The following is a 110,757-nucleotide window of genomic DNA, read 5'->3' on the forward strand; positions in this document are numbered from 1 at the left end:
CGGGCGCTGGCCGCCGAGCATGGCGTCTGCCCCTACTACCTGGGCCAGGAGATGGCTCGCTGGAGCGACGTGACGGTGGGTGACGTCAACCACTGGTTCGACGACCACGCCCTGCTGCATGGCCTGGCCCGGGAGAACGGCTGGCGGGTCGGTCTGCTGGTGGACGAGGCCCACAACCTGGTGGGCCGAGCGCGCGGCATGTACAGCGTTACCCTGCGCCAGCGCGATCTGGCGCGGCTGCGCCGCGCTGCCCCGGCCGCGCTCAAGGCACCGCTGGGGCGCTTGCAGCGCCACTGGCAGGCGCTGGTGCGCGAGGAGGGGCTGGCGGATGCCGGCGAGCCGGGGCGGCCCGCCTGGCGGCAACTGGAGGAGCTGCCAGGCGGCCTTCTCGGCGTGCTGCAGGGGCTCGCCGGGGCGCTCACCGAGGCGCTGGGCGAGCGCCCGGAGCTTGGCGTCGAGTGGCAGGAGTTGCTGTTCGAGACGCTGGCCTTCACGCGCCTGGCGGAGCGCTTCGGCGACCACACCCTGTGCGAGCTGACCCGCGAAGGACGGGGCAGGGCGCGGCTGGCGCTGCGCAACCTGATCCCGGCGGACTTCCTCGCCCCGCGCTTCGCCGCGGCAAGGAGCGCGGTGCTGTTCTCCGCCACCCTGGGGCCGCCGGACTACCAGCGCGACCTGCTGGGCCTGCCTGCCGACAGCGTCTGGCGCGAGGTGCCATCCCCCTTCGCCGCCGAGCAGCTCGAGCTGCGCATCCGCGCCGACCTCTCCACCCGGCTGCGCGATCGCGATGCCTCGCTTGGTCCCATCGCCGAGGAGATCGCGGCCCAGTACACGCGCCGTCCGGGCCACTACCTGGCCTTCTTCAGCAGCTTTGCCTACCTGGAGGCGGCGTTGACGCGCTTCGGCGCAACGCACCCGGAAATTCCCGTCTGGGCCCAGCACCGCGGCATGGCCGAGGCCGAGCGCGATGCCTTCCTGGCGCGCTTCACGGCGGATGGCCGTGGCATCGGCTTCGCCGTGCTGGGTGGGGCCTTCGCCGAGGGCATCGACCTGCCCGGCGAGCGCCTGGTGGGCGCCTTCATCGCCACCCTGGGGCTGCCGCCGGTGGACCCCTTCAACGAGGTGCTGAGGGAGCGCCTCCAGGCCCGCTTCGGTCGCGGCGACGAGTACGCCTATCGGGTGCCGGGGCTGGTCAAGGTGGTGCAGGCCGCTGGGCGGGTCATACGTGGTCCCGAGGACCGCGGCGTGGTGGTGTTGCTGGACGATCGCTTCGCCCGGCCCGAGGTGCGCCGGCGGCTGCCGGGGTGGTGGGGCGAGCCGGTGATGCCTGGTTGCCGCTGAGAGTGGGGAGGGCAGAGCGAGTCGCCCCAGGTTGTACCCTTGGTCAGGGCTATGCTACCCATAGAGGAGTGGCAATTCGCCCGAGGAAAAGTGACAAGGAGGTACTGGATGGGTATCGAAGTGACCGGCCTGCTGAGCCTGATCTGGCTGATCATCGTGATCTGGGCCATCGTCAAGGTAGCCAAGAGTTCGGCCAGCGGCCTGGCCAAGCTGATCTGGATCGTCGTTTTGCTGATCTTCCCGCTGGTGGGACTGATCGTCTGGTTCCTGTTCGGCCCCAAGGGATAGCCGAACCTGGGGGAGGGGAGTGCCATCGGGCCGCCTGCGGGCGGCCCGATGTGTCAGGCGTGATGGATCAGGCGTCGAGGGTATTGTCGCGGGGCTCGCCACGGTCGCATTTGACGCACTCGAGGGTGAGGCCCAGGCGTGAGCGTCGCCCCGAATCGCTTGTGACCCACGGGCGCTCCACCCAGGGCGGCTGATGGCGCACATGCTGGTTGTGGCCACAGGCCAGCTCGGCGACCCAGTGCCCCTCCTCGTCGCGGTGGTAGCCGACGATGGGCTGTCGCATGGCGCTAGCGGCGTTCCGGTGGGGCCTTGTAGTGGCCGGGCACCGTGATCCGCTCGCCGTTGGGCAGGGTGCGTACATGGGTGGGGACGTAGATTCGCTTGATGACACTCTTGTCCATGGTGGGTCTCCGGAAGCATGGCCTCGCACCGGCGAGGCCTGACCAGTGTGGGCCGCGTTGGCCGGGACTGGCAATACCTCGACCGGGCTATCCCTCGCGGCCGACCTGCGCCAGTCCTCCTCGCCGCCATGCCTTGCCCATGCCGGTAGCGCAGGCGGATGTCCTGTTTTCAGGTACACTTTAGTGAAAGGCGGCAGGCCCCTTCACGGCAGCCGTCATCCAATGACCCATGGAGTTGACACGAGGATGGACGATAGCCTGCAGCCCCGTGAGCAGGACCACGTACTGATCGTCGAGGATGACGAGCGCCTGGCCGGCCTGACCCGCGACTACCTCGAGGCCAACGGCTTCCGCGTCACCCTGGAGGCTGACGGTGCCCGCGGCGTCGACAGGATCCTCTCCCTGCAGCCGGATCTGGTGATCCTCGACCTGATGCTGCCCGGTGAGGACGGACTGTCCATTTGCCGCCGGGTGCGCAGCGACTACTCCGGGCCGATCCTGATGCTCACCGCGCGCACCGATGACATGGACCAGGTGCTGGGCCTTGAGATGGGTGCCGACGACTATGTAGCCAAGCCGGTGCAGCCGCGGGTGCTGCTGGCGCGCATGCGCGCCCTGCTGCGCCGTTCCGAGGTCGTCGAGGCCAGCGGCGAGACGCGACTCGCCTTCGGCGACCTGGAAATCGACAACGCGACCCGCGAGGCGTGGCTTTCGGGCGAGCGTATCGAACTCACCAGCGCCGAGTTCGACCTGCTCTGGCTGCTGGCCAGCAACGCCGGTAGGGTGCTGACCCGCGAAGAGATCTTCTCCCAGCTGCGCGGCATCAAGTACGACGGCCAGGACCGCTCCATCGACGTGCGCGTCTCGCGCATCCGCCCCAAGGTCGGTGACGACCCCAATCAGCCGCACCGCATCAAGACGGTGCGCAGCAAGGGCTACCTGTTCGTCAGGGATGCCTGAACCATGCGTCGGGTCCTGGCCGACAGCACCTTCCTGCGCGTCTACCTCCTGTTGGCGCTGGCCCTGTTGCTGACCTTCGGGCTCGGTATGTTGGGCGTGGCGCTGGTAGACCAGGTGCGGCGCGAGGCGCATCGCGAGCAGCTGGCCGAGGCGCCGATGCGGCTGCTGGCCGAACGGCTCTCGGCGCTGCCGCCCGCGGCTCATGGCACCTGGCTCGATGCCCAGGCACAGCGCCTGGACATGCGGGCCAGCGTGGGGCTGCTGGAGGAGGCCTCGCTGGGCTACTTCTCCCGGCAGCGCCTGGCCCGTGGCAAGGTGTTGGTGGAACCTCGTGACGACCAGGGCTGGCGGCTGCTGTCGCTGCTGCCAGACAGCAAACGTCTGCTGCGGGTCGAGCTCACCAATCTCAGCGAGCACCAGCTGCGGGGCCTGACCGTGCTGCTCGGTGAGTGGCTAGCTGCGGTGCCGCCTCCTGCGCGTCACGCCAGGCTCGAGCGCATGGCGGGCGGGCACCTGCCGGTCACCCTGGAGGAAGCCCCGCCCAGCGGCCTGGATGACTACCAACTGCGCCGGCTTACCGCCGGTGAGGTGGTCATCCAGCTGCTTCCCGGGCGCTGGTCGGTGGCGATCTACCTCGCGCTTCAGGAGCGCAGTGGCGACGCCAGCTGGCTGGTAATCGGTCCGGTTCAGGCCTTCGAACCGATGCCCGGGTCGTTGCAGCTGTTGCTGGTGCTGATCATGCTGGTCGTGCTGGGGGTGACGATCTATCTGATCGTGCGCGGCGTGGAGGCACGCATGATACGCCTGGAACTGGCGGCATCGCTCATCGCCGCCGGACGGCTCGATACCCGGGTCAAGGTGGAGAGCGCCGACTTCGTCGGCCGCCTGGGCATGGCGCTCAATGGCATGGCCGCCCAGGTGCAGTCGCTGCTGCGTGCCCAGCAGGACATGATCCGCGCCGTCTCTCACGAGTTGCGTACGCCGGTGGCGCGAATCCGTTTTGCCGTGCAGATGGTCGAGGACATGACCGACGAACCGGCGGTGCGCCGGCAGCTCCAGGGGGTCGATGGTGACATCCAGGAACTCGACGGCCTGATCGACGAAATCCTCACCTATGCCCGACTGGGCAGCGATGCCATCAACGGGCGCGAGATGGATGCCGTGCTGGTGGACTGCCGAGCCATGGCGGAGCGGGTGATCGAGGCGTTGAGCCCGCTGCATGAGCGGCTGGCCCTGGAGCTTGCCGAGGGAGCCGAGGTGGAGGTGCTGGCCGAGCCTCGCTACCTGCAGCGTGCCGTGCAGAACCTGGTGGCCAATGCCTGTCGGCATGCCGGTTCCCGGGTGCTGATCCGTGTGCGCCGCGAGCATGCCCTGGTCCGCATCGACGTGGAGGACGATGGCCCCGGTGTGCCACTGGCCGAACGCCAGGCGATCTTCAAGCCCTTCGCGCGGCTGGATGACAGTCGCACGCGAAGTGCCGGGGGCTACGGGCTGGGGCTCTCCATCGTGCACAAGGTGATGAGCTGGCATGGCGGCAGCGTGAGCGTGGACGACAGCGCCGAGCTCGGCGGGGCACGCTTCACCCTGCTGCTGCCGCAGCGCAACGAGCTCGGCTAGCCTCAGGCCGGCTTGATGCCGTCGAGGACCGCGAAGGAGGTCTCCCGGGCGGTGCGCAGGAAATCCTCCATCCACGGCGCGCTGCGGGTCTCCTCGCGAATCGCCGCGAACAGCGTGCTCCACACCCCCTTCTCGCCGAGTGCCACGGCCTTCACGTAGTCGCGCTCCAGGTATTCGGTGAGCGCCCAGTTGGGCAACGCACAGACCCCGCGGCCGCTGGCCACCAGCTGCATCATCATGATGGTCAGCTCGGCGGTACGCACCTCCCTTGGCTGCACCCCCGCCGGGTCGAGGAACTGGGTGAAGACGTCCAGCCGCGAGTGCTCCACCGGGTAGGTGATCAGGGTCTCCTCGGCCAGCGCCTCGGGGGTGACGAAGCCCTTGCCGGCCAGGTGGTGCTGGCGGGCCACCGCCAGCAGTCCCTCATAGCGGAACAGCGGCTCATAGTGCACCCCGGGAAGCGGCTGGGGGTCGGCGGTGATCACCAGGTCGAGCTGTTCCCGGGCCAGCGCCGGCAGCGGGTCGAAGTGGTGTCCGCCGGGAATGTCGATCTCCACCTCCGGCCAGTGGTCACGGAAATGGTCGATGGTGGGCATCAGCCACTGGAAGCAGCTGTGGCACTCGATGGCCATATGCAGCCGCCCCTGCTCGTTGCCGGCCAGCCGTGCCAGGTCGCGCTCGGCCATGCGTACCTGGGGCAGCACCTGCTCGGCCAAGGTCAGTAGCCGCTGGCCGGCCCGGGTGAACTCCACCGGCCGGGTCTTGCGCACGAACAGCGGGCTGCCCAGTCGCTCCTCCAGGTCCTTGATCTGGTGGGAGAGGGCCGACTGGGTCAGGTGGACCCGTTCGGCCGCCTCCACCAGGGAGCCGGCGTCGCGCAGGGCGATCAGGGTGCGGAGGTGTCGCAGCTCGAGCATGAGTGAGTCACTTTCATTTTAAAGATTAAGAAGTTTAGTTTGATTCACATCCCATGGCCAGCCAGAATCCGCCGTATCCTTCATGCAAACAGGTGGAAACATGACCAGGGCTCATATTGCCGGCTATCCCCGCATCGGTGCGGATCGTGAACTCAAGAAAGCCGTGGAGGGCTACTGGCAGGGTGACCTCGACCGCGAGGGACTGGAGGGCGTGGGACGCGAGCTGCGTGCCCGCCACTGGGAGGAGCAGCGCCGGGCGGGCCTCGACCTGGTGACGGTGGGCGACTTCGCCTTCTACGACCAGATGCTCGACCTCTCGGTGACACTGGGCGCCGTGCCGGGGCGCTTCGCCGCCGAGGAGGAGGTGGCTCGTGGCGAGGTCGACCTGGACACCGCCTTCCGCATGGCCCGTGGCCGCGCGCCCAGCGGCGAGCCTGCGGCGGCCTGCGAGATGACCAAGTACTTCGATACCAACTATCACTACCTGGTGCCCGAGCTGCACGCCGACCAGACCTTCCGCCTGGCCAGCTCACGGTTGTTCGACCAGGTGGACGAGGCCCGGGCGCTCGGTCACCCGGTGAAGGTGACCCTGCTCGGCCCCCTGACCTGGCTATGGCTGGGCAAGGAGAAGGGCGAGGTCGCCTTCGACCGCCTGGCGCTGCTCGACGCCCTGGTGCCGGTCTATGCTGAACTGCTGGCCCGCCTGGCCGAGCAGGGCGTGGAGTGGGTCCAGCTCGACGAGCCGGCGCTGGTCCAGGAGCTTCCGCAGGCCTGGCAGCAGGCCTATGAGGCCGCCTACAGCGTGCTCGCCCGGGCCCCGGTCAAGCTGCTGCTGGCCAGCTACTTCGGCGGACTCGGCGATAACCTGAACCTGGCCGTCGGCCTGCCCACCGACGGGCTGCATATCGATGCCGTACGCGACCCTGAGCAACTCGAGAGGGTGCTCGATCGGCTACCCGCCTACAAGGTGCTGTCGGTGGGCGCCATCGATGGCCGCAACGTCTGGCGCGCTGACCTGGCACTGCTGCGTGAACGCCTGGCGTCGGCCCGCATGCGACTGGGCAGGCGGCTGTGGATCGCCCCCTCCTGTTCGCTGCTGCATGTGCCGATGGACCTCGAGCGCGAGGGCGAGCTGGATCCCGAGCTCAAGAGCTGGCTGGCCTTCGCCCGCCAGAAGCTCGACGAGACCGTGACCCTGGCGCGGCTGCTCGATGGCAATGCCAGCGAGATCGACCAGCGGCGCCTGGAGTCGGCCACCGAGGCGCTGCAGGCTCGCCGCGAGTCGCCACGCCTGCATCGCCCCGAGGTGGCCGACCGCCTGGCCGGGGTAGAGCCGACGGATCATGAGCGCCGGAGCCCCTATCCGCGGCGCGCCCTGGCCCAGCGTCGGGCGCTGGACCTGCCGCTGTTCCCCACTACCACCATCGGCTCCTTCCCCCAGACCGATGCCATCCGCGCCGCGCGACGTGCCGCCAAGGCCGGCGAGCTCTCCCGGGAGGCCTACGAGGCGCGCATGGAGGAGGAGATCGCCCAGGCGGTGGCCCGCCAGGAGGCGCTGGGCATCGACATGCCGGTGCACGGCGAGCCGGAGCGCAACGATATGGTGGAGTACTTCGGGGAGCGGCTCGATGGCTACGCCTTCACCCGTTTCGGCTGGGTGCAGAGCTATGGCTCGCGCTGCGTCAAGCCGCCGATCATCGTCGGCGATGTCAGCCGTCCGGGGCCCATCACGGTGCGCTGGAGCGAGTTTGCCCAGTCGCTCACCGACAGGCCCATGAAGGGCATGCTGACCGGGCCGGTGACCCTGCTGCAGTGGGCCTTCGTGCGCGATGACCAGCCCCGCGAGACCACCTGCCGGCAGATCGCCTTGGCCCTGCGCGACGAGGTGCTCGACCTGGAGAGGGCCGGCATCCGCGCCATCCAGATCGACGAGCCGGCGCTGCGCGAGGGGCTGCCGCTGCGCCGCTCCCGATGGCAGGGCTACCTGACCTGGGCGGTGGAGTGCTTCCGGCTGGCCGCCTCGGGCGTCGCCGACGAGACGCAGATCCACACCCATATGTGCTATGCGGAGTTCAACGACATCATCGAGTCCATCGCCGCCCTCGATGCCGATGTCATCACCATCGAGACCTCGCGTTCGGACATGGAGCTGCTCGATGCCTTCCACGACTTCGCCTATCCCAACGAGATCGGACCCGGCGTCTACGATATCCACTCGCCCAACGTCCCCGAGGTGGAGGCCATGGTGGCGCTGATCGAGAAGGCCGCCGAGCGCATCCCAGCCGAGCGACTGTGGGTCAATCCCGACTGCGGCCTCAAGACGCGCCGCTGGGAGGAGGTGGCGCCGGCCCTGGCCAATATGGTGGAGGCCGCGCAGCGGCTGCGGCGACGCTACGGCTGAGTGCTTGGCCCGGCGGTGCGGCAGCCGTGAGCCGTGAATGGAGGTCGGGTGTCGCGGGGGCTGTTATGCTCGACCCATCATGGAACTGCAACCCCCGCAAGGAGATGCCATGCCTCGCCCACTCGTCCCCGCCGTCCTCGGCCTGTCGCTGCTGCTGGGTGGCTGTGCCACCGCTCCCGCGCCGATCACCTCGGGCGATCACGCCCCGCTGCTGCCCTCGGTGTTGTTCTCCGGCGGCGCCGAGGCCTTCACCGCCTGGCGCTGCACCCCGGACCAGGGGCTGGTGACTGCCGACCCTGCCCCCGAAGGTGAGCTGCGACTGTGGTCGACCCATGGTGCCTGGCGCCTGGCGCCAGCCGTGGTGGCCAGCGGTGCGCGCTTCGAGCGTGACGGGATCAGCTTCTGGAACAAGGGCGACGAGGCGGTTGTGGAGACGCCCCGTGGCCGGCTGGAGTGCCGGGCGAGCATGCGGCGCCAGGCACTGACACGCGAGCAGCGTCCCGGTGTGATGTTCCATGCCCGGGGCAACGAGCCGGGTTGGATGGCGAGCCTCGCCCACGACCGGCCCGAGGTGCATCTCAGCCTCGATTACGGCAGCCGCGAGCAGACGTTGCCCTACCGGGTCACCACCATGGACAACGAGGCAGGTCGGGTGATCCTGGCCAGCGGCCGCGGTGACACCCCCTTCGAGCTGCGTATCGAGGCCCGGGCCTGCTTCGATGACATGAGCGGCGAGCCCTTCCCGGCACGGGTCACCCTGAGCGTGGACGGTGAGCAGTATCGCGGCTGCGGCCAGGGCATCGCCCCCTGACCGGGGCTCGGTGCTTTTCACGCGGCCTGGCGATTCGAGCGAATTTTTCGTTTTTGTCGAACGTGGACTGCGGTTTTTTGCGCTTTTCGTTGCAATGGATTCATCTATCATGGCGATCATATTCCTGATTCCCGCTGGAGGAGATCGCCATGACTACCCGAGCACTCGTGATTACCGCGTCCATTCTCGCCGAGAACGGCCAGTCCAAGGGCCTCGCCGAGCACTTCATCGCCCAGGCGGAGGGGCGCGATGACCTCGCGGTGACCCACCGTGATCTGGTGGCCGATGAGCTGCCCCATCTTGGCCTGGCCGAGCTGGGCAGCTGGCAGGTCGCCGCGGAGGAGCGCAGCGCCGAGCAGCGCGAGCTGGCCGCGCGCTCCGACGCCCTGATCGACGAGCTTCGCGACCATGACTTGGTGGTGCTGGCGGTGCCGATGTACAACCTGGGCATCCCCAGCCAGCTCAAGTCCTGGTTCGACCGCGTGATGCGTGCCGGCGAGACCTTCCGCTACACCGAGAACGGTCCCCAGGGCCTGGTCGAGGGCAAGCGTGCGGTGATCCTGGCGGCTCGCGGCGGCCAGTATGCCGGCACCGAGAAGGACACCCAGACCCCGCACCTCAAGCTGATGCTGGGCATGATGGGCATCACCGAGGTGGACACCGTATTCGCCGAGGGGCTCAACATGGGCGAGAACCATCGCGAGTCGGCTCTCAAGGAGGCCCGGCAGGCCATCGAGGGCCTGGTCGAGCGCCTGTAAGGCGACATCAGCCGAAGGGATGCAACGCAGCGGGGCGGCCAGATGGCCGCCCCGCTGCGTTATGCATGGCGAAGATCAGCAGCCGGCAGGTGCCTCCCGCAGCCAGCCTGCGGCCACAAACTCGCTGGTGCACAGCGCAGATTGAGGTGACAGGGCGCGTCCCGCCAGTCGGGACAGCGCCTCCCGGTTCCCCTTCGAGGGGGAGGGAAGCTGTTCAGAGACCGCTACCGGCTGCCAGTCGCCCCCCTCCCGGGTGGCCAGGGTGAAGGCGAAGGGGTGGAAGCCGGGAAAGCCCAGGCGCAGGTCGGTGGCCACCAGGGTCTCGCGCCCTTCGAGCACTCGGGTCTCGTAGCGCAGGAAGGGGCCGGCAAACCAGTCCAGCCGGGCGCCGCGATCGCTCGCCAGTGCCTCGGCCTCCAGCTCGGCACCTCGCCGGAAGGTCTCCACCGACGGCGGTGTGTCTCCGTCCAGTACCCCCATGAGCAGCTCATGATGGTCATCGCCGTCCACCACCGTGACCCGCCACAGCAGGCTGTTGAAGGGCGTGGGCTGGACAAGGCGTGGTGCTGCTTCCAGGCCCCGTTTGGCCAGTTCAGGCTCTAGCCGATGCTCCACCAGTTGCTTGGCACCGAAGGCCAGCATCAGGTAGGTCCCCGCCAGTGCCAGCCCCCGGGCCGGGGCGCGCTGGCCGTTGCCGGTGACCAGGGCGACCCCGATCCCCACCAGCAGCGGCAGCGTGACCAGCGGGTCGATGATGAAGACGATGGGCCAGGCCACGGGCGGCAGCTCCAGTGGCCAGAGGAGTTGGGTGCCATAGGTGGTCAGGGCATCGAGCAGCGGGTGGGTCAGCAGGCAGAGGCCGAAGAAGGTCGCCCAGCGGCCCGGGGAGATGTCCCGGGCCGGGGCGAAGCGCGCCGAGAGCAGCGTCAGTGCCGCGGCAAGCCCCGCCAGCACGAACAGCGAATGGGAGAAGCCGCGATGCTCGGTGACGTTGGCCACGGCATCGCCGTAGTCGATCACCACGTCCAGGTCGGGAAGGGTGCCGAGCACGGCACCGATCAGCACCGCCTTGCGGCCCAGCCGGCGGCCGAGCACGGCACCGCCCACGGCGGCGCCCAGCGCGGCCTGGGTAATCGAATCCATCAGGAGGCGTTCCTCGCTGAGAGTGCCCGACTATGATGCCATGGACGGTGGGTGGGTTCCCTTGTGTCTGACAGCTAGTGTCAACCTCCCCGCAGGCTTGTCGACGGAACAGCCCTGAGCGGTAATTCTGAACATCCTTTACGTATCCGCCCAGCGCGGCCCGGCGGCGAGGATGCGCGCCTGCACCGGACAGTCGTCACGGTGGGCGCCGGGCAGGTAGCCGGTACTCATCAGGAACTCCCCGGTGATCTCCGGTCCGGTGAACTTGAAGGTGCGCTTGAAGAGCCTGACCCAGTCGGCGTGGGGCAGAGAATGGTGATGGTCGAGCCAGCCGCGGAAGCTGCCGTGGGCGTCGCGCAGGGTCTGGAGTACACCGGCGTTGTGGATCACCGCCTCGACCTTCAGACGATTGCGGATGATCCCGGAGTCGGCGAGCAGCCGGGCGCGCTCGGCCTCGCCGTAGGCGGCCACCCGGTCGATATCGAAGCCCTCGAAGGCGTGCTGGAACGCCTCCCGCTTCTTCAGCACGGTGAGCCAGGAGAGCCCCGCCTGGTTGATCTCGAGAGCCAGGCGCTCGAACAGGGAGTCGTCATCGGCCACCGGGAAGCCGTACTCATGGTCGTGGTAGGGGCCGTGAAACGGATGTCCCGGCGCCATGTCACAGTAGTCGCTCATGCTTGGATCTCCCCATTACGCGCCGCTCCCATCGGGTTTACACTGCCCATTCACGCTACACGACTCACGCCACACGACAAGGAGTCCGATATGCAGTACCTGCACACCATGGTGCGCGTCAGTGACCTGGACGCCTCGCTGCACTTCTACTGCGACCTGCTGGGCCTCAGGGAGGTGCGCCGCAAGGAGAACGAGAAGGGGCGCTTCACCCTGGTCTTCCTCGCCGCGCCCGATGACGAGGCGCGCTCCAGCGAACTCCAGGCCCCGGAGCTGGAGCTGACCTGGAACTGGGATCCGGAGGAGTACGGCGGCGGACGCAACTTCGGCCACCTGGCCTACCGGGTGGAGGACATCTACGCCCTGTGCGAGAAGTTGCAGAGCGCTGGCGTGACCATCAATCGCCCGCCCCGTGACGGCCATATGGCCTTCGTCAGGAGCCCCGACGGCATCTCGGTGGAGCTGCTGCAGAAGGGCGAGGCACAGCCGCCCCGCGAACCCTGGGCCTCCATGGAGAACACCGGCACATGGTAACGGCACAACCGATGCGCAAGGCTCGCCCGCTGCTGGTGCTGGCTGCCGCCGCTCTGCTGGCCGCCTGCGGCAGTCGCTCCCCGGCTCCCAGCGAGGACTCTTCCGGCGCCCTGGAGGGGCCGCTGGTGGAGCAGCGCTGGAACCTGCTGCTGGTGGGCACCAGCGAGCGGCTCTCGATGCCCGAGCCCCCCTGGTTCGAGATCGACCGCGAGGGTCGCCTGGTGGGCAGCGACGGCTGCAACGAGATGCGTGGCCGGGTACGCCTCGGCGACAGCCAGCGTATCGAGGTCACCGAGCTCGCCACCACGCGGCGTGGCTGCCCCCAGCTGGAGGATGCCGCCCGGGTGACGGCGATGCTGGAGACCGCCTACCGCTACCTGATCGACCACGATCGGCTGGTGTTCTTCGGTCCCGACCAGCGGGTGCTGGGTGGCTGGCGCCAGGCCAACTGAGCCGCGGATAATCGGGCCCCTGAAACGACAGCGCCCCCGCCGATGACTCGGCGGGGGCGCTGTCGTTCGGCCCGGCAGGCCTGCCGCTCAGGGCAGCTCCTCGGCCTCGGGGTCCTCCTTCCTTGCCGGAATCAGGTCCTCGCGGCTGAGTCCCAGCGGCAGCAGCAGGGCGCCCGAGACATAGATGGAGGAGTAGGTACCCACCACCACGCCGAGGATAAGGGCGATGGCGAAGCCCTCGATCATGTCTCCGCCCAGCGCCAGCAGCGCCACCAGCACCAGCAGGGTGGTACCGGAGGTGGCCAGGGTGCGCGACAGGGTCTGGTTGAGCGATTCGTTGAAGATCGCCGGCATGTCGTCGATGCGTGACTTGCGGATATTCTCGCGAATGCGGTCGTAGACCACGATGGTGTCGTTGAGCGAGTAGCCGATCACCGCCAGTACCGCGGCCAGCACAGTGAGGTCGAACTCCCACTGGAACAGTGCGAAGGCGCCGACCACGATGATCACGTCATGCAGCAGCGCCAGCAGTGCGCCGATGGCGAACTTGTACTGGAAGCGGAAGGCCACGTAGAGCATCACGATGCCCAGCGCGACCAGCAGGCCCAGCCCGCTCTGGTCGCGGAGCTGGTCGCCCACCTGGGCGCCGACGAACTCGGCGCGCACCAGGTCGACCTCCTCGCCACTGCGGCGCAGCAGCTCCACCACGCGGTCGCCCACGTCGGCATCGAAGGCCTGCTGCAGACGGATCAGCACCTCGTTGGCGGCGCCGAAGGTCTGCACCGAGACATCGCGGAACTCCGCGGCCTCCAGGGCCTGGCGCACCGCGTCCAGGGAGGGCGCCACGGCGTAGCGCACCTCCACCAGGGTTCCGCCGGTGAAGTCCAGGCCCAGGTTGAGCTGCTGGAGCAGCAGCGCGACGATCGACGCCAGGATCAGCAGGCCGGAGACCGCGAAGGCGGCCTTCCGCTTGCCCATGAAGTCGAGCTGTCTATTGACCAGGGTTTTCATGATTACCTCTCAGATCCAGAGCTTCTTGACCGGCTTGCCGCCGTAGGCGAGGTTCACCATGGCGCGGGTCACCACCAGGGCGGTGAACAACGAGGTGAGGATGCCCAGCGACAGGGTCACGGCGAAGCCCTTGACCGGTCCGGTGCCGATCGAGAACAGGATCACCGCCACCAGCAGGGTGGTGATGTTGGCGTCGACGATGGAGGTGAAGGCGCGCTCGTAGCCGGCGTGTATCGCCTGCTGCACCGAGAGCCCCGTGCGCAGCTCCTCGCGTATCCGCTCGAAGATCAGCACGTTGGCGTCCACCGCCATCCCCAGCGTCAGTACGATGCCGGCGATGCCGGGCAGCGTGAGGGTGGCGCCGAGCATCGACATCGCCGCCACCAGCAGGGTCAGGTTGAGCGCCAGGGCCAGGTTGGCGAAGATGCCGAACACCTTGTAGCGAATCAGCATGAACAGCACCACCAGCAGCAGGCCGATCTGCACCGACATCACGCCACGCTCGATGTTCTCGGCGCCCAGGCTCGGGCCGATGGTGCGCTCCTGCACGAAGTAGATCGGGGCGGCCAGCGAGCCCGAGCGCAGCAGCAGGGAGAGCTCCGCCGCCTCGGTGGGCGAGTCGAGCCCGGTGATGCGGAAACTGTTGCCCAGCGCGCTCTGGATGGTGGCCAGGCTGATGATGCCGCGTTCGGTGTAGGGGTCGCGGACCACCGTCTCCTCGCCATCGACCATCTCCACGCTGTCGCGGGTCTTGTGCTCGATGTAGACGACCGCCATGTTGCGACCGATGTTGGTGCGGGTGGCACGGTTCATCAGGGTGCCGCCGGTGCCATCCAGGTCGATGTTGACCTGAGGGCGACCGTTCTCGTCGAAGCTGCGGTTGGCGTTGGAGACCTGGTCACCGGTGATGATCACGTCGCGCATCAGGTCGGCGCTGCGCGACGGCTGATTGCGGAACGGGAAGCTCTCGGTTTCGCTGTCCGGCGTGTCGGGCCGGGCCTCGAGACGGAACTCCAGGTTGGCGGTGGCGCCGACGATGCGCTTAGCCTCGGCGGTATCCTGCACGCCGGGCAGTTCCACCACGATGCGATCCGGTCCCTGGCGCTGCACCAGCGGCTCCGCCACGCCCAGCTCGTTCACCCGGTTGCGCAGGGTGGTGAGGTTCTGGTTGATGGCGTAGTCCTGGATCTCGTTGACCGCCTGGTCGGTGAGCGTCATGGCCAGGGCAGCACCACGACCATCCCCCTGGTTCTCGTACTGGAAGTCGGGGAACTCACGGCTGATCAGGCTTCGCGCGGTATCGCGATCCTCGGCATCGGTGAAGGTCAGTGTCAGGGTGCGGTCGTCGATCTCGGTGTCGCGGTAGCGGATGCGCTCGTCGCGCAGCAGCTCGCGCATGGCACTGGCGTTGACCTCCAGGCGCTGGCTGACGGCTGCCGCCATGTCCACTTCCAGCAGGAAGTGCACGCCGCCGCGCAGGTCGAGGCCCAGGGTCATCGGCGAGGCGGAGAGCGACTGCAGCCACTCGGGGGTCGACTCGGCCAGGTTGAGCGCGACCACATACTCCTCGCCGAGCATGGCGGCGACGCGGTCGCGGGCGGCGAGCTGAGCGTCGGGGGTGCGCAGGCGCAGCAGGGTGCTGGTCTGGCTGCGTTCGATGTTCTTGATCTCGATGCCGGCATCGTTCAGGGACGCCTGGATACTCTCGAGCTGGCGTTCATCGACAGTGGCGTCGCCGCGTTCGCTGCTGATCTGGATCGCCGGATCTTCCGGGAAGAGATTGGGCAGCGAGTAGACCAGGCCGACGAGCAGGACGATGAGTATCAGCAGATACTTCCACAGGGGATAACGGTTGAGCATGCGGGCCCTGTCCTAGGTAGCTGACGATAGGTTGCTGAAAAGCAGGGGAGCTGACGCGATCACGCCACGACCGCCGCCGGTAGTGCCGGCGGCGGTCGAAGGGCGGCCCGACGGCGTGAAGCAGCCGGGGCCGGACAGGACACGGGTCAGATGGACTTGATGGTGCCCTTGGGCAGCACGGCGGCCACGGCGCTCTTCTGCACGTTGACCTGGGTGCCCTCGGCGATCTCCATGGCCAGGAACTCGCTGTCGTCGCTGACCTTGGTGATGCGCCCCAGCATGCCGCCGCCGATGACGACCTCGTCACCCTTGGAGAGGCCGGCGATCAGCTGCTTGTGCTGCTTGGCGCGCTTGGCCTGGGGGCGCCACAGCAGGAAGTAGAAGATGGCAACGAAGCCGACCAGCATGACGATCTGGGCGATGCCACCGCCGGCGGGAGCGTCCTGGGCGTAGGCCGGCGCGATAAAGAAATCCAGCATGGATGTGGGTCTCCTGGTTGGGATGGGTAAGGGGGTCTGCCGCGCCTTTGCGGGGCAGTGGCAACCGGTGCCCGGCCCTCAGGGCGCGCACCGGTGGCTGTCAATTCGGGGCGGGAGGCACCGGCAGGCCGCGCCGGGCATAGAAGCCTTCCACGAAGTGGGTCAATGTACCCGCTTCAATGGCACCGCGCAAACTGGCCATCAGTCGCTGGTAGTGGCGCAGATTGTGGATCGTATTGAGCATCGAACCGAGCATCTCGCCGCAGCGATCGAGGTGGTGCAGATAGGCCCGGGAGAAGTGCTGGCAGGTGTAACAGTCGCACTCTGCCTCCAGCGGGCCGGTGTCGTGGCGGTGCTTGGCGTTGCGGATCTTCACCGTGCCCTCGGCCGTGAACAGGTGGCCGTTGCGCGCGTTGCGGGTCGGCATCACGCAGTCGAACATGTCGATGCCACGGCGCACGCCCTCCACCAGGTCCTCGGGCTTGCCCACGCCCATCAGGTAGCGGGGCTTGTCTTCCGGCATCCAGGCGGGAAGGTAGTCGAGGACCTTGATCATCTCCTCCTTGGGCTCGCCCACCGAGAGGCCGCCGATGGCCAGGCCGTCGAAGCCGATCTCCTGTAGCCCCGCGAGGGAGCGCTCGCGTAGCTCCGGGTACATGCCACCCTGGACGATGCCGAACAGCGCCGAGGGGGAGCTGCCGTGGGCCTCCCGCGATCGGCTTGCCCAGCGCAGCGAGCGCTCCATTGAGAGGCGCGCCTCCTTCTCGGTGGCGGGGTAGGGGGTGCACTCGTCGAAGATCATCACCACGTCGGAGCCCAGTGAGCGCTGTACCGCCATGGACTCCTCCGGGCCCATGAAGACCTTGGCGCCGTCCACCGGCGAGCGGAAGTGCACGCCCTGTTCGGTGATCTTGCGCATGGCGCCCAGCGAGAAGACCTGGAAGCCGCCGGAGTCGGTGAGGATCGGTTTCTGCCACTGGGCGAAGTCATGCAGGTCGCCGTGGGCCTCGATCACCTCCATGCCGGGACGCAGCCACAGGTGGAAGGTGTTGCCGAGGATGATCTCGGCGCCGATCTCGGCAACCGACTCCGGCGTCATCCCCTTGACGGTGCCGTAGGTGCCCACCGGCATGAAGGCGGGTGTCTCGACGCTGCCCCGGGGAAAGGTGAGGCGGCCGCGGCGCGCCCGGCCATCGCTGGCCAGGCGCTCGAAGGTCATGAAGCATTCATCACGCATGATCGGTCTCGGGTCAGGAACGCTGGCGGGTCAGGAACATGGCATCGCCATAGCTGAAGAAGGCGTAGCGCTCGGCCACCGCCTCGCGATAGGCGGCCAGGGTGGTGTCGTAGCCGGCGAAGGAGGCCACCAGCATCAGCAGGGTGGACTCCGGCAGGTGGAAGTTGGTGATCAGGGCGTCCACGCAGCGCCACTCGTAGCCGGGATAGATGAAGATGTCGGTCTCGCCGCGGTAGGGAGCGATCTCGCCGGCCGCGTCGGTGGCGCTCTCCAGGCAGCGCACGCTGGTGGTGCCCACGGCTATCACGCGGCGGCCCGCGGCCCGCGCGGCCCGCACCTGCTCGCAAGTGGCCTCGTCCACCTCCAGCCACTCGCTGTGCATCTGGTGCTCGCGGATATCGTCGACGCGCACCGGCTGGAAGGTGCCGGCGCCCACGTGCAGGGTGACGAAGGCGCGCTCGATGCCCTTCTCGGCAAGTGCCGCGAGCAGCGGCTCGTCGAAGTGCAGCCCGGCGGTGGGGGCGGCCACCGCGCCGTCGCGACGCGCATAGACGGTCTGGTAGCGCTCGCGGTCGCTGCGCTCGTCGTCGCGGTCGATATAGGGTGGCAGCGGCATATGGCCGTGGCGCTCGAGGAGCTCGATCAGCGGGGTGTCGCCGAGGAAGCGCAGCTCGAACAGGGCGTCGCGGCGACCCTCCACCACGGCACGCACATCGCCCTCGAAGATCAGCTCGGTACCGGGTCTCGGGGACTTGCTGGAGCGCAGGTGGGCCAGGCCGCGGTGGGCATCCAGGGGACGCTCGAGGAGCATCTCCACCTTGCCGCCGCTGGCCTTGTGGCCGTGCAGCCGCGCCGGGATCACCCGGGTATCGTTGAACACCAGCAGGTCGCCGGGTTCGAGGAGCTCGAGCAGGTCCGGGAAGCGACGGTGGGTCAGCGTGCCGCTCGTGCCGTCCACGCACAGCAGCCGGCAGTCGGTGCGCTGCTCGGAGGGATAGCGGGCGATCAGCTCGTCGGGAAGCTCGAAATGGAAGTCGGCGCGCTGCATGCGGTTCGGGGTCCGGTGGTTTCTGGCAAGCCGCCTAGGATACCGGCTCGCTGGCGCGAAGTCAGGCCCGAGATTGACCTGCCGGGCGGCCCACGTATAATGCTCGCGGCGTTGCCGGCGTGGCGGAATTGGTAGACGCAGCGGATTCAAAATCCGCCGGGCGCAAGCCCTTGTCGGTTCGAGTCCGACCGCCGGTACCAGCCCCTCTATCATGACGACGGCCGCCTGCCTTCCCCGCAGGCGGCCGTCAGCGTTTTCGCCGTTACCTCTCGCTTCCACGTTACCCAAGGAGCAGAGGGAGGGCGTCGTCAGCGCCTTCTTGAGGCTGTCTCCTTGCATGCTTTTGTAGTTTTTAAGCTACAATGCGCCCGATGATGGAGCTTACGCATTACCTCACCGCTGACGGCCACGATCCGTTTCAAGCCTGGCTGGATGCCACCAAGGGCAAGGATCGTCAGGCAGCCATGCGGGTGCTGACTCGTCTCAACCGTTTGGCCGCCGGCAATGCCGGCGACACCAAGGCCGTTGGAGATGGAGTGCTGGAGCTTCGAATCGACTACGGCCCTGGCTACCGCGTGTATTACGCCAAGGTGGGCAGACGCCTGGTGATGTTGTTGATCGGTGGCACCAAGAAGCGCCAGCAGGCTGACATCGAGCAGGCGAAGGCGTTTCTGAAAGACCACCGGAGGAGAGCGCGAACATGAAAAGCCACGACACTGCTGTAATCGAGATGCTGCGTGATGACCCTGGCATGGCGGTCGATTACCTGCGGACCGCCTTCGATGAGCTGGACGAGGAGGGGGGAGAGTCTGCCTTTCTGCTGGCGCTGCGTCATGTGGTGGAAGCCCAGGGCGGCATGGCTGCCGTGGCTGAGCGTGCCAAGGTCTCACGCGAGAGTCTGTACCGGGCATTGTCACCCAGGGGGAACCCGACCCTGCGCACCATGACCGCCGTCATCAAGGCGACCGGCATTCACTTCCACGACCTGACCCGCGCCGCCTCCTGACCGCCGCGTTACCCCATCACGCTTACCACCACGATGGCCAGGGTGCCCCCGGTCAGCAGGTAGCCCGCCAGGGCGAAGAGGCCGTCATCGGCGAGCAGTGCCAGGCCGAACAGGGTCAGGGCGAGGCCGGCGCCGTTGGCGCTGAACGGGATGAACTCCATGGGCGGCATGGCCAGCGCGATCACCAGGCAGATCAGGGCCACGGCGAAATGGGCCGGCGGGCGGGTGAGCGCCGTCAGGCGTTGATGCAGCAGGCGGTCCGTCCAGGCCGCCGGGCGTTCCAGCCAGGCCAGCACGCGATGGAAGCGCGGCCGTGACACCCGGCGCTGCAGCAGCCAGTGCGGCAGCCAGATGCTGCGTCTCCCGGCCAGCAGCTGGCTGCTCGCGAGCAGCACCAGGCTGGCCATCAGCGTCGGCACGCCCGGCACGTCGCCGACCAGCGGTGCCAGGGTCACCAGCCCGGCGAGCAGCAGGAAGGGGGCGAAGCTGCGACGGCCGACGGCCTCCAGGATGGCGCCGAGGCTGACGCTGGCTTCTCGAGATCCGGCTTGCCTGACCCGCTCCAGCAGGGCGCTCAGGCTGGTGGGTCCCCGCTCAGCGGCCACGTTGGCGGCGCGTGACCAGTAGCAGGATCCCCAGCAGTACCAGCACGGGGCCGACGAAGCCCACCGGGCTGGCCGCTTGCCAGCCCACAAAGGGCAGCAGCACGCCGAGGCCGATCATCAACCAGGCGAAGAGTCGAACCGACATGGGGCACTCCATAGCGAAAGGGGCTCCAGTCTAGCCGCTGGTGAAGAGGGCTGCAGCCCGGAGCCGGGCGACAGGACTGTTGCACCGTCGCAGGATGTCGTATGGTGGTGGTTCACAGTCCTTCGCCCGCTTGCGGGTGGAGGGCTGTTTTCGTTGGATACCACGATAAGCGTACAAACAACGTTTATCAGCGTTCAGGAGGTGCCATGCAGTCCCGTCCCCCGCTCATCATCAACCGGCTCGATGCCGATCGTCTGCAGCGCCTGATCGATGAGGCCAGCGACAAGGATCTCTTCGTGGCTGATGCCCTCGAGCAGGAGCTCGAGCGCGGCGAGGTGGTTGATCCCGAGGAAATTCCCGAGGATGTGGTCAGCATGAACAGCCGCGTCCAGTTCACCGACCTGGCCCGCGGGCGCCAGATGATTCGCACCCTGGTCTATCCTCGCTCGCTGGGCGATGTGGAAGATGCCATCTCGGTGATGGCACCGGTGGGCGCCGGCCTGATCGGCATGCGGGTCGGCGACACCATCGACTGGCCGCTGCCCGATGGCGGCCAGGTCCACCTGCGCGTGGATGCCATCCTGTGGCAGCCCGAGCGCGAGAAGCAGTACCACCGCTGAGGCCTCTGCTATGCCCTTTTCCCTGTGGCTCTCCCTGGCAGCGGTGTGTGCCATGGGCGCCATGTCGCCGGGCCCCAGCCTGGCCATGGTGCTGCGCCACACCCTGGGTGGCGGGCGTGTCCCGGGTGTCGTGGCGGGGCTTTCCCACGCCCTGGGTGTCGGCTTCTATGCGCTGCTGACCGTGTGGGGGCTGGGGGCGCTGATCGTGCGCCAGCCCATGCTGTTCCAGGTCATCACCTGGGGCGGTGCGGCTTACCTGGCCTGGCTGGGTATCCGGGCGCTGCGTGCCGGACGCGCCGGCCCGCTGGAAGCCGGGGCGGCGACCACCACGCGGCGTCAGGCGGCCCGCGACGGAGTGCTGGTGGCACTCGGCAACCCCAAGCTGATTCTGTTCTTCATCGCCCTGCTCAGCCAGTTTGTCACGCCCGGCATGAGCCTCGCCGGCCAGGCGCTGATCGTGCTCACCGCCATGATGATCGATGGCGCCTGGTATGTGCTGGTGGCTCTGGGGCTCTCTCACTCCCGGGTACTGCCCTGGCTGCAGGCCCACGCCCACTGGATCAACCGCGCCACCGGGGTGCTGCTGCTGGCGTTGGCGGCACGGGTGATCAGTGGCCCGCTGGTCGTCTGACCGGCAGGTACCAGCGTTGACGAAGGATCGTCGGGGCGTGTGTGAGGGGCCTGGGGGAGTGGTAGGCTCAGTGATGAATTCGCTGCGCAGATCCTGCCGATGAACGAGACGTCACAAGCGTCCCAGGCTCTTGCCCTGGTGCTGGAAGCGGACATGGAGGTGGCCGCGGTGCTCTCCCTGCAGCTGGAGGTACTGGGCCTGGAGAGCCGCTACTATCGCCACTCCGCGCACCTGCTGGATGAGGTGGTCAGGCGTCCCCCGCAGCTGGTGGTCATGGGTCTGGAGGTGGGCAGCGAGGATGGCATCGCGCTGCTGCGCCGCCTGGCGGCGACCGGCTACCGGGGGTGGGTGCTGCTGCTCTCCGGCGTGGAGCGCAAGATAGCGCGCATCGCCGAGCGGGTGGGGCAGACCCTGGGCTTGCATATGCTGGGCTGCCTCGACAAGCCCATGCGCCTGGCCGACCTGCGCCGCTGCCTGGGCAGCCTGCGGGTGGGACGCGAACCGCCCGCCGAGGTGACTGGCGACCCGGTATTCTCCAGTGAGGAGCTTGAGCTGGCGCTACTGCGCCAGGAGCTGACCCTCCACTACCAGCCCCAGTTCGAGCTCTCCTCCGGGCGCCTGAGTGGCGTGGAGGCGCTGGTGCGCTGGGCGCATCCCGAGCTGGGCCTGATCGGCCCCGCGGGCTTCCTGCCCCTGCTCTCACCGGAGCAGGGCAAGCGACTGACGCGCCACGTGCTGGAGATGGCCCTGAGTGATGCGGCGATCTGGCATCGCCAGGGCGTCATGCCGTCGCTATCGGTCAACGTGACCCCCGATGACCTGATGTGTCCTGACCTGCTGGCGCTGACCCGGCACCGGCGACCCGGTGACCCGCCGCTGGTGCTGGAGGTGACCGAGACCGCCGCAATGCACGATGATCTGCTGGGCAGCGAGGTGGCGGCACGCCTCTGCCTGGGTGGGCTGGAGGTCTCGGTGGATGACTTCGGCGTCGGCTTCTCGTCGCTGTCGCGGCTGCAGCTGCTGCCGATCAGCGAGCTCAAGGTCGACCGCAGCTTCGTCCGTCACCTGCATGAAGAGTCCCAGGATGCCGCCATCGTCGAGGCGGTGGCACTGTTGGGTCGCAGACTCGGTATCCGAGTGGTGGCCGAGGGGGTCGAGGACCCGGGAGTGCTGGCGCTGCTCGACCGCTTCGGCTGCACCCATGTCCAGGGCTTCGGGCTCGCTCGACCGATGCCAGCCGGGGATATCCTGGAGCTGGGGGCCACTCAGGACGCGATGCGTTTCAGTACCTCCGCCACGGGTGAGCCGCTGGGCAGCACGCCGTAGGCGGGGCCCGCCTCGCTACCCAGCCGTGCCCGGCAGAAGGTCTCGCCGACCGCATTCGGTGCATGGCGCAGCAGCAGCGCTCCCTGCAGGCACTGGGCCAGACGCTGGGTGAGCCAGCGCGCCCGCGGCTCGAGTTCCTGCGGAGGCGCCTCCAGCAGGTGCTCCAGGCCACCCAGGGCGTCATCCAGTTCCCCGACCTGTCCCCGCGCCGGGGCGAGCTCCTGCCATAGCGCTTCCAGTGCCTCGGGGTGGCGGGCCAGTACCCGCAGCACATCCAGGCAGATCACGTTGCCCGAGCCCTCCCAGATCGAGTTGACCGGCGCCTCGCGGTAGAGGCGCGCCAGTGGCGACTCCTCCACATAGCCGATGCCCCCCAGGCACTCCATGGCCTCGGCCATGAAGCCCGGCCCGCGCTTGTTGTGCCAGTACTTGGCCAGCGCCGGCAGCAGCCGGGCCAGGGCGCGTTCGCCCGAGTCACCGCGGGCCGCGCCGTCGAAGGCGCGTGCCGCGCGCAGCGAGAGGACCACCCCGGCCTCCACCTCCAGCGCCAGGTCGGCGATCACCGCACGCATCAGCGGCTGCTCGGCGAGTGACCGGCCGAAGGCATGGCGCGCCTGCACGTGGCGCCACGCCTCGCCGAGGGCCTGGCGCATCATGCCCACCGGGGCGCTGGCGGCATCCAGACGCGTCTGCTGTACCATCTCGAGGAGGGTGGCGATGCCACGGTCGGGCGGACCGATGGGCTCGGCCCAGGCGCCGCGGTACTCGATCTCCGCCGAGGCGTTGGCGCGGTTGCCGCACTTCTCCTTGAGTCGCTGCAGTTCGATGGCGTTGCGCTCGCCATCGGGGGTGAAGCGCGGCACCAGGAAACACCCCAGCCCCGCCTCGGTCTGCGCCAGGGTCAGGAAGGCGTCGGACATGGGGGCGCTGCAGAACCACTTGTGGCCGGTCAGTCGCCAGCCGTCGTCGGTCGGCTCCGCCCGCGTCGTGGCGAGGGGTTCGTTTTGCGTGGCGGCGAGTGGGTCGGCTCGCGTGGAATTGCTACGCACATCGCTGCCGCCCTGTTTCTCGGTCATGGCCATGCCGAAGGTGAGCCCCCGCTTGTGCGCCGCCGGCAGCGCCCGCGGGTCATGGTGGCTGGCCAGCAGGCCGGGCGCCCAGTGGGTCTCCACATGCGGGGAGTGACGCAGTACCGGCATGGCGGCGTGGGTCATGGTCACCGGGCAGCAGAAGCCCGGTTCGGCCTGGGTCAGCAGGTAAAGGGCGGCGACATGGGCCTGGTGGCCGCCGTGCCCCTCCTCCTGCCAGGCCACGGCGTGCCAGCCGCCCTCGATGGCCAGGCGCATCAGCTGGTGATAGGCGGGGTGGTAGGTCACCTCGTCCAGTCGCCGGCCGTGGCGGTCGAAGAGGCGCAGCTCCGGCGGGTGGCGGTTGGCCGCCTCACCCAGCGCCTGGACCCCCTCGCTGCCGGTCTCGCGGCCCAGTGCGGCGAGCCGTTCGGCGACCCACGCCGGGGCCTCCCGGGCCAGGGCCTCGCGCAGCGGAAGGTCCTCGGCGAGCAGGTCGCGATCGCCGGCCGGGGGTGGCTGGTTGGCCACCTCATGGGTGGCCAGGCGGTGACGGGGTGCATAATCGGGCATGGCGGGTCTCCGCATCGGCGGCCTTGACTGAGCATGGAAGTCGCGATGCCCACGGTCAACGTGACGCCACGTCACCGACTGGTTAGGCTTGGGGCATTTCCCGGGGAGACGCCGATGATCGAAGAACCGCGCGACGCGCGCCTGCCGGCGCCGCATGTTGCCCGCGAGCGTATCCAGCTGGTGGACGCCCGCAATCGCCCCTGTGGCAGCGCCTGGCGCGCCGAGATGCGCCGTTTCCGGTTCTGGCACCGTGCCACCTACGTGGTGGTGGTCAACGCCCGCGGTGAGCTCTGCGTGCAGCGCCGCACCCTGACCAAGGAGGTCTTCCCCGGTGGGCTCGACCTGGCCGCCGGCGGTGTGGTGGGGGCCGGCGAGGCGGTTCACCTGGCGGCCCGCCGCGAGCTCGAGGAGGAGCTGGGCATCCGCGGCGCGACGCTGGTGCCGGCAGGTGGCTTCGTGCATGCCCGGGGCGGCAACCATATCTTCGGCAGCCTCTATCGGGTCGAGCATGACGGGCCGCTGACGCTCCAGGCCGAGGAGGTGGCCGAGGCGTTCTGGCTGCCGCCTGCCGAGGCGCTGGCGCTGGCGGAGGTAACCCCGGACACCCGCCAGGCGGTGGAGGTGCTGCGTGACGCGGGATTGCTGGGGGCGGCGTCATGAATCGGCCGGCCAGCCTCAACGAACTGGACGCCGTGCTGGCGGCCCTCGAGGGAGTGGTGCTGGGCAAGTCCCGGGAGGTGCGCCTGGCGCTCTGCTGCCTGCTGAGCCGCGGCCACCTGCTGATCGAGGACCTGCCGGGGCTGGGCAAGACCACCCTGGCCCAGTCGCTGTCGCGCGTCACCGGCCTGGACATGCAGCGGCTGCAGTTCACCAGCGACCTGCTGCCCGCCGATGTGCTGGGTGTCTCGGTGTTCGATCCGCGCGAGGCGCGCTTTACCTTCCATCCCGGGCCGATCTTCCATGGCGTGGTACTGGCCGACGAGATCAACCGCGCCACCCCCAAGACCCAGAGTGCGCTGCTCGAGGCGATGGAGGAGGGTCGGGTGACCGTGGAGGGCGAGACCCGCTCGCTGCCCGACCCGTTCTTCGTCATCGCCACCCAGAACCCCCAGGAGCAGGCCGGCACCTTCGCGCTGCCGGAGTCCCAGCTCGACCGTTTCCTGATGCGCCTCTCGCTGGGTTACCCCGACGCCCGCGCCGAACGCGAGATCCTGCGCGGTCGCGCCGGCCGCGAACGCCTGGCCGAGCTGCCGGCGCTGCTCGATGCCGAACGGCTGCGCGCCTGGCAGGCGCGGCTGGGCTCCATCCATGTGGCCGAGGCGCTGCTCGACTATGTGCAGGCGCTGGTCACCGCCAGCCGCGAGCACCCGGAGCTGGCCTGGGGGCTCTCCACCCGGGGTGCCCTGGCGCTGCTCCAGGCGGCCCGTGGCTGGGCGCTCCTCGAGGGACGCGACCACGTGCTGCCCGAGGACGTCCAGGCGGTATGGGTGCCGGTGGTGGGGCATCGCCTGAGCAGCGGCCGGCGCGAGGAGGGCGAGGCGCTGGCCCGCCACCTGCTGGCCCGCGTGCCGGTGATGGGCTAGCCGTGCTGTCCCGGGCGTCTCGCCAGCGCTGGTGGCGGCGGGCGGCGATCGCGCCCGGTACGTCGCTGCCCCAGCGCCGGCTGTTCCTGCTGCCTACCCGCTTCGGCCTGGGCTGGGCGGTGCTGGTCCTGCTCTTGCTGCTGTTCGGCATCAACTACCAGAACAGCCTCGCCTACGGGCTCTCCTTCTGGCTGTTTGCGGTGGCGGCGGTGGCCCTGCTGCGAACCTGGAGCAACCTGCTCGGCGTGCGTGCCAGCCTGCGCCTGCCCGCTGAGACCTTTGCCGGGGGCGAGGCGCGCCTGGGAGTGATGCTGGATGGCGGGCGTGCACGCCACGCCATCGAGGTCCATGCGCCTGAGGCATCCGCCTCGGTCTCGCTGCCCGAGGGGCACGGCGAGGCGGACCTGGCCTTGCCGGCCGGCGCGCGCGGCGAGCATCCGCTGCCGCTGTTGCGCCTGGAGAGCGCCTGGCCGCTGGGCCTGGTGCGCGCCGTAGCCTGGCTGGCGAGTGACGAGACGCTGCTGGTCTATCCCCGGCCGCTGGCCGACGAGATTCCCGAGCACCGCCAGGCCGGGGCGGGACTCGAGGCCACCGACTTCGCGGGCCTGCGCCGGGCCGAGCCCGGCGACAGCCCGGCACGGCTGGCCTGGAAGCAGTGGAGCCGCACCGGCGTGCTGGCGGCCAAGGCCTTCAGCGTGCCGCCCCGCCAGCAGCTGTGGCTGGACTACGATGCCTGTCGTGGCGACCCCGAGACGCGCCTGTCGATCCTCTGCGCGCGGGTGCTGGCCCACCACCAGGCCGGCGATCGCTACGGGCTGCGCCTGCCGGGAGTGACCCTGGCCCAGGGAGAGGGAGCTGCCCAGCGGTGCCAGGCGCTGACGGCGCTGGCGCGCTTCCGCCCCGCTGGCACGCCGGGAGGTGTGCGATGAGCCGGCATGCGGCGCCGCCGGCGGTACTGGCCGACGGCCGCGCCCTGAGTGCGGCCATGCTGCGTCGGCTGTTCGTCGGCCAGTGCCTGGTGCTGGCCCTGCACCTGGCCTTCATGCCGGCCTGGCTGGCCGGTCTCGCCGCCCTGGTGGCCGGCTACCGCTACCTGCAGCTGCGCCGTCGCCTGCCCCGGGCCGGGGTCGTGCTGCGCCTGGCCGGCGTGGCGGTGCTGACCGGCGGCCTGTGGTTGCACTACGGCACCCTGGGGCGCATGGAGTCGATGATCGGCCTGCTGCTCGGGGTCTACCTGCTCAAGTTGCTCGAGACCCATAACCGCCGCGATGCCCGGGTGGTGGTGCTGATCGGTATGGTCGCCACTACCGTGGCCTTCCTTCACGACCAGGGCATTCCCATGGCCGCCGGCGCCCTGCTGGCGGTGGCCTGGCTGATGCACTCGCTGGTATGGCTGGCCGGTGCCACCCGTGCCCGCCAGGCATGGCGCGAGAGCGCCTGGCTGCTGGGGCTGGCGGCGCCGCTGATGGTACTGCTGTACCTGGTCTTCCCGCGGATCGGGCCGCTGTGGAACCTGCCCCAGGCCGAGCGAGCCGCCACCGGGCTCAGCGACGAGATCGCCCCGGGGGACATCGCCGAGCTGTCGCGCAGTGACCGGCGCGCCTTCCGGGTGCGCTTCGAGGGCGCCGAACCGGCCCCCGATGAGCGCTACTGGCGGGTCTATACCCTCTCCGAGTTCGATGGCGAGCGCTGGCGCCGGCTATCGCCGGAGCGTCTCGCCGCCGGCCTGGGGCGGGAGCTGCGCGACCTGGTGGCCGAGGGGCCCCGCTCGCCCTGGCCGGATGCCACCGAACCACGCTTCACGGCGGAACTGCTGCTGGAGCCCGACAGCCGCCCCTGGCGGCCCGCGCTGGGGACGCCGCTGGAAAGCGACGAGCGCCTGCGCTGGCTGGCCGATGGCACCGTGGAGGGACTCGTGCCGCTCGCTTCGCGCAGCCTGCTGCGCCTTTCGAGCAGTGGCCTGGCGCCGAGCTGGCCCGAGCCCCTGGGGGAGCGTTGGCACACCCGGCTGCCGGACGATGCCAACCCGCGCAGTCGCGCGCTGGCCGAGCGGCTGTGGCGCGAGGCCGAGGGCGAGCCTCGCGCCTTCCTGGCGGCACTCATGGCACGCTTCGGCGAGGCGCCATTCCGCTATACCCTGTCGCCGCCGCGGCTGACCTCCCGCGACCGGGTCGACGAGTTCCTGTTCGATAGCCGTGCCGGCTACTGCACCCACTACGCCTCGGCCATGGCGGTGCTGGCCCGGTCGGTGGGGCTACCGGCACGTATCGTTGCCGGCTTCCTGGGCGGCGAGCGCCATCCCGACGGCCATTTCACGGTGCGCGACTACGATGCCCACGCCTGGGTGGAGGTGTGGCTGGACGGTGCCTGGCAGCGCCTCGACCCCACCGCCGCCATCGCCCCGGAGCGCATCGAACAGGGGGCCGAGGCGGTGGAGGATGGTGGCGACGCCTTCCTGGCCGACTCCCCCTTCTCGCCGCTGCGCATGCGCGAGCTGGGTTGGGTCAATCGACTGCGTCTGGACTGGGAGCGTCTGGAGTATCGCTGGCAGCGCGGGGTGATCGGCTATCGCGACGAATCGCGCAGCGCCTTCCTGGCCCGGGTAGTCGAGCGGCTGCACGCCTTGTGGGGCGCCCTGCTGGGTCTGCTTCCCGGGCGCGGCCTCCTGGCGTGGCTGGTGGGCCTGGCACTGGCCCTCGGGGCGCTGGGTGGAATCGCGGGTGGCCTGGGGCTCGCCTGGCGCCGCCATCGGGAGGGACGCGACGAGGCGCTGCGAATCCGCCGGCTGCAGGCCTGGCTTGCGCAACGCGGCATGCCGCCCCACGACGGCGAGTCGCCGGCCGCTCACCTGCGCCGCCTGGCCGACTCCACCGGTGCCGCCGGGCCGGCGCTGCGTGACTGCGCTCACCAGCTCGAGCGGCTGCGCTATGCGCCCCTGGGAGCAGCGGAACGTCGCACCCGGCGCCGGGTCCTCGGGCGGCGCGTCGCCGAGGTCCGCCGCCGGCTCGCCAGGCAGGGCGTCACGGGGTAGCGCCGCCGCGGGTGGCGTGGCATCGTGAAGGTCATCGACCATCAAGGCCCGCGCATGTCTATCCACGACCATCAATGCCGCACCGCCCAGGGCGAGTCCTTCAACTTCGGCGCGCTGCGTGGCCAGGTGCTGCTTATCGTCAACGTCGCAAGTCGCTGCGGCTTCACCCCCCAGCTGCGCGAGCTCGAGCGACTCTATCGTCGCTACCGCCATCGTGGCTTCATGGTGATCGGCTTTCCCTGCAACCAGTTCGGTCGCCAGTCGCCGGAGTCTGCTCAGGAGTTCTGCGCCCTGAGCGCCCGGGACTACCAGGTGAGTTTTCCGCTGATGGAGAAGGTGAGGGTCAACGGCAGCGACGCCCATCCACTGTTCGTCGAGCTCAAGCGCGAGGCGCCCGGTTTGCTGGGCACCGGCCTGGTCAAGTGGAACTTCACCAAGTTCCTGGTGGGGCGCGATGGCCGGGTGATCCGTCGCTTCTCGCCGCGCGACGGCGAGGACGAGCTGCGCATCGCGCTGGAGCTGGCGCTGGATGAGGCTTGAGGGAGTGGCGGCCGATCAGCTCGTTCCAGCCTGATGTTGCGTGAGTCGGGTCATCATGGGGGTGTCTCGCCGCGCTCCACCATCAGGCGGCCGATCAGCTCGTTCCAGCGATGCCGGGTCATCATCGTGGTCAGCCCCGAGAACAGCGCCCAGCTCTTGCGCCGCCAGCCCTTGAGGCGCAGGTTGTGGGCCACCAGCTGCTTCATCAGCTTGTAGTCGTCGAACGACCGCCATTCGCCGACCATCGACATCTGGTAGCGAGCCAATACCGGCGCCAGCTCGATGCGGAACACCCACTCCAGCTCGTTTACCGTGAGCGCGTGGCGCTCGATGACTTCGAGCATCTGGGCGTAGTCGCGCTCGCCCGGTTCGCGCTCCAGCCACAGCGGCGCCAGCGCCAGCCACAGTTCGCCGCGTTCGTCGACCAGGGTCTGGGCATCCATCGTTCGCTCCCGAGTATCATCGCTAGGGTAACCGCCGTCAGGCTGGCATCCTGCCCCAGGCGCCGCCCGGGCTCAAGGGCGGACAGCGGCGGACGTGACCGCTAGAATAGGACGATTACCACTCCATGACAGGGCGGCGGCGTCCGCTCACGATACCAACAGCGAGGTCTGACGTGATCATCAAGCCCAAGGTACGCGGTTTCATCTGCACCACCACCCACCCCGCCGGTTGCGAGAAGAATGTGCTCGAGCAGATCGAGGCGACCCGCGCACGGGGTCTGGACAAGGCCCTGGGTGACGGGGAGCCGCGGCCGAAGAAGGTGCTGGTGATCGGCGCCTCCAGCGGCTACGGCCTGGCGGCGCGCATCACCGCGGCCTTCGGCTACGGCGCCGATACCCTGGGGGTGTTCTTCGAGAAGCCCGGCAGCGAGAAGAAGCCGGGAACCGCCGGTTGGTATAACAGTGCCGCCTTCGACCGCTTCGCCAAGCAGGAAGGCCTCTACAGCAAGTCGATCAACGGCGATGCCTTCTCCCACGAGGCGCGCGAGAAGGCCATCGAGCTGATCCAGCAGGACCTGGGCCAGGTCGACCTGGTGGTCTACTCGCTGGCCTCGCCGGTGCGCAAGCTGCCGGACTCCGGCGAGCTCAAGCGCTCCAGCCTCAAGCCGATCGGCGAGACCTACCGTGCCACCGCCATCGATACCAACAAGGACACTATCATCGAGGCCGAGGTGGAGCCCGCCACCGAGCAGGAGATCGAGGATACCCGTGCGGTGATGGGCGGCGAGGACTGGGAGCTGTGGATCGACGCCCTGGACCGTGCCGGCGTGCTGGCGCCTGGCGCCCGCAGCGTGGCCTTCAGCTACATCGGCACCGAGATCACCTGGCCGATCTACTGGCACGGCGCCCTGGGCAAGGCCAAGGAGGACCTGGATCGCGCCGCCGGCGAGATCGACAAGCGCCTCTCGGCTACCGGCGGTGGCGCCAATGTGGCGGTGCTCAAGTCGGTGGTGACCCAGGCCAGTGCGGCCATCCCGGTGATGCCGCTCTACATCGCCATGGTCTACAAGGTGATGAAGGAGAAGGGGCTGCACGAAGGCACCATCGACCAGCTCAACCGCCTGTTCGGCGAGCGGCTGTATCTTGGTGAAGGGCAGGGCGGCGCCGATACCGACGAGGCCGGCCGTCTGCGCCTGGACGACTGGGAGCTGCGTGACGATGTCCAGCAGGCCTGCAAGGAGCTGTGGCCAAGGGTGACCACCGAGAACCTCTTCGAGATCACCGACTATGCTGGGTACAAGCACGAGTTCCTGAAGCTGTTCGGCTTCGAGCGGGATGATGTCGACTATGATGCCGACGTGGATCCCGTGGCGGAATTCGATGTCGTAACCCTGTAAGGGCAGGGCGTCCACAGCGTCCTGCCGGTTTTCCCGCAGACCCGGAGGGCGCCATGGATACCCGCGAGAGCCAGACCCCCGAAGAGGAGCTTCAGCACCTCAAGGAAGTCAGCCAGCCCGAGGACTATGAGCATCCCGAGCCCGACGAGACCCAGCCCGAGGCCCGGGAGCCATCCCGTGGCTTGCCTTGGGTTCTGCCGCTTGTAGTCGTGGTAGCGGTTGCCGTGGTGGGCTTCATGCTGCTGACCGGCCTCTAGGGGTGGGGCGATAGCCTTGCCGAAGCGGCCGTGGAGGCTGTCTCGGGCAGAGGCTTTGGCTACAATGGGCGACCCTGTCGTTCCGAGAGCCCCGCATGCCCGACGTAACAACCACCAGCACCGCACCTGTCCGGCGCCGGGTAGGGGTGGTGGTGCTGCCGGGGTTCTCGCTACTGGCCGAGGCCTGTGCCACCGAGCCGCTCGCGGTGGCCAACCGCCTGGCCGGTACTTCCCTCTATTCCCTGGTTACCCTGGGGCTGGACGGTCGTCCGGTCCCCAGTGGCTCCTCCCAGGTGCTCAACCCCGACCGTGCGATTGCCGATGACGACGCCTTCGACCTGCTGCTGGTGTGCGCCCCCTGGGGTGAGCCACCGAAGGCGGCGCTGGTTGCCTGGCTGCACCGGCTGGTCGCCCAGGGACGAAGCCTGGCGGGAGTCGGTGGCGGCGCCGAGCTGCTGGCCAACGCGGGGCTGCTCGACGGCTACCGCGCCACGGTGCCCTGGCCGCGCTTCGAGGCGGTGGCCGGCGCTCATCCGGGCATCCGCCTCTCGCGTCAGCTCTTCGAGATCGATCGCGACCGCCTGACCTGCGGCGGTGGCACCGCGGCCATGGACATGATGATGACCCTGATCGCCAGCCATCACGGCAGCGAGCTTGCCGAGCGAGTCTCGGCCCACTTCGTGCTGGAGCGGGTGCGCATGGCCGACGAGCCCCAGCCGGACTCACCGCTGGCCGGCGCCCCCCAGAGCCTGGTCGATGCCGTGGCACTGATGGAGGCCAACATCGAGGAGCCGCTGACGACCCATGAGTTGGCCGAGCACCTGGGGGTCTCCCGGCGCCAGCTGGAGCGACTTTTCAAGAAGCACCTTCGGGCGGTGCCCAGCCGCTACTACATGGGCCTGCGCCTGCAGCGTGCCCGGCGGCTGCTGCGTGAGAGCGAGCAGCCGGCCGGCGAGATCGCCTTGCTCACCGGCTTCTCTTCGGCGGCACACTTCTCCACCGCCTATCGCAATCACTTCGGCGTGACACCCCGAGAGGAGCGACTCGGCTGATCAGGCTGGCCTGGCCAGCAGTGCCCGGAACAGCGAGCCCATCATCACCGGGGTGTCCTGCTCGATGACGAAGCCGCCGGTTTCGAGCAGCGGACGAGCCTGGCGGGTGATATCGGTAGCGATGGCCGAGGTCAGGGCGTTCAAGGCTCGGCGCCCCATGCCAGCCGGGTGGTCATCGGGCTGGAACTTGTCCATCACGCAGAGCTGGCCCTCGGGGGCGAGCACCCGGTGCGCCTCGGCAAGGCCGCGGGCGGGGTCGGGCATCACCGCCAGGATCAGGTGCATCACCACGACGTCGAAGTGGTCGTCGGGATACGCCAACTGCTCGGCATCCATCTCCTCCGCCTGCACGTCCATGCCAAGCGCTTCGGCGCGGTGTTCCAGGCGCCGCACCATGGCCGGCGACAGGTCGGTGGCGTGCAGCTCGATGTCTCTGGGCAAAAAGGGGAGGTCGAGCCCGGTGCCGGCTCCTACCAGCAGCACGCGCATGCCGGGGTGCCAGAGTACCTGGCTGAGGGAGGCGCGCCGCGCGCGCCGGAAGGCTCGCTCGGCCACGGCGTCATAGATCGGTGCGTAGAGGCTGTAGCGGCGGCGATTCCAGCCGGTGGTGTTGAACATGCCTGGCTCCTTGCGGGGGAACGATTCCAGACTAGCGCAGCCGGCCGAAGCGGGGGGGGGCTTTTTCACAAGTTGCCGTCCCATCGGTGAAAGCGTCATGCCGCTTGCCTCCCTATACTCGAAGGCTGGCGCATCCCGGATGCGCCTTCCCGACTTCACAGGAGGATGTCATGAGCCAGACCCCGACCCGCGCCGACTTCGATCGCTACATGGTGCCGAACTACGCCCCCCAGCAGGTCATTCCGGTGCGCGGCGAGGGCAGCCGCCTGTGGGACCAGCAGGGCCGAGAATATATCGACTTCGCCGGCGGCATCGCCGTCAACGGCCTGGGTCACTGCCACCCGGTGCTGGTCGATGCCCTGAAGGAGCAGGCCGAGCGGGTCTGGCACCTCTCCAACGTCTATACCAACGAACCGGCGCTGGCCCTGGCCCGGGCCCTGGTGGAACGCACCTTCGCCGACAAGGTATTCCTGTGCTCGTCCGGCGGCGAGGCCAACGAGGCGGCACTCAAGCTGGCGCGGCGCTGGGCCTTCAATCAGGACGGCGAGCACAAGCACCGCATCGTCTCCTTCGGCCAGGCGTTCCACGGGCGTACCTTCTTCACCGTCAGCGTGGGCGGCCAGCCCAAGTATGCCCAGGGTTTCGGTCCGGTGCCCGGTGGCATCGTCCACGGCGAGTACAACAACCTCGACAGCGTGCGCGACCTGATCAACGACGACACCTGTGCGGTGATGGTGGAGCCGATGCAGGGCGAGGGCGGCGTGCTGCCCGGCCAGCGTGAGTTCCTGCAGGGGCTGCGTGACCTGTGTGATGCCCACGACGCCCTGCTGATCTTCGACGAGGTGCAGACCGGCGTGGGCCGCACCGGCTCGCTCTACGCCTACCAGCAGCTCGGCGTGATCCCGGATATCCTGACCAGCGCCAAGGCGCTGGGCGGCGGTTTCCCGGTGGGCGCCATGCTGACCACCGATCGCGTCGCCCCGGCCTTCACGATGGGCACCCACGGCTCCACCTACGGCGGCAACCCGCTGGCCTCGGCGGTGGCCCTGGCGGCGGTGGAGTACATCGACACCCCCGAGGTGCTGGAGGGTGTCCAGCGCCGTCACGACCTCTTCCGCGAGCACCTGGAGGCGATCAATGCCCGCCACGGGGTGTTCAAGGAGATCCGCGGCATGGGCCTGCTGGTCGGCGCCGAGATGAGCGAGGCCTGGCGCGACCGCGCCAAGGACATCCTGCCGCTGGCCATCGAGGAGGGCCTGATGGCGCTGATCGCCGGCCCCAACGTGCTGCGCATGGCGCCCTCGCTGGTGATTCCCGAGGCCGATATCGCCGAAGGCATGGCGCGCCTGGAGCGCGCCGTGGCACGCCTGGTCGCCGCGTCATGAACGGCAGGGGCGACGCCGCCATGCTCGTCGTGCGACCCATCGCGCCGGCCGACCTGCCCGCCCTCGAGCGGCTGGCGGGGGAGGCCGTGCCGCGGCTCACCAACCTGCCGGCCCATCGTGACCGCCTCGAGGAGCGCATCGCCCGTTCACGTCAGGCCTTCTCCGCGGCGGTAGAGTGTCCCGGGGATGAGCACTACACCTTCGTGCTCGAGGATCTGGCCCGTGGTGAGGTGGCGGGTACCGCCACGGTGCGTGCCCAGGCCGGGGCCCTGGACGCCTACTACACCTATCGCCAGGAGACGCTGATCCACGCCTCCCAGCAGCTCAACGTGCGCCGCGAGGTGCAGACCCTGGCGCTCTCCCACGAGGTCTCCGAGGCGAGCCTGCTGTGTGCCTACTCCCTGGCACCGCGCTATCGCGGCACCAGCGCCGAGAGCCTGCTGCGCCGGGCGCGACTGATGCTGATCGCCCAGTACCCCGAGCGCTTCGCCGCGGTGCTGGCGTTGGCCTTCCCCGGCTTCCTGGACGAGGCCGGCGAGTCGCCATTCTGGAACAGCGTGGGGCGCCACTTCTTCGTGCGCGACTTCGAGGAGATCAACTACCTGGCCGGCGTGCGCTCGAAGAGCTTCATCGCCGAGGTGATGCCGCAGTTCCCGCTCTACCTGCCGCTGCTCACTCCCCAGGCGCGGGCCGCCATCGGTCGCGAGCACCCGGACCACGAGGAGGCCCTGGCGGAGATGCTGGCCGAGGGCTTCCAGCGTTCGCGCCACGTCGACATCTTCGACGCCGGCCCGGTGATCAAGGCCGAGCGCGAGCGGCTGCAGAGCTTCCGCCGCGCGGCCTGGCATCCGGTGCGCATCCGTCCGTCCCACGCCTTGCCCGATGCCGAACCGGCCATGGTCGCCAACCAGCGCCTGGCCGACTTCCGCTGTGTGGTGGCGCGCTATGCGCTGTCGCCCACCGGCCAGCTGATGCTGTCGGAAGAGCATGCCGAGGTGCTCGGCGTGGAGGAGGGCAGGGCGGTGCTGGCCGCGCCGCTGGCCCTGCCCGGTGGAGACGGTGAGAGCGCCGAGGCATATGACCCGGGCTATGACGAGGGGGAGCTGTGATGCGTATCCGACCCATCGCCGAGGGCGACCTCGAGGAGCTGCAGGCCCTGGCCCGGGAAACCGGTGTGGGCTTTACCTCGCTGCCCGACAATCGCGACTTCCTGGCCGCCAAGATCACCGCTACCGAGGAGGCCTTCCTCGAGCGCACTCCGCCGGGGCTGCGCAACTATTTTTTCGTGCTCGAGGACGAGGCCAGCGGCCACCTGGCCGGCTGTTGTGCCATCGAGGGCGAGGTAGGGCGCGAGGTGCCCTTCTATCACTACCGCCTGGGGACCCTGGCCCACTCCTCGGTGCAGCTCGACCTGCATCGCACCATCGACACCCTCTTCCTGTGCTCGGACCATACCGGCGACGCCGAAGTGGCCTCACTGTTCCTGCGCCCGGCCTACCGCGGCGGCGATCGCCGCCACCAGCGCAACGGCGCGCTGCTCTCCATGGTGCGCTGGCTGTTCATGGCCGAGTTTCGTGACCGCTTCCCCGACAAGGTGCTGGCGGAGATGCGCGGGGTGTTCAACGGTGAGGGCAAGAGCCCCTTCTGGCAATGCCTGGGCAGCCACTTCTTCCCGCTGGACTTCGATGAGGCCGACCGCCTGACCGGGCTGGGCCAGAAGAGCTTCATCGGCGAACTGATGCCCAAGTTTCCCATCTATACTCCCTTCCTCTCCGAGACGGCGAGAGCCTGCATCGGCCAGGTGCACGAACAGACCCGACCAGCCCTGGCCATGCTCAAGAAGGAGGGGCTGCGCTGGGAGGGCTACATCGACATCTTCGACGGCGGGCCCACCGTGGAGGCCTATGTCGACGACGTGCGTGGCGTGCGCCTGTCGCGACGCGCCACCGTCACCGTCGATCCCGCGCTTGGCGAGGCAGGCGAGCGCCCGCGTTGGCTGGCCGCCACCACCGAGATGGCGCACTTTCGCGCCGCCTGGGTGGGGCGCGGCCCCGATACCGAGGGTTGCCTGCGCCTGAGCCCCCCGGAGGCGGCGCGCCTGGAGGTCGAGGCGGGCGCCACCCTGCGCATCCTGGATACCGAGGAGGAAGCCTGATGAAGCCGACACACTCCCTGCTGATCGGCGGGCACTGGCGCGACGGCGCCGGCGAACGCTTCGCCAAGCATGACGGCGTTTCCGGCGAGCGACTGTGGCAGGGGGCTGGCGCCGACGCCGAGGACGTCACCGCCGCGGTGGCCGCGGCCCGCGAGGCGTTCCCCGCCTGGGCGAAGACACCATTCGCCGAGCGCCAGGCACTGGTGGAGCGCTTCCGCGAGGTGCTCGAGGGACATCGCGAGGACCTCGCCGCCGCCATCGCCCACGAGACAGGCAAGCCGCTATGGGAGGCACGCACCGAGGTGGGCGCCATGATCGGCAAGGTGGCACTCTCGCTGCGCGCCTACCGGGAGCGCACCGGCGAGCGCGAGCGCGACCTGGGCGAGGCGCGCGCCGTGCTGCGCCATCGTCCCCACGGCGTGATGGCGGTATTCGGCCCCTACAACTTCCCCGGCCATCTGCCCAACGGCCATATGGTGCCGGCGCTGCTGGCCGGAAACAGCGTGGTATTCAAGCCCAGCGAGCAGTCGCCGCTCACTGCCGACCTGACCCTGCAGTGCTGGCAGGAGGCGGGCCTGCCGGCCGGCGTGATCAACCTGGTACAGGGCGGGGCCGAGACCGGCCAGGCGCTGGCCGCGAATCCCGACATCGATGGCCTGCTGTTTACCGGCAGCGCCAGGGTGGGTGGCATCCTGCATCGCCAGTTCGCCGGCCAGCCCGGCAAGATCCTGGCCCTGGAGCTCGGCGGCAACAACCCGCTGGTGATCAAGGACGTGCCCGACCAGGACGCCGCGGTGCTGACCATCCTGCAGTCCGCCTTCCTCTCCGGCGGCCAGCGCTGCACCTGCGCGCGCCGCCTGATTGTCCCCGAGGGCCAGGTGGGGGATCACCTGCTCGACGCCCTGGCGGACGCCATCTCGCGGCTGCGGGTGGCCGCGCCCTTCGCCGAGCCGGCCCCCTTCTACGGCGGCCTGGTGAGCGTGGCCGCCGCCGACGGCCTGCTCGAGGCCCAGGCGGCGCTGGAGGCCCAGGGCGGCACGGTGCTCGCGCGCATGGAGCGTCTGGAGGAGGCCACCAGCCTGCTCAGCCCGGCGCTGATCGACGTCACCGGCCTCGAGGTGCCCGACGAGGAGCACTTCGGCCCGCTGCTCAAGGTGTATCGCTACCGCCACTGGGACGAGGCGATCGCGCTCGCCAATGACACCCGCTACGGCCTCTCCGCGGGGCTGATCGGCGGTGAACGCGCCGACTGGGACGACTTCCTGCTGCGCATCCGCGCCGGCATCGTCAACTGGAACCGCCAGACCACCGGCGCCTCCGGCGATGCCCCCTTCGGTGGGGTGGGCGAGAGCGGTAACCATCGCCCCAGTGCCTATTATGCGGCGGATTACTGCGCCTACCCGGTGGCCTCCATGGAGAGCGAGGAGCTGCACCTGCCCGACCAGCTGCCGCCGGGGGTGAGCCTGTGAGCCAGCACGCCGGCGGCAATGTCCGCGAGGTCAACTTCGACGGCCTGGTGGGGCCGACCCACAACTACGCCGGTTTGGCGCTGGGTAATGTCGCCTCCATGCGCCACGGCGGCCTCGAGGCCAACCCCCGCGAGGCCGCCCTGCAGGGGCTGGCCAAGATGAAGTCGCTGATGGACGCCGGCTACGTCCAGGGCGTGCTGCCGCCCCAGCAGCGCCCGGACCTCGGCGCCCTGCGCGCCCTGGGCTTCACCGGCAGCGACGAGCGGGTGCTGGCGCGGGCCGCCGGCGATGCGCCGCAGGTCCTGCGCGCGGTGTGCTCCGCTTCCAGCATGTGGACCGCCAACGCCGCCACGGTGACGCCGAGCCTCGATGCCCCGGATGGTCGGGTGCACTTCACCCCGGCCAACCTGCAGTCGAGCTTTCACCGTTTCCTGGAGCCCGCCACCACCGGGCGGGTGCTTGCGGCGATCTTCCGCGATCCGGCTCGCTTCGCCCATCATCCGGCGCTGCCCGCCACCCCGGCGTTCTCCGACGAGGGCGCGGCCAACCATACTCGCCTGGCCGGCGACCACGGCGAGCCTGGGGTACACCTCTACGTTTACGGCCGGGAGGCCTTCGGCTGGGGCACCGAGGAGCGCCCGGCGCCGCGGCGCTTCCCGGCGCGCCAGACCCTGGAGGCGAGTCAGGCGGTGGCCCGCCAGCACGGCCTTGCCGAGTCGCAGGTGGTTTTCGCCCAGCAGCACCCCGAGGCCATCGACGCCGGGGTCTTCCACAACGACGTGATCAGCGTGGGCAACGGCCCGGTGCTGCTCTACCACGAGATGGCCTTCCTCGACGAGGCGGCTACCCTGGAGGCTCTACGCCAGCGCATGAACGCGCCGCTGATCCCGGTGCGCATCCCCGCCGAGGCGGTGAGCCTGGCGGATGCGGTCTCCTCCTACCTCTTCAACTCCCAGCTGCTCAGCAACCCGGACGGCAGCATGACCCTGGTGGTGCCCGGGGAGTGCCAGGAGAACGAGGCGGTTTGGCGCACCCTGCAGGACCACCTGCTGGCCGGGGCCAATCCCATCGGCGAGGTGGTGGTGAAGGACGTCAAGCAGAGCATGCGCAATGGCGGCGGCCCTGCCTGCCTGCGCCTGCGTGTGGTGCTTTCCGCCGAGGAGCGCACCGCGCTCTCCGGCCGGGTACTGCTCGACGATGCCCTCTATGCGCAGCTTGTGGCATGGGTGGAGCGCCATTACCGCGACCGTCTCAGCCCGGAAGATCTTGCCGACCCGGCGCTGGCCAGGGAGTCGTTGGCGGCTCTGGACGAGCTGAGCCATGTGCTCGGTATCGGCAGCGTCTATCCCTTCCAGCTGGAGGGGGCGTGACACGTCAAGGGAGCAGCGAGGAGCCCTGTCACCCACCTGTGCCATCCTCGCCCCTGGCTGCCTACCGGCAGGCCCTGGCGCGCCAGGGGTTCGTCGTCGACGAGTCCCAGCAGTCCGCTGCAGAGGCCCTCGAGGCCTGCTTCGACGCCTTGCACGGCGCGGCGCCGGCCGCCCAGGCCACCGGCGTCTATCTGTGGGGGCCGGTGGGACGCGGCAAGACCTGGCTGATGGATGCCTTTTATCATGGCCTTCGCGTGCCCGCTCGCCGCCAGCACTTCCACCACTTCATGCGCTGGGTGCATCGTCGCCAGTTCCAGCTCGGCGGCACGCCTGATCCCTTGCTGGCCCTGGCTCGCGAGCTGGCCGCCGAGGTCCGGGTTCTCTGCTTCGACGAGCTGTTCGTCAGCGACATCGCCGATGCCATGCTGCTCGGCCGCCTGCTGACGGCGCTCTTCGACCAGGGTGTGGTACTGGTCTGCACCTCCAACCAGGCGCCTCGTCAGCTGTATGCCGACGGCTTCAACCGCGAACGCTTCCTGCCGGCTATCGAGTCCATCGAGCGACATATGCATGAGGTCGAGCTCGACGGCGGCCAGGATCATCGCCTGCATCCCGGGCGAGCCCGACAGCGCTACTGGGTCTCCGTACCCGGTCAGGCGGGTGCCCTGTCGGGGCTCTTCGATGCGCTGAGCGAGGGCCAGGAGAGCGTGGAAACGCCCATCGTGCTGGGCCATCGTGACATTGCGGTCCGCGCGCGCAGCGAGTCGGTCGTGTGGTGCGATTACGCGGCTCTCTGCGATCAGCCCCTGGCGGCGCTGGATTTCATCGAGCTTGTCGACAGTTACGAGCATATCCTGCTGGATGGAGTGCCCTGCCTGAGCGATACCCGCCTGGCGGGAGGCATCGCCCGGGGCACCGAGGATGGGGTCAGCCGGGTCGAGGCGGGGGATCGCGAGCTGCCGCCGCTTTCCCGGCGTGATGACGGCGTGAGACGCTTCATCGCGCTGGTCGACGAGTGCTATGACCGGCGCACGCCTCTGTATGTGGAGGCCGAGGTGGCCATGGAGCAGCTCTACCCCCATGGCCACCTGGCCTTTCCCTTCCGGCGTACCTTGAGCCGCCTGCGCGAGATGCAACTGGCCAGGTTCGGTGCAGGATGAGACTGCCCTCTTCCGCGCAGCGCGAATTGGTCTATGCTGTGCGGCCATTCGAAGCCGGTTGGCGGGAGGAACACGACGTTGAACGCTCTGATCTACTGGTTGGACATGGCGGGGGTGATCATCTTCGCGCTGTCCGGGGTGGTGCTCGCCTGCCGAACGCGCATGGATCCCTTCGGCATGCTGGTGCTGGCCGCGGTGACCGGGGTCGGCGGCGGTACCCTGCGCGACATGGTACTCGGCGTGGGGCCGGTATTCTGGGTCACCGACCCGACCTACCTGTGGGTCATCCTGGTGACGGTGGGGCTGGCCATCCTGGGGTTCCACTACATCCATCGCCTGTCGCGGGGCTTCCTGCCGGTAGCCGACGCCTTCGGGCTGGCGCTGTTCGTGGTGATCGGGGCGCACAAGGCGCTCCAGCTCGGCACGTCCGGCCTGGTCGCTGTACTGATGGGGATGATGACCGGCGTGGCCGGCGGCATGGTGCGCGATATGCTGGCCCGCCGTGTGCCCATGGTGCTGCGTGAGGAGATCTACGCCACCGCGGCCATCGCCGGCGGCATCGTCTATGTCGGCCTGGATGCCCTGGGCGCCCCCGGCCCTCTGGCCATCGCCCTGTCGCTGATGACTACCCTCGGCCTTCGCCTGGCCGCTATCCACTGGCATCTGGCGCTGCCTACCTTCGCGTGGGTGGTGATCCCGTCATCGTCCGAGGCCTCTCCACCGGTCGATGAGGAGGTGACGCCGCCACCAACGCCAGCCGAGCCGCCACGGCCCAAGGTTCGGGTGCGCATGATCCGCCCCGAGCAGTCACGGCGCAGGAAGAACCGCTCATGAGCCGGCCTTGCTGCCACCTGCGGCTGCTGTCATGGCTTGCCCTGACTGTGCTGGTGATGCAGCTCTCGGCCTGCGCCGTGCAGCCATCTGCTGTCGACCCTGCCGAACGCCACCGCCTTGCGGCCGAGCGAATCCGGGCGACCTATGAGGCGGTGTTGCCCGAGTTCTCCACCGGCAAGCGTCGCCACTACGCCCAGCGCCTCTACCGAGTGACCGGTGATGAGCGTTACCTGCCGGCCAATCGCGAGTACATGGCGCATCTGGAGGAGCGCCTCGAGGCCGAGATCGCCGAGTTGGCGGTGCCGGGGCAGGTCGAACGGCTCGCCAGGCAGAGTGTCGAGGGCTACCCGCGTCGCACCGAGAAGCAGCGTGCCCGGGCCGAGATGTTTACCGAGTGGGAGGAGGTCGCCTACGCTCGTGGCCTGCTGTTCCGGATGGTGCAGGCGCACTACCACGGCATGCTGGACGAGATCACCGACCACGAGCGGGCGCTGGAGTACCTGGGAGACCTGCCCTGGGCAGCGTTCCTGACCGACCCCGACGTGCTGGGAGTGTATGCCGCCCAGGTCGCCAATCAGGTGCATTTCCTCCATCAGCTCGGGGTGATGGACCTGCGCCGTGAGGTGGAGGCCGCCTTCCGGCGGCGCTATCCCCCCGACACACTGGCGACCCTGACCACTGCGGAGTACCGCAACTGGCTCTATGGGTTGACTCACTTCGTCATTGCCGCCAGCCGTTACTACCAGCAGGAAGTGGATGCCGAGGCGTATGCCTGGGTACTTGAATCATTCGAGGCGCAAGCGGGGCGGATCATGCGCGATGCCACCGAGGATATCCAGGCGGAGGTGGCGCTGAGCTTCCTGCTCACCGGTCGCGAGGGGCATCCGCTGGTCGGGCGAGTTCGCGATGCCCTGGCCGCAGCGGTGGACCCAGCCAGCGGCATGATTCCCTCGCCAGGCGGCAGCACCGACCTGGAGAGGGGAGAGCACCGCAACGTGCTGGCGATCATGGTGTTGGGGTGGCAGGGGCGGCTCTATCCGGGACCAGTATCGCCTTGAGCATCACGTGTTCATGGCGGCCCTATCTTGAGGCGTCTCCATCCGTTCCAGTTGTTGAGAGAGCTGTTCCTGGATATGCCGGTAGAGAGGTAGTAACTGCCTGTTCATCCCTGCCTCGGCCTGCTGCCGGTTTATGCAGTAGGCGCTTCTTCTGCCGTGCAGGTTGATTGGCTCACCGATCTGGGTGAAGTAAAAGCCTGACATGGATAGAAGGCGACGTAGTCTCGGTTCCATCATGGCAAACGCCAGGCTTTTGCCGGTCAGTCTCCCCGCTGCGTATCCCGTCAGGAATAGTGCGCTGACCAGGAATGAAAATATTTCTTGCTCTTTTTCAGTGAACTGGTGGGGGTTGTCCGTCACGCCGGGGACTTCATTTCCCTTGAAGCGAAGCCTGAATTCACGTGCAATTGCCAGTCGTGAGATTTCGTAATAACTGGATTTGGAAAGATTGTCAGGGTGGAGGGGTGTGGAGTAGAGGCTCTCTTCTGCATAGGATTGAAGAGGCAGCTTGTCTAGTGGGGGAAGAGCGCCTGGTTGAGGCATGACTAATCGAGTGCATGCAGCAATTAATCCGGTTCTCCGATGACGGATGAGACAGTGAAGCGCATTTCTGTCAAATACATCATATTCAAGGCGTCGCTTCAGATCTGCGGGATCAATGCCCTTTAGCTCTTCACAGTAGACATCATGGCGAAGGCGGAAAACTTCTTCTTTTTCAGTCTCGCTTACGGCAAGCTGGAAGCTGAATTCATCCATGAATCGCGCCAGAAGAGGTTCCATATCCTGAGGGGCTTCGTTGGTGGACGCGGAAGTCTTCATTCCATTTTTTTCCCTTTTAGAAGGTTGTCAGTCGAGGGCTTCTCAATACTCGAAAAGGTAAATGCGTTGCTGATTTTAATGGGTTTTCCGAGGTGGTAGCCCTGGCCGTAGGAGATGCCATAAGAGCGTAGGATAGGAACAAGAGCTTCCTGGTCGACAAACTCCGCAATTGCCTGTTTTCCGAAGCCGGTGGCGATATCGGCGATTGCCTTGACGATAACACGGCTATCGGCATCGACTGGCAGGTTGCGGATGAAGCTGCCATCGATCTTGATATAGTCCACCGGCAGTTGGCCTAGATAGTGGAAGCTGCTGAAGCCGACGCCGAAATCGTCAAGCGCGGTGCGGCAACCGAGTTCACGAAGCGACTGGAGGACGCCTCTCGCCGTCGAGAAATCCGTCACCGCGGCGGTCTCTGTCACTTCGAGAATCAACTGCCCGGGAGTCGCCCCGCTGGCGCAGAGTTCGCTGGCCAGATACTGCGTCAGGCCATCATCGTGGAGTGACTGTCCCGATAGGTTGATCGCCAGACTGATGTCGCTGGCGTTGATGCGTGCCAGGGCCTGAAGAGCATGACGAATCACCCAGCGGTCGATCTGCAGGATCTGGCCGCTGCGCTCGGCCACCGGAATGAAGACACCGGGGGAGATCAGCTGGCCGGCCTCGTCGTGCATTCTCAGCAGCACCTCGTAGTGGCGGATATCGCGATCCTCCAGGCGCACGATGGGCTGCACCATCAGCTCGAAGCCATCCTCCTCCAGGGCGTGGTGGATGCGCTCCTCCCAGTAGACACGTTCCTGCAGTTCGCCTCGCGCCGCGGCCAGGGTCGAGAGCAGGTGCCAGCGCTGACTGCTGGAAGCCTTCGCCTTGTACATCGCCATATCGGCGCTGGCCATCAGGTCGATGGCGTTATCGCCGTGGACCGGGAACAGCGCGATCCCTACACTGGCTCCCGCACGGTGGCGGCGCTCTCCGACCTGGAGTACTACCGTAGCCAGGATCTGGTTGACCTGCTGGGCGATGCGGGTCGCAAGGGTCTCGTCTGCACCGCTCACCATCAGGGCGAACTCGTCACCGCCGAGCCTGGCCAGCGTGCCACGGTGGCCCAGCTCCTCGTCCAGTACCATGGCGACTTTGCGCAGCAGCTGGTCCCCCGCCTGGTGGCCGCTCAGCTCGTTGACGTCCTTGAACTGGTCAAGGTCGAGCAGCAGCAGGGCTCCCGAATACCCCTGGGTAATGGCAGTGTCGAGTGCCTCCTTGAGATAACGGCGGTTGTAGAGCCCAGTCAGGGGGTCACACTCGGCTAGCCAGGTCAGGCGTGCCTCGGCGGCCTTGCGCTCGGTGATATCGAGGCCGACAGAGATGCGGCCATCGGGCTCTTCGGGGCCCGCAGGAAGAGGGGCGTGGTACCAGGCGATGGTATGCCGCTTGCCGTCGGTGGTGGCGAGCTGCCGCTCCTCCTGTCCCTTGCCATCGCTGCCGGCCAGAGACTGGCGTTGGCCGCCGAAGACGTCGTCGAAGAGGCGGCCGAGCAGAAGCTTCTCGCCTACTCCCATCACCGAAAGGGCGTAGTTATTGACCAGGGAGATCCGGCCATCAGCGTCCTGGGTAATGATGAAGACACGTGCGGTATCCAGCAGGCTGCCGATAAAGTCGCGCTCGTGCGCCAGTTCATCCACCCGCTGCGCGAGCTGTTCGCCGCGGGAGTTGACCTCTTTTTCCAGGGTCTCCAGTTGGTTGGCGAGGCGCAGCGTCGAGCCCTCTAGGATATCGATCTCATCCGGAAGGCGGGTGGATGAGGCAGACACGGCACTGCGAACCTGGTCGAAATCCCCCTGGGCGAGGTTCGGCAGCACACCCGAGATACGCCGAAGCCGGGCCATGGGGCTGAGCAAGATGGCTAGCAGGAGCAGTTCCGCGGCCAGCCAGCCCCCGAGCCCAATCATCGCCAAGGTGCGAGTATCCTGGCGGATGGCCTGGATCTGGTCGGTTATATCGTTGGTGAAGAGCACATAGCCGGTACTTCGCCGATCGCCATCTTCATCCATACGTACTGCGCTCAGCTCCATCTCCCGCCCCATGTGGTTGAAGCGACGGGGATTCCCGGTGAGCTCGCCCAGAGAGGACTCGTACGAGGCCTGTTGCATCACCGGCAGGCTGCGCTCCTGCCCGGTCAGGGCGATCAGCTGTCCCTGCCATCGCGGTAGCTGGCGCTCGTCGGGGATCTCGGTGCCCTGCTGGGTACCAGTGACCAGCAGGGCGACATCCCCCTCCGCGATCTGGTGGGCCTGGCGCATGACATCGGCCAGCGAGCGAGACAGGATCACTACTCCGGCACTACTGCCCTCCATTAGCACCGGTACGGCGGCATACTGGCGGCAGTCGCTGGAGCAGCGCAGGGCCGTCAACGGTGTTTCGGACTCGATCACCCGGCGTACCCACTGCTGTATTGGTCGACTGTTCTCTGCCTGAGGGGTGCCCCACTGGGCGGCTTGGTTGCCGTCAGCATCGAACAGCAGGATCTCGTCGACTCCCGATTCCAGTTGTAGCGTGGGCCACTGCGGTCCGAGGCTATCGAGTAGCGACTCGCCGGTGCGGCGGGTAAGAGCGGACCCCAGCCCCTGGGTGGCGGCGACGAGGGACGCCAACTGACGCACCCCCTCCGCGGAGCGCTCCATGGCCAGCCGTATCTCACCGGCCTGGCGTCGTGCACTCTCAGCGCGACTCTCCTCGAACTGGCGCGTGAGATTGGCATGGCCGACCCAGGAAAAGGCCAGCACCAGGCCAAGCACCAGCATGCTGCTCAGCGCGATAACGCGCCAGGTCAGGCTGAGGCGATGGCGGGGTGAAGTTGATTGACTCGCTGAGCTCATCTCGCCGAGGCTTCCTGGTCCAGTGCGGGCGCCTAGAAGCGCAGGGAGAGCTGGAAAAGCATCATGTTCCAGCGGCGACTTGTCTCTGAAGGATCTGGATTATCCTGCACGGGTAGCCAGCCCGTTCCATCGACATGATGATATTCGGCCGCCAGCATCAGGCGATGACTCACATTCCACTGCAGTCCCAGCGTGAGGTCATCAGCATACTGGCTGTGGGCGGGGCCGGCCCCACTGGCTTCGTAGGCACTGCCTGAACGATCGTCACGATTGCTGGTCAGGCTGTCGTAGCGTACCAGCCACTGCCAGTTGTCATGGAAGCGGCGAGTATATTGCAGATACCAGCTTTCGCCAGTGACATCGAAGTTAAGGAAAGGGTTTGCGAAGCCCTCGAGTGTGGACTTTCGTATTGCATACTCGCCAGTAAGGCTCCAGAGCTCTTCGTTGTATTGCAGTGAAATTACCCAAGGCTCAAAGTGGAAGTCGCCACTATTGAGGTGGGGGGCCTGAGGCTCGAACCTGGCCTTGGCGCTTGCGGTGCTGATCGCCGCGATGACCCTTCCACCATCGTGCTCGTACTTTATTTGCGCAATGGTGGAATCGCGTGGCTCAAGTTCTCCTGGCGTATCTTCCAGCCTCATTGTGCGCCGCAAGTCATCCTCTGCTTGAGGTTTTCCAAAGCCTACCTGCGTTCTCAGCGTGCCTCTGGGGAAGTTTTCTTCGTAATAGAGGGCGGCTCCGTCACCGGAAAGTGCCAGAGAGCGTGTCCGGTCGAAATAGATCGACTGGGGCAGCAGGATGCTGGGGCGCGTGAAGGCGACATCGCGAGTCTGGTTATAGAAGCCGAATGGGTTTTTACTGCGCCCCAGTTGAATGCCAAAGGTTCTTTCCTGATTGGAAACCATCTGATAATCGAGTACCCCATAATCCAGAACCGGCCTGGCATCGCTGCCATCTCCCCCGGCACGTCGGCTGAGCACCTGGGCTGCCAGGAGCACGTTCTCGTGTGGACGGATAGAGGCGTTGGCCCCGATCTCGGTGTACTTCAGGCTGCCGTTGCCCTCGCTGCTGGGGCCGAAGAAGTTGTTGTCGTCGGTGATCACCAGCGCCTGGCTGAGGAAGCCATGCATCTGCAGGGTATCCAGTACCTTCTCGCTGGCGAGTGCCGGTGCCGACAGGCTCGTCAGCGCGGTCGCCAGGACGAGCGCGCGTCGTCCTTCAATCCATTGAAATGACTTGGATACGGTCATCCAGGTACTCCCTCTCCAGATAGCCCATTGCGCCGGGGGTGGTGGCAATACGCTCGAGCATCTCGGCCTGGTGTCTCACGCGGTCCGGCGCCTGGCCGGTGCCGGAGAAGACCATGCGGTCCCATGCCAGCTGCAGTTGATGGGGATACACGGCCAGGCGCTCCTTGACGAAGCGCTCGTGCACCGGGTGGTCGTTGGGCAGCACGAAGACCCGTGCGGCCTGGCCGTTCGGCCAGGTGCGCTGGCGCATGGCGAAGATGGCCCGGGTGGTGTCGCGCGTGAGGCGTTGGGTGGTGACGTCCGGATGGGCGACCAGCAGCACGGGCGGTTCGTCGGCAACGGCCTTTATCCCCATCAGGGGCAGCAGGCAGAGCAGCAGGGCGGCTCTCAGCCACGCCATGTCTCGACCTCGAGCAGAGATATGCCGCGAGATGGCAGCGAGACGGGTTGGCGGCGTGTCGTCATGGCGTATCGGCTTCCCTATATGGTGTCACGGGTACAGGTCTCGCGCTGACCGTGGTCGCGCCGACACGCATCGGTGTGCCGTGACGGGCATCTGCTCATACGCTACATGAAGGGATAGGAATGTAAAGCGGGCGCTTCAACGCAGCCTGCCCGGCGGCGGTGCCGCCGGGCAGGCTGGCTCAGCCGAAGACCTGGAAGGTGCCGGCGTTGAGCCACAGGTGGGTGGCGATGCTGGCCGCATAGCCCAGGGCGATCACTGGGGCCCAGCGCAGGTGACCCATGAAGGTGTAGTTGCCGCGGGCCTGGCCCATCAGTGCCACACCGGCGGCGGAGCCGATGGAGAGCAGGCTGCCGCCGACGCCGGCGGTGAGGGTGATCAGCAGCCAGTGGCCGTGGGACATGTCGGGTTCCATGGTCAGCACCGCGAACATCACCGGGATGTTGTCGACCACCGCCGAGATCAGGCCCAGGGCGATGTTGGCGTTGGTGGCTCCCCAGCCGCTATAGAGCGCCTCGGAGAGCATCGCCAGATAGCCCATGTAGCCCAGGCCACCCACGCACATCACCACCCCGTAGAAGAACAGCAGGGTGTCCCACTCCGCGCGCGCCACGCGGTTGAAGACGTCGAAGGGCACCACGCTACCCAGCTGGGCCAGCTTCTTGTCGTCGCCGCGGCGGGCATAGCGGGTGCGCTTCTTCTCCAGCGAGCGGGGCAGGGTGCGGCGCAGGTAGTAGCCGAAGAACTGCAGGTAGCCAAGGCCCGTCATCATGCCCAGCACCGGCGGCAGGTGCAGGAAGGTGTGGCAGGCCACGGCGGTGGCCACGGTGAGCAGGAACAGCGCCACGATGCGGCGTGCACCGCGCTTGAGCCAGACTTCTTCCTCGAGGCTGTCCGGCTTGCGGTTCTTGATGAACAGGGTCATCGCCACCGCCGGGATCAGGAAGTTGACCAGCGAGGGCAGCAGCAGGACGAAGAACTCCTGGAACTCGATCATGCCGGCCTGCCACACCATCAGCGTGGTGATGTCGCCGAAGGGGCTGAAGGCGCCACCGGCATTGGCCGCCACCACGATATTGACGCAGGCCAGGTTGATGAAGCGCTTGTCTCCCTCGGCGACCTTGGTCACCACCGCGCACATCAGCAGGGCGGTGGTCAGGTTGTCGGCAATGGGAGAGATCACGAAGGCCAGGCCGCCGGTGATCCAGAACAGCTGGCGGTAGGTGAAGCCCTTGCGCACCATCCAGCTGCGCAGCACGTCGAAGGCGCGGCGCTCGTCCAGGGCGTTGATGTAGGTCATCGCCACCAGCAGGAAGAGCATCAGCTCGGTGAATTCGAGCAGGGTGGCGCGGAAGGCGTGCTCGGCCTCGGCAGGCATGCCGGCCTGCACGTAGACCCAGCCGATCAGCGCCCAGATGATGCCCGCGGCGACCAGTACCGGCTTGGACTTGCGCATGTGCAGCTTCTCCTCGCCCATGACGAGCGCATAGGCGAGGACGAAGATACTCACGGCGATAAGGCCGACCACGGAGTTGGTGAGGTCCAGCTCGCCCGTCACGGCAAAGGCCGCGGGGCTGAACAGCAGGCAGACAAGCACGAGGCATCCCGACCACCAGGCGGTATGCCGGGGCCGTAGGGTTGGGTATCCGAAGGATGGCATGGCGTTGAGTCCCGAAAACGAGGTTCGTGGGAAGGGTGAGAAAGCGTGCCTATTCTACCACCGCTAGTGCAGCGCAATATAGGCGCAAAGCCTTACCACCAAAGGAGTAGTGGGGTGAGCAGGGGCCTCCCGTCTCCCCCGGAGGCCGTTTTGTGGCATCATCAGCGCTCCGGCAGACGCCGGCCGTTTTCGGATCGCCAACGACGCAGGCAAGTCACGCATGTTTCTCGATGAATTTCATACGCTGGCAGAGGACCGCATCACCATCTCGGCGGAGCAGGCCAGTCGATTCGCCAAGGGAGTCGCCGGCGACTACAACCCCATCCACAATCCGGATGCACGGCGCTTCTGCGTGCCCGGCGACCTGCTGTTTGCCCTGGTACTGGCGCGCTTCGGCCTCTCCCAGCGCATGGAGTTCCGGTTTCTCAACATGGTGGGCGATGGTACCCCGCTGTGTTTCCAGGAACATGCCGACGGGCTGATTCGCGTCTGTGATGACGCCGGCAAGTGTTATCTGGAGGTCTCGCGCGGCGGCGCGGTGACCCGCGACGAGGCAGTGGTGGAGGCCTTCACGCGCTGCTATGTCTCGTTCTCGGGCAAGAACTTCCCGCACTACCTCAAGCCGCTGATGGAACAGAAGGGCGTGATGTTCAATCCCCGCAGGCCGCTGGTGATCTATGACAGCATGGGGTTTTCCCTGGAACGTCTCGAGGGACTCACCCCCGCGCTGGAGCTGCTCGACTCCTCCCTTGAGGTCAACGGCAAGCGTGGTGACACCCTGCTCGAGTTCCGCATCCAGTCGGGCGGCGAGCAGGTGGGTACCGGCTCCAAGAAGCTGGTGGTCAGTGGCCTGTGCGACTATGACGCCGAGGCCATGAACGAGATCGTCGACGAATTCTATCGCCTCAAGGCCGCCTACGAGGCCTGGAGCCTGTCAATCTGAGTCGGATCCGCGACCAGCAGGGGGCATGGCAATGATTCGAGCGATACTGGTTGAGGGTGACGGCACTGCCAGCCACGGCGATGTCTCGCTGGTCGAGCGCTGGCGTAAGAGCACGGATAGCTACCTGTGGCTCGACCTGCAGGGCGAGCCGCAGGCCCGCGAGCGGGAGCTGCTGGAGGCCTTCGACTGCCACCCGCTGGCGATCGACGACGCCCATCGCGATCGGCATCCGCCCAAGATCGAGGAGTTCGAGGGCCACACGCTGATCATCTACCGCGGGATCGGCTCCTTCGATGCCGAACTCAACTTCGTGCCCCAGCGCGTCGCCTTCTTCGTCGGCGAGCGTTTCCTGCTCAGCCTGCACCCCGACACGGCGCTAAGCCTCGATCGCCTCTACGGTGCCGAGGGCGAGCGCTTGCTGCGACGCTCACCGGAGCATGTGGCACTCAGGGCCATGTACCTCTCGGCAGGCTTCTACCTGGACAGCCTGCTGCAGTTCGAGAACCAGCTGAGCGACCTGGAGGATGGCCTGGTCGAGGGCGGCGATGATGCCCTGATGCGCCTGCTGATCGGCTATCGCTCGCGACTGGTGAAGATGCGCCGGGTGTTCAACTACCACGTGGGGATCACCCAGGAGCTCACCGCCTACGACTACGCCCACCTGCCGCGGGATGTCGACGAGACCCTCCACGCCATCAACGACGTCCACGAGCGCTTCGAGCGCCTGCACAGCCTGACCCAGATGTACTACGACATCTGCGGCGACCTGATCGACGGCTACATCTCGCTCTCCTCGCACCAGCTCAATATCACCATGCGCCTGCTCACGGTGATCACCGCCATCTTCGTGCCGCTGACCTTCCTGGCCGGCATCTACGGGATGAACTTCGCCCATATGCCCGAGCTCGGCTATCGCTACGGCTACTTCGTGCTGCTCGGTGTGATGCTGGCGATCGCCGTCGGCTTGATCTGGCTGTTCCGACGCATCCGCTGGCTCTGAGTCCGGACGGGGCGAGTTGACGCAGGCACTTGGCGGCAGCCGTCCTCGGACTTAGTCTCGAGAGCTTCCCCTTTCGAGACATGACCATGCACCCACAGCGCGAGCGACTGCACAACGAGCTGCACGCCCGGCCCTCGATCTACTTCGATGAGCCGGCCACCCTTCACCACTATGCCCTGCTCGACGAGGCCGGCGCCTGCGAGGCCGTGCTGGCACGGCTGGGCGAGCTGATCGGCACGCCGCCGGACCGCGAGGCGGTTCAGCAGATCCTCGAGGTCGAGGGCCTGACCCTGAAGTGGGAGCGTCACACCGAGTTCCTGACCCTCACGCTGCTGGTGCCGCGGGCGCCGGAAGAGGAGGCCTGGCCGGCTCCTCCGGCGCTGCTCGACACCCTGGTGGGCCCGAATCACGCCCAGCTGATCAGTGCCACCCAGGTGCTGGTGGAGTCCGCCCACCGCTGGGCCGGCAGGCCCTCCGACTACGGCTTTCGCGACCCTTCCGGCTCACGGGTGGGGGATGGCGATGCCATCGTGTGGAGCGATTTCCGCCTGACCGACAGCGGCGTCAATCGCCTGCTGCTGGTCAACCAGGGGCTGGATGCCTTCAGGCTGGGGCGCATGACGCGCCGCCTGCTGGAGATCGAGACCTACCGCATGATGGCCAGCTTGGCACTGCCGCTGGCCAAGGAGCTCGAGCGCGAGCTGCAGGCCCATGAACAGGAGCTCGGCGAGCTCTCCGAGCGCAATGCCGAGCGTGAGGCGGAGAGCTCGCGGCCGCTGCTGGGAGCGATCTCCGAGCTCTCGGCGCGTCTGGAGCGCTCCGGGGCGCGGTCACGCCGGCGCTTCAGCGCCACCGAGGCGTATTCGCGCATCGTCTTCACCCGCATCGAGGAGCTGCGCGAGAGTCGGATCGGTGAGAGCCCGAGGCTCGGCACCTTCATCCTGCGCCGCTTCCGGCCCACGGTGCACTTCTGTGACTCGATCCACCGTCGCCAGCAGGACCTCGCCGAGAGCGTTGCACGGCTCAACGACCTGCTGCGGACCCGCGCCCAGGTGGAGATCGAGGAGCAGAACGCCGAGATGCTCGCGAGCCTCAACGAGCGCACCAGCAGCCAGCTGAAGATCCAGAAGGCGGTCGAGGGGCTGTCGATCATCGTGATCAGCTACTACCTGTTCAGCCTCTTCAAGCTTGGCCTGCAGAGCCTCGACGCCCTGGGGGTGAGCATCGTGCCGGCGGTGGCCGCAGCCGTGCTGGGCCCGCTGGGGCTGGGCATCATCGGCGTGCTGGCCTGGCGGATCCAGCGCGTCAAGCGGCACTGAGAGGGCAGCCGCGCCGGCGTGTCAGGCCGGTTCGCTGCCGCTGACCGGCCAGCCCTCGGCCTCCAGGCGTTGCCAGACGGCCTCTCGGCCGTCCTCGTCGAGGCGTGACCAGGCGGTGATCTCGTCTAGGGTGCGGCCGCAACCCTCGCAGAGGCTGTCCGCGTTGCGTACGCGGCAGATCTGCACGCAGGGCGAGGCCGGGCGCTGCCGGCGGACGTCGCTCATGGCTTCACCTTTCCGCGCAGTGCCTTGGTCTTGCCCTTGCGGGTCTTGGCGTCGACCCGGCGGCGCTGGGAGCCGCGGGTCGGCCGGGTGGGCTTGCGCACCTTGCGCTGCTTCACCGCCTCGCGGATCAGTTCGCGCAGCCGCTCCAGGGCATCCTCGCGGTTCTGCTCCTGGGTGCGGAAGCGCTGGGCCTTGATGATCACCACGCCGTCCTGGCTGATGCGCTGGTCGCCGAGCGCCAACAGCCGTTCCTTGTAGAAGGGCGGCAGACTGGAGCGCTGGATATCGAAGCGCAGGTGGATGGCGCTGGCGACCTTGTTGACGTTCTGGCCGCCGGCGCCCTGGGCACGGATCGGGTTCAGCTCGATCTCCCAGTCGCCGAGCTCAACGCTGTTGGAAATTTTCAGCATCATGGTCCCCTGGCGGTCAGGATCGGCGCAGCGGCTCGAGCAAGCCGCCCAGGCCGTTGTGGTCGATCTCGTGCATCAGCGCGAGCAGGCGGCCCAGCTCGCTGTCGGGAAAGCCCTCGCGGGCGAACCACGCCAGGTAGGGGCCCGGCAGGTCGGCGAGCAGCCATCCCTGGTACTTGCCGAAGGGCATGCGCATCCTCACCAGCGTCAGCAGGTCCTCGGGGTTCACGTTGCATCCTCGCGGGTGATGGAATTGGCGTGGCCATGCTACCCGGATCAGGTCGCCTTGCCCATGGCCGGCAGCTCGGCCTCCAGCACCCGGTTGCGTCCCTCGCGCTTGGCGCGATAGAGGGCCTGGTCGGCGCGCTCCATCAGCGCATCGGCACTCTCGCCGGCGGAGAACTCGGTGACTCCCGCCGAGAGGGTCAGCGTCAGCGGGGGCTGCTCCAGGGGCGTGGCGGCGAGTTGCAGCCGCAGTCTCTCCATGGCGCGCCACCCCTCGCGCCGGGAAATGCCGGGCAGGACCACCATGAACTCCTCGCCGCCCATGCGCACCAGATGGTCGTGCTGACGCAGGGTCGAGCGCATGCGCGAGGCCGCCTCGCGCAGCACGGCGTCGCCGGCGGCATGGCCATGGCGGTCGTTGACGCGCTTGAAGTGGTCCAGGTCGCAGGTCGCCACGCAGAGCGGGGTGACGTAGCGCTGGCTGCGTGCGATCTCCTCCTCCAGCAGCGCCAGGCCGGCACGCCGATTGAGCAGCCCGGTGAGCTCGTCGTGGCGGGCCAGGAACTCGAGGCGCTGCTCCATCTCCTTGCGCGTGGTGATATCCACAACGAAAGTCACCTTCTTTACCGCCCCGTCGGCGTCGGCGATGCGCGCTGCCCGGGCCAGGATATTGTGCAGCTCGCCGTCCTTGCCGTGTACTTCCCACTCCTGGGCCAGCTCCTCGTCGTCCTCGCCGGCGATGAAGCGCTCATGCAGTGCCTGGAGGGCCGCACGGTTGGCCTCGGGTACCACCATTGGGGCCGGCCCAGCAGTTCCTCCTCGCGGTAACCATAGAACTCGCAGTAGGCCGGGTTGACCATCTCGAAGTGGCCCTCGGCATCGGTCACGCAGATGCCGATGGGCGCGGCATGGATGACTCGCGCCATGTTGTCGAAACGGTCCGGTAACAGCGTCATGAGGTGGCACTCTGCGGGGAGGAAACATCCAGGACGGCAGCGAAGGCCGGCGCCAGGTCAGCGCTCAGGGCATCCAGGGCAGGGCGGGCGAAGAAGTAGCCCTGCTGCAGGGGGATGCCGGCCTGGTGGAGCCAGCGGGCTTCTCCGGCTTCCTCGACACCCTCGGCGATCAGGATGATGCCGAGCCGGCGAGCCATCGCCACCATGCCATCGATCAGTGCCTGGCGTCGCAGATCGGCATGGCAGCCCTGGATCAGCTGTCGGTCCAGCTTGAGCTTGTCCGGGGTGAGCTCGGTGAGCAGGTCGAGGTTGGCGTACCCGGTGCCGAAGTCATCCAGGGCGACCCGGAAGCCCATGCGCCGGTAGGCGGTGACGATATCGTGGAGATGCTCCCGGTCGGTGATCTGCTCCGACTCGACCACCTCGAAGATCAGCTTCTCCAGCGGCCAGCCCACGCGTCGCGAGGCTTCCAGCGTGGCCTGGATGCACGCCTCGGGTTCATACACGGCATTGGGCAGGAAGTTGATGGAGAGCGACTCGCGCATGCCCAGTTGGCTGGCCTGTTCGATGGCCCTGACGCGACAGGCCTGGTCGAAGCGGTACAGCAGCTCATCGGTGACTCTCTCCAGCACCTGGCCGGCGGGCTCGCCCCTTGGACCGCGCACCAGGGCCTCGTAAGCGTGTATCTCGCGCCGGTCCAGATCCACGATGGGCTGGAAGGCCATGGTGATATCGAAGGGCAGCTCCCCCTCGCAGCGTTGGCAGTGTCCCGCAACTCTCGCGCAGCCCATGGATCCTCCGGGGGTTCTGTCTGCGATGGATACTCTCCTCGGGGTGGCCCCTGGGCACCCCGAGGATGAAAGTCTTGTTGTTGTCATGGCTGGCGTCAGGGTACAGGGTTTTGTCCGGTGTCGTCCCGCGCTCGGTCTCGTGCGATCAGCCTCGCGCCGGCAGCTCCACCAGCAGCGACTGCCCCGAGAGCCCCTGGGTCACACGGCTGGCGAGGATCTCCAGGATGCCGTCATGCTCGCCCACCAGCCGCGTGGTGGTGACGGTGAGCCCGGGTGACGCCGCCATCGCCTGCTCGCAGATCTCGGCGATGTCGCCGCCCTCGCCAGCGTGGCGGCCGGGGGAGAGGAACAGCATGGCCAGGATCACCTCGCGACCGGCCAGCGCCCGCGAGGCCAGCAGGTCGGCCAGCAGCGGCTCGTTGAAGCGATACTCGTCGCCATCGCGCCGCTCCATGGAGGCGAAGGTGACGCAGCCGGCCTCTTCACTCAGCAGCGCGCCGAGCTGCCCGGCCACATAGTTGCGCACCGCGGCAACCTCGGGGATCGGGCTGCCGTGATCGACCAGCACCACCGTCGGCCGCTCGAGACCGCCAGCGTGCCCCATGACCTGGCGAACATTGTCGGCCAGCAGTCGGGCCAGGCGCAGGTCGAGCTCCGCGAGGGTGTCCACCAGCGGCGCCGCCACCTTGATGGAGAGCCGCGGATACTCTGCCTGCACCTCCGCCAGGCGCTCCGGCAGGTAGCGGGTCAGCGCCTGGCTGGGGCCGAAGAAGAAGGGCACGATGACCAGCTCGGTCACGCCCTCCGCCGCCAGGCGCTCGGCCAGCGGGCCCAGTGTCACCGCCTTCTCCCCCTCCAGCTGCTCGGCGGGGATCTTGTGGGAGTGCAGCAGCGAGGCGGCCTCCACCGGCTCCCCGGTTGCCTGGGCCAGGGCCCCGGCCAGGCGACGCAGGTTGAGCGTGGCCTGGGGGCGCAGGGAGCCGTTGTCGACGAGAAGGATGCGTTTCATGTAAGCCTCGGAGGATGGGGCAGAGGGTGGGTGACGGGGCACTGTGGCGGCGCGCGGGCAACCGGGCGGGAAGGGCTTCACACTACCCAGCCGCGGCGTCGCTGAAAAGTCCGCCGGCAAAAGGCGGTGCAAGGGGAGGACGAGGCGTGGAACAATGAGTCTGTTAAGCAACCATCAGACGCGATGCGACATCAACCGAGCGAGGTCCCATGAATCCCACCATCGAACTGCTCAAGTCCCACCGCTCCGTGCGCAAGTTCACCGACCAGCCTGTCTCCCGGGAGCTGCTGGAGGAGCTGGTCAGTGCCGGCCAGGCCGCCGCCACCTCCAGCCACGTGCAGGCCTACAGCGTCATCCACGTGAAAAACCCGGCGAACCGTGAGGCGATCGCCGAGCTGGCCGGAGGGCAGGGCTACGTGGCCACCTGCGGCGCCTTCCTGGTGTTCTGTGCCGACATGAAGCGCCCCACCGAGGCGGCCGAGCGCACCGGTGCGCGGGTGGTGCGCGGCATGACCGAGCAGCTGCTGGTAGCCAGCGTGGATACCGCCCTGATGGCCCAGAACGTGGCGATTGCCGCGGAATCGGAAGGGCTGGGCATCTGCTACATCGGCGGCATTCGCAACAATCCCCAGCAGATCAGCGACCTGCTGGGCCTGCCGGACCATGTCTACCCGGTGTTCGGCATGTGCCTGGGCTATCCGGCCCATGATCCCGACGTGAAGCCGCGCCTGCCGGTGGAGGCGATCCTCAAGGAGGACACCTACAGCGACGACAGCGAGCTGGTGGCAGCCTATGACGACGCCATGCACGCCTATTACCAGTCGCGCAAGGGCGGCCCCAAGGACACCACCTGGTCGCGGAACCTCACCCCGCTGTTCGACACCAAGCTGCGCCCGCATATGCGCGAGTTCCTGGTCAAGCGCGGCTTCGAGATGAAGTGAGGGCCACGCCCCGGGTTCAGGCGTCGCTACTCTCGAACACCTCGGGGTAGCGCCGCCTGGCGCGCAGCAGGCGCCAGATGGTGATGGCGTTGGTGACCACCACCAGCGCCTCGGCCAGGGTGCCGCCCACGGCGCCTGCCAGCAGGTGGCTGAGCATCCAGGCCACGGCCGCCAGTCCCAGCATCACGCGCATGGGTATGCCTCGCAGCAGGAACATGCCCACCGTGCCCAGCACCATCGCCACCACGGCTGGCAGGTCGGCCCAGCCCTGCCAGGTCGCCAGCGCCGCCACGCCGCTGGCGGCCAGCACCCCGGCCATCACCTTGCCGCTGCCCGGGTAGCGGCGGGCCAGGGCGATGCGCACGATCACCAGCAGGGTCAGCGCCGCCGCGGTCCAGCTCTCCAGGAACAGGAACTGCAGGGCGAAGGCCACGTTGGCCGAGATCAGCAGCACCAGCAGGCGCTCATCCTGCTTGCTGGCGAACGCCAGGATGCACAGCAGCAGTGCGACAAGGCCGAAGAACTGGCCCGCCATGGCGGTGGTGCCTTCCAGCATGGTGGTCTCTCTCCCCAATGATCAGGCGCCCAGCATAGCGGTTGAGGGCGCGGTTGACGCAAGGCACCTGCGCCACGCATCTTGGCAGGGTCGCAAATCGCTGGAGCCGTCATGGAAACGCTGCTCAATGCCCGCTCGGATGTGAGCCAGGCGGCGCTCGCCGCCATCGCCCATATGCCCACCACCAGCCTGCCGGTGCTGATGGATGATGACTTCGCCCGCCGGCTCACCGACGCCGACTTCATGCGCATCGCGGTGCTGCTGGCGCAGAAGAGTTTCGATGAGGGCGGCTGCCCCATCGGCGCGCTGATCATCGACAACGCCACCCGGCGCATCGTCGGCAAGGGGCACAACACCCTGGTGCAGGAGAATCATCCCTATCACCACGGCGAGACCTCCGCCATCCGCGATGCCGGGCGCATCGACTTCAGCCGCACTACACTGTTCACCTCGCTGAGCCCCTGCGAGATCTGCGCCACCCTGCTCACCATGCGCGGCTTCTCCCGGGTGGTGGTGGGCGATGTCACCAACGCTTCGGGTACCGAGCCGCTGCTGCAGAGCCGGGGCGTGCTGGTCGAGATCCTCGAGGACCCGCATGGCGTCGAGCTCTACGCGCGCTTCCGCGCCGAGAAGCCTGAGCTCGACCTCGAGGACTGGAAGGGGCTCTGCGCCACGCGCTGACCCGGCGGGCGTCGCCCTCCCTGTTCATGCCGGCCCTCCGACCGGTGAGCGGCGCTCGCGGTGTTCCAGGGCAGGATCAGTCCAGCACGACCAGGTGGTTGGGCAACTCGTTGCGCTCGTGGGTGGCCGGCACCTGCTCCTTGAGATGCTCGCCGCAGGCCTCGATGCACTCGAGGAAGCCCTGCAGGGTCTCGCCCTCCTTTACCCTCCGGGTGAAGGCCGCCACGATGGACTGCCAGGTCTCGTCGCTGATGCGGGCCGAGATGCCCCGGTCGACCAGGATCTCCACGTAGCGCTCGGCCTCGGAAACGAAGATCAGCATCCCCGTTCCCCCCTCGGTATGGTGAAGCTCCTGCTCCAGGAACTGTCGCCGGGCGAGGTTGCCTGCGCGCCAGTGGCGAACCGCTCGCGGGATCAGCCGGGTGGTGATGGCGGGGCGGCGGAACATCAGGCCCACCACGATGAAGGTCGCCCATTGCACCAGCGTCAGTTCCCAGGCCGAGAACCAGCCGGGGAAGTAGTTGATCGCACCGGGCACCACCAGGGCCAGCAGGCCCGCCCAGAGCAGCGGGATATAGGCGTAGTCGTCCGCCCGCGGTGCCAGCACGGTGACCAGTTCGGCATCGGTGTCGCGCTCGACCCGATGAATCGCCTCGCAGACCTGGCGCTGCTCGTCTTCGCTCAATAAAGCCATGGGGGTCGTGATCTCCGAATCCTGAATGTCATGTCGGTGTCGCCACCGGAAGGGGAAGGCCGGCCTACCAGCCGCCGGACGCACCGCCGCCGCCGAAGCCGCCGCCGCCTCCGCCGAAACCACCCCCACCGCCGAAGCCGCCGCCACCGCGCGACCTACCGCCCAGGGCTCCGCCCAGCAGCATGCCGCCCAGCAGGCCACCGCGACCACCGCGCACCAGGCTCATGACGATCACGAACAGCACGAAGAAGAGGATCGATGCCGGTCCCTTGGGGCCCTGCTCGCCGGGCGGGGCGCCGGAGGTGGCGCTGGTATCCATGGGCTCGCCACCCAGGACCCGGATCATCGCTGCCACGCCCTCGCTGATGCCGCGGGCATAGTCACCCTCGCGGAAGGCCGGCGTCAGGGTCTGGTTGATGATCGCCGAGGACTGGGCGTCGGTCAGGCGCCCCTCGAGGCCATAGCCGACCTCGATGCGCACCTTGCGCTCGTTGGGCGCGACGATCAGCAGGGCGCCGTTGTCCTCCTCGGCCTGGCCGATGCCCCAGTGGCGCCCCAGCTGATAGCCATACTCCTCGATGGGGACGCCCTGAAGCTCGGACAGGGTGGCCACCACCAGCTGCTCGGTGGTGGCCTCCTCGTGGGCCGCCAGCTGCGCGCTCAGGCGAGACTCGGTGGTGGGGTCCAGCAGTTCGGCCTGGTCTACCACGCGGCCGGTCAGGTCGGGAAAGTCGAGCTCCTGGGCTTGAACGTCCTGGGCCTGAAGCCCGACGGCCGTCGTCAGCAGCAGCGCCATCAGCGGAATGCGCAGAAGATCGCTCATTCAAACTCCACCTGGGGGGCCTGGTCCGCGTTCTCGGTCGTGGCTTCGAAACTCTCGCGCAGCGCCATGTCGCTGTAGAGGATGGTGTGCCACAGGCGACCGGGGAAGGTGCGGATCTCGGTGTTGTAGCGCTCGACCGCGGTGATGTAATCGCGCCGCGCCACGGCGATGCGGTTCTCGGTGCCCTCCAGTTGCGACTGCAGGGCCAGGAAGTTCTGGTTCGATTTAAGCTCGGGATAGCGCTCCGATACCGCCATCAGCCGGCTCAGCGCGCCGGTCAGCTGCTGCTGGGCCTGCTCGAACTGGCGCATCTTCTGCGGGTCGTCCAGCGACTCGGCGTCGATCTGGATCGAGGTGGCCTTGGCCCTTGCTTCCACCACGGCGGTCAGGGTCTCCTGCTCCTGGCGGGCAAACCCCTTGACCGTCTCGACCAGGTTGGGCACCAGGTCCGCGCGCCGCTGGTACTGGTTCTCCACCTGGGCCCAGGTGGACTTCACCTGTTCGTCATAGGTGGGGATGTTGTTGACGCCGCAACCCGTCAGCAGCACCGCCATGATCAGCACAAGGGCGAACCGCCAGACGCGAGGGTCGGGTAGCGTGGAGTGTCTCGTCGGCATGGGGGCAGTCATCCTGTCGATGTGAGTCGATGTGAAGAGAAGACCCCCAAGGTACAGCTCGGGCCGATGCGAAGGAAGCGACGTCATGCAGACACGCCTCCAGCCGACATATCAAGGACCGATGCTGACCATCACCGCCGACCAGGCTCTGCCCGGTTACGCCAGCTCGAGCTCCTCCAGCACGGCGGCCAGCGCCTGCCGGCTCTCTCCCTCAAGCGTCTTCAGGGGCAGCGGCAGACAGGGCGACTCGGCGAGCCCCAGCAGCTCCGCCGCGGTGGCGACCACCCGCAGGCTGCCGCCGTGCCGACGGAACAGCGCCCACAGTGGCTCGAGCCGAGTCGACAAGCGTTGGGCCTCCTCGGCATCGCCGGCCCGGGCGGCACGGGTGATGGCCAGGGCGGCCTCGGGGAAGAGGCCGCCGATCACCGAGTACCAGGCCTCGCAGCCGGCATTCAGCCCGGTGGTGGCAAAGGCGTCGCCACTGACGCCGATCGTCACCTCGGGCGGCACCAGGGCGCGTAGCCGCTCGACCCGCTCGCGAGCGGCCGCTGGCTCGGCGGGTACACCCGGAATCTTGATGGAGGCGACATTGGGCAGTGCCGCGATGCGCCCATGCAGCTCGTCGCTGAAGGTGAAGTGGGTGGTGCCGGGGTTGTCGTAGACGCACAGCGGCACCGAAAGCCGGGTGGTGACGGCCTCATAGAGGCCGAAGACCTCCGCATCGGTCAGCGGCTGATAGGACATCGGTGCCAGCAGCACCGCGCTGGCGCCCGTCGCTTCGGCGTCTTCGGCCAGGGCCAGCACATCGCGGGTACGCAGGGCACTGATGCCCACGATCACCGGCACATTGCCGGCACTCTGCACGGCCAGCCTGGCGATGCGTGCGCGTTCGGCGTGGCCGAGGTAGGCATAGCTGCCCGTGGAGCCGAGCGCCCCGATGGAGTCGACACCCGCAGCCACCAGCCTCTCGACCAGGTGGACGAATGCCGCCTCGTCGATGGCGTCCTCGTTCAGGGGCGTCAATGGAAAGGCACTCAGGCCGGTGAGCATGGGCTGTCTCCTGGTTCGGAAATCCGGTGGTGGACTTGCTCGGGAGTATGCCACGGCGGAGACTCGGCACAGCGCATCCGGTCCACCTGCCGGAGAATGACAGCCATTTCGAGGAGGAGTCTTGCATGGAGAGCCAGGTCGAGGCGGGAATTGCCCCGCGCTTGCGGGACCTGCTGATGGGACTGCCCGACGCGGCGCTGCCGATCACCTATCGGCAGGCCGCCGAGGCACTGGGGCTTTCGCCGCCGCGCACCATCCAGCGCGTCGCCCAGGCCCTGGAGGCGCTGATGCGCGAGGACGTCGCCGCAGATCGGCCGATGATCGCCGCCCTGGTGGTCAGTCGCCGAGGCGACCTGCCCCGGCAGGGGTTCTTCGACCTGGCGGTGGCGCTCGGCCGCTTCCCCGCCGACCCGGCGAAGCATGAAGCGGCCTATCGGCAGGAGCTGGAGCGTGTCATGGCGCTGCGGGCGTGACCGGCAGGCGAGGGTAGGGCTGGGTCAGTCGTAGCGGTGCTGCCACCCCTTCACCGCGATCTGCTCCTTGAGCAGCTCCAGCATGTCCACCAGCACCTGCTCGGTGACCTGTTCGGTGTGCGGGTCGGTGCGTAGCCAGGCGTCGAAACCGCTCTCGGCGAGGTGTTCCACCAGGGCGGTGAACTCCGGCGACTGCAGCCCCGCCAGCGCCTCGTTGACCAGGCGGCAGGCCAGGTCGGAGAGCGAGGCCTCGAGCCCGCGGGTCAGCTGGCCGCCCAGCGGCAGGCGCTCCAGGCGGCGGACCTCCGGACTCTCCGCCAGGGTGCGGCCCACCAGGCCGCGCACGTAGCGCAGGATGTCCTCGCGGTTGTGGGTGTAGGCGCTGCCGGCCATCGCCTCCAGGCGCTGGCTGATCTCGTGGATCAGCGCCTGCTGGCGCGGGCGCACCACCTGTTCGACTATGCCGCGGGAGAGCGAGTCACTAGCGCGGATCTCCGCCTGGACGTTATCCAGCAGACGGATGGCGATGCGGTCGGTGAGCTCCTCCAGCAGGATGTCGTAGTACTTGGTGAGCACACCGAAGAGGTACCAGCGGCGCACGTCGATCAGCCCCATGCGCTGCAGGCGGTACAGCAGCGAGATCACGCGCAGGATGCGCAGCAACCGGAAACCGCCCACCGGGATGCAGCCCAGCACGTCGTACCAGTGCACGAAGGGGTAAAAGAACCAGCGGTGGTAGCGCCGTTCGGCGATGGCCACCGCCCAGCCCAGCAGCACGTCGAGCACGAAGACGGCAACGAAGGCCAGGTCGATAGCCAGGAAGTTGGCGTGGACATGGCGCTCGTAGACGCCATGCAGGCCAGGCGCCGCGGCCTCGAAGGCGGCGTTGAGCGGCGCCAGCAGGAAGAGGCTGTCGAACAGCAGCAGCGCCAGGTTGGCGACCACCAGGGCGATGACCAGTAGGTCCCACGCCAGGTGAAACCGCTCCAGGGCGGGATGCAGGCGTCTCTCGCGGGTCTCGCTCATGCTGGCGCCTCCCCGGGCTGGTTGGCCGGCCCGGCTACTTGAAGCGCGAGCGGGCCTTCTCGAAGGCGTCGCTCATCGACTCCCAGGCGCGCTCCGCCCCGGCGCGGATGTCATCCCAGGCATCGTCGCCGGACTCGCGCAGCTCCTCCAGCTTCCGGCGCATCTCCTCGCGCCTCTCCTCCAGGCGCTCGGCCTCCTTCTCCCGCTCGATGCGGGCATCGGCGTCGGCGCCGCGGGCCTGGGCCTTCAGCTTGTCGATCTCCGCCTGCCACTCGTCCAGCTTGGCGCGCAGCTTCTGCTCATAGGCTTCTCGATTGCTCATGCGTCACTCTCCTCGTTGTCGACGGTCTGGATGACCTCGAATCCCTCGAAGCTCGGCGGGCCCAGGTAGAGCCCCTCGCGCTTGCTCTGGCCGGCGTTGGCGTGGGCCTTGCGGAAGGCCTCGGAGCGGGTCCAGGCCTCGAAGTCCTCCCGCGAGCGCCACACGGTATGGGAAGCATAGAGCACATGATCCTCGCGCTCCGGTCCGCGCAGCATATGGAAGGCCTCGAAGCCGGGCAGCCCCTGCAGGTGGGTCTCGCGCTCCAGCCAGATCTGCTCGAACTCCTCCGTGCGCTCGGGGTTGACCCGGAAGCGGTTCATGGCGATGTACACGGGCATCTCCTGTTGGGGGTGAAAGGTCTTCTCGACGATGACAGCTACCCACCGGCGGGACAAGGCCGCCGCAGCGTCTGCCATCCTTGTCGATATCGCCATGCTGCGTCACGCTGGGGGAAGTGCCGACTCGCTGCTTTCTGCCCGTCGGCGACGATCGGGTACCGGCAACGACCCACCACTTCGACGCGCTCTTGCGGAGGATGAATGATGCGGCTTTCGAGCACGGGGTTCGCCATCCTCGGGGCCGGGCTGATCGCGATCAGCTACGGTCTCGCCCGTTTCGCCTTCGGTCTCTTCGTCCCCCCAATCCGTGACGAGCTGGACCTCTCCTCCTACGTGATCGGTATCATCGGCTCGCTGCCTCTGATCAGCTTCCTGCTGGCCACCGCGATCGCGCCTCTCGTCACCCGCGTCCTCGGCGCCTGATATGCGGCGGTGCTCTCCGGCGGCTTTGGCGTCGCCGGACTCATGCTGATCAGCCGAGCCACCGGCCCGATGATGCTCGCGTCGGGGGTGTTCGCCTGCGGCATCTGCACCGGCCTGATGATGCCCGCGCTCACCGCCGCCATGCAGGCGGTGGTGCGGCGCTCGCTGCACGGGCGGGTCAGCTCGGTGATGAACGCGGGCACCAGCATCGGCGTGATCGTGGCGGTGCCCACGGTGCTGTTCATGGTGGGTGCCTGGCGAATCGCCTACCTCTCCTTCGCCGTGCTGGCCGTGCTCGGGGTGATCGCCGCCTGGCTCTTCCTGCCCTCGGTCACACGCATCGTGCCGTCGGATGCCGCGGACCCGCCGCCGCTCAACGAACTGCCCTGGTCGCGGCTGGTTCGGCTCACCCTCTTCGCCTACGTGATGGGCTTCGTCTCCGCCGCCTACTGGATCTTCGCTCCCGACCTGGTGGTGACCCTCGGCGGGTTGCCCGCCAGCGTCACCGCCTGGCTGTGGCTGGCAGTGGGCGTTGCCGGCCTCGGCGGCGCCGTGGTGGCCGACCTGGCCGATCGCAACAACCCGCCGATCACCCAGGCGCTGATGCTGATGATGCTCTCCGCGAGCCTGGCGCTGCTCGCCGCGAGCCCCGATCAGCCGCTGTTGACGGCCTTCTCCGCGCTGGTCTTCGGCCTGGCCTACATGAGCCTGACTGGCCTTTACCTGATGACTGGCATCCGCCTGCTGCCCGGTCGGCTCTCGGTGGGGCCGGTGCTGCCCTTCATGGCGGTATCGCTCGGCCAGGCCACCGGCTCGCCGATGGTCGGCGTGCTGGTCGACGGCTTCGGCTACGCCGACGCCTTCGCCATGTTCGCCGCGCTGGGCATTCTGGTGGCCGTGCTATCGCCCTTCTACCCGGGCGCCATCGCCCAGGCGGAGGAGGAAGAGGTCGCCGAGGAGGACACCGGCCTCCAGGCGGCATACGACCACCAACTCCAGAACGAGGAGGGCGAGCCGCTGGAGGACCCCCTCGAGGAGGAGGAAGAGCAGGCCGCCGCGTCCTCATGAGCGGCCCCGATGGCCGGGCGCTCGCCCGGCCATGCCATGCCTTGTTCGACGTTAGTTGTAAGCGATCTGCCGTCGGCACCGGCGGCCAGGACTGTTACGCTACGTAAACGAATATTAGAAAAAACACACAGGGAACCGTCATGGACGATGCCTCCGAGCCGCGCATCACGCTGCACCCGCATTCCCGCCGGGTGCGCGTAGTCATCGATGGCACCCTGCTGGCCGACACCACCCGCGCCATCGAACTGCGTGAACGTGGCTACCCACCCCGGCAGTACCTTCCCCGCGACGACGTGCGCATGGACCTGCTGACCCCCTCCGACACCGTGACCCACTGCCCCTTCAAGGGTGATGCCTCGTACTTCTTGTTTGGCGAGCACAAGGATGTAGCGTGGAGTTATGAGCAGCCGAACGACGGGACGGAAGCGATCAAGGGGAGGGTGGTCTTTTATGGTGACTGTTGATGGCCTGAAATATGATGCACTGTCCTGGTTTTTCTGTAGTTGAAATATGGGGATATGCCTCCAATTTTTCTTTGGTTGCACGGGTGGTGGAGGGCTGAATGGCAGAAAATGGAAACGGTAGACTGGCAGTGCTAATAGATGCAGATAACGCGCAGGCATCTGTATGCGCAGAGTTGCTGGCAGAGATTTCAAAACTTGGCGTGGCAAGTGTAAAAAGAGCATACGGAGATTGGACAACAACAAACTTGAAAGGGTGGAAGCCTCATTTGCACAAGCATGCCATCCAGCCTGTACAGCAGTTTAGTTACACACAAGGAAAAAATTCGACAGATTCGTCGCTTATCATTGATGCAATGGATTTGCTTCATGAAGATAGGCTTGATGGATTCTGTCTGGTTTCCTCAGATAGTGATTTCACGAGACTTGCAAACAGATTGCGTGAGAGTGGGATGGTTGTGTATGGTTTTGGGGAAAAGAAAACACCAGGACCTTTTGTTTCTGCGTGTGATAAATTTATATATACAGAAATATTGCGTAGGCATGCAGATTCTGATGAATCCGATGAGTCTGGTAATATTAATCTAAGGTCGATTATGATATCGGCTGTTGATGCGGTGTCCAGAGATGATGGCTGGGCATCCTTGTCTGCTGTTGGAAGTTATATTAATAAAAACACCCCTTCGTTCGATTCGCGGAATTATGGGTACGATAAGTTGGGAAAATTAGTTAGGGCGTTGGGTTATTTAGAAGTGAGCGAAAGGGCGGTAGGAGATAATTCTGTGCATACGCATATTTATATTAGGGAGAAGGCGTTATAAAAAGTGAGTGGCGGACAAGCTGCTGGTTACTTCGCTTTCAGTGGCAGACTGGCAGGTGAATATCGTCACATCACACTCTACTCACGCCTCGCCTTCCACTTCCTGACTTATCACCACCCGGTTTCTGCCGCCGTGCTTGCCGGCGTAGAGGGCGCGGTCGGCCTGCTGGATCAGGGCGTCCAGGTCGGCGTCCTCGTCGAGGCCCCCGGCGATACCGACGGTGACGGTCAGGCGGTGGTCGGGCATCGCCTCCATCACCTTAAGCTCGCTGACTTTCCGCTGCAGGCGCTCCGCCACCATCAGGGCGTCCTTGGGGTGGGTATCCGGCAGGGCGACGATGAACTCCTCCCCGCCGAAGCGGCCGATCACGTCCTGGGGCCGCAGGGAGTGCTTGCAGGTCTGCGCGATGGCCGCCAGCACCCGGTCGCCCTGGCCGTGCCCCCAGGTGTCGTTGATAGCCTTGAAGTGGTCCACGTCGATCATGAACAGGCTGAAGGCCGCCTGCTCGTGCCGCGCGCGGCGCAGCAGCGCCTCGGCGCGGGCCATGAAGTGGCGGCGCGAGTCGAGGCCGGTCAGCGCATCCTGTTCGGCGACCTGACGCAGTTGTGCCTCCAGCGACTTGCGATGGGCGATCTCCTCCATCAGCTGGCGGTTCTGCACCCGCTCCTCCTCGAGCAGCGCGAACTGCGTCCGCTGCAGCCTTTCCAGGCGCAGCAGGGCGAAGAAGCCCACGGCGTTGGTCATCACCAGCAGCAGCCCGATGCGCAGCACCACCACGGCCGGGATGTCGGTCATCACCACCGCCGCGGCGAGGAACCCCAGGTTGAGGTAGAGGCTGGCGAAGGCCACCACCGGCAGCAGGTTGGGGATCAGCAGGTAGAAGGCGATGGTGGCCACCACCAGCGCGGTGACCTGGGTGGCGAGGCTCTCGGGGCGCAGGAGCGCGATCAGGATGATGCCCGTCGCCAGTATCCACAGGGGCAGGGCGTGCAGCCACAGCCGGCGGCTGAAGTCGCCGAGGCGCCCGATCGCGACCGCGAGGGCCAGGCAGGCGACCACCACCACCAGGCGCATGGTGAGCAGCAGGGTGAGCTCGATGCCGGCGTCGAGGTAGTGGTAGTCGGAGATGGCGAACATGCCGAAGACCAGCGCCGCCACGCAGATCGCCACGCTAGACTCGAGGCGCACCCGGGGCGCGATCTCCCGGCGATAGCTCGCCTCCCTGGCCGGTTCCTGGAACTGGCCGGTGAGCCGGTGCAGCGCATAGCGTGGTGTGGGTGATGACAAGGGCCGTTCTCCCGGTCCTGGGGTGGTCGATGGCGTAGCAGGGTGGCGCCCGTGACGCCGCCGACCCGCAGCAATATAAGCGTTACAAGGTGACGGGAAAACGGCTGGCCGCCAACGTTCAGCCCCCGAGCCGGCTCTCTGCGGCTAGCAGGTTCGCTCTCACAAGAGTGGGGGAAGACGTTGTCGCAGCTTGCTTCGGTAGGTGGAGGTGACTCGATCGCCACCTGACATATGATGAGCCATCACGATCAACTACCAGGTTTGCTGAGTATTCTGCAGCAGGGTCCGGGGTGTGAATCGCTCACCGTGCATGGGTTTGCCTATCGAGGCTATGGAAGAAGTTCTCCTCATCGTAGGTGAGTCAATTCTCCTTGTGGCTGGGCCTTGATTGACGCCTGTCATGGCTCCAGAGGACCCGGCACTTGATTTAGGCTGGAACCCCTTGTCGCGACCAGAACAATGCCACGGCTATCGGAATGCCGCCAGGGCTGCTTCGAGCGACGCCTGCTGACGCTCTTCGTACAGTGCAATCTCATCGATAACAGCCCCATCCAACGCCGCCTCGAACTGCGCCTGGTTTGACTGGGCGGTGTATTCGTCGCGGGCATCATCTCCCAGATTGGACTGGAAGATTCCGGCTGCGCTGACTGGTAGGAAATCTTCGTAGATCATGGGGCTTGCGACGAGTGCACCCGCCTCGATCAGTGCCTCCACATCGTCATTCGGGTCGGCTTGCACGCCTGGTACAGCAAAGTATTGATAGAAGGCGAGCCCTTCCCGTCGGAGGGTGTCGTGATCATCGGGAAACGCCTCAAACACCGAGGCAAGCTGGGCCTGATGGCTATCATTATCCGCTGCACTGCCTTGCTGGCGGGATTCAGCAAGCAGGCGATCGTAGAGTTCGCGCCCTTTATGCGTCAGTGCCACACCTCTCTGTTCGATCTCTCCAAACCGTGCGGTGTGCTGTCCCTCTTCGTCGTCGGCAAAATCAATTGTTTCCTCGAGCGCCTTGAAGCTGGTCTGGCGCAGCAGAATGGGGCACCGGCGACGAGGGGGACCCTCGATGATCGTCTTGGGGTCGATGCCGACCTGGCTCATGCGGCGCTGAACTTCATCAATATCAAGGGTGCGTGGGGTCAGGTGGTTGATATGTGGGCCACGGAAGCAGACGACATCTGCAATGAGCCGATGCTCGGCACTCAGCGCACGATATGTGGACAGCTCAACGGTGGCTTGTCGGTGCCAGCGGAATGTTTCGAGAGCTTCGTTCACGAATCGATTCGCCTGGTCTGCATTCAAGCCGCCCTGGGTCTCTGCAGTCGCGACCAGTTTGCGGGCTGTCGGTGTAAAAATGTCCCGAGCCGCGAGAATCTCCGAGGCTCGGTCGCGCAACTCGGTGTTTTCAATCAACTCCATGCGCAGCAGCGAGGTGAACACTCGGAAGGGGTTGCGATTGAGCGCCTTGTCGTCTAACGGCCGGAATGCGGTGGAGTGGACCGGTACACCGGCCATCGAGAGATCGTAGTAGCCCACCGGATGCATGCCCATCACTGCGAACAGCCGGCGCAGCATGGCCAGTTCCTGCGCGGTGCCCACGCGAATGGCACCGTGACGTTCGACATCCAGCCGAGCCAATTCACCACTCTGGTCAAGTTCCATCGCCAGAGTCGGGTTGGCATCGAGGACCTCTCTGTTGATCGTCTCGACCAACTCGATCAGGGTGCCGTACTGCGGTACCTCCTGGCGGTACATCTCAGACATGGCACGGGAGAACATGTCGCGAATCTGGTCCTGAGGGAGCCACTGGCTCATTGTTGTCTCCTCGCTGGTGGGGCTGGGGCGAACGATTACGTTTAGCATCTCCGGTTCCCGTACCCTTGGCAACCGGTCACCATCGTAGTCGCCATCCTACCAGTCCCACTACCGCCAAATCTTCCGCGTGAGGATTCGAAGGTAGTTGTCCTGAGCCCGCCCATCACGAGCCTGGTGTAAGGCATGCTCTACGGGGCGAGCAGTGTAACCTGGCGTCAAGCAGCGCTGCCTGGCGGGTCGTCGACACCCCCGTGTGATCTGATTCATTTCCGTTAACCACCTCAATTGAGTGGGACGGAAAAGGCGTGTATCAAGGATAAGGGCGAGAGTGAGGGGGGCGAATCCTGCGCGTGTAAACTAAAGTCGCATACCGACCCTGCCACCTCGCACAGTACGCTGGTGAAAATTTGCGGATAAAATGTCCGCTTAGCGGACAAATATGTCGGATTTAGGAGACAAACCATGAAAACGTTTCTCAAGGCACTCACTGCCGCTAGCTGCGGTAGTGCCATGGCGCTGGCCCTCTCAGTGTCTACCGCGCATGCACAGGAGTGGCCCACTGACGATGTGCGTCTGGTGGTGCCCTATGCCCCGGGCGGAACCACCGACGTGCTTTCCCGCCGCGTGGCGGACCTGCTGCAGGATGAGCTCGACGCCAACGTGGTGGTCGAGAACCGCCCTGGGGCCGGCTCTACGGTTGCTACTGGCCGCCTTGCCCGCGGTGGGCGCGATTCGGATCACACAATCCTGATGGCTTCGCCGGGGCACACCATCGGCGCTGCCATCTATCCCGACCTTGCCTATGATCCGGTCGAGGACTTCGTGTTCATCCAGAACATGATCGATATTCCCAACGTGATGGTGGTTCCGGCTGACAGCCCCTACGATAGCGTGCTGGAATTCGTCGAGGCGGCAAAAGAGCAGAACATGACCTTCAGCCACAGCGGCGTAGGCAGTTCCATCCATATGTCGGGCGAGCTGTTCAAGACTCTGACAGAAACGAATATGACCGCAGTACCTTTCGCTGGCAGTGGTGCAGCGCTGCCGGCCCTGCTGGGTGGTGACGTCGATGTGTCTTTCGAGAACATGCCCACCGTGTTCTCTCATATCCAGTCCGGTGATCTGAAGGCGTTGGCGGTGACCTCCGCCGAGCGCTCCGAGTACCTGCCCGAGGTACCGACCCTTAATGAGATCGGCGAGTACAACCTCGACGAGTTTGTCACCACCGCCTGGTTCGGCCTGATCGCACATGAATCCTTCCCGGAAGAGGCGACCGAGACCATGCAGGAAGCTCTGAAGAAGGTAATGGAGCGTGAGGAGTTCCTGAGTTTCGTCGAGCAGCTGGGAGCCGAGCCTGGCACCGTCGCCGGCGACGAGTTCAAGGCCTTCATTGCCGATGAAGTTGCCCGTTGGGATGAAGTGGCGGCTGAAGCCGGTATTCGCCAAGAGTAAGTCATTGGTTAATACATAGCTGGTGAGGCGAGGGCCCGGCCTTCGCCTCAATTGGTTTCCATGTCGAGCGATTCACGTGGAGAGGGTATCCCCGATGACGAAGTCTCACTCTACCGGCGGCACGCTGATCAAGGACCCGTGGGACGTGGTCGCGGGTGCAGTGCTGCTGGGCTTTTCATTGTTGCTCCTGTTCTACCTGGTGCCCAACTACATCGGTGAACCACCAATCCTGCAGAACCCGATGATGTCCCCACGCTGGTTGCCGACGATTGTCGGCTGGCTGTTGTTGGTGTTTTCGCTGCTGATGATGCTCCAGGGGGTGCTGGTCGCCGACGATGGCGAGGACAGCGGGCGTCGCTTCGAGTGTGGTCCCTGGATGCGCTTCGCCCTGATGGTGTTGGCACTGGTGGTCTATGTTGGCCTGTTCGAGATGCTGGGCGCGATCATCAGCGGCATTCTCGCCACCCTGATACTGTTCATCGCCCACCCGGTGCGTATCTGGTGGGTTTACGGTCTGGCCATCGCCTTCCCGGTAGGCGTTTCGCTTCTGTTTACCGAGGTCATGAACGTCCCACTGCCGATGATGCCGCTCTGAGGGGTCGGCACTCACTGAAGATCAGGTGACATATGGAAAACTTTACGGAAGTGCTGCAGCTCTTCTTGGCTACCGAGAATTTCCTGGCGATTGCCATCGGCGTGGTTATTGGCGTGACGGTCGGCTCTATTCCCGGCTTGACGGCAACCATGGCCGTGGCCCTGGCATTACCCTTTACCTTCTCCATGGAGCCAGTGGCGGCAATCCTGCTGCTTGTGGGCATTTACAAGGGCGGCATGTATGGCGGGTCGATCACCGCCATCCTGATTCGTACCCCGGGCTCGCCGGCGTCTGCCTGTACCCTGCTGGACGGCTATCCCATGGCCCAGCAGGGGGAAGCGAAGAAGGCGCTGAAGATGGCGCTCTACTCCTCCGTGATAGCGGACTTCATCTCCAACATCGCGCTGATCTTCTTTGCCGCCTACCTGGCCAAGATTGCCCTCAACTTCGGTGCCCCTGAGTTCTTCTGGCTGATCTGCTTTTCCCTGACCATCATCATCTCGCTTGCCAGTGGCTCGATGATAAAGGGCCTGATTGCGGCACTGCTTGGGATCCTTCTCTCGCTGGTAGGACTGGATTCGGTGTTTGGCTCGCAGCGTCTAACCTTCGGCAACTACAACCTGATGGACAGCATCTCGTTCATCCCGCTGTTGATCGGCCTCTTTGCCATCCCGGAGATCATCGAGTTCTATCGCAAGAAGGTGGTACCCCACCTGACCGCCAAGGCCAGTGGCGCTGGCGTATCATGGGCGGAACTCAAGCACAGCCTCAAGAGCATCGTTCGTGGCAGCCTGATTGGTGTGGCCATCGGTGCCATTCCTGGTACCGGAGCTACCGCAGCTGCATTCATCTCGTACAGCGATGCCAAGCGCCGCTCACCCCACCCGGAGCGCTTCGGCAAGGGCGAGGTGGAAGGGGTGGCCGCCTCCGAGGCGGGCAACAACGGCGTCGCGGGGGCAACCCTGATCCCGTTGCTTTCATTGGGGATTCCCGGGGATGTGATCACGGCCATCATCCTTGGCGCCTTCATGGTTCACGGACTGACTCCTGGCCCGCTCATGTTCCAAGAGAACCTGAGCCTGATCTATGCGTTATTCCTAGGAATCATGCTCAGCTCGGTGATCCTGCTGTTCGTGGGTAACGCGGCAATCCGCTATTTCTCTCTGATCGCCGATATTCCCAAGGCGATCCTCTTCCCGATCGTGCTGATGTTCTGCGTGTACGGGGCCTATGCGGTCAACAATGACACCTTCGATGTCTGGCTGATGCTGGCCTTCGGGCTTCTGGGCTATGTGTTCAACCGTACCGGCATTCCCGCCGCCCCTTTCCTGATTGGCTTCATCCTGGGCCCGATGTTCGAGGACAACCTGCGGCGATCGCTGCTGATCGGCTCCAACGATCTGTCCATCTTCGTGCGTGGCCCGATCACCTGGTTCTTTATCGCCTTGACACTAGGCTCCATCCTGTTGGCCCTCTATCGATTCATGACCAGGCGGCACAAGGCAAAGCATCGCGCGGATGAACCCGGGCAGGGGGTGTGACGGGCCGGGCATCGCGATCCCCGGTAATCGGCCTGTGGTCCACGCGATGGGTCAGAGGATAAGGAAGGCGAGCCGGCCACCCTGTGGGGCCGGCTCGCTCGTTACCAGGGAGGGGATTGAACCATGAGGACGAGCAGCAAGAAGGCGCTGGCGAGCCGCTGGTCGAGTCACCTGCTTGCCGGCGTGTTCGTGCTTGCCGTGGTGCATCTGTTGAGTGGCGCAACACTGGCCGAGAACCTGGCGCAACTACTGCTGGTGGGCTTTCTGCTACTGGGGTGGTCGCGTTTCAGTTCGATGGCTCGCCTGCTGGCGTTGGCCTGTATCGCCGTGTCACTCCTCGCGCTGTGGCGACTCCCATCACCCTGGGCGGTGCTTCATGAGGCTGGGGGTGGCTTCGTTTTCCTGGCCGCGTTCATGACGGCACTTTCGCTGCTGCGCCTGCCGGCCTACCGTTCGCGGCTCATACGTCGCTGCGGCCAGAGCCTGCTGATGCAGCCTCCCACCTGGCGCTACCCGATGCTCTCGCTGGGCTCCACACTGTTCGGCATCGTGCTCAACTTCGGCGTGTTGAACCTGTTCATGTCGATGATCGACAAGGCCAATACCCTCGGCTCGGCACAGGGACGGGTGTGGCTGCAGGAAGTGCGCCGTCGGCGCATGCTGGTGGCTACCTTGCGCGGCTTTACCCTGGCGCCGTTGGTCTCGCCGCTGGGTATCGGTGTCGCGGTGGTCCTGGGCAAACTTGAGCCACTGACCTGGATCGAGCTATTTCCCTATGTGCTGGTGTCGGCCATCGTGCTGTTCCTACTGGGTTGGGCCTGCGACCAGGGGGCGGGCCCCCGCCCGCGAGCCGGTGCAATCGTCACCGAGCGGCCCTCGCTGATGCCCCTGGCGAACTTCAGCATGCTGCTGCTGGCACTGGTGGCTTTGGTTTTTGCTCTTTCCTTCTTGCTCTCGCTGCGCCTGCCTCAGGCCGTATTGATCGGTGTGCCGCTGGGGGCCTGGGTGTGGCTGGCCTGGCAGTGTCGCAGTGTTGGTCCTGCTGGCGTGGGGCCGGCCACCGCCTTGCTGGCCCGTCGCCTGCCCGATGTGCTGGGCGGGATCGGGAATGAAGTGGTGGCGCTGGGCTCGGGCGCCTACCTCGGCTCACTCAGCGTGGCACTGCTCGACCCTGCTCAGCTGGAAGGAGTATCGACTCTGCTGGTCGCCCTCGGCAGTTGGTTGCCGGTACTGGCCCTGCTGATGGTCGTGGTGCTTGCCCAAGTCGGGATCAATCCGATCATCAGCGTAACCTTCCTGACCAGCATGGTCGCTCAGGTAGGGCTGGAGGGCGTGTCTTTGCCGCTCTTGGGGGCGGCCTTGCTGGCAGGGTGGTCGTTGACCATGGTGTCGTCGCCGTTCACGGCGGCGATGATGATCATGTCACGCTTCACGGGAATGACCGCCAGACAGATCGGCCTGCGTTGGAACGGTGCCTTTTTGGCGGCCTCTCTGGCGATGGCCGCCGTGCTCTTTCGCTTGGCGAGTTGAGTGGGCAGTTTCCTCAGCCCACGGTCACACCGCCGCAGACGTACAGCGTCTGCCCGGTGATGAAACTGCTGCGGGTGTCGCAGAAGAAGCTGACCGCCTGAGCCACATCCTCGGGCTGCCCCATGCGTTGCACAGGGATGTTTTCGATGATGCGACGCGCGCGCTCGGAGTCGGGGGGATTGTTCTCCCAGAACGCTGTGGTGGCGATGGGGCCCGGCGCCACACAGTTGACGGTGATACCGTCGGCGGCCAGCTCCAGCGCCCAGGTGCGGGCCATGGCCTGCAATGCGCCCTTGGTGGCGCTGTAGAGGGTGCGAGCCTCCTTGCCCAGTACCACGCGGCTGGCGTTCATGACGATGCGTCCCTGGCCGTGCCTACGCATGCTGGGAAGGAGGGCCTGGGTACACACCAGGGCGGAGCGCACGTTGAGGTGCATCAGCGGATCGAAGTCCTCGACGCGGGTATCGTCGAGCAGGGCGGGGCGGACCACGCCAACATTGTTGACGAGACACGTCACCGGGTGGGCATCGGCAATCTCTTCGGCCACCTGGCGAGTGGCCTGCGCGTCACCGAGGTCGACCTGATGTGCATCGGCTTGCAGTGACTCTGCCTCTGGGGTCTCGATGTCCAGCACGATGGTGCGATAGCCATCTTGCTGCAGGCGCAGCGCAATGGCCTGGCCGATATTGCGGGCCCCGCCAGTGACGACAGCACAGGGGTTAGACATGGGGAAATCCTTCCGGTTGAGGGACAAGGGTGCGGCGAGAGGGATCTGATATCAGATTGTTCGTTATATCTACAAGTGTTCGCATTAAGTCAATTGTCCGCGTCTGACCATCGAAACCAAGGCGACCCTTGTCGCCCCGGGATGGGGACGCCGAGTGAAAGGGAGAAGTTCATGAATACATCTTGTCGGGGTGTCGTGATCGGTGCCGGGACCATGGGAGCCAACCTGGCGAGATTGATGCTGCGTAACGGTATGGCGGTGACGGTGCTGGATGTCGACCCCAGTGCCCTGGCGCGTTGTCGCCAGGCCTTGCGCTCGGAAACGGGCAGTGGGGAGCAGCCCCGCTTCGTCAGTGACTGGGTGCAGATCAGCAAGTGCGATGTCGTGGTGGAAAGTGTAACCGAAGACTTGAGGCTCAAGCAGCGTGTGCTGAAGGAGGTGGAGGGCCATGTTGGTGAGGCGACGTTGATCCTGACCAATACCTCGGGGCTTTCCATCGATGAACTGGCCCAGGTGTTGACCCATCCTGCGCGATTCATGGGAGCGCACTTCTTTAACCCCGCTGATCTGATTCCGTCCGTGGAAGTCGTGCCGGGCCGGTCCACGTCAGATGCATGCGTAGAGCGCGCGTCCGAGTGGCTGAGACAACTAGGCAAGCGACCGGCCGTGCTCAGGCACTGCGTGCCGGGCTTCGTGGCCAATCGCCTCCAGCATGCACTGATGCGCGAGTGCCTGGCCTTGCTGGAGCAGGGGGTGATCGACGCCGAGGCGCTGGATGATCTGGTCCGCTACTCCATCGGCATTCGCCTGGCCATCAATGGGCCGCTGCGACAGCGTGATCTCAATGGTCTGGATACGCATCTCAATATCGCCCGCTATCTCTATGATGACCTCGAGAGTCGCACCACGCCGGGCCCACTGCTCGAGAGTCTGGTGGCAGAAGGTCGCCTGGGTCGCAAGAGCGGACGTGGTTTTCATGAGTGGCCTGAAGGCAATGCCGAGGCCTGCGATCGACATGAGCGAATGCTCCTCGAGCGGCTGCTTGCCATTATGGAAGATGAGTAGGGTTGATTGAGGGGAGGTTGGCTACCGAAAGCGCCATGATGAGGAATGGCGCTTTCGGCAGGGGAGCAATCGAGGGTCGATGGTTACTCTTGTGCCTCACGGATCATGTTGCGTGAGATGATCACCTGCTGGATCTGGGTTGTTCCTTCATACAGGCGGAAGAGCCTGACGTCACGGTAGAAACGCTCAACGGCGTATTCACTGATATAGCCGGCCCCGCCATGGATCTGGACGCCCCTGTCGGCTACTCGGCTGCACATTTCCGTGGCAAACATCTTGGCACAGGAGGCTTCGGTGCCGACGTTCAGCCCTTCGTCACGCTTGCGCGCGGCATCCAGGACCATGCACTTGGCGGCGTAGATCTCGGCCTTGGAATCGGCCAGCATGCCCTGAATCAGCTGGAACTCGGCGATCGCACGGCCGAACTGCTTTCTTTCCATGGCGTAGCGGAGGGAGTCCTCCAGTACGCGTTCGGCAGCCCCGACGGCGATGGCGGCGATGTGGAGGCGCCCCTTGTCGAGGACCTTCATGGCGGTCTTGAATCCGACGCCCTCCTGCTCGCCAATCAACGCGCTGGCAGGAACCCGGACATTGTCGAAGATCACATCGGCCGTGTGGGCGCCCTTCTGGCCCATCTTCTTGTCGCGCTTGCCGATGGTGATCCCTTGCGTCGTGGCATCCACGATGAAGGCGCTGATCCCCTTGGCACCTTTGATCTCGGGGTTGGTGCGAGCCATCACGGTAAAGATGCCGGCGTGTGGGGCATTGGTGATAAAGCGCTTGGTGCCATTGATGAGGTAGCCATCGCCATCCTTGACCGCCGTGGTCCTCAGCGACGCGGCATCGGAGCCGGAGTCGGGCTCGGTCAGGCAGAATGAGCTGAGAATCTCGCCGCTGGCCAGCCTGGGCAGGTAGGTGGCCTTCTGTTCGTCGGTGCCGTCAAGCAGGATGCCGATGGAACCGATACCGTTGTTGGTGCCTATGAAGGAGCGGAAGGCCGGGGAAGTCCTGCCGAGCTCGAAGGCAATATTGACCTCCTCCTCCATCGTCACCCCGAGACCACCAAACTCCTCGGGAATGGTAAGACCGAAAAGTCCCATATCACGCATCTGCGAGGCAATATCCGCGGGGATCTCGTCGGTCTCGGCAACCTCTTCTTCCCTGGGAACGAGAACCTCGTTGACGAAGCTCCGAATGGAGTCAAGCAGAATCTGCAGGGTTTCCTGGTCGCGAATCATGGTGTTTCCTCCTGGAGGTGGTGGCCCGGTAGCCAGCTCTTCATATGGATCAAGAGATTTGCGTCTGTATATCGTTGACCAGCTGCACCAGTCTTGGCCCGATGAACTCCTCGAGCTTCTCGCGCGAAATCTGAAACTCGGGACCACCGCAGTTGAACGACAGAATGCCAAGCTGTGGATGGTGCAGGGGGACCGCAACTGCATTGACCTTGCGCTGCCATTCACCGATCGACAGGCAGTAGCCATAGTCTGCGTAGTCGCGGAAGGCGCGCTCCAGGGCCCTGCGTATTCTCGGCCACTCATCGGGATGGTGGTCCCGGATATGTCCCATCAGTACCTCGGCCTCTTCGCGTGGCATGGCCGCCAGGCAGGCGCGACCGGCCGAGCTCTGGTAGATGGGCAGGCGCGTCCCAATCTGGCGGCGGATCGTCGACTGCAGAGCGCTCTGGACGACATCCAGATAGACCATATCCAGCCGGTCGCGAGCTGACATGGCGACGGTGGCCCCGACCTCATTGGCGAGATCGATCATCAGGGGTTGCGCCACCGAGCGTATGGGCAGATTGGAGATCATGGAATAGCCGAATGACATGACCCCCACGTCCAACTGGTACTTGCCCTTGGGCAACGGCCGGAGGTAGCCGAGCTTGGCCAGTGTGTGGGTCAGGCGGCTGATGGTGGGGCGGGGCAGGCCCGTCTTCCTGGCCAGGTCCAGGTTGCTCAACGTGCTGTCGCGAGGCGTGAAACACCGCAGCAGTTCGAGCCCCCTGGCGAGTGCCGTGACGAACTGACGGTCTCTTTCCTGATCGCCAGCCGCATTGATCGGGTCAATCATGACCTTGAAGTCGCTCTGGCTCTCTGGCTTGTTCACCGAGTCACTCTCCGATCCCTGATAGCATGTCGAGATAGTCTGGGCAGGGTTGCAAGCAATGTCAATATTTCAAAACTAATGTCTGCACTGCGGACTTATTTCCGCGCGTCTGCCGCCAACCACATCGGGTGATTATTTATTAAGTCATTGATGTGAAAGGTATATATTTGCCCTTTTTAGTACGCATTGACATTCCTCAGCGTGGCTGTGTAACGTTCCGCATAGCAGCAAAATTAAAGTCCGCACTGCGGACATAAAATTATTCGGAGTCTTAGCATGAGTGACAAGGAGCACCCTCCGGAGGTCTACCTGGAGTCGTTGTCAGAGGGGGTGGCGGTGGTCGTCATCAACCGGCCCGAGACCAAGAATGCTCTCAACGCCGCCGTCAGGCGCCAGCTGGCCGAGCAATTCTCGTCTCTGGGGCAACGTGATGAGGTACGGGTCATCGTGTTGACTGGGGGAGACCAGACCTTCGTCGCCGGTGCCGACGTCAAAGAGTTTGCCACAGCCTCCCCGACCGACATGTACCTGCGCCATAACGAGCGTCTCTGGGACCCCATCGCCCACTGTCCGAAACCAGTGATTGCGGCCGTCAATGGGTTTGCTCTGGGCGGTGGCTGCGAGCTGGCAATGCACTGCGACATCATCGTGGCGGGCGAATCGGCCCGATTCGGGCAGCCCGAGGTGAAGCTCGGCTTGATGCCGGGGGCCGGTGGAACACAGCGACTGGTTCGCGCCGTGGGCAAATTTCAGGCGATGCGCATCCTGATGACGGGCTGCATGGTCAAGGCGCCCGAAGCCTTGCGTATCGGCCTCGTCAGCGAAGTCGTTCCCGATGATGAGACGCTGATGCGCGCCAAGTCACTCGCTCTTGAAATCGCTGCCATGCCATCCCTGGCGGTGGAGCAGATCAAGGAAACAGTGCTCTCCGGCGCGGATATTCCCCTGGAGAGTGCCTTGGTCCTCGAGCGGAAGGCCTTCCAGATGCTGTTCGACACGAAAGATCAGAAGGAAGGGGCTGCCGCCTTTATCGAGAAACGCAAGCCAGACTACCGTGGGGAGGCGTAATGTCCATGCTGCTGAATCGACTGGGAGTCGTAGGGACCGGTGTCATGGGGGCGGGTATCGCTCAAATCGCTGCCCAGGCCGGTCTCGAGGTCTCGCTCTTCGACAAGCGAGAGGGGGCGGCGGTCTCGGCTCGTGATGGCTTGCAAGCCACCTTCCAGAAGCTTGTCGGCAAGGGCAAGCTGTCAAGAGAGTCTTCCGACGCGGCCCTGTCCCGACTCAAGGTTGTCGAGACCATGACGGGGTTGGCGGAGTGTGATGTGGTGGTCGAGGCGATCGTCGAGGATCTTGGCATCAAGCGCAGCCTGTTTTCCGACCTCGAAGGCATCGTCTCCAGTGATTGCATCCTGGCGACCAACACCTCATCGCTGTCTGTTACCGAGATTGCTTCCGGCTTGAAGCTTCCGGGCAGGCTTGCCGGCTTCCACTTCTTCAATCCCGTGCCGCTCATGAAGGTCGTCGAGGTCATCGGTGGCACCGATACCGAGGCATCGGTGCTCGATACCTTGCTCGAGTTGAGCAGCCGGCTGGGCCATACCGGAGTGCGTGCAAAGGACACCCCCGGGTTCATCGTGAACCATGCCGGGCGTGCCTTCGGTACAGAGGGATTGAAGCTCCTCGAAGAGAATGTTGCACCTCCCGACGATATCGACCGAATCCTCAGAGAAAGTGTCGGGTTCCGGATGGGGCCGTTGGAACTGTTCGACTTGACTGGTCTGGATGTGTCGCATCCTGCCATGGAGTCAATTTTCGAGCAGTTCTACCATGACCCTCGCTACCGGCCCTCCTACCTCTCACGGCAGATGCTGAGAGGCAAGCGCCTGGGTCGCAAGACGGGCATGGGCTTCTATCGCTATGAGGGGGGAAAAAAGGCCGAAACGCTTGATCCTCAGCCGGTACCCCAAGTGAGTGACTACCCGCCGGTATGGCTGGGCTGCGACGATGACACCGTGCGTGAGCTAGTCGCGTCTCTGCTCGGTGGCCTGGGCTGTCGACTGGAGCACTCCGATAGCCCCTCTAGGGACGCTCTCTGCCTGCTGGTTCCCTTTGGCGAGGATGCCACCAGTGCCAGCGTACGCTTTGGCGTCGACCCAGCTCGCACCGTATGTCTTGATGCCCTGACGGATCTTGGTGGCCACCGAACCCTGATGGTGACCCCGGTCACACGACAGGATATTCGTGACGCGGCACATGGCCTCCTGGCATCGGATGGTGTTGGGGTCACGATGATTCGTGACAGTGTAGGGTTCGTGTCACAGCGAGTACTCGCAGTGATCGTCAATCTGGCCTGCGAGATCGCTCAGCGTGAGATTGCCACTCCTGCCGATATCGACAACGCCGTGAGGCTGGGGCTCAACTATCCCCAGGGTCCTCTAGCGTGGGGAGATCGTCTGGGATCGAGACGATTGTTGGCGATTCTTGAACGAATGAGTGTGCTGACGGGGGACCCGCGCTATCGTCCCAGCCCATGGCTGCGCAGGCGGGCAATTCTGGGCATATCACTATTGCAGCAGGAGCCGTCGATTCGCTGAACTCGGAGTGTTTATGGTGTTTACTGAACTGGGGTGGTGCTGATGGGTGCGTTGACGGGGATACGTGTACTGGATCTTAGCCGGGTGCTGGCGGGCCCCTGGTGTAGCCAGGTTCTGGCTGATCTGGGTGCTGATGTTGTCAAGGTCGAGCGCGTGGGTACGGGTGATGATACTCGGTCCTGGGGGCCGCCCTTCATGAAGAACGAGCAGGGCGAAGACTCACAGGAGGCCTCATACTATCAGTCTACCAATCGTAACAAGCGTTCCGTGGCTGTCGATATTGCCAGTGAAAAAGGGCAAGAGATAGTTCGTGCTCTGGTCGCCGAGAGTGATGTGCTAATCGAAAACTTCAAGGCGGGATCCTTGAAGAAGTATGGACTGGATTACGAATCACTCTCCAGCCTCAATCCGCGGCTTGTCTATTGTTCCATTACCGGCTTTGGCCAGACCGGTCCGCGTGCGCAGGAACCTGGCTATGACTTCATCATCCAGGGAATGGGCGGACTGATGAGTATCACCGGTGAACGTGACGGTGTGCCCGGCGGAGGCCCGCAGAAGGTAGGGGTTGCTGTGACTGATGTCATGACAGGCCTGTACTCTGTCATTGCCATCCAGGCGGCACTCCTCGCCCGTGAGAAGACCGGGAAAGGACAGCATTGCGATATGGCACTCCTGGATGTCCAGGTTGCAGCCTTGGGAAACCAGAGTCAGAACTATCTGAGCACCGGTGTTTCCCCAGGTCGCTACGGCAATGCACATGCCAATATTGTTCCCTATAACTCCTTTCATGCAAGTGACAAGGACTTCATTATCGCTTGCGGTAATGATACACAGTTTGCAGCACTCTGCAGTGCCATTGGCCTGCCAGAGCTTTCCAGCGACCCCAGGTTCGTGAAAAACGAGAATCGCGTGAGAAACAGGGATGCGATTACACGGATTCTGTCTGACCATTTCAAGCGTGATACTGCCGAAGTCTGGGTGGAGCGAATAAGAAAGGTCAATGTGCCGGTTGGGGTGATCAATGATATTGCCGGCGCACTGGCGGAGCCTCAAGTGGATGCCCGTGGGATGCTTGTCAATATTCCGCATCCCATGAATCCGGATTTCAAGATGGTCGGAAGCCCGATACATCTCTCGGATACTCCTGTTTCCTACAGGAATCCTGCGCCGCTGCTGGGCCAGGATACCGACTCTGTCCTGGCCGAATATCTCGACCTCAGTCCGGATGCTCTTTCAAAATTGAAGAATGAAGGCATCCTGGGTTAGAGGTCCAGTTTTGGCAACACTGCCATGTATATGGGGAAAAAGATGAAAGTACTCGTCGCGGTCAAACGCGTCATCGACTACAACGTCAAGATCCGCGTCAAGCCGGATCACTCCGACGTCGACCTCACCAACGTCAAGATGGCCATGAACCCCTTCTGCGAGATCGCCGTGGAAGAGGCGGTGCGCCTGAAGGAAAAGGGTGTGGCCACCGAGGTGGTCGCCGTCACCGTCGGTCCCAAGGCCGCCCAGGAGCAGCTGCGTACTGCGCTGGCGCTGGGCGCCGATCGTGCCATTCATGTCGAGACCGACGAGCGCGTCGAGTCGCTGGGCGCGGCCAAGGCCCTGGCCAAGCTGGTGGAAGAGGAGCAGCCGGGTCTGGTGATCCTCGGCAAGCAGGCCATCGACACCGACAACAACCAGACCGGCCAGATGCTCGCCGCCCTGACCGGCCTGCCCCAGGGCACCTTCGCCTCCGCCGTGAATATCAGCGGAGACGGGGGGGATGGAAAGATACAGGTGACCCGTGAGATCGACGGCGGCCTGCAGACCGTCGAGCTGTCCCTGCCGGCCATCGTCACCACCGACCTGCGCCTCAACGAGCCGCGCTACGCCAAGCTGCCCGACATCATGAAGGCCAAGAAGAAGCCGCTGGACGTCAAGAGCCCGGCTGACCTCGGTGTCGAGGTGGCCTCGAAGGTCAAGCTGCTCAAGGTCGAGCCGCCGGCCGAGCGCCAGGGTGGCGTCAAGGTGGGCTCGGTGGACGAGCTGGTCGACAAACTCAAGAACGAGGCGAAGGTGATCTCATGAGCATTCTGGTTCTGGCCGAACATCACGACGGCGCCCTGGCCGGCGCCACCGCCCATGTGGTTGCGGCCGCACAACAGATCGGCGGCGATATCGACGTGCTGGTGGCCGGCGAAGGCGTCTCCGCCATCGCCGAGTCCGCCGCCAAGCTCGACGGCGTCAGCAAGGTGCGCGTGGCCGACAATGCCGCCTATGCCCACCTGCTGGCCGAACCCACCGCGGCGCTGATCGCCGAGCTCGCCAGGGACTACAGCCACGTGCTGGCGGTGGCCTCCACCACCGGCAAGAACGTGCTGCCGCGAGTCGCCGCGCTCAAGGACGTCGCGCAGATCTCCGAGATCATCGCCGTCGAGTCCGCGGATACCTTCAAGCGCCCGATCTACGCCGGCAACGCCATCGCCACGGTGCAGAGCGAGGACGCCCTCAAGGTGATCACCGTGCGCACCACCGGCTTCGATGCGGTAGCCGAGGGCGGCAGCGCCGCCATCGAGGCCGTGGACTTCGTGGCCGACAACGCCCAGTCCACTTTCATCAAGGAGGAGCTGGCCCAGTCCGACCGTCCCGAGCTGGGTGCCGCCAAGGTGGTCATCTCCGGTGGCCGCGGCATGGGCAACGGCGAGAACTTCAAGCTGCTCGACGGCATCGCCGACAAGTTGGGAGCGGCCATCGGCGCCTCGCGTGCCGCGGTGGACGCCGGCTTCGTGCCCAACGACATGCAGGTGGGCCAGACCGGCAAGATCGTCGCCCCGGACCTCTACATCGCCGTGGGCATCTCGGGTGCCATCCAGCACCTGGCCGGCATGAAGGACTCCAAGGTGATCGTGGCCATCAACAAGGACGAGGAGGCGCCGATCTTCCAGGTGGCCGACTATGGGTTGGTGGCGGATCTCTTCGAGGCCCTGCCCGAGTTGGAAAGCAAGCTGTAACGGCGACCCCTCGAGGCGTCGTCAAGAAGGCCGGCTCCCTCTGGGGCCGGCCTTGTCATGCGTGCTGGGGAAGATCACAAGCTTAGAGCTTAGCTACTACACTGTAGCAATAGGAGTGACAGGTGACCCGATAGCGCCAGGTAACCTTAGAGGCGGAGCAGTGAGCAAGAACCGGTAACGGCCATGGGTATGCAGCCAGTCTGCAAGTTCGCGAAGGTACCATAGTTCGGCCAAAGGTAAGCCCAACTTGAAGAGGCAATGATGATGAAGGGGAAGCTTCAAACAGCAAGCCTCGGCATTATCATCATCAATGTTTTCAACGGCATAGTTGTCGGCACAGATCGCTGCCACACCGCTCGATGAGATCCACTCCAACAGTCCTGAGTCACGGCCATCAAGTACGGCACCGGTCTGGCGAAGTGCATCCGCGTCGGGATTACCCTCCATCTCCTGCAGGACTTCAGCGAACCCAGTTCGTATCACTAGCATATCGCCAGGTTCTATTTCTACGTCCAGCTCACGCAAAGCATGTTGCCACTCCTCCAGGCCGATGACCGTTCTGCGGTGGCCGAACACCCGGATCAGGTCCACCAGGACGCCGCGCCCCTGCATACCATGCATCGCCATTTGATCAACGCCGAGTCGAGCAGCATGTGAATGGCTTTTACCCGACGGCTCACTCTCATGCTGCACATCGACGCCAGCACGATAGCCGTTGTAGTACCGACGTTCTGCCTTGCCATCATTGTCGGCATCAAAAAGTGCACCGACGTGAGCAAGAGAGTCCCACTGAGTTGAGTATTGTAGCGACAGGATCACCTGGTCATCACTGATGACGTCTTTCCACCCCGAATGTACGTTGGCGAGCGGGAAGTTGAGGTACTCGTCACCGCCTAGCGAGGTAGGGGAGAGGCGTGGCGGATGACGCCGGGGGTTGAGGATATTGCCACCGGGTAGGTCCAGTGGCAGAGATAGGCAGAACACCTCACCAGCACGCACCTCGTCAATGCCCTTGAGCACCTGTGCCTTGCCAATCAGGTTGGCGCGACCGAGTTGGTCGTCGTCACCATAGTCTCCCCAATTCGACCCCGTGGGGCGCTGTATCCAACGCTTCATCCTACCTCCTGATCGTGGCATCGCGCTCTTACGCATCGTTGTATGAGCTGAGCGTACCGCAAAGGTCCCGCTTTGAGGCATTGGGTGATCACCTGCATGACTTTGTTCGCAACGCCCAGCGGGCACTACGCTATTGGCAGTGTCTTTAAGTACGTCAGTGTATGTAACGAATACTTCTACTGCTTAGACGAAAGTGGCATTGAATGTGTATGTGGATAATCGCCTAATCGATTCCGCAGTTCGAACCGATGTTCGCATGGCGTACATTATACCACTGAGTAGGGAACAGCAACGGAGAGTGGCCTATGAAGGCACTGGCGAACTTTTTTACGCGGCTTGTCAGCCGCTATATGCCTGACCCATTGGTCATCGCGATCCTTTTAACCTTGTTCACTATCTTCCTGGCAGTAGTGGTTGAAGGCGCTTCGCCACTCGACGCCACCCGTTACTGGGGAGATGGGTTCTGGAGCCTGCTGTCGTTCAGCATGCAGATGACAGTCATCCTGCTGGCCGGTTACATGCTGGCGAAGACGCCGATGGTTGATGGGGCACTAAATCGTATTGCCAGAATGGTCAAAACCCCCTTCATGGCTGTGGTCGTGGCGACTCTGGTGGGCGGCATCGGCAGCTGGCTTAACTGGGGATTTGGGCTCGTTATCGGTGGTATCGTCGCGCAGAAGCTGGCGGTGAACGTCAGGGGCCTGCACTACCCGCTGGTGATCGCGGCTGCCTATTCCGGCTTTGCCCTCTACGGTATCGGTCTTTCCGGCAGCGTACCGCTACTGCTTGCCACTGAAGGACACTTCCTAGAAGAGCAGGTTGGCATTATTTCGCTCAGCGAAACGATCTTCTCACCGATCCTGCTCATCACCAGCCTGCTGGTCATCGCGACCCTGCCGTTCTTCAATGCCTGGCTGCACCCCAAGGATCCGGCGTCTATCGTCGAAATCGACCCGGAGACGGTTGCCAAGCCAGCACCTCCCAAGCCCCAGACCGACCATCAGGGCAAGATCACGCTGGCTGAACGCCTCAACCACAGCCGTATCGTGGGTATCGCTATCGGCTTGCTGTCGCTGGTATATCTCGGGCTCTACTTCGCAGATGGCGGCTCCCTGAACCTCAACACCGTGAACTTTGCCTTCCTGTTCTTTGGCATTCTGCTGTTTGCCTCGCCGGCCAACTACCTGGCGGCTCTGCAGGACGGGGTGAAGGTGGTGTCTGGCATCATCGTTCAGTACCCCTTCTATGCCGGCATCATGGGGATCCTGGTGGGGTCAGGCCTGATCGTGACTTTTGCCAACGCCTTCGTTGACATCTCGACGCCCGAAACCATGCCCATCTGGTCGTTCATCAGTGGGGGTATCATCAACCTGCTGGCCCCCTCGGGCGGTGGACAGTGGGCGGTCCAAGGTCCTGTCATGGTAGAAGCGGCCAATACCATTGGTGCCTCGATCCCGGCGACAGCCCTGGCCGTGCAGATTGGTGATCAGTGGACCAACATGGTACAGCCATTCTGGATCCTGCCAGTTCTCGCCATCTCCGGCCTGAAGCTGCGTGATGTGATGGGCTACATGGTCCTCATCCTGATGTACCTAGGGTTGATCTTTGGTGGTGCCATCCTGATTTGGGGCCATATGGCGGCCTGATTCACTTGCAGTAAGCTCGAAGCGCTCGTCGGCCCCTGAAGTTGGGGCCGGCGATCTTGTATCCACGGTGCGTAGGAGGTTCCATGCCCTTTCTGATCGAAACCTACGACAAACCCGGTCACGAGGCCCTGAGGCTTGATACCCGGGATGCCCACCTCACCTACCTCGACCACCACGTCGGGCAGTTAATCGCCTGTGGGGCCAAGCTCACTGACGATGGAAAAACGGCACATGGTGGGATTTATCTCGTGGCTGTCGAGAGCCGCAGTGAAGCAGAAGCGTTCATCGAGGCGGACCCCTTCTACCGGGCAGGTCTTTTCGAACGCATAGAGATTTGTCGCTGGCGGAAGGCCTATCTCGATGGTCGAAATACACTCACCTAATAACGAGGCGATAGCATGCTCTTCCATGTCACGATGAAAGTTAACTTGCCACCCGATATGCCAAAAGATCAAGCCGCGGCGATCAAAGCCGAGGAAAAGGCCTATGCGCAAGAGTTACAGAAGATTGGTAAATGGCGTCACCTATGGCGAGTGGCAGGAAGCTATGAAAATGTCAGCATCTTCGATGTCAAAGACAACACTGAGTTGCAGGGACTGATTTCTGAACTACCATTATTTCCTTACATGGAGATCCGTGTTTCACCGCTCTGTCGTCACCCATCGTCTATCCGCAATGATGACAGCTGATTGTCTGAATTGTACCTGCTTTATCGGAGATCCGCTGACTTGGTTTTGGGTTCATCGCATTTTGCCGGGAAACGCGGCACGGATCTTCAGGAAGAAGTACTCCGTGTCGCGGTACCCGTAAGCCATCCGCTTCATGACCTTGATCCGGTTGTTCATGCCCTCCAGCACGCTGGTATTTAGCCGGTGCCGGGCACTGGACAGGATCCCTTCAAGGTATGGGGCCAGTCGCTTGGCGAAGCGTACCAGAGCCTCGATGCCACTGCTGGTGGCCATCTCGTACCATTCCTGCCAGGCGCTTCGGGCGGTAGCCTCGTCGTCGGCAAACCACAGGGTCTTCAACTGGTCCTTGAGCACATAGGCCGTGCTCAATGACGCGTTGGCTGCCAGCAGCTCCTCCAGCTTGACCGCCTGCTCGGGCTTGAGGTTGTCGGCGTTGCGCAGCAGTAGCCAGCGGCTTCCCTTGATGACCTTGCGAGCGGCCTTGTCGTCGCGCAGTTGGTTGGCCTGATCAACGCGTACCCGGTCCATCACCTCGCGTCCGTACTTGGCCACCACATGGAAGCGGTCGTAGACCACCTCGGCATTGGGGCACTGGTCCTTCACCTCTGCATCAAAGGCTGAGTTCATGTCCATGGCGACCGCCTCGATCTGTTCACGCGCCTCGCCCAGCCATTCGAAGAACGGCCGGATGGCCTCGCGGGAGCGGCCTTCGCCCACCCATACCACCTGCTGGGTGTCGGCGCAGGCGACCACCGTGGCGTAGCGGTGCCCCTTGTGCAGGGCGAACTCATCCATCATCAGTCGCCGTAACCGACTCGGGTCAGGTGCCGGCAGGTCGCGCTGCAGACGCTGCTTGTCGATGGTCTTGACGGTATGCCAGTGCAAGCCGATCAGGTCGGCGACATGCCGAATCGGCAGCAACGTGACCAGGCGCTCCACCCACTGGCGCAACGTGGTGGTGACCGGTGAGCGCCCCGGCAACCAGTCGATACGCTCCCGTGTCGGGCCACAGACGGGGCAGCGTAGACGGCGTACCGGCACCTCCAGCTCGACCCGGTAGACCAGCAACGGGGCTTCACGGACACGACGATGGTGCACGTCATGAACGAGGAAGCAGGCGTGGTCACAGCCGCTGCAGACCGGTGGGACACGGTCATCAGGGGCCAGCGTGAGGCGTAGCGTTTGCTCATCCAGAAAAGTGTGGTGAGCGACGGTGAAACCTTTCCAGAACAGGCAGAGCGGGGTAGCATCCATGGCAACGGCGGTATCCGTGAGCAGACGTTTGTGGTGAATATCAGCTTACTCGGATTTACCGCCGTTTCTCTATCCTGTCTCTTCCTAATCTTACTTCGCTTTCACGCCAGTCTGCGAAGAACCTGGTTTTGCCCGGTTTATTAGGAGTAGTCGCCACTTTATGTGGTTCTTTCCTGGTCGAATAGGCGACCTATCTGGCTGCCAGGCAGGCCGATCATGAAAGTGAACACGGTCAAACGCGTCATCGACTACAACGCCAAGATCCGCGTCAAACCGGATAACTCTGACGTTGACCTCACCAACGTCAAGTTGGCCATGACCCCCTTCTGTGAGATCGTCGTGGAAGAGGCGGTGCGCCTGAAGGAAAAGCGGGATCGTCGGCCTCACCGTCGGTCCCAAGGACGCCCAGGAGCAGCTCCGTACCGCGCTGGCGCTGGGCGCCGACCGTGCCATCTACGTCGAGACCGACGAGCGCGTCGAGTCGCTGGGGGCGGCCTGCCCCAGGGCACCTTCGCCCCTGCCGTGGATGTGGATGGAGAGAAGGTGGCCGCCATCGCCGAGGCCGCCGCCAAACTCGATGGCGTCAGCAAGGTGCGCGTGGCCGACAATGCCGCCTATGCCTACCTGCTGGCCGAACCCACCGCGGCGCTGATCGCCGAGCTCGCCGGCGACTACAGCCACGTGCTGGCGGTGGCCTCCACCACCGGCAAGAACGTGCTGCCCCGGATCTCTACATTGCCGTGGGCATCTCGGGTGCCATCCAGCACCTGGCCGGCATGAAGGACTCCAAGGTGATCGTGGCCATCAACAAGGACGATGAGGCACCGATCTTCCAGGTAGCCGACTACGGGTTGGTTGCGGATCTCTTCGAGGCGCTGCCGGAGCTGGCGAGCAAGCTGTAACGGCGACCGGGATCATCCAGGTGGCGGACCTTTTTGAGGCAGTGTCGGGGCTTGAACAGCAGCGCTGATGATGCCTGTCAGCCGAAGGTGGCCTCAGTGGAACAAGTCGAACGCTATTCCATGGATGATGCACAAGCTCTCATAGCCCGCTGACCCGCATTACTCGCCGTTCCACCGCGTCCAGCAGCTGGCCGCGGCCGGTCTCCACCAGGGTGAGCCAGTGGCGTGCGCGGGTGATGCCGGTGTAGATCAGCTCCCGGGTGAGAATCGGGTTGGGGGCGTCGGGGAGCAGCAGGGCGGTGTGGGTGAACTCCGAGCCCTGGGACTTGTGCACCGTCATGGCGAACACTGTCTCCACCGCCTGCAGACGGCTGGGCAGCACCCACTTGACCTGGCCGCTGCCGTCCCCGGCGGGGAAGGCCACACGCAGCGCCGGGCCGCGTCTTGCATCACCGCTCGGGCTTGCCGACTGCGGCAGCGCCAGGGTGATGCCGATATCGCCGTTCATCAGCCCCAGGCCGTAGTCGTTGCTGGTCACCAGCACCGGGCGGCCGGGGTACCAGAGCCGGTGCCCGTCGCCGCTGTCGATCAGCCCCTCCCGCTCCAGGGCGGCGCGGATACGTTCGTTCAGGCCCTCAACCCCCCAGGGGCCGCGGCGCAGTGCGCAGAGTAGCTGGAACTGGCCATGGGCGGCCAGCACCGCCCGGGCCCAGTCGTCCAGGGCCTCGCGGTCGACCTCGTCATGCGAGTTGGCCTGGGGTGCGGCGGCCTTCATGACCTCGAGGTAGTGGCGATAGCCCACCGGCGGCGGTAGCGGCTGGCCGTTCACCACGCGGCCCTCGCCGGCGCTCTTTCCTCGATCAGGGAAGCCCGCGGCGTTCCCCGAGACCACCAGACGCTCCAGGCTACGGTCACCATCAGTCTCGAGCCTGAGGTGCGAGAGGTCGGCGTAGCCGTGGCCCAGCACCTCGCGGATGGCGGCGCGTTTCTCGTGCCCCGTCGCATCATTGTTGACCGCGCCGGCGAGCCGGCCGATGCCGCTTGCGGCGTCGAAGCGGTGGCTGACCCGCAGCATGGCGATGGCCTGGTCCAGCGGCGTGCCTTCAGGGTCGAGCATCTCTTCGGGCAGCGCCTGGCCGGTGGCCTGGCTGAGCCAGTCGGCGGTCTCGGGGGTGTAGTGGCCGCCCTCGGCCCGGGCGCAGAAGTCACCCAGCACCGAGCCGGCCTCGACGGAGGCGAGCTGGTCCTTGTCACCCAGCAGCACCAGGCGGGCCCTGGGCGGCAGGGCGTCGAGGAGGGCGGCCATCATCTCCACGTCGACCATGGAGGCCTCGTCCACCACCAGCACGTCCAGCGGCAGCGGGTTGCGGGCATTATGGCGAAAGTGGCGGGTGTCGGGACGCGAGCCGAGCAGCCGGTGGAGGGTGGTGACGTCGGTGGGTATGGCGGATCTAAGCCTGCTGACACCGCCATCGCCCAATAAATTGGGCTCCCACAAGTCTGAAAGACCGTCGAGGCTTAACCCAGCTACCTGCCCGGCGATGGATTCGTTGAGCCGCGCGGCGGCCTTGCCGGTGGGGGCGGCCAGGCGGATGCGCAGTGGGCGGCTGCCTTCGCCCAGTGCCAGGGTCTGCAGCAGGGCGAGCAGCTTGACCACGGTGGTGGTCTTGCCGGTGCCGGGACCGCCGGTGATCACCGCGAAGGGCGAGCGGGCGGCCAGGGCGCAGGCGGCCTTCTGCCAGTCCAGGGTGTCGCTCGCTGGGAAGAGGGCGGCCAGGGCCCGGGCCAGGGTGGCGGTGTCGCGGGTGTCGCTGGCATCGCCCACCAGTCGGGCGGCGATATGCTCACTAATCGAGCGCTCGTGGTGCCAGTAGCGGCGCAGGTAGAGCCGGGTACCGTCGAGCACCAGCGGGGTGCTGCCGGGGCCGTCGCCGACGATCAGCGGATGCGCGAGTGCGGCCTGCCAGTCGGCCAGGGCGAGCTCACCGAGCAGGGCGCTGGGCCTTGGCGGCGGGTCCTCCAGGCTGTCGCCCTCCGGCGGCAGCGAAAGGGCCAGGTCCGGCTCGGCGAGGGTCTGGGCGAGGTCCAGGCAGACATGGCCGCGACCCAGCTGGTGGCTGGCGAGTGCTGCGGCCAGCAGCAGCGGGGCGGGGGCGTCCGGTACCTCCCGGGCCAGGAAGGCGGCGAAGGCGCGGTCCAGGGCCCGCAGCCAGCCGCGGGCCACCCAGCGGTCGAGCAGGGCGAAGAGCGCCTCGCCGTCGTGCAGGGCCTCGATGGGGGCGGCGGTGTGCGGGTGATCACTCATGGCTGGGCTCTTTTGTCGTGACATGCAGGGCGTCGCGAAACAGGGCATCGAGCTGCTCGATCAGCTCACGGGACGGGCGCTCGCGGTGCACGCCGCGGGAGGGAGCGTGCTGGCCGCGCAGGAACACGTAGAGCGCCCCGCCCAGGTGGCGGTCGATGTCGTAGTGGGGCAGCCGCGCCTCGAGCAGGCGGTGCAGGGCCAGCAGGTAGAGGCAGTACTGCAGGTCATAGCGTTTCTCGCGTACCGCCTGGGCCATGGCCGCCTCGGAGTAGGCCTCGTCGTCGCGGCCCAGGTGGTTGGACTTCCAGTCGAGCACGTAGAAGCGCCCCTCGTGCTCCACCACCAGGTCGATGAAGCCCTTGAGCATGCCGTTGAGCCGGTCCCGCTCCAGCGCCGGGCGCTCAATGCCGCCCAGGGTATGGGCACTCACCAGGCTGTCCAGGCGGGTCGTGTCGACCTGGTGGGCGGCGAACCAGAACTCCAGCTCCACTTGGTAGTGAGCGCCCTGCAGCCGGTCCAGGCGCAGCGGCGCCACCGGCCCCTCGGGGGTATCCGGCATCGGCAGCTCGCATGCCAGCAGGCCGCGCAGCCAGGCCTGCAGCGCCGGGATGCGCTCCCTCCAGCCGCGCAGGTTGGCACGCCGCGCCAGGGTATCGTCCAGGCGCCCGGGCTCGGCGGCCAGCCGCGCGAAGCCCTCGGCACCGGCCCACTCCAGCAGACCGTGCAGGAAGGTGCCCGCCGCCGGGCCGCGGGGGAAGCGGTGCAGCGAGCCGTCACTCGCCGGCTGGCCCGGCTGCGCCGGGTCCTGGGGCTCGTCGCGCATCTCCCGGGCGGTGGCCTCGAGAGCGGTTTCAGGTTCTTCCAGAAGGGGGGGGGCTTCCAGAAGAGCGGGCTCCTCCTCACCACCAATTCTCTCACTGCTGATTCTTTCGCCACCCAGGCGCAGCGCCGAGTAGCTGGCGATCCACCAGTGCTCCCGGGCGCGGCGGGCTGGCGTCAGTGCCTCGCGCAGGGCCTCGCCGTTCTCCTCGATAGGCACCGCGAGATCGCTGGGCTCCGGCGCCGGCATCACCTTCAGTTCGGTTTCCTCCGCGCCCTGGGCGAGGGGGAAGAGGGCGTCGAGCAAGCCGTCCGTCGAGGTCGGCGAGAGCGGCGCACCGGCGGTGAGCACCTGGCCGATGGCGCTGCGCTCGAAGCCCTTGAGCGGGGCGAGGCCCAGCCAGGTGGCGTGGCGGGCGCGGGTCAGCGCCACGTAGAGCTTGCGCAGGTCCTCGCCCAGCCGCTCGTCGTCGGCGCGGGCCAGCACCGTGTCGTCGGGTTCCAGCGAGAGCCGGCGGCGCCCCGCGTCGTCGTGCCAGGTAAGTGGCAGGTCGCTGGCCTTCTTCTCGCGGAAGGCGCAGATGAAGGGCAGGAAGACCAACGGATACTCCAGCCCCTTGGACTTGTGGATGGTGATCACCTGCACCAGGTCGGCCTCGCTCTCCAGGCGCAGGCGGTGAGTGTCGGCCTGTGCCGGCGGTTGGGCGCGGGCCTCGCTGAGGTGGCGCAGCAGGGCGTGCTCGCCGTCGAGCTCGGCGCTGGCCTGCTGGAGCAGCTCGCCCAGGTGCAGCAGGTCGGTCAAATGGCGCTCTCCACTGGCGCTCCTGAGCAGCCGGGTGGGCACGGCGAAGTCGGCCAGCAGCCGGTGCAGCATGGGCAGCACGCCCTGGCGCTGCCACTGGCGGTGGTAGCCCCGGAACTGCAGCACCCGCTCCTCCCAGGCCAGCTCGTCGTGCTGCAGGGCGTCGAGGTCGTGCAGGCCCATGCCCAGGCTCGGCATGGCGAGTGCAGCATGCAGGCGCCGCTCGCTGTCGGGCTCGGCGCAGGCGGTGAGCCACACCTCCAGTTCCAGGGCCGCCGGGGTCTCGAATACCCCCTCCTTGTCGGAGAGGTAGACGCTCCTGATGCCGCGATCCAGCAGCGCGCCGCGGATCGCCCTGGCCTCGTTACCGTTGTTGACCAGCACGGCGAGGTCCGATGGCGCCAGCGCCCGGAAGGGCTCGCCCGGCTCCGCGAAGCCGGTGCGCCCGGCCTGGCCCTCGCGCAGCAGCTCGGCCATATGGGTGGCGCAGCGTGCGGCCATCTCCTTGAAGTAGGCGCCCTTGGTGATGCCCTCCTCGGACGCGCCGTCCTCGGCCGGGAGATGCCACAGCGTCAGTGCGGGGAGGGGCTCGCCGTCGCGGGTCAGCGAATCCTTCCTGCCTTTGGCGGCCACCGGGAAGAATGGCACCGGGTTGTCCCCCTCGGGTGAGCGGAACAGGAAGGCGCCGCGACCGGCGGGGTGGCCTTCGGCGAAGCGGAAGACGCGATTCACGGCCTCGACCATGGCGCCGGCGGAGCGGAAGTTGGTGCCGAGCGTCACGTGGCGCCCGGCGGTGTCGCGGCGCGCCTGCAGGTAGGTGTGGATATCGGCGCCGCGGAAGGCGTAGATCGCCTGCTTGGGGTCGCCGATCAGCAGGATGCCGCTGGGGTCGTCGGGGTCCGGGGCCTCGGCCAGCCGGTAGACGTGGTCGAAGAGCCGGTACTGCACCGGGTCGGTGTCCTGGAACTCGTCCACCAGGGCCACCGGGAACTGGCGGCGCACGTGGGCGGCCAGGGCCTCGCCGGAGGGCCCCGCGAAGGCGGTGTCGAGGCGTTCGAGCAGGTCGTCGGGGCCGAGCTCGGCACGGCGCTGCTGTACCCGACTGCGGCGTTCGCTCATCCAGCGCACGGCGTGGGCCAGCAGGTCGGCGTGGGCATCGGGCAGGGCCGCGAGCCGATCCGGCAGTTCGGCCAGTGCATGCAGGGCCGGGTGGTCCAGGGGCTCCCCCGTCTTCCAGATCTCGGCCATGCCCTCCGGCGTCAGGCGCTTCCAGGCGGTGTCGGTCAGCGTCGGGGCGGTGAGCTCGGGGTCGCCGGCCCAGTCGCTCAGCTTCGCCAGCCAGTCGTCGCGGCTCTTGCTGTTGAGCTTGCGCTGGTCGAAGGCCTTGGCGGCGGCAGCCGCTTCCAGTGCCTCCGAGAGTTCGTCGAGCCAGGCGGGCCAGGGCGCCTTGAGTTCGCCGAGGACCCGCTCGCGCTCTGCCTGCGTGGTGGCCAGTGCCCCGGCGGGGGGCGGGGCGTCGGGGAGCAGCTCGGCGTCGCCCTGCAGGCGGCGCACGTCCTCGGCCAGGGAGTCGGGGGTCTCCCAGTAGCGGGTGACCACCGCCAGGGCGTCGGCGTCCAGGGCGTAGTAGAAGCTGCGCCAGTAGTCCCTGGCGACCTCGAGCTCGAGCTCCGACTGGTCGAGGTTCATCTCCAGCGAGAAGAGGCTGCCGCTCTCGAAGGCGTGCTCGCGCAACATGCGGTGGCACCAGGAGTGGATGGTGGAGACCGCGGCCTCGTCCATCCACTCGGCGGCGAGCTGCAGGCGGCGGGCGCAGGCGGGCCAGCGCTCGCGGGGGTAGCTGTTCCGCAGTGCCAGCAGCGGATCGCCGCCCGACTTGTCCACCGCCTCCGAGTTATCCACCGGTGGTTCGGCGAAGAGGTCGTCGATGTCGCCTTCTGATGCGGCTCCCATGGACGGAGCTGATCCGGAGGCAGGCCTACGAGGAGGCGCTGTGAACCCCTCCCTGGGCGCTACCGACGCCATCCCTGGCGTAGGACCTCCTCTTCGGCCTGCCTCCGGCGCTCCTTCGGTGGTGTAGTCAGGGTCTGTCCCCGATTGAAATGCATCGGCGGCCTCCACCAGCCGGGCGCGGATGCGGTCGCGCAGCTCCCGGGTGGCGGCGTTGGTGAAGGTCACCACCAGGATCTCCGGCGGGGTGAGGGCGCGGGGGAAGCTCTCGGTGTCGGTCTCGTCCCGCGGGCCCAGCACCAGGCGCACATAGAGCAGGGCGATGGTGAAGGTCTTGCCGGTGCCGGCGCTGGCCTCGATCAGTCGGCTGCCGGTGAGCGGCAGGTGGATCGGGTCCAGGGTCGGGGGCGTCTGGTCCTGTGCGCTCATGCCTTGCCTCCCTTGCCCTTGCCGCTATTGCCCTTCTTCTCCTTCGGCTTGCGTACCGCGTGTAATAGCGGGGCGTAGAGCCGCTCGGCCAGCTCGGCAAGGCCGCCACCCTCGGGCGAGCTCAGCATCGCCTCGAGCGTCGGCCACTGGCGCATCAGGTAGGGGTCGCGGCCGAGCTCGCCGTGGTCGCCGTTGTAGCCGCTGCCGTAGTAGACGGTGTCCAGCACCTTCGAGGCCTTGTCGTCCTCCTCGCCGACCCTGCCGGCGAGGCAGCGTTGCATGGCCTGGGGTGTGCCGCCCTTCTCCAGCCAGGCGAAGGCGGTGTCCCTGGCCAGCGGCAGTGGCGTGGCCATGCCCTGGCGCCATGCCACGGCGATGTCGGTCAGCCGTGCACGGGCCTCCTCGGCGGGGAGCGGGGCGAGGGTGCCGCCGCCGGCGCGGGAGAGCAGTCGCGTGGTCATGGGCCCCTCGAGCTGGCCGGCCAGGTGGGCGACCCAGGGCGTGAGCCAGTGCTTCCAGTGGTACTTGCCCTTGTTGACCAGGCTGCTGGTGGTGAGCAGCACCCGGCAGCGCTCCATGGCGTCGTTGACGCGCAGTTCGCCTAGCCAGTCCTCCAGCACCAGGCCGTCGCCCAGCTCCCGTTGCAGGTCCAGCGAGACATCCAGCGGCTCGTGCATGGCGTGGGGCCACTCCTCGAGCACCTGGCGATAGTCGGCGAAGAGGCTGTCCATGGGTTCGACCAGCTTGTCGCGCATCCGCTCGGCGAAGCCGCCCATGGCCAGGCGCCCCTCGCGTTCCAGTCGCTCCAGGGTGGCCTGCATGGCGGGCTCATGGGGCTCCCCGGCTTCCACCGCCGCGCGGCTCGCCTCGATCAGCGCATGCTGCAGCTGCCAGTGGTCGAGGCCATCGAGAGTGAAGGGTTCGTGGTCGAGGCGCTCCATGGCCTCTGTTTCCAGATGGACCTTGAGGCGTGTGGTGTAGAAGGCCTGCACCGGGGCCTTGAGGAAGTTGCCCAGCTGGGCCAGGGTCAGCGGGCTCTCCTGCCGGTAGGGCGAAAGCGCAGGCTCCGCGACCGCGGTCGGCTCGGGCTCGGCATCCGGGCGATGCAGCTCGCGCCACTCGTGGGCGTAGGTGGCAAGGCTGGAGCCTTCGCGAAAGTAGTCGACGCTGAAGGGCTGAAGCGGGTGCTCGGTAGTCAGGGCTTTCAGCAGTGCCTTGCCGTCCTCGTCGCTATCTCCCGCCAGCCGCCAGCCGCGGGCGAGGTGGTCACGAAGCTGGCCGAGCAGTACCGAGGGGGGCTGCTCGGTGTTGTCGATGATGCTGCGCCCCACCCAGCTGATGCTCAGCCGATCCCGGGCCGAGAGCAGCGCCTCCAGGAACAGGTAGCGGTCGTCCTCGCGGCGCGAGCGGTCGCCGGGGCGGTAGTCCTGGGCCATCAGGTCGATGTCCAGCGGGCGCTGGACCCGCGGGTAGTCGGCGTCGTTCATGCCCAGCAGGCAGACGTGGCGGAAGGGGATGGCGCGCATCGGCATCAGGGTGGCGATGTTCACGGCCCCGGCCAGGAAGCGCTGGGAGAGGCTCGCCTCGTCCACCTGGGCGAGCCAGTGCTCGCGCACCACGGAGAGCGGCAGTGGCTCCGTGAGCCCGGCCTCCTCGGCGCTCTCCTGCCAGGCCTCTAGTGCTTGCTCGAGGCGGGTCAGTGCCATCAGGTCCTGGTCGGAGTCGGCCAGGAAGCAGGCCTCCAGCAGCTCGCGCAGCCGCTCTCCCCAGGTGGCGACGTCACAGGGCTCGGCCAGCCGACGCCACTGCGCCTCCAGGGTGTCGATCAGGCTGACCAGCGGGCCGGCCAGCGCCGCTTCCAGCCCGCCGATATCGTCATAGGGCTCCACGCCCTGCCAGGGCCCCTCGGCGGCGGCGCCCACGGCATAGCCCAGCAGCAGCCGGCGCAGGCCGAAGGCCCAGGTGTTGGCGGTGAGCCCCTCCGGGAGGTCGAGGCTCTGGCGCTGGCGGGCATCGAGCCCCCAGCGGATGCCGGCACCCTCGATCCAGCGCCGCAGGGTGGGCAGCCCGCCCTCGGGGATGGCGAAGCGCGCGCGCACCGCCGGCACCTCCAGCAGGTCGAGCAGGTCGCTTACCGAGAGGCGCAGCTCCGGCAGGCGCAGCAGCGATTCCAGGGCGATCAGCAGCGGCAGGCGGTGGCGGCTGGCCTGGTCGGAGAGGGTGAAGGGGATATGGCGCGGATCGTCGGCGTCCAGCCGGCCGAACACCGCCTGCACCGCGGCGGCGTACTGGTCGACGTCGGGCACCATCACCAGGATATCGCGGGGCTTGAGGGTCGGGTCCTCGCTGAAGGCGTCGAGCAGCTGGTCGTGGAGGATCTCCACCTCGCGCAGGGCGCTGTGGGCGACCTGGAAGCGCAGCGAGCGGTCGCGGCTTGGATCCACGGCGGGCCAGGCCTCGCGGGTCTCGGCCAGCGGGCGCAGCTCGAGGATATCGTCCTGCAGCTGGCGCAGCAGGCTGGGCTCGGCGTTGTGGTGGAGAGGAGAGTCGAAGAGGTCGATGCGCAGCGACTCGCCCTCGAACAGGCCGCGATAGGCCTGCTGCTCGTCGAACTCGTCCAGCAGGCGCAGGTAGTCGCGGCCCTGCTTGCCCCAGGCGGCCAGCAGCGGCTGGGCATGCAGGTGCAGCTCGGTCTCGGCGAGGTCCGCCGGCATGCCGGGGCGGCGCTGCTGGCGCTTTCTTTCGGCTCGAAGGAGGTCCTTGTGCTCGATGATGTCCGCCCAGTAGTGGCGGCAGGGGTTGTGCACGCAGAGCAGCACCTGGCTGACCCGCGCCATGGCGGCCAGCGCCTCCAGGGTCTGGGCCGGCAGCGAGGAGATGCCGAAGACGATGACCCGGCGCGGCAGGCCGCGTGGTCGGCTCGTCATGTCGAGCTCGCGGCACGCCGCGAGGAAGCGCTCGTGGACCGCCGCGCGGCTGGAGGCGAGCCCCTGCTCACCGATGTCATCGCGCAGCGCCCGCCACAGCTCGGCCTGCCAGCGCTGCTCCTCGGCCAGCGGCCGCGCCTCGCCGCGGGCGGTAAGGATCATGTCCTCGCCCGCCGCCCAGGCGGTGAGCCAGTCGGCGCGGTAGACCTGGTACTGGTCGAAGAGGTCGGCCAGGCGCTCGGCGAGCTGGTGTCGCTTGCGCAGGTCGTCGTCATCTTCCAGGAAGCGAGCCAGGGGCGCGAAGGTTGGCGAGCCGAGCAGGGCGGGCAGCAGGCGCATCAGCCGCCACACCAGCCGCGGCTTGTCGAAGGGCGAGACCGGGGGTACCTGCTCCTCGCCCAGCACGGCCCGGTAGGCCTGCCACAGGAAGCGCGCGGGCAGGGTCACGTCCAGCGCGGCGGCGATGCCGGCACCGCCGTGGGCGCGGTCCTCGGCGAGCGCCAGCTTGAGCCACTGGCTGATGCCGTTGCTCTGCACCAGGATCGTCTCGTTCTCCAGCGGCCCCAGCGGGTGGCGGCGCATCCACTCCACCGCCAGGCCGCGCAGCGACTCCAGGCGGTTGCCATGGATCACCATGAAGCCGGGCTGCAGGGCGGAGTCGTCGTGGGCGGACATGGCGCGGTTCCTTCGCTGGGTGCCGGGAGACAGGATCATGGTGCCACAGGGCGGTGGTGAATGGGCTACCATCGGCACATCACGATGCACACGGAGCCCCTGACATGAGTGACTACCTGCTGGAGGAGCACGCCCTGAGCCCGGGCAAGGTCTACCGCCTGCTATCGGGCAGCATCTGCCCGCGCCCGATCGCCTGGGTCTCGACCCTGGACGCGGCGGGCAACGCCAACCTGGCGCCCTTCTCTTTCTTCAACGTGGTCAGCGTCAACCCGCCGGTGCTGGGCTTCTCGCCGCTGCTCGACGGTGACGCCAATCCCAAGGACACCATCCGCAACCTCGGCGAGATGGCGGAGTGCGTGGTGCATATCAGCGGCGAGGGGCTGGTGCAGGAGATGAACGCCACCAGCGCGGGGCTCGAGCACGGCGCCGACGAGTTCGTCCACGCCGGGCTCGAGAAGGTCGCCATGCCGGGCGTCTCGGTGCCGCGGGTGGCCGGCGCCCCGGTGGCCTTCGGCTGTCGGCTGCGCGAGATCATCCGCTTCGGCGACCAGCCCCTGGCCGGCAACCTGGTGCTCGCCGAGGTGGTCTCGATCCACGTCGACGACGCCCTGTGGGACGGCCGCCACGTGGATGCCGAGGGGCTCAGGCCCATCGGGCGCATGGCCGGCAACGATTACGCCCGCTGCAGCGACCTCTTCGAGGTGGAGCGCCCCGCCTCGGGGAGCTCCCTCGGCCGGGGCGAGCGGTGAGACTGACGCTGTTCGCGCCGGCCCGAGGTCGCCGGCGCGGCCTACGCGGCAACCCGCAATGAACGGGAAGGCTCAGCGGTAGGTGGCGTCGAAGCGCTTGCGCAGCTCGTTCTTCTGCACCTTGCCCATGGTGTTGCGAGGCAGGCCGTCGACGAAGACGACCCGCTTGGGCTGCTTGTAGCGGGCCAGGCGGCCCTGCAGGTGCTCGAGCACCTCGCCCTCGGTGAGCTCGGCGCCGGCCTCGGGCACCACCACAGCGGTGACCCCCTCGCCGAAGTCGGGGTGGGGCAGGCCGATCACCGCCGACTCCAGCACGCCCTCGAGCTCGTCGATCACCTGCTCCACCTCCTTGGGGTAGACATTGAAGCCGCCGGAGATCACCAGGTCCTTGTCGCGGCCGACGATCTGCACATAGCCGTGCTCGTCCACCAGGGCCAGGTCGCCGGTGATGAAGAAGCCGTCCTCGAGCAGCTCCTCGCGGGTCTTCTCGGGCATGCGCCAGTAGCCGATGAAGACGTTGGGGCCGCGCACCTGGAGCATGCCGATCTCGCCGGCTGGCACCACGTCGCCGGTCTCGCGGTCGGTGATGCGGATCTCCACCCCGGGGAGCGGCTGGCCCACGGTGCCGGCGCGGCGCGCCCCGTCGTAGGGGTTGGAGATGTTCATGTTGGTCTCGGTCATGCCGTAGCGCTCGAGGATGGCGTGGCCGGTCTTCTCCTCGAAGGCCTGATGGGTCTCGGCGGTGAGCGGCGCCGAACCGGAGACGAACAGACGCATCCTGGCGGTGACCTCGGGGGTGAGACGCGAGTCGGCCACCAGGCGGGTATAGAAGGTGGGCACGCCCATCAGCACCGTTCCGCGGGGCATCTCCTCGAAGATCACGTCGGCATCGAACTTCGGCAGGAAGAGCATGCTGGCGCCGGCCATCAGGGTGACGTTGCATGCCACGAACAGCCCGTGGGTGTGGAAGATCGGCAGGGCGTGGATCAGCCGGTCGTTCTCGCTGAAGTGCCATGCCTCCATCAGGGTGGCGGCGTTGGAGCCCAGGTTGCGGTGGGTGAGCATGGCGCCCTTGGAGCGTCCGGTGGTGCCCGAGGTGTAGAGGATGGCGGCCAGATCGTTCTCCTCGCGGGGCTCCACCGTCTCGCGCGGGGTGGCCGCGGCGGCCGTTTCCATCAGGCTGCCGTCTGCCGCGGTGCCCAGGGTCTGTACCGCGGGGCATCCGGTCTCGGCGGCGATGTTCCGTGCCTCCTCCACCGCGGCGGGGCGGCAGACGAAGAGCGCTGGCTCGGCATCGCCCAGGAAGTAGCGGATCTCGTCGCCGGTATAGCCGGTGTTGAGCGGCAGGTAGACGGCGCCGACACGCAGGGTGGCGAGGTAGAGCAGGATCGCCTCGGGGCTCTTGTCGACCTGCACCGCCACCCGGTCGCCCGGCGCCACGCCCAGCTCCACCAGGGCACCGGCCAGGCTTGCACTCGCGACCAGAGCGTCGGCATGGGAGTAGCGGCGCCCCTCGCGGGTGGTGATGAAGTCGGCGTCGCCGCGGGCCTGCATGCGGGTGGCGAAGGTCTCGAACAGGTTGTGGCTCATTCCCGCTCCCTTGTTCCGTGTTGTCGTCAGGTCATCGTAGCTAGAGCATCGTTGTCAGCACGTCGTGCAGTTACAGCAGCATCGGCACCTCGCCCGCCTCGAAGGCGAGCAGCCAGCGCTTGCGGCCGATGCCGCCGGCGTAGCCGGTCATGCGGCCGTCGCTGCCGATCACGCGGTGGCAGGGCACCACGATGGCCAGGGGGTTCCTGCCGTTGGCTGCACCCACGGCGCGCTGGCCGCCCTTGCTGCCGAGCTGCTCGGCGAGCTCGGCATAGTTGCGGGTCTCGCCATAGGGGATTCCCCCCAGCGCGGCCCACACCCGGCGTTGGAAGTCGGTGCCGCGGGGGGCCAGCGGCAGGTCGAAGTCGCGGCGAGTGCCGGCGAAGTACTCGGCCAGCTGCTCGCATGCCAGCTCGGTCAGGGGGCCCGGGCGAGGCGGCTCCTGCTGTTCGCTGACGAAGTCGATCTCGGTGAGGCCCTCGGCGTCGGCGCGAATCAGGATCAGCCCCAGGGCATCGGCGTCCGGGGGGCGATAGTAGTCGAGGGTGTCATGGTTCATGTCATGCTCCTGCCGGTACGTTCGGCGTCGCGGGTCCTGTATCAGGAGTCTAACGCGACTCGTGACGATGGGCAGGACGATATCGGCCCCGCTGGCACTGCCAGCGGGGCCGATGTCGTTCCAGCGAGCGCTCGTCAGACCAGCTCGCGGTGCTCCTCTCTTGCCTTGCGGCGGTCGCGCCATACGGCGCGGCAGATCAGGGCGAGTACGCCCAGCGTCAGGGCGGGCCAGATCAGCACATAGAAGGCGAACAGTGTCGTCATGGTGACGTCTCCAGTTGAGTGTCGCTGCGGTGCCGCCGGGCGGCACCGCTCGAATGGGAGCAAGCCCGCGTATTCAGCGCTGGGCGGCGAGGCCGGCAGAGGCCGGGATCGCCTCGCCCGCGTCGGGCTCGGCCTCATGGCTGTCGTAGTCGCCCACCCGGTCGCCGATGGTGGCGAAGTCGAAGTTCTCCTGGCGGCTGGTCAGGCTCATCACCACGCACACCAGGGTGCTGGTGCCGTAGGCAGTCAGCGAGGCGAGCAGCACGGTGTAGTCGCGCAGGAAGCCGGTGGCGAAGATCAGCATGGCGATCAGCGCCAGGGTCCCGGCGATGAAGCCGGCGGTGCGGCCCAGGAAGCCGAACACCATCAGGCCGATGATCACGCCGCCGCCGATGCTGGCCAGAAGCTCGAAGAACAGGCCACCGGGGCCGGCGAGGTCGACAAGCTCGAAGCGGGCGGCGCAGAACAGCACCATGGCCACCAGCACCGAGGTGGTGAAGGCGGCGTTGGTCACGCGGTTCCAGAAGCAGCTGGCGATCACCGGGAAGACGATGGCGCCCCACAGCGCGCCCACGAACACCAGCATCACCAGGATATCCAGCGAGAAGCTGGCGAAGACGATGCCCACCATGGTGGCGGTGATCATGGTCAGGCGGCCCACCAGCAGCATGCGCTTGGGATCGGCCTTGCCGCGGGCGATGTTCTTGCCATAGACGTCGGCCATCATGATCGCCGACAGCGCCGAGAGGTCGGAGTCGGCGGTGGAGGAGAGCGAGCCGATCACCAGGATGAAGAACAGCGCGATGAACACCGGCGGCAGGTATCCGGAGACCATCTGCGGGATCAGGTTGTTCATGTTGCCGTCGAGGGGCTGTACGCCCAGGGTCAGGGCCATCAGGCCGATCATGCCCAGGCCGATGACGATGGCGCCGTAGCCCACGGTGGCGGTGAGGAAGGTGGGCTTGATGTGGTCCTCGTTCACCGCGAACAGGCGCTGGGAGATGGTCTGGTTACCGATGGCATAGGCCAGCACGGCGACGAAGAAGGGCGCGCCCTGCTGCAGGATCGCCTCGCTGGAGAAGAAGTTGGCCTGCTCGGCTGTCAGGTTGTCGAGGCCGGCGACCAGCTCGCTGGGGCCGCCCATGGCGAAGAACACCGCGGGAATGATCACGATGGCAATGGCCATGAGCGCCACCAGCTGGGCGAAGTCGGTCAGCACCGAGGCGCGGAAGCCGGACCACAGGGTATAGAACAGCACGCCGACGCCGGCGATGATCACCCCGGCCTGGAAGGAGAGCGGCGAGAGTACCGAGACCAGCGCGCCGGCGGCGGTGAAGTTGACCATCAGGCTGATCACGCTGCCCAGCACGTTGGAGAGGGCGAGGATCAGCTGGCTGGAGGAGCCGTGGCGGGCGTGGATCAGCTCGCCCAGGGTGTGGGCGTTGGGGGCGAGCTTGCGGAAGCGCCGGCCGAAGGGGTAGATGAAGAGGATCATCAGCGCCCCCCACAGGCCATAGTGGATGGGGCCCGAGACGCCATAGGTGTAGCCGGAGGTGGCCGCGGCATAGAAGGAGGCCGCCCAGATCCAGGTGGCGGTCATGCTGGCCGCGCCCATGCCGAAGCCGATTCGGTGGTTGGAGACCATGTAGGCGTCGGCATCCTCGTTCTTCTTGCGGATGCCGAGCGTCATCAGGTAGGTGCCGCCGTAGAAGGCGAGCAGCAGCAGGATGACGGTCAGGGTCGAGAACTGGTAGAGCGTTTCGCTGTTCAAGGGCAATCCCTCGGTAGATGGAACGGACACGTCTCTTACATGTCGGTCCAGGCCGCATGTCGGACGCAGTGATGGAGATGGGGCGGGTTTGCCGAATGGCCGGGCGAGCTGTCGAGCGCCCAGGCGAGAGCCTGCGCAGTCGGCAACGGCGCGGCGGGGCTATCGGCAAGGCACGGCGAAAGGGCCGTGGGTAAGGCTTACCCCAGCGCGGGGGAGGCAGGTGGCGGGCGGCGCGGCATGCAGCGGCCCTTGTCGGCGTAGTGTAGCGACATGGATTCCTTCTCTTTCGATGGCGTCGTCGACGGTCAGTCGAAGGTACGGCGATCCAGTCTGCGGTGAGGCAAGACCAGGTTGGGCAGGCAGCGTGGCCTTGGCCCGTCAGGGATCGATTGTTGTATACATTGTCCTGATCCGGGGCCGTATACCCTACCCACCCGAATGACGAATGTCCAATCTGCCCTGATCGAGGGGGTAACGGGCCTCAGCTCCTGCGAAAACGACGAGATGCAAGGAGGTGGCCTCCCCGCGCCGGCTCCCGGCATGCGGCCATGCTGCCCGCCACCACCAGCGCTGACGCCACCGGCAGCCGCCAGTCCGGCGTGGCCACACCGGCCAGTACCAGGAACAGAGTGGCCAGCACCGGCACCGCATGGGCCAGGTTGCCGACCCGGTGGCCGAGCGGGTCGCGCATGGCGCGGTCCCAGGCCAGCATCGCCAGCCCGTAGGGCCCCAGCCCCAGGCTGACGGCGACCATCAGGACCTCCAGCGAGGGCAGGGCAATGATGCCCTCCAGGGCCAGGCTGGCACTGCCGGTCAGCACGCTGGCGATCAGCAGCAGGTGTGGCATGCGCTCCCCCAGGCGCCAGGCCGAGACGCGAGCGGCCAGGGAGTAGAGCGCCCAGCAAAGTGCCCCGAGGGCGGCCAGCAGGTAGCCACCCCAGGCGCCCGAGACGCCGCCGGCCAGCGCCTGGGGCGCCACCAGCAGGGCCGCGCCGGAGAATGCCAGGCCGGCACCGATCAGGCTGCTCGCCGACAGCCGCCCCAGCACCAGCCACTGGCTGGCCAGCAGGAACAGCACCGGCCAGGTGTAGAGGATCAGCGCCGCCTCCTCGGCGGGGGCCAGGGTGAAGGCGGCGAAGCAGGCCCCCACCGCACCGGTGATCAGCAGCGGCACGCCCAGATAGACGAGCACGCCGTGCAGTGGGCGAAGCGGGGCATCCCGATGGCGCCGACGGCGTGCCATGGGCAGGGTGCCGAGGGCGCCGGCGAGCAGGGCCAGGGCCGAGAGACGCAGCGGCGGAAGCTCGCCTGCCTGGGCGGCCAGCAGCGGTACCAGCGCCCACAGCACCACCGCCAGCGCCGCGGCGCCACCGCCAAGCCAGGGAGAGTGGGTGAGGTGTGAGCGGTGCAGCTGCATGGTCGAGCCTCCTGATGGCGTGATCGTGGGCAGTGGGATGCTGCCGCCATGCTAGCCATGCCATACTCATCAAGATAACGATCTTTATTGAAGGTATTCATCAAGGAGCATGATGAATCAATGCGTGCCCCGACGCTCGACCTGAGCCTGCTGCGCACCCTGGTGGCGGTAGCCGATACCGGCAGCGTCACTGCCGCGGCGCGGCGCCTGGCCTACACCCAGTCCACGGTGAGCATGCAGCTCTCGCGCCTGGAGGCAGCGCTTGGCGTGGCACTTCACGAACGGCAGGGAAGGCGCATCCGCTTCACCGCCGAGGGCGAGCGCCTGCTGGGTCATGCCCGCCGGCTGCTGGCGCTCAACGACGAGGCGCTGGCCGACATGCGTGCCCGGCGTGTCACCGGTGAGCTCAACCTGGGGATTCCCGAGGACTACGCCCCGCTGCTCACCGCGGTGTTCTCCTGGTTCCATCAGCTCTATCCGGATGTGGGGCTGCAGGTGACCTGCGGCACCAGCACCGACCTTGTGGAGCGGGTGCGTGCCGACGAGCTGGACCTGGCCCTGGTGACCCGTCAGCGGCGTTCACCGGGTGGCGAGGTGATCCGTCGTGAGCCCCTGGCCTGGGCAGTGGGGCTGGAGCGCCAGCCGCCGCTATCCGATCCGCTGCCGTTGGCGCTCTACTCCCCCGGCGCCGACCTCTTCCGCGAGGTGGCGGAGGATGCCCTGGCCGCCGCCGGTCGTACCTGGCGGGTGGCCTATACCAGCCAGTCCATGGCCGGGCTGGCGCCGGTGGTGCAGGCGGGGCTTGCCATCGTGGTGGTCACCCGCAGCATGCTCGGTCCCCAGCTGCGCGCCCTGGATGAGTCAAGCGGCCTGCCGGCGCTGCCCGCGGTGGAGCTGGCCCTGCATCGCGCCGCCCGACGCCCCACCGAGCCGGCCCGGCGCCTGGCAGAGCTGATCCGCGAGGCGCTGGCACCGATGGCTGCGGACTGAACCCGCTATGGCGGCAATAGGTCGAAAGCCGAAATCCCGAGCGTTATACTCGGGTATTCACGCCCCAACCGCCGACCGGAGCCGCCATGTTTCCCGAGTTCAGCCTGCGTTATGCCCGCCTGCCCGAGCGCTTCTATCTGCGCTTTGACCCGGTGCCGGTGCCCGAGCCGCGGCTGGTGGCCTTCAACCGGCCGCTGGCGGAGGCGCTGGGCTTCGACCTGACGACCTTCGATGAGCAGCGTGCCGCCGAGTGGTTCTCCGGCAACGCCGTGCCGCCGGGCGCCGACCCCGTCGCCCAGGCCTACGCCGGTCACCAGTTCGGTCACTTCAACCCGCGCCTGGGCGATGGCCGCGCCGTGCTGCTCGGCGAGGTGGTCGACCGCGAAGGACGGCTGCGCGATATCCAGCTCAAGGGCGCCGGCATGACACCCTTCTCCCGGGGCGCCGACGGGCGCGCGCCGCTGGGGCCGGTGCTGCGCGAGTACCTGGTCAGCGAGGCGATGCATCGGCTCGGCGTGCCCACCACCCGGGCACTGGCCGCAGTGACCAGCGGCGAGCGGGTGTTCCGGCGGGTGCCGGAGCCCGGCGCGGTGCTGACCCGGGTGGCCTCGAGCCACCTGCGCGTCGGCACCTTCCAGTACTTCGCCGCCCGGGACGACGTGGAGGCGGTACGCACCCTGGCCGATATGGCCATCGAGCGCCACTATCCACACCTTCTGGGCCCCGAGCTCGCCGAGGGCGAGCGCTACCTGGCCCTGCTGGAGGCAGTGGCAGAGCGCCAGGCGGCGCTGGTGGCGAAGTGGATGGGGCTCGGCTTCATCCATGGCGTGATGAACACCGACAACTGCGCGATTTCCGGCGAGACCATCGACTATGGCCCCTGTGCCTTCATGGAGGCCTACTCGTCGACCATGGTATTCAGCTCCATCGACGAGCAGGGGCGCTACGCCTATCGCAATCAGCCATGGATCGCCCAGTGGAACCTGGCACGCTTCGCCGAGACGCTGATCCCGCTGATCGACGACGACCAGGAGGCGGCGATCGAGAAGGCCACCGCGGTGATCGAGCGCTATGAGACACGGTACGAGGCGGAGTGGCTGGGAGTGATGCGCGCCAAGCTGGGGCTGGCCGGGGAAGAGGAGGGCGACCGCGCGCTGGTCGAGGCCTTCCTCGAGACGCTCGCGGCCGGCCGCGCCGATTTCACCCTGGCATTTCGTCGCCTGAGTGAGGCACTGCAAGAGGATGCCCCCGCGCTCCTCGAGCTGTTCGAGGACAGCCAGGCCCTGCGCGAATGGCTGCCGCGCTGGCGCGAGCGCCTGGCCCGGGAGGCGGCCTCGCCCGAGGCGGTCGCCGCGCGCATGAACGCGACCAACCCGCTCTATATTCCCCGGAACCACCAAGTGGAGCGGGCCATCGCCGCGGCATCCGAGCATGACGACTTCGCCCCCTTCGAGGCCCTGCGTGAGGTGCTGGCCGAGCCCTATGCCGAGCAGTCCGGATGCGAGGCGTACGCCGAGCCGGCGCCTGCCGCCGAGCGGGTGCTGCGCACCTTCTGCGGGACCTGAGCCATCGCGGCCAGCCATCTGTAAACAAAAAAGACGCCCGGGTTTCCCCGGGCGTCTCTGTCTCGGTACCTCGGTACCGGTATTTCTCTATCGGCATTCTGGCCGGGCGATTGCCCGGCGCAGGCAGCCTTACTTCTGCAGCTTCTCGACGTCGAAGCGGTCGGCGTTCATCACCTTGGTCCAGGCCTTGACGAAGTCCTTCACGAACTTCGCCTCGTTGTCGTCCTGGGCGTACACCTCGGCGTAGGAGCGCAGGATGGAGTTGGAACCGAACACCAGGTCGATGCGGCTGGCGGTCCACTTGGTCTGGTCGCTCTGGCGATCACGGATCTCGTAGGTGCCGTTGCCGGCCGGCTTCCAGGCGTAGGCCATGTCGGTCAGGTTGACGAAGAAGTCGTTGGTCAGCTGACCCTCGCGATCGGTGAACACGCCGTGCTTGCTGCCGCCGTGGTTGGTACCCAGCACCCGCATGCCGCCGATCAGCACGGTCATCTCCGGGGCGGTCAGCCCCATCAGCTGGGCGCGGTCGAGCAGCATCTCCTCCGGCTTGACGATGTAATCCTTCTTCTGCCAGTTGCGGAAGCCATCGGCCAGCGGCTCCAGCGGCTCGAAGGAGTCGGCGTCGGTCATCTCGTCGCTGGCGTCGCCACGACCCGGGATGAAGGGCACCAGGATGTCGTGGCCGGCGGCCTTCGCGGCCTGCTCGATGCCCACGCTGCCGCCCAGCACGATCACGTCGGCCACGCTGGCACCGGTCTCGGCGGAGATCTTCTCGTAGGCCTTGAGCACTTTTGCCAGGCGTGCCGGCTCGTTGCCCTCCCAGTCCTTCTGCGGGGCCAGGCGGATGCGCGCGCCGTTGGCGCCGCCGCGCATGTCGGAGCCGCGGAAGGTGCGCGCGCTGTCCCAGGCGGTGCTGACCATCTCGCCGATGGAGAGGCCGCTCTCGGCGATCTTCTGCTTGACCACCTCGATGGAGTAGTCGGTGCTGCCGGCGGGGACCGGATCCTGCCAGATCATGTCCTCGTCCGGGGCGTCGGGGCCGATGTAGCGGGACTTGGGCCCCATGTCGCGGTGGATCAGCTTGAACCAGGCACGGGCGAAGCAGTCCTTGAAGTACTCGGGATCCTGGCGGAACTTGTCCAGGATCTTCCGGTAGTCAGGGTGCATCTTCATCGCCATGTCGGCGTCGGTCATGATCGGGTTGTGGCGCTTGGAGGGGTCGCTGGCGTCGACCGGCTTATCCTCCTCCTTCATGTCCACCGGCTCCCACTGCCAGGCACCGGCGGGGCTCTTCTTGAGCTCCCACTCATGATCGAGCAGGGCGTCGAAGTAGCCCATGTCGAACTGGGTCGGGTTCTTGGTCCAGGCACCCTCGATACCGGAGGTCACCGCGTTGGCGGCCTTGCCGCCCATATTGGGGTTGGTCCAGCCGAAGCCCTGCTCCTCGACGTCCGCGGCCTCGGGCTCCGGGCCCAGGGCGGCAGCATCCCCGTTACCGTGACACTTGCCGACGGTGTGGCCGCCGACGGTCAGCGCCGCGGTCTCCTCGTCGTTCATCGCCATGCGGGCGAAGGTCTCGCGTACCTGCTCGCCGGTCTTGATCGGGTCGGGCTGACCGTTGACCCCCTCGGGGTTCACGTAGATCAGGCCCATCTGCACCGCGGCCAGCGGGTTTTCCATGGTGTCGGGCTTGTCGACGTCACCGTAGCGCTCGTCGGAGGGAGCCAGCCACTCCTTCTCGGCGCCCCAGTAGATGTCCTTCTCGGGGTGCCAGATGTCCTCGCGGCCGAAGGAGAAGCCGAAGGTCTTGAAGCCCATGGATTCATAGGCGACGTTGCCGGCCAGGATGATCAGGTCGGCCCAGCTGATCTGGTTGCCGTACTTCTTCTTGATCGGCCACAGCAGGCGACGCGCCTTGTCCAGGCTGGCGTTGTCCGGCCAGGAGTTGATCGGTGCGAAGCGCTGGTTGCCGGTGCCGCCGCCGCCGCGGCCGTCGGCGATGCGGTAGGTACCCGCCGCGTGCCAGGACATGCGGATGAACAGGCCGCCATAGTGGCCCCAGTCTGCCGGCCACCACGACTGGCTGTCGTTCATCAGGGCATGCATGTCCTTCATCAGCGCGTCGAAGTCAAGCTT

At 66.5% G+C, this 110,757-nt stretch carries 106 protein-coding genes, 1 tRNA gene and 2 pseudogenes (1 of these 109 only partly in view); 60 read left to right on the plus strand and 49 right to left on the minus strand.

What is annotated here, in order from left to right; translation table 11 throughout:
- Positions 1–1,341 (plus strand): ATP-dependent DNA helicase (locus LWH48_RS03290; RefSeq protein WP_232911260.1); only part of this gene is annotated, 1,341 nt, incomplete at its 5' end.
- A 108-nt stretch (positions 1,342–1,449) separates the two neighbouring features.
- Positions 1,450–1,629, plus strand: a complete 180-nt coding sequence (locus LWH48_RS03295) for a PLDc N-terminal domain-containing protein (protein WP_161430531.1) — start codon at positions 1,450–1,452, stop codon at positions 1,627–1,629.
- Positions 1,630–1,696: 67 nt separating this feature from the next.
- On the opposite strand, the gene LWH48_RS03300 is transcribed toward LWH48_RS03295, so the two are convergent.
- Positions 1,697–1,912 carry a DUF3565 domain-containing protein gene (locus LWH48_RS03300; protein ID WP_232911261.1) on the minus strand — a complete coding sequence of 72 codons (216 nt, stop codon included), beginning with the start codon at positions 1,910–1,912 and terminating at the stop codon, positions 1,697–1,699.
- Positions 1,913–2,276: 364 nt separating this feature from the next.
- Between LWH48_RS03300 and LWH48_RS03305 the strand changes: the two genes are divergently transcribed.
- Positions 2,277–2,990, plus strand: coding sequence for a winged helix-turn-helix domain-containing protein (locus LWH48_RS03305; protein WP_232911262.1), 714 nt, complete (start codon positions 2,277–2,279; stop codon positions 2,988–2,990).
- A 3-nt stretch (positions 2,991–2,993) separates the two neighbouring features.
- The gene (locus LWH48_RS03310) at positions 2,994–4,607 is read left to right on the plus strand and encodes an ATP-binding protein (protein WP_232911263.1); all 1,614 of its coding nucleotides are present in this window, start codon (positions 2,994–2,996) and stop codon (positions 4,605–4,607) included.
- A 2-nt stretch (positions 4,608–4,609) separates the two neighbouring features.
- On the opposite strand, the gene LWH48_RS03315 is transcribed toward LWH48_RS03310, so the two are convergent.
- Entirely contained in the window at positions 4,610–5,524 is a 915-nt protein-coding gene (locus LWH48_RS03315) for a LysR family transcriptional regulator (RefSeq protein WP_161430539.1), read from the minus strand.
- Between the two features lie 100 nt (positions 5,525–5,624).
- On the opposite strand from LWH48_RS03315, the gene metE reads away from it, so the two are divergent.
- The 3 genes from metE to LWH48_RS03330 all read left to right on the plus strand — a co-directional run bounded on the left by metE (position 5,625) and on the right by LWH48_RS03330 (position 9,494).
- The gene (gene metE, locus LWH48_RS03320; protein ID WP_232911264.1) at positions 5,625–7,925 is read left to right on the plus strand and encodes a 5-methyltetrahydropteroyltriglutamate--homocysteine S-methyltransferase; all 2,301 of its coding nucleotides are present in this window, start codon (positions 5,625–5,627) and stop codon (positions 7,923–7,925) included.
- 109 nt (positions 7,926–8,034) lie between these two features.
- Positions 8,035–8,736 (plus strand): COG3650 family protein, encoded by a 702-nt coding sequence (locus LWH48_RS03325; RefSeq protein ID WP_161430543.1) that lies wholly within the window; start codon positions 8,035–8,037, stop codon positions 8,734–8,736.
- Between the two features lie 149 nt (positions 8,737–8,885).
- A complete protein-coding gene (locus LWH48_RS03330) occupies positions 8,886–9,494 on the plus strand; it encodes an FMN-dependent NADH-azoreductase (protein ID WP_232911265.1) in 609 nt (202 codons plus the stop codon).
- Between the two features lie 75 nt (positions 9,495–9,569).
- Here the strand turns inward: LWH48_RS03330 and LWH48_RS03335 are convergent, their stop codons facing one another.
- Complete coding sequence (locus LWH48_RS03335; RefSeq protein ID WP_232911266.1) at positions 9,570–10,637, minus strand: metal-dependent hydrolase; 1,068 nt, start codon at positions 10,635–10,637, stop codon at positions 9,570–9,572.
- A 138-nt stretch (positions 10,638–10,775) separates the two neighbouring features.
- A complete protein-coding gene (locus LWH48_RS03340; RefSeq protein ID WP_232911267.1) occupies positions 10,776–11,312 on the minus strand; it encodes a DNA-3-methyladenine glycosylase I in 537 nt (178 codons plus the stop codon).
- Between the two features lie 90 nt (positions 11,313–11,402).
- Here LWH48_RS03340 and LWH48_RS03345 point away from each other — a divergent pair, with 90 nt between their 5' ends.
- Together LWH48_RS03345 and LWH48_RS03350 are read left to right on the plus strand one after the other, a co-directional pair.
- On the plus strand, positions 11,403–11,843 hold the full coding sequence (locus LWH48_RS03345) for a VOC family protein (protein WP_232911268.1): 441 nt from the start codon (positions 11,403–11,405) through the stop codon (positions 11,841–11,843).
- Positions 11,837–12,295, plus strand: coding sequence for an META domain-containing protein (locus LWH48_RS03350; protein ID WP_232911269.1), 459 nt, complete (start codon positions 11,837–11,839; stop codon positions 12,293–12,295). Before LWH48_RS03345 ends, LWH48_RS03350 begins: the two co-directional genes overlap by 7 nt.
- Positions 12,296–12,382: 87 nt before the next feature.
- Here the strand turns inward: LWH48_RS03350 and secF are convergent, their stop codons facing one another.
- From secF to queA, 5 genes are all read right to left on the minus strand, one after another.
- Positions 12,383–13,306 carry a protein translocase subunit SecF gene (secF, locus tag LWH48_RS03355; RefSeq protein ID WP_161430551.1) on the minus strand — a complete coding sequence of 308 codons (924 nt, stop codon included), beginning with the start codon at positions 13,304–13,306 and terminating at the stop codon, positions 12,383–12,385.
- A gap of 9 nt (positions 13,307–13,315) precedes the next feature.
- Positions 13,316–15,166, minus strand: coding sequence for a protein translocase subunit SecD (gene secD, locus LWH48_RS03360; RefSeq protein ID WP_232911270.1), 1,851 nt, complete (start codon positions 15,164–15,166; stop codon positions 13,316–13,318).
- Positions 15,167–15,312: 146 nt separating this feature from the next.
- Positions 15,313–15,645 carry a preprotein translocase subunit YajC gene (yajC, locus tag LWH48_RS03365; protein ID WP_161430555.1) on the minus strand — a complete coding sequence of 111 codons (333 nt, stop codon included), beginning with the start codon at positions 15,643–15,645 and terminating at the stop codon, positions 15,313–15,315.
- 100 nt (positions 15,646–15,745) lie between these two features.
- Positions 15,746–16,864, minus strand: a complete 1,119-nt coding sequence (gene tgt / locus LWH48_RS03370; RefSeq protein ID WP_442908294.1) for a tRNA guanosine(34) transglycosylase Tgt — start codon at positions 16,862–16,864, stop codon at positions 15,746–15,748.
- A 31-nt stretch (positions 16,865–16,895) separates the two neighbouring features.
- The gene (gene queA, locus LWH48_RS03375; protein WP_232911272.1) at positions 16,896–17,930 is read right to left on the minus strand and encodes a tRNA preQ1(34) S-adenosylmethionine ribosyltransferase-isomerase QueA; all 1,035 of its coding nucleotides are present in this window, start codon (positions 17,928–17,930) and stop codon (positions 16,896–16,898) included.
- Between the two features lie 113 nt (positions 17,931–18,043).
- On the opposite strand from queA, the gene LWH48_RS03380 reads away from it, so the two are divergent.
- From LWH48_RS03380 to LWH48_RS03390, 3 genes are all read left to right on the plus strand, one after another.
- Positions 18,044–18,130, plus strand: a tRNA-Leu gene (locus tag LWH48_RS03380).
- Positions 18,131–18,304: 174 nt separating this feature from the next.
- Entirely contained in the window at positions 18,305–18,634 is a 330-nt protein-coding gene (locus tag LWH48_RS03385) for a type II toxin-antitoxin system RelE/ParE family toxin (protein WP_232911273.1), read from the plus strand.
- Complete coding sequence (locus LWH48_RS03390) at positions 18,631–18,936, plus strand: addiction module antidote protein (RefSeq protein WP_023006604.1); 306 nt, start codon at positions 18,631–18,633, stop codon at positions 18,934–18,936. The genes LWH48_RS03385 and LWH48_RS03390 overlap by 4 nt, the downstream gene beginning before the upstream one ends.
- Positions 18,937–18,944: 8 nt before the next feature.
- On the opposite strand, the gene LWH48_RS03395 is transcribed toward LWH48_RS03390, so the two are convergent.
- Both LWH48_RS03395 and LWH48_RS03400 read right to left on the minus strand, forming a co-directional pair.
- A complete protein-coding gene (locus LWH48_RS03395; RefSeq protein ID WP_232911274.1) occupies positions 18,945–19,541 on the minus strand; it encodes an exopolysaccharide biosynthesis protein in 597 nt (198 codons plus the stop codon).
- Positions 19,531–19,686 carry a hypothetical protein gene (locus tag LWH48_RS03400; RefSeq protein WP_232911275.1) on the minus strand — a complete coding sequence of 52 codons (156 nt, stop codon included), beginning with the start codon at positions 19,684–19,686 and terminating at the stop codon, positions 19,531–19,533. The genes LWH48_RS03395 and LWH48_RS03400 overlap by 11 nt, the downstream gene beginning before the upstream one ends.
- 206 nt (positions 19,687–19,892) lie before the next feature.
- On the opposite strand from LWH48_RS03400, the gene rnk reads away from it, so the two are divergent.
- From rnk to LWH48_RS03415, 3 genes are all read left to right on the plus strand, one after another.
- Positions 19,893–20,306, plus strand: coding sequence for a nucleoside diphosphate kinase regulator (rnk, locus tag LWH48_RS03405; RefSeq protein ID WP_023006601.1), 414 nt, complete (start codon positions 19,893–19,895; stop codon positions 20,304–20,306).
- A gap of 10 nt (positions 20,307–20,316) precedes the next feature.
- Positions 20,317–20,937, plus strand: coding sequence for a LysE family translocator (locus tag LWH48_RS03410; RefSeq protein WP_232911276.1), 621 nt, complete (start codon positions 20,317–20,319; stop codon positions 20,935–20,937).
- A 99-nt stretch (positions 20,938–21,036) separates the two neighbouring features.
- Positions 21,037–22,263, plus strand: a complete 1,227-nt coding sequence (locus tag LWH48_RS03415) for an EAL domain-containing response regulator (RefSeq protein ID WP_161430605.1) — start codon at positions 21,037–21,039, stop codon at positions 22,261–22,263.
- On the opposite strand, the gene LWH48_RS03420 is transcribed toward LWH48_RS03415, so the two are convergent.
- Complete coding sequence (locus LWH48_RS03420) at positions 22,203–23,903, minus strand: acyl-CoA dehydrogenase family protein (protein WP_232911277.1); 1,701 nt, start codon at positions 23,901–23,903, stop codon at positions 22,203–22,205. The two genes, LWH48_RS03415 and LWH48_RS03420, sit on opposite strands and share 61 nt — an antisense overlap.
- Before the next feature lie 114 nt (positions 23,904–24,017).
- Here LWH48_RS03420 and LWH48_RS03425 point away from each other — a divergent pair, with 114 nt between their 5' ends.
- From LWH48_RS03425 to LWH48_RS03445, 5 genes are read left to right on the plus strand one after another with little or no spacing between them, the layout of a single operon-like run.
- Positions 24,018–24,563 carry an NUDIX hydrolase gene (locus LWH48_RS03425; protein ID WP_232911278.1) on the plus strand — a complete coding sequence of 182 codons (546 nt, stop codon included), beginning with the start codon at positions 24,018–24,020 and terminating at the stop codon, positions 24,561–24,563.
- Positions 24,560–25,486: an AAA family ATPase gene (locus LWH48_RS03430; RefSeq protein ID WP_161430611.1), complete on the plus strand. Its 927-nt coding sequence runs from the start codon at positions 24,560–24,562 to the stop codon at positions 25,484–25,486. The genes LWH48_RS03425 and LWH48_RS03430 overlap by 4 nt, the downstream gene beginning before the upstream one ends.
- A 2-nt stretch (positions 25,487–25,488) precedes the next feature.
- Complete coding sequence (locus LWH48_RS03435; protein ID WP_232911279.1) at positions 25,489–26,415, plus strand: DUF58 domain-containing protein; 927 nt, start codon at positions 25,489–25,491, stop codon at positions 26,413–26,415.
- Positions 26,412–28,517 carry a transglutaminase family protein gene (locus LWH48_RS03440; protein ID WP_232911280.1) on the plus strand — a complete coding sequence of 702 codons (2,106 nt, stop codon included), beginning with the start codon at positions 26,412–26,414 and terminating at the stop codon, positions 28,515–28,517. Before LWH48_RS03435 ends, LWH48_RS03440 begins: the two co-directional genes overlap by 4 nt.
- Before the next feature lie 54 nt (positions 28,518–28,571).
- The gene (locus LWH48_RS03445; RefSeq protein ID WP_161430615.1) at positions 28,572–29,057 is read left to right on the plus strand and encodes a glutathione peroxidase; all 486 of its coding nucleotides are present in this window, start codon (positions 28,572–28,574) and stop codon (positions 29,055–29,057) included.
- A gap of 53 nt (positions 29,058–29,110) precedes the next feature.
- On the opposite strand, the gene LWH48_RS03450 is transcribed toward LWH48_RS03445, so the two are convergent.
- Complete coding sequence (locus LWH48_RS03450) at positions 29,111–29,500, minus strand: DUF7079 family protein (protein ID WP_232911281.1); 390 nt, start codon at positions 29,498–29,500, stop codon at positions 29,111–29,113.
- A 173-nt stretch (positions 29,501–29,673) separates the two neighbouring features.
- On the opposite strand from LWH48_RS03450, the gene fabV reads away from it, so the two are divergent.
- The 3 genes from fabV (at position 29,674) to LWH48_RS03465 (ending at position 32,206) form a co-directional block, all read left to right on the plus strand.
- Entirely contained in the window at positions 29,674–30,897 is a 1,224-nt protein-coding gene (gene fabV, locus LWH48_RS03455) for an enoyl-ACP reductase FabV (RefSeq protein WP_232911282.1), read from the plus strand.
- 53 nt (positions 30,898–30,950) lie between these two features.
- The gene (locus tag LWH48_RS03460) at positions 30,951–31,154 is read left to right on the plus strand and encodes a hypothetical protein (RefSeq protein ID WP_232911283.1); all 204 of its coding nucleotides are present in this window, start codon (positions 30,951–30,953) and stop codon (positions 31,152–31,154) included.
- 95 nt (positions 31,155–31,249) lie between these two features.
- On the plus strand, positions 31,250–32,206 hold the full coding sequence (locus LWH48_RS03465; RefSeq protein WP_232911284.1) for a GlxA family transcriptional regulator: 957 nt from the start codon (positions 31,250–31,252) through the stop codon (positions 32,204–32,206).
- Here the strand turns inward: LWH48_RS03465 and LWH48_RS03470 are convergent, their stop codons facing one another.
- Positions 32,207–32,824 (minus strand): class I SAM-dependent methyltransferase, encoded by a 618-nt coding sequence (locus tag LWH48_RS03470; RefSeq protein WP_232911285.1) that lies wholly within the window; start codon positions 32,822–32,824, stop codon positions 32,207–32,209. It abuts the gene before it with no gap.
- A 170-nt stretch (positions 32,825–32,994) separates the two neighbouring features.
- On the opposite strand from LWH48_RS03470, the gene LWH48_RS03475 reads away from it, so the two are divergent.
- From LWH48_RS03475 to LWH48_RS03510, 8 genes are all read left to right on the plus strand, one after another.
- A complete protein-coding gene (locus LWH48_RS03475; protein ID WP_232911286.1) occupies positions 32,995–34,209 on the plus strand; it encodes an aspartate aminotransferase family protein in 1,215 nt (404 codons plus the stop codon).
- Positions 34,210–34,229: 20 nt separating this feature from the next.
- A complete protein-coding gene (locus tag LWH48_RS03480; RefSeq protein WP_161430627.1) occupies positions 34,230–35,318 on the plus strand; it encodes an arginine N-succinyltransferase in 1,089 nt (362 codons plus the stop codon).
- Positions 35,318–36,364, plus strand: coding sequence for an arginine N-succinyltransferase (astA, locus tag LWH48_RS03485; RefSeq protein ID WP_161430629.1), 1,047 nt, complete (start codon positions 35,318–35,320; stop codon positions 36,362–36,364). Before LWH48_RS03480 ends, astA begins: the two co-directional genes overlap by 1 nt.
- Entirely contained in the window at positions 36,364–37,833 is a 1,470-nt protein-coding gene (gene astD / locus LWH48_RS03490) for a succinylglutamate-semialdehyde dehydrogenase (RefSeq protein WP_232911287.1), read from the plus strand. Before astA ends, astD begins: the two co-directional genes overlap by 1 nt.
- On the plus strand, positions 37,830–39,203 hold the full coding sequence (gene astB, locus LWH48_RS03495; RefSeq protein WP_232911288.1) for an N-succinylarginine dihydrolase: 1,374 nt from the start codon (positions 37,830–37,832) through the stop codon (positions 39,201–39,203). Before astD ends, astB begins: the two co-directional genes overlap by 4 nt.
- Before the next feature lie 38 nt (positions 39,204–39,241).
- Positions 39,242–40,363 (plus strand): cell division protein ZapE, encoded by a 1,122-nt coding sequence (zapE, locus tag LWH48_RS03500; RefSeq protein ID WP_232911289.1) that lies wholly within the window; start codon positions 39,242–39,244, stop codon positions 40,361–40,363.
- A gap of 78 nt (positions 40,364–40,441) precedes the next feature.
- Positions 40,442–41,197: a trimeric intracellular cation channel family protein gene (locus tag LWH48_RS03505; RefSeq protein ID WP_232911290.1), complete on the plus strand. Its 756-nt coding sequence runs from the start codon at positions 40,442–40,444 to the stop codon at positions 41,195–41,197.
- Complete coding sequence (locus tag LWH48_RS03510) at positions 41,194–42,255, plus strand: DUF3541 domain-containing protein (protein ID WP_232911291.1); 1,062 nt, start codon at positions 41,194–41,196, stop codon at positions 42,253–42,255. The genes LWH48_RS03505 and LWH48_RS03510 overlap by 4 nt, the downstream gene beginning before the upstream one ends.
- Before the next feature lie 3 nt (positions 42,256–42,258).
- Here the strand turns inward: LWH48_RS03510 and LWH48_RS03515 are convergent, their stop codons facing one another.
- From LWH48_RS03515 to nhaD, 5 genes are all read right to left on the minus strand, one after another.
- Positions 42,259–43,074, minus strand: a complete 816-nt coding sequence (locus tag LWH48_RS03515; protein ID WP_232911292.1) for a PEP-CTERM/exosortase system-associated acyltransferase — start codon at positions 43,072–43,074, stop codon at positions 42,259–42,261.
- Positions 43,071–45,947 carry a bifunctional diguanylate cyclase/phosphodiesterase gene (locus LWH48_RS03520; RefSeq protein ID WP_232911293.1) on the minus strand — a complete coding sequence of 959 codons (2,877 nt, stop codon included), beginning with the start codon at positions 45,945–45,947 and terminating at the stop codon, positions 43,071–43,073. Before LWH48_RS03520 ends, LWH48_RS03515 begins: the two co-directional genes overlap by 4 nt.
- Positions 45,948–45,979: 32 nt before the next feature.
- The gene (locus tag LWH48_RS03525) at positions 45,980–47,197 is read right to left on the minus strand and encodes a hypothetical protein (RefSeq protein ID WP_232911294.1); all 1,218 of its coding nucleotides are present in this window, start codon (positions 47,195–47,197) and stop codon (positions 45,980–45,982) included.
- Positions 47,166–47,597, minus strand: a complete 432-nt coding sequence (locus LWH48_RS03530; RefSeq protein WP_232911295.1) for a hypothetical protein — start codon at positions 47,595–47,597, stop codon at positions 47,166–47,168. The genes LWH48_RS03525 and LWH48_RS03530 overlap by 32 nt, the downstream gene beginning before the upstream one ends.
- 244 nt (positions 47,598–47,841) lie before the next feature.
- Positions 47,842–49,257, minus strand: coding sequence for a sodium:proton antiporter NhaD (gene nhaD / locus LWH48_RS03535; RefSeq protein ID WP_442908289.1), 1,416 nt, complete (start codon positions 49,255–49,257; stop codon positions 47,842–47,844).
- Between the two features lie 283 nt (positions 49,258–49,540).
- Between nhaD and LWH48_RS03540 the strand changes: the two genes are divergently transcribed.
- From LWH48_RS03540 to LWH48_RS03550, 3 genes are all read left to right on the plus strand, one after another.
- Positions 49,541–50,263, plus strand: coding sequence for a DUF3581 domain-containing protein (locus tag LWH48_RS03540; protein WP_232911297.1), 723 nt, complete (start codon positions 49,541–49,543; stop codon positions 50,261–50,263).
- A 31-nt stretch (positions 50,264–50,294) separates the two neighbouring features.
- On the plus strand, positions 50,295–51,263 hold the full coding sequence (locus tag LWH48_RS03545) for a magnesium transporter CorA family protein (protein WP_232911366.1): 969 nt from the start codon (positions 50,295–50,297) through the stop codon (positions 51,261–51,263).
- 86 nt (positions 51,264–51,349) lie between these two features.
- Positions 51,350–52,582 (plus strand): DUF3422 domain-containing protein, encoded by a 1,233-nt coding sequence (locus tag LWH48_RS03550; protein ID WP_232911298.1) that lies wholly within the window; start codon positions 51,350–51,352, stop codon positions 52,580–52,582.
- Between the two features lie 21 nt (positions 52,583–52,603).
- Here LWH48_RS03550 and LWH48_RS03555 read toward each other — a convergent pair whose 3' ends face one another.
- From LWH48_RS03555 to LWH48_RS03580, 6 genes are all read right to left on the minus strand, one after another.
- The gene (locus tag LWH48_RS03555) at positions 52,604–52,807 is read right to left on the minus strand and encodes a DUF1289 domain-containing protein (RefSeq protein ID WP_232911299.1); all 204 of its coding nucleotides are present in this window, start codon (positions 52,805–52,807) and stop codon (positions 52,604–52,606) included.
- Positions 52,804–53,217 (minus strand): alternative ribosome rescue aminoacyl-tRNA hydrolase ArfB, encoded by a 414-nt coding sequence (gene arfB, locus LWH48_RS03560; protein ID WP_161430650.1) that lies wholly within the window; start codon positions 53,215–53,217, stop codon positions 52,804–52,806. Before arfB ends, LWH48_RS03555 begins: the two co-directional genes overlap by 4 nt.
- A 16-nt stretch (positions 53,218–53,233) precedes the next feature.
- Positions 53,234–53,446, minus strand: a complete 213-nt coding sequence (locus LWH48_RS03565) for a DUF3820 family protein (RefSeq protein WP_023006568.1) — start codon at positions 53,444–53,446, stop codon at positions 53,234–53,236.
- Positions 53,447–53,493: 47 nt separating this feature from the next.
- Entirely contained in the window at positions 53,494–54,426 is a 933-nt protein-coding gene (locus LWH48_RS03570; protein ID WP_442908290.1) for a GGDEF domain-containing protein, read from the minus strand.
- Positions 54,395–55,189 (minus strand): EAL domain-containing protein, encoded by a 795-nt coding sequence (locus LWH48_RS03575; RefSeq protein WP_232911301.1) that lies wholly within the window; start codon positions 55,187–55,189, stop codon positions 54,395–54,397. Before LWH48_RS03575 ends, LWH48_RS03570 begins: the two co-directional genes overlap by 32 nt.
- Before the next feature lie 145 nt (positions 55,190–55,334).
- Positions 55,335–56,198 (minus strand): sirohydrochlorin chelatase, encoded by an 864-nt coding sequence (locus LWH48_RS03580; protein ID WP_232911302.1) that lies wholly within the window; start codon positions 56,196–56,198, stop codon positions 55,335–55,337.
- Positions 56,199–56,407: 209 nt separating this feature from the next.
- On the opposite strand from LWH48_RS03580, the gene nfsA reads away from it, so the two are divergent.
- On the plus strand, positions 56,408–57,139 hold the full coding sequence (gene nfsA, locus LWH48_RS03585) for an oxygen-insensitive NADPH nitroreductase (protein ID WP_232911303.1): 732 nt from the start codon (positions 56,408–56,410) through the stop codon (positions 57,137–57,139).
- 16 nt (positions 57,140–57,155) lie between these two features.
- On the opposite strand, the gene LWH48_RS03590 is transcribed toward nfsA, so the two are convergent.
- Positions 57,156–57,695, minus strand: a complete 540-nt coding sequence (locus LWH48_RS03590; RefSeq protein WP_232911304.1) for a YgjV family protein — start codon at positions 57,693–57,695, stop codon at positions 57,156–57,158.
- Between the two features lie 111 nt (positions 57,696–57,806).
- Between LWH48_RS03590 and LWH48_RS03595 the strand changes: the two genes are divergently transcribed.
- Entirely contained in the window at positions 57,807–58,376 is a 570-nt protein-coding gene (locus LWH48_RS03595) for a nucleoside deaminase (protein ID WP_232911305.1), read from the plus strand.
- A 76-nt stretch (positions 58,377–58,452) separates the two neighbouring features.
- Here LWH48_RS03595 and LWH48_RS03600 read toward each other — a convergent pair whose 3' ends face one another.
- The 4 genes from LWH48_RS03600 to LWH48_RS03615 all read right to left on the minus strand — a co-directional run bounded on the left by LWH48_RS03600 (position 58,453) and on the right by LWH48_RS03615 (position 61,560).
- Positions 58,453–59,070, minus strand: a complete 618-nt coding sequence (locus LWH48_RS03600) for a TPM domain-containing protein (RefSeq protein WP_232911306.1) — start codon at positions 59,068–59,070, stop codon at positions 58,453–58,455.
- Between the two features lie 64 nt (positions 59,071–59,134).
- Complete coding sequence (locus LWH48_RS03605) at positions 59,135–59,893, minus strand: TPM domain-containing protein (RefSeq protein ID WP_232911307.1); 759 nt, start codon at positions 59,891–59,893, stop codon at positions 59,135–59,137.
- Positions 59,890–60,510, minus strand: coding sequence for a LemA family protein (locus LWH48_RS03610; RefSeq protein WP_232911308.1), 621 nt, complete (start codon positions 60,508–60,510; stop codon positions 59,890–59,892). The genes LWH48_RS03605 and LWH48_RS03610 overlap by 4 nt, the downstream gene beginning before the upstream one ends.
- A gap of 156 nt (positions 60,511–60,666) precedes the next feature.
- Positions 60,667–61,560: a dihydrodipicolinate synthase family protein gene (locus tag LWH48_RS03615; protein WP_232911309.1), complete on the minus strand. Its 894-nt coding sequence runs from the start codon at positions 61,558–61,560 to the stop codon at positions 60,667–60,669.
- A 125-nt stretch (positions 61,561–61,685) separates the two neighbouring features.
- Between LWH48_RS03615 and LWH48_RS03620 the strand changes: the two genes are divergently transcribed.
- Complete coding sequence (locus LWH48_RS03620; RefSeq protein ID WP_232911310.1) at positions 61,686–62,033, plus strand: hypothetical protein; 348 nt, start codon at positions 61,686–61,688, stop codon at positions 62,031–62,033.
- A 24-nt stretch (positions 62,034–62,057) separates the two neighbouring features.
- On the opposite strand, the gene LWH48_RS03625 is transcribed toward LWH48_RS03620, so the two are convergent.
- The 3 genes from LWH48_RS03625 to LWH48_RS03635 are packed head-to-tail and all read right to left on the minus strand — an operon-like array spanning position 62,058 to position 63,713.
- Positions 62,058–63,059, minus strand: coding sequence for an ion transporter (locus LWH48_RS03625; RefSeq protein ID WP_232911311.1), 1,002 nt, complete (start codon positions 63,057–63,059; stop codon positions 62,058–62,060).
- Between the two features lie 34 nt (positions 63,060–63,093).
- Positions 63,094–63,381, minus strand: a complete 288-nt coding sequence (locus LWH48_RS03630) for a coiled coil domain-containing protein (protein ID WP_232911312.1) — start codon at positions 63,379–63,381, stop codon at positions 63,094–63,096.
- Positions 63,378–63,713 (minus strand): antibiotic biosynthesis monooxygenase family protein, encoded by a 336-nt coding sequence (locus tag LWH48_RS03635; protein WP_232911313.1) that lies wholly within the window; start codon positions 63,711–63,713, stop codon positions 63,378–63,380. The genes LWH48_RS03630 and LWH48_RS03635 overlap by 4 nt, the downstream gene beginning before the upstream one ends.
- 207 nt (positions 63,714–63,920) lie before the next feature.
- Here LWH48_RS03635 and LWH48_RS18355 point away from each other — a divergent pair, with 207 nt between their 5' ends.
- The 4 genes from LWH48_RS18355 (at position 63,921) to LWH48_RS03650 (ending at position 66,492) form a co-directional block, all read left to right on the plus strand.
- Entirely contained in the window at positions 63,921–64,142 is a 222-nt protein-coding gene (locus LWH48_RS18355; RefSeq protein ID WP_332875606.1) for a hypothetical protein, read from the plus strand.
- Between the two features lie 9 nt (positions 64,143–64,151).
- Positions 64,152–65,210 carry an MFS transporter gene (locus tag LWH48_RS03640; RefSeq protein WP_332875607.1) on the plus strand — a complete coding sequence of 353 codons (1,059 nt, stop codon included), beginning with the start codon at positions 64,152–64,154 and terminating at the stop codon, positions 65,208–65,210.
- Between the two features lie 140 nt (positions 65,211–65,350).
- Positions 65,351–65,674: a DUF427 domain-containing protein gene (locus LWH48_RS03645; protein WP_232911314.1), complete on the plus strand. Its 324-nt coding sequence runs from the start codon at positions 65,351–65,353 to the stop codon at positions 65,672–65,674.
- A 98-nt stretch (positions 65,675–65,772) separates the two neighbouring features.
- Positions 65,773–66,492, plus strand: a complete 720-nt coding sequence (locus LWH48_RS03650; RefSeq protein WP_232911315.1) for an NYN domain-containing protein — start codon at positions 65,773–65,775, stop codon at positions 66,490–66,492.
- A gap of 81 nt (positions 66,493–66,573) precedes the next feature.
- Here the strand turns inward: LWH48_RS03650 and LWH48_RS03655 are convergent, their stop codons facing one another.
- Both LWH48_RS03655 and hglS read right to left on the minus strand, forming a co-directional pair.
- Entirely contained in the window at positions 66,574–67,779 is a 1,206-nt protein-coding gene (locus LWH48_RS03655; protein WP_232911316.1) for a GGDEF domain-containing protein, read from the minus strand.
- A 468-nt stretch (positions 67,780–68,247) separates the two neighbouring features.
- Complete coding sequence (gene hglS / locus LWH48_RS03660) at positions 68,248–69,591, minus strand: 2-oxoadipate dioxygenase/decarboxylase HglS (protein WP_232911317.1); 1,344 nt, start codon at positions 69,589–69,591, stop codon at positions 68,248–68,250.
- Positions 69,592–70,053: 462 nt separating this feature from the next.
- Here hglS and LWH48_RS03665 point away from each other — a divergent pair, with 462 nt between their 5' ends.
- From LWH48_RS03665 to LWH48_RS03680, 4 genes are all read left to right on the plus strand, one after another.
- Positions 70,054–71,043 carry a Bug family tripartite tricarboxylate transporter substrate binding protein gene (locus tag LWH48_RS03665; protein WP_232911318.1) on the plus strand — a complete coding sequence of 330 codons (990 nt, stop codon included), beginning with the start codon at positions 70,054–70,056 and terminating at the stop codon, positions 71,041–71,043.
- 94 nt (positions 71,044–71,137) lie between these two features.
- The gene (locus LWH48_RS03670) at positions 71,138–71,638 is read left to right on the plus strand and encodes a tripartite tricarboxylate transporter TctB family protein (protein WP_232911319.1); all 501 of its coding nucleotides are present in this window, start codon (positions 71,138–71,140) and stop codon (positions 71,636–71,638) included.
- A 32-nt stretch (positions 71,639–71,670) separates the two neighbouring features.
- Positions 71,671–73,179 (plus strand): tripartite tricarboxylate transporter permease, encoded by a 1,509-nt coding sequence (locus LWH48_RS03675; RefSeq protein WP_232911320.1) that lies wholly within the window; start codon positions 71,671–71,673, stop codon positions 73,177–73,179.
- 123 nt (positions 73,180–73,302) lie between these two features.
- Entirely contained in the window at positions 73,303–74,709 is a 1,407-nt protein-coding gene (locus LWH48_RS03680; protein WP_232911321.1) for a hypothetical protein, read from the plus strand.
- Between the two features lie 13 nt (positions 74,710–74,722).
- Here LWH48_RS03680 and LWH48_RS03685 read toward each other — a convergent pair whose 3' ends face one another.
- Positions 74,723–75,436 carry an SDR family NAD(P)-dependent oxidoreductase gene (locus LWH48_RS03685; protein WP_232911322.1) on the minus strand — a complete coding sequence of 238 codons (714 nt, stop codon included), beginning with the start codon at positions 75,434–75,436 and terminating at the stop codon, positions 74,723–74,725.
- A 171-nt stretch (positions 75,437–75,607) separates the two neighbouring features.
- Between LWH48_RS03685 and LWH48_RS03690 the strand changes: the two genes are divergently transcribed.
- The gene (locus LWH48_RS03690) at positions 75,608–76,501 is read left to right on the plus strand and encodes a 3-hydroxyacyl-CoA dehydrogenase NAD-binding domain-containing protein (RefSeq protein WP_232911323.1); all 894 of its coding nucleotides are present in this window, start codon (positions 75,608–75,610) and stop codon (positions 76,499–76,501) included.
- An 83-nt stretch (positions 76,502–76,584) separates the two neighbouring features.
- Here the strand turns inward: LWH48_RS03690 and LWH48_RS03695 are convergent, their stop codons facing one another.
- On the minus strand, positions 76,585–77,739 hold the full coding sequence (locus LWH48_RS03695) for an acyl-CoA dehydrogenase family protein (RefSeq protein WP_232911324.1): 1,155 nt from the start codon (positions 77,737–77,739) through the stop codon (positions 76,585–76,587).
- A 49-nt stretch (positions 77,740–77,788) separates the two neighbouring features.
- Entirely contained in the window at positions 77,789–78,610 is an 822-nt protein-coding gene (locus tag LWH48_RS03700; protein ID WP_232911325.1) for an IclR family transcriptional regulator, read from the minus strand.
- Positions 78,611–78,886: 276 nt separating this feature from the next.
- On the opposite strand from LWH48_RS03700, the gene LWH48_RS03705 reads away from it, so the two are divergent.
- The 5 genes from LWH48_RS03705 to LWH48_RS03725 are packed head-to-tail and all read left to right on the plus strand — an operon-like array spanning position 78,887 to position 84,203.
- Complete coding sequence (locus LWH48_RS03705; protein ID WP_232911326.1) at positions 78,887–79,678, plus strand: enoyl-CoA hydratase; 792 nt, start codon at positions 78,887–78,889, stop codon at positions 79,676–79,678.
- Entirely contained in the window at positions 79,678–81,207 is a 1,530-nt protein-coding gene (locus tag LWH48_RS03710; protein WP_232911327.1) for a 3-hydroxyacyl-CoA dehydrogenase, read from the plus strand. Before LWH48_RS03705 ends, LWH48_RS03710 begins: the two co-directional genes overlap by 1 nt.
- Positions 81,208–81,249: 42 nt before the next feature.
- Positions 81,250–82,473 (plus strand): CaiB/BaiF CoA transferase family protein, encoded by a 1,224-nt coding sequence (locus LWH48_RS03715; protein WP_442908291.1) that lies wholly within the window; start codon positions 81,250–81,252, stop codon positions 82,471–82,473.
- Between the two features lie 42 nt (positions 82,474–82,515).
- Entirely contained in the window at positions 82,516–83,280 is a 765-nt protein-coding gene (locus tag LWH48_RS03720) for an electron transfer flavoprotein subunit beta/FixA family protein (protein ID WP_232911328.1), read from the plus strand.
- Entirely contained in the window at positions 83,277–84,203 is a 927-nt protein-coding gene (locus tag LWH48_RS03725; protein WP_232911329.1) for an electron transfer flavoprotein subunit alpha/FixB family protein, read from the plus strand. Before LWH48_RS03720 ends, LWH48_RS03725 begins: the two co-directional genes overlap by 4 nt.
- A 96-nt stretch (positions 84,204–84,299) precedes the next feature.
- Here the strand turns inward: LWH48_RS03725 and LWH48_RS03730 are convergent, their stop codons facing one another.
- The gene (locus tag LWH48_RS03730; protein ID WP_232911330.1) at positions 84,300–85,319 is read right to left on the minus strand and encodes a cyclase family protein; all 1,020 of its coding nucleotides are present in this window, start codon (positions 85,317–85,319) and stop codon (positions 84,300–84,302) included.
- A gap of 305 nt (positions 85,320–85,624) precedes the next feature.
- On the opposite strand from LWH48_RS03730, the gene LWH48_RS03735 reads away from it, so the two are divergent.
- From LWH48_RS03735 to catC, 3 genes are all read left to right on the plus strand, one after another.
- Positions 85,625–86,965: a short-chain fatty acid transporter gene (locus LWH48_RS03735; RefSeq protein ID WP_232911331.1), complete on the plus strand. Its 1,341-nt coding sequence runs from the start codon at positions 85,625–85,627 to the stop codon at positions 86,963–86,965.
- A gap of 83 nt (positions 86,966–87,048) precedes the next feature.
- Positions 87,049–87,348, plus strand: coding sequence for a YciI family protein (locus tag LWH48_RS03740; protein ID WP_232911332.1), 300 nt, complete (start codon positions 87,049–87,051; stop codon positions 87,346–87,348).
- Between the two features lie 15 nt (positions 87,349–87,363).
- Positions 87,364–87,654, plus strand: a complete 291-nt coding sequence (gene catC / locus LWH48_RS03745) for a muconolactone Delta-isomerase (RefSeq protein ID WP_232911333.1) — start codon at positions 87,364–87,366, stop codon at positions 87,652–87,654.
- Positions 87,655–87,705: 51 nt separating this feature from the next.
- Here the strand turns inward: catC and LWH48_RS03750 are convergent, their stop codons facing one another.
- Positions 87,706–88,908, minus strand: coding sequence for an ISL3 family transposase (locus LWH48_RS03750; RefSeq protein ID WP_232911334.1), 1,203 nt, complete (start codon positions 88,906–88,908; stop codon positions 87,706–87,708).
- 216 nt (positions 88,909–89,124) lie between these two features.
- Between LWH48_RS03750 and LWH48_RS03755 the strand changes: the two are divergent.
- The 3 genes and pseudogenes from LWH48_RS03755 to LWH48_RS18415 form a co-directional block, all read left to right on the plus strand.
- Positions 89,125–89,404 (plus strand): annotated as a pseudogene (locus tag LWH48_RS03755) (electron transfer flavoprotein subunit beta/FixA family protein); the annotation flags it as partial.
- Between the two features lie 101 nt (positions 89,405–89,505).
- Positions 89,506–89,688 (plus strand): hypothetical protein, encoded by a 183-nt coding sequence (locus LWH48_RS18410; protein ID WP_442908292.1) that lies wholly within the window; start codon positions 89,506–89,508, stop codon positions 89,686–89,688.
- A pseudogene (locus tag LWH48_RS18415) lies at positions 89,628–89,810 on the plus strand (FAD-binding protein); the annotation flags it as partial. The gene LWH48_RS18410 and the pseudogene LWH48_RS18415, both read left to right, overlap by 61 nt.
- A 139-nt stretch (positions 89,811–89,949) precedes the next feature.
- Here LWH48_RS18415 and recD read toward each other — a convergent pair.
- Genes recD through recC form a run of 3 tightly spaced genes read right to left on the minus strand, consistent with a single transcriptional unit; the run spans position 89,950 to position 99,717 of the window.
- A complete protein-coding gene (gene recD, locus LWH48_RS03770) occupies positions 89,950–92,115 on the minus strand; it encodes an exodeoxyribonuclease V subunit alpha (protein ID WP_232911335.1) in 2,166 nt (721 codons plus the stop codon).
- Complete coding sequence (gene recB / locus LWH48_RS03775; RefSeq protein WP_232911336.1) at positions 92,108–96,115, minus strand: exodeoxyribonuclease V subunit beta; 4,008 nt, start codon at positions 96,113–96,115, stop codon at positions 92,108–92,110. The genes recD and recB overlap by 8 nt, the downstream gene beginning before the upstream one ends.
- Positions 96,112–99,717, minus strand: a complete 3,606-nt coding sequence (gene recC, locus LWH48_RS03780) for an exodeoxyribonuclease V subunit gamma (RefSeq protein WP_232911337.1) — start codon at positions 99,715–99,717, stop codon at positions 96,112–96,114. Before recC ends, recB begins: the two co-directional genes overlap by 4 nt.
- Before the next feature lie 104 nt (positions 99,718–99,821).
- Here recC and LWH48_RS03785 point away from each other — a divergent pair, with 104 nt between their 5' ends.
- Positions 99,822–100,466 (plus strand): flavin reductase family protein, encoded by a 645-nt coding sequence (locus LWH48_RS03785; protein WP_232911338.1) that lies wholly within the window; start codon positions 99,822–99,824, stop codon positions 100,464–100,466.
- Positions 100,467–100,538: 72 nt separating this feature from the next.
- Here LWH48_RS03785 and LWH48_RS03790 read toward each other — a convergent pair whose 3' ends face one another.
- From LWH48_RS03790 to LWH48_RS03810, 5 genes are all read right to left on the minus strand, one after another.
- Positions 100,539–102,056, minus strand: coding sequence for a malonate--CoA ligase (locus tag LWH48_RS03790; RefSeq protein WP_232911339.1), 1,518 nt, complete (start codon positions 102,054–102,056; stop codon positions 100,539–100,541).
- Between the two features lie 70 nt (positions 102,057–102,126).
- The gene (locus tag LWH48_RS03795; protein ID WP_232911340.1) at positions 102,127–102,615 is read right to left on the minus strand and encodes a methylated-DNA--[protein]-cysteine S-methyltransferase; all 489 of its coding nucleotides are present in this window, start codon (positions 102,613–102,615) and stop codon (positions 102,127–102,129) included.
- A 134-nt stretch (positions 102,616–102,749) separates the two neighbouring features.
- Positions 102,750–102,878 carry a putative transporter small subunit gene (locus LWH48_RS03800; RefSeq protein ID WP_232911341.1) on the minus strand — a complete coding sequence of 43 codons (129 nt, stop codon included), beginning with the start codon at positions 102,876–102,878 and terminating at the stop codon, positions 102,750–102,752.
- A 73-nt stretch (positions 102,879–102,951) separates the two neighbouring features.
- Entirely contained in the window at positions 102,952–104,649 is a 1,698-nt protein-coding gene (locus tag LWH48_RS03805) for a sodium:solute symporter family protein (protein WP_161430703.1), read from the minus strand.
- 481 nt (positions 104,650–105,130) lie between these two features.
- Positions 105,131–106,066: a DMT family transporter gene (locus tag LWH48_RS03810; protein ID WP_232911342.1), complete on the minus strand. Its 936-nt coding sequence runs from the start codon at positions 106,064–106,066 to the stop codon at positions 105,131–105,133.
- 120 nt (positions 106,067–106,186) lie between these two features.
- Here LWH48_RS03810 and LWH48_RS03815 point away from each other — a divergent pair, with 120 nt between their 5' ends.
- Together LWH48_RS03815 and LWH48_RS03820 are read left to right on the plus strand one after the other, a co-directional pair.
- The gene (locus LWH48_RS03815; RefSeq protein ID WP_232911343.1) at positions 106,187–107,056 is read left to right on the plus strand and encodes a LysR substrate-binding domain-containing protein; all 870 of its coding nucleotides are present in this window, start codon (positions 106,187–106,189) and stop codon (positions 107,054–107,056) included.
- Positions 107,057–107,142: 86 nt separating this feature from the next.
- Positions 107,143–108,621 carry a protein adenylyltransferase SelO gene (locus LWH48_RS03820; RefSeq protein WP_232911344.1) on the plus strand — a complete coding sequence of 493 codons (1,479 nt, stop codon included), beginning with the start codon at positions 107,143–107,145 and terminating at the stop codon, positions 108,619–108,621.
- A 129-nt stretch (positions 108,622–108,750) separates the two neighbouring features.
- Here LWH48_RS03820 and katG read toward each other — a convergent pair whose 3' ends face one another.
- Positions 108,751–110,757, minus strand: partial view of a catalase/peroxidase HPI gene (gene katG / locus LWH48_RS03825; RefSeq protein ID WP_232911345.1) — the 3' portion only. 174 nt of this gene lie beyond the right edge of the window; 2,007 of the gene's 2,181 nt are visible here — the last part of the coding sequence; its start codon lies off the right edge, out of view; its stop codon occupies positions 108,751–108,753.

The sequence above is a fragment of the Halomonas sp. G15 genome, assembly GCF_021282295.1.
Taxonomy (GTDB): domain Bacteria; phylum Pseudomonadota; class Gammaproteobacteria; order Pseudomonadales; family Halomonadaceae; genus Halomonas; species Halomonas alimentaria.

What these genes read in the sequence shown, in the direction of transcription:
- recD (WP_232911335.1), bottom strand. Translation starts at nt 92,115, where the DNA reads ATGAGTGATCACCCGCACACCGCCGCCCCCATCGAGGCCCTGCACGAC.
- LWH48_RS03725 (WP_232911329.1), top strand. Translation starts at nt 83,277, where the DNA reads ATGAGCATTCTGGTTCTGGCCGAACATCACGACGGCGCCCTGGCCGGC.
- LWH48_RS03810 (WP_232911342.1), bottom strand. Translation starts at nt 106,066, where the DNA reads ATGCAGCTGCACCGCTCACACCTCACCCACTCTCCCTGGCTTGGCGGT.
- LWH48_RS03735 (WP_232911331.1), top strand. Translation starts at nt 85,625, where the DNA reads ATGAAGGCACTGGCGAACTTTTTTACGCGGCTTGTCAGCCGCTATATG.
- yajC (WP_161430555.1), bottom strand. Translation starts at nt 15,645, where the DNA reads ATGCTGGATTTCTTTATCGCGCCGGCCTACGCCCAGGACGCTCCCGCC.
- LWH48_RS03445 (WP_161430615.1), top strand. Translation starts at nt 28,572, where the DNA reads ATGTCTATCCACGACCATCAATGCCGCACCGCCCAGGGCGAGTCCTTC.
- LWH48_RS03345 (WP_232911268.1), top strand. Translation starts at nt 11,403, where the DNA reads ATGCAGTACCTGCACACCATGGTGCGCGTCAGTGACCTGGACGCCTCG.
- LWH48_RS03710 (WP_232911327.1), top strand. Translation starts at nt 79,678, where the DNA reads ATGTCCATGCTGCTGAATCGACTGGGAGTCGTAGGGACCGGTGTCATG.
- queA (WP_232911272.1), bottom strand. Translation starts at nt 17,930, where the DNA reads ATGCAGCGCGCCGACTTCCATTTCGAGCTTCCCGACGAGCTGATCGCC.
- LWH48_RS03600 (WP_232911306.1), bottom strand. Translation starts at nt 59,070, where the DNA reads ATGGCTTTATTGAGCGAAGACGAGCAGCGCCAGGTCTGCGAGGCGATT.
- nfsA (WP_232911303.1), top strand. Translation starts at nt 56,408, where the DNA reads ATGAATCCCACCATCGAACTGCTCAAGTCCCACCGCTCCGTGCGCAAG.
- LWH48_RS03310 (WP_232911263.1), top strand. Translation starts at nt 2,994, where the DNA reads ATGCGTCGGGTCCTGGCCGACAGCACCTTCCTGCGCGTCTACCTCCTG.
- LWH48_RS03465 (WP_232911284.1), top strand. Translation starts at nt 31,250, where the DNA reads ATGCCCGACGTAACAACCACCAGCACCGCACCTGTCCGGCGCCGGGTA.
- LWH48_RS03515 (WP_232911292.1), bottom strand. Translation starts at nt 43,074, where the DNA reads ATGAAGACTTCCGCGTCCACCAACGAAGCCCCTCAGGATATGGAACCT.
- LWH48_RS03550 (WP_232911298.1), top strand. Translation starts at nt 51,350, where the DNA reads ATGCACCCACAGCGCGAGCGACTGCACAACGAGCTGCACGCCCGGCCC.
- secF (WP_161430551.1), bottom strand. Translation starts at nt 13,306, where the DNA reads ATGAAAACCCTGGTCAATAGACAGCTCGACTTCATGGGCAAGCGGAAG.
- LWH48_RS03545 (WP_232911366.1), top strand. Translation starts at nt 50,295, where the DNA reads ATGATTCGAGCGATACTGGTTGAGGGTGACGGCACTGCCAGCCACGGC.
- LWH48_RS03610 (WP_232911308.1), bottom strand. Translation starts at nt 60,510, where the DNA reads ATGCCGACGAGACACTCCACGCTACCCGACCCTCGCGTCTGGCGGTTC.
- LWH48_RS03340 (WP_232911267.1), bottom strand. Translation starts at nt 11,312, where the DNA reads ATGAGCGACTACTGTGACATGGCGCCGGGACATCCGTTTCACGGCCCC.
- LWH48_RS03430 (WP_161430611.1), top strand. Translation starts at nt 24,560, where the DNA reads ATGAATCGGCCGGCCAGCCTCAACGAACTGGACGCCGTGCTGGCGGCC.
- LWH48_RS03335 (WP_232911266.1), bottom strand. Translation starts at nt 10,637, where the DNA reads ATGGATTCGATTACCCAGGCCGCGCTGGGCGCCGCCGTGGGCGGTGCC.
- LWH48_RS18355 (WP_332875606.1), top strand. Translation starts at nt 63,921, where the DNA reads ATGATGCGGCTTTCGAGCACGGGGTTCGCCATCCTCGGGGCCGGGCTG.
- LWH48_RS03590 (WP_232911304.1), bottom strand. Translation starts at nt 57,695, where the DNA reads ATGCTGGAAGGCACCACCGCCATGGCGGGCCAGTTCTTCGGCCTTGTC.
- LWH48_RS03580 (WP_232911302.1), bottom strand. Translation starts at nt 56,198, where the DNA reads ATGAAACGCATCCTTCTCGTCGACAACGGCTCCCTGCGCCCCCAGGCC.
- LWH48_RS03720 (WP_232911328.1), top strand. Translation starts at nt 82,516, where the DNA reads ATGAAAGTACTCGTCGCGGTCAAACGCGTCATCGACTACAACGTCAAG.
- LWH48_RS03525 (WP_232911294.1), bottom strand. Translation starts at nt 47,197, where the DNA reads ATGACCGTATCCAAGTCATTTCAATGGATTGAAGGACGACGCGCGCTC.
- LWH48_RS03420 (WP_232911277.1), bottom strand. Translation starts at nt 23,903, where the DNA reads ATGCCCGATTATGCACCCCGTCACCGCCTGGCCACCCATGAGGTGGCC.
- LWH48_RS03475 (WP_232911286.1), top strand. Translation starts at nt 32,995, where the DNA reads ATGAGCCAGACCCCGACCCGCGCCGACTTCGATCGCTACATGGTGCCG.
- LWH48_RS03785 (WP_232911338.1), top strand. Translation starts at nt 99,822, where the DNA reads ATGAGTGACTACCTGCTGGAGGAGCACGCCCTGAGCCCGGGCAAGGTC.
- LWH48_RS03795 (WP_232911340.1), bottom strand. Translation starts at nt 102,615, where the DNA reads ATGAACCATGACACCCTCGACTACTATCGCCCCCCGGACGCCGATGCC.
- LWH48_RS03325 (WP_161430543.1), top strand. Translation starts at nt 8,035, where the DNA reads ATGCCTCGCCCACTCGTCCCCGCCGTCCTCGGCCTGTCGCTGCTGCTG.
- LWH48_RS03705 (WP_232911326.1), top strand. Translation starts at nt 78,887, where the DNA reads ATGAGTGACAAGGAGCACCCTCCGGAGGTCTACCTGGAGTCGTTGTCA.
- LWH48_RS03620 (WP_232911310.1), top strand. Translation starts at nt 61,686, where the DNA reads ATGGAGAGCCAGGTCGAGGCGGGAATTGCCCCGCGCTTGCGGGACCTG.
- LWH48_RS03615 (WP_232911309.1), bottom strand. Translation starts at nt 61,560, where the DNA reads ATGCTCACCGGCCTGAGTGCCTTTCCATTGACGCCCCTGAACGAGGAC.
- LWH48_RS03390 (WP_023006604.1), top strand. Translation starts at nt 18,631, where the DNA reads ATGAAAAGCCACGACACTGCTGTAATCGAGATGCTGCGTGATGACCCT.
- LWH48_RS03595 (WP_232911305.1), top strand. Translation starts at nt 57,807, where the DNA reads ATGGAAACGCTGCTCAATGCCCGCTCGGATGTGAGCCAGGCGGCGCTC.
- LWH48_RS03315 (WP_161430539.1), bottom strand. Translation starts at nt 5,524, where the DNA reads ATGCTCGAGCTGCGACACCTCCGCACCCTGATCGCCCTGCGCGACGCC.
- LWH48_RS03665 (WP_232911318.1), top strand. Translation starts at nt 70,054, where the DNA reads ATGAAAACGTTTCTCAAGGCACTCACTGCCGCTAGCTGCGGTAGTGCC.
- LWH48_RS03305 (WP_232911262.1), top strand. Translation starts at nt 2,277, where the DNA reads ATGGACGATAGCCTGCAGCCCCGTGAGCAGGACCACGTACTGATCGTC.
- rnk (WP_023006601.1), top strand. Translation starts at nt 19,893, where the DNA reads ATGCAGTCCCGTCCCCCGCTCATCATCAACCGGCTCGATGCCGATCGT.
- LWH48_RS03695 (WP_232911324.1), bottom strand. Translation starts at nt 77,739, where the DNA reads ATGATTCGCGACCAGGAAACCCTGCAGATTCTGCTTGACTCCATTCGG.
- LWH48_RS03555 (WP_232911299.1), bottom strand. Translation starts at nt 52,807, where the DNA reads ATGAGCGACGTCCGCCGGCAGCGCCCGGCCTCGCCCTGCGTGCAGATC.
- LWH48_RS03690 (WP_232911323.1), top strand. Translation starts at nt 75,608, where the DNA reads ATGAATACATCTTGTCGGGGTGTCGTGATCGGTGCCGGGACCATGGGA.
- LWH48_RS03410 (WP_232911276.1), top strand. Translation starts at nt 20,317, where the DNA reads ATGCCCTTTTCCCTGTGGCTCTCCCTGGCAGCGGTGTGTGCCATGGGC.
- LWH48_RS03820 (WP_232911344.1), top strand. Translation starts at nt 107,143, where the DNA reads ATGTTTCCCGAGTTCAGCCTGCGTTATGCCCGCCTGCCCGAGCGCTTC.
- arfB (WP_161430650.1), bottom strand. Translation starts at nt 53,217, where the DNA reads ATGCTGAAAATTTCCAACAGCGTTGAGCTCGGCGACTGGGAGATCGAG.
- LWH48_RS03350 (WP_232911269.1), top strand. Translation starts at nt 11,837, where the DNA reads ATGGTAACGGCACAACCGATGCGCAAGGCTCGCCCGCTGCTGGTGCTG.
- LWH48_RS03575 (WP_232911301.1), bottom strand. Translation starts at nt 55,189, where the DNA reads ATGGGCTGCGCGAGAGTTGCGGGACACTGCCAACGCTGCGAGGGGGAG.
- LWH48_RS03715 (WP_442908291.1), top strand. Translation starts at nt 81,250, where the DNA reads ATGGGTGCGTTGACGGGGATACGTGTACTGGATCTTAGCCGGGTGCTG.
- LWH48_RS03790 (WP_232911339.1), bottom strand. Translation starts at nt 102,056, where the DNA reads ATGAGCCACAACCTGTTCGAGACCTTCGCCACCCGCATGCAGGCCCGC.
- LWH48_RS03295 (WP_161430531.1), top strand. Translation starts at nt 1,450, where the DNA reads ATGGGTATCGAAGTGACCGGCCTGCTGAGCCTGATCTGGCTGATCATC.
- secD (WP_232911270.1), bottom strand. Translation starts at nt 15,166, where the DNA reads ATGCTCAACCGTTATCCCCTGTGGAAGTATCTGCTGATACTCATCGTC.
- LWH48_RS03570 (WP_442908290.1), bottom strand. Translation starts at nt 54,426, where the DNA reads ATGTTTCCTCCCCGCAGAGTGCCACCTCATGACGCTGTTACCGGACCG.
- LWH48_RS03650 (WP_232911315.1), top strand. Translation starts at nt 65,773, where the DNA reads ATGGCAGAAAATGGAAACGGTAGACTGGCAGTGCTAATAGATGCAGAT.
- astD (WP_232911287.1), top strand. Translation starts at nt 36,364, where the DNA reads ATGAAGCCGACACACTCCCTGCTGATCGGCGGGCACTGGCGCGACGGC.
- LWH48_RS03470 (WP_232911285.1), bottom strand. Translation starts at nt 32,824, where the DNA reads ATGTTCAACACCACCGGCTGGAATCGCCGCCGCTACAGCCTCTACGCA.
- LWH48_RS03670 (WP_232911319.1), top strand. Translation starts at nt 71,138, where the DNA reads ATGACGAAGTCTCACTCTACCGGCGGCACGCTGATCAAGGACCCGTGG.
- LWH48_RS03630 (WP_232911312.1), bottom strand. Translation starts at nt 63,381, where the DNA reads ATGAGCAATCGAGAAGCCTATGAGCAGAAGCTGCGCGCCAAGCTGGAC.
- LWH48_RS03385 (WP_232911273.1), top strand. Translation starts at nt 18,305, where the DNA reads ATGGAGCTTACGCATTACCTCACCGCTGACGGCCACGATCCGTTTCAA.
- LWH48_RS03440 (WP_232911280.1), top strand. Translation starts at nt 26,412, where the DNA reads ATGAGCCGGCATGCGGCGCCGCCGGCGGTACTGGCCGACGGCCGCGCC.
- LWH48_RS03480 (WP_161430627.1), top strand. Translation starts at nt 34,230, where the DNA reads ATGCTCGTCGTGCGACCCATCGCGCCGGCCGACCTGCCCGCCCTCGAG.
- LWH48_RS03730 (WP_232911330.1), bottom strand. Translation starts at nt 85,319, where the DNA reads ATGAAGCGTTGGATACAGCGCCCCACGGGGTCGAATTGGGGAGACTAT.
- LWH48_RS03415 (WP_161430605.1), top strand. Translation starts at nt 21,037, where the DNA reads ATGAACGAGACGTCACAAGCGTCCCAGGCTCTTGCCCTGGTGCTGGAA.
- LWH48_RS03400 (WP_232911275.1), bottom strand. Translation starts at nt 19,686, where the DNA reads ATGTCGGTTCGACTCTTCGCCTGGTTGATGATCGGCCTCGGCGTGCTG.
- tgt (WP_442908294.1), bottom strand. Translation starts at nt 16,864, where the DNA reads ATGACCTTCGAGCGCCTGGCCAGCGATGGCCGGGCGCGCCGCGGCCGC.
- LWH48_RS03675 (WP_232911320.1), top strand. Translation starts at nt 71,671, where the DNA reads ATGGAAAACTTTACGGAAGTGCTGCAGCTCTTCTTGGCTACCGAGAAT.
- LWH48_RS03510 (WP_232911291.1), top strand. Translation starts at nt 41,194, where the DNA reads ATGAGCCGGCCTTGCTGCCACCTGCGGCTGCTGTCATGGCTTGCCCTG.
- catC (WP_232911333.1), top strand. Translation starts at nt 87,364, where the DNA reads ATGCTCTTCCATGTCACGATGAAAGTTAACTTGCCACCCGATATGCCA.
- LWH48_RS03425 (WP_232911278.1), top strand. Translation starts at nt 24,018, where the DNA reads ATGATCGAAGAACCGCGCGACGCGCGCCTGCCGGCGCCGCATGTTGCC.
- LWH48_RS03740 (WP_232911332.1), top strand. Translation starts at nt 87,049, where the DNA reads ATGCCCTTTCTGATCGAAACCTACGACAAACCCGGTCACGAGGCCCTG.
- LWH48_RS03815 (WP_232911343.1), top strand. Translation starts at nt 106,187, where the DNA reads ATGCGTGCCCCGACGCTCGACCTGAGCCTGCTGCGCACCCTGGTGGCG.
- hglS (WP_232911317.1), bottom strand. Translation starts at nt 69,591, where the DNA reads ATGAGCCAGTGGCTCCCTCAGGACCAGATTCGCGACATGTTCTCCCGT.
- LWH48_RS03450 (WP_232911281.1), bottom strand. Translation starts at nt 29,500, where the DNA reads ATGGATGCCCAGACCCTGGTCGACGAACGCGGCGAACTGTGGCTGGCG.
- LWH48_RS03800 (WP_232911341.1), bottom strand. Translation starts at nt 102,878, where the DNA reads ATGACGACACTGTTCGCCTTCTATGTGCTGATCTGGCCCGCCCTGACG.
- astA (WP_161430629.1), top strand. Translation starts at nt 35,318, where the DNA reads ATGCGTATCCGACCCATCGCCGAGGGCGACCTCGAGGAGCTGCAGGCC.
- LWH48_RS03750 (WP_232911334.1), bottom strand. Translation starts at nt 88,908, where the DNA reads ATGGATGCTACCCCGCTCTGCCTGTTCTGGAAAGGTTTCACCGTCGCT.
- LWH48_RS03520 (WP_232911293.1), bottom strand. Translation starts at nt 45,947, where the DNA reads ATGAGCTCAGCGAGTCAATCAACTTCACCCCGCCATCGCCTCAGCCTG.
- LWH48_RS03685 (WP_232911322.1), bottom strand. Translation starts at nt 75,436, where the DNA reads ATGTCTAACCCCTGTGCTGTCGTCACTGGCGGGGCCCGCAATATCGGC.
- recB (WP_232911336.1), bottom strand. Translation starts at nt 96,115, where the DNA reads ATGAGCGCACAGGACCAGACGCCCCCGACCCTGGACCCGATCCACCTG.
- LWH48_RS03645 (WP_232911314.1), top strand. Translation starts at nt 65,351, where the DNA reads ATGGACGATGCCTCCGAGCCGCGCATCACGCTGCACCCGCATTCCCGC.
- metE (WP_232911264.1), top strand. Translation starts at nt 5,625, where the DNA reads ATGACCAGGGCTCATATTGCCGGCTATCCCCGCATCGGTGCGGATCGT.
- recC (WP_232911337.1), bottom strand. Translation starts at nt 99,717, where the DNA reads ATGTCCGCCCACGACGACTCCGCCCTGCAGCCCGGCTTCATGGTGATC.
- LWH48_RS03680 (WP_232911321.1), top strand. Translation starts at nt 73,303, where the DNA reads ATGAGGACGAGCAGCAAGAAGGCGCTGGCGAGCCGCTGGTCGAGTCAC.
- LWH48_RS03300 (WP_232911261.1), bottom strand. Translation starts at nt 1,912, where the DNA reads ATGCGACAGCCCATCGTCGGCTACCACCGCGACGAGGAGGGGCACTGG.
- LWH48_RS03530 (WP_232911295.1), bottom strand. Translation starts at nt 47,597, where the DNA reads ATGGCGTGGCTGAGAGCCGCCCTGCTGCTCTGCCTGCTGCCCCTGATG.
- LWH48_RS03540 (WP_232911297.1), top strand. Translation starts at nt 49,541, where the DNA reads ATGTTTCTCGATGAATTTCATACGCTGGCAGAGGACCGCATCACCATC.
- LWH48_RS03625 (WP_232911311.1), bottom strand. Translation starts at nt 63,059, where the DNA reads ATGAGCGAGACCCGCGAGAGACGCCTGCATCCCGCCCTGGAGCGGTTT.
- LWH48_RS03605 (WP_232911307.1), bottom strand. Translation starts at nt 59,893, where the DNA reads ATGAGCGATCTTCTGCGCATTCCGCTGATGGCGCTGCTGCTGACGACG.
- LWH48_RS03460 (WP_232911283.1), top strand. Translation starts at nt 30,951, where the DNA reads ATGGATACCCGCGAGAGCCAGACCCCCGAAGAGGAGCTTCAGCACCTC.
- LWH48_RS03330 (WP_232911265.1), top strand. Translation starts at nt 8,886, where the DNA reads ATGACTACCCGAGCACTCGTGATTACCGCGTCCATTCTCGCCGAGAAC.